81 protein-coding genes, 5 riboswitches and 1 other annotated feature are annotated in these 83,121 nt (G+C 42.0%); of the genes, 21 read left to right on the top strand and 60 right to left on the bottom strand.

Going from position 1 to position 83,121, the window contains the following annotated elements; all coding sequences use genetic code 11:
- Positions 1-364: 364 nt before the first annotated feature.
- The 4 genes from motS to AC6CIB_RS21150 all read right to left on the bottom strand — a co-directional run bounded on the left by motS (position 365) and on the right by AC6CIB_RS21150 (position 4,582).
- Complete coding sequence (motS, locus tag AC6CIB_RS21165; protein WP_498284074.1) at positions 365-1,102, bottom strand: flagellar motor protein MotS; 738 nt, start codon at positions 1,100-1,102, stop codon at positions 365-367.
- Positions 1,092-1,907 carry a flagellar motor protein MotP gene (gene motP / locus AC6CIB_RS21160; RefSeq protein WP_498284072.1) on the bottom strand — a complete coding sequence of 272 codons (816 nt, stop codon included), beginning with the start codon at positions 1,905-1,907 and terminating at the stop codon, positions 1,092-1,094. The genes motS and motP overlap by 11 nt, the downstream gene beginning before the upstream one ends.
- A 60-nt stretch (positions 1,908-1,967) precedes the next feature.
- Entirely contained in the window at positions 1,968-2,966 is a 999-nt protein-coding gene (ccpA, locus tag AC6CIB_RS21155; protein ID WP_498284070.1) for a catabolite control protein A, read from the bottom strand.
- 539 nt (positions 2,967-3,505) lie between these two features.
- Entirely contained in the window at positions 3,506-4,582 is a 1,077-nt protein-coding gene (locus tag AC6CIB_RS21150; protein ID WP_498284068.1) for a bifunctional 3-deoxy-7-phosphoheptulonate synthase/chorismate mutase, read from the bottom strand.
- A gap of 205 nt (positions 4,583-4,787) precedes the next feature.
- On the opposite strand from AC6CIB_RS21150, the gene AC6CIB_RS21145 reads away from it, so the two are divergent.
- Positions 4,788-6,944 (top strand): cell division protein FtsA, encoded by a 2,157-nt coding sequence (locus AC6CIB_RS21145; protein WP_498284066.1) that lies wholly within the window; start codon positions 4,788-4,790, stop codon positions 6,942-6,944.
- Between the two features lie 52 nt (positions 6,945-6,996).
- On the opposite strand, the gene AC6CIB_RS21140 is transcribed toward AC6CIB_RS21145, so the two are convergent.
- From AC6CIB_RS21140 to AC6CIB_RS21125, 4 genes are all read right to left on the bottom strand, one after another.
- A complete protein-coding gene (locus AC6CIB_RS21140; RefSeq protein ID WP_498284064.1) occupies positions 6,997-7,584 on the bottom strand; it encodes a YtxH domain-containing protein in 588 nt (195 codons plus the stop codon).
- Positions 7,585-7,764: 180 nt separating this feature from the next.
- Entirely contained in the window at positions 7,765-8,079 is a 315-nt protein-coding gene (gene ytxJ, locus AC6CIB_RS21135; protein WP_498284062.1) for a bacillithiol system redox-active protein YtxJ, read from the bottom strand.
- Between the two features lie 128 nt (positions 8,080-8,207).
- Positions 8,208-8,690, bottom strand: a complete 483-nt coding sequence (locus tag AC6CIB_RS21130; RefSeq protein WP_498284060.1) for a YtxH domain-containing protein — start codon at positions 8,688-8,690, stop codon at positions 8,208-8,210.
- A 17-nt stretch (positions 8,691-8,707) separates the two neighbouring features.
- The gene (locus tag AC6CIB_RS21125; protein ID WP_498284058.1) at positions 8,708-9,220 is read right to left on the bottom strand and encodes a DUF948 domain-containing protein; all 513 of its coding nucleotides are present in this window, start codon (positions 9,218-9,220) and stop codon (positions 8,708-8,710) included.
- 206 nt (positions 9,221-9,426) lie between these two features.
- On the opposite strand from AC6CIB_RS21125, the gene AC6CIB_RS21120 reads away from it, so the two are divergent.
- A complete protein-coding gene (locus AC6CIB_RS21120) occupies positions 9,427-10,542 on the top strand; it encodes an aminopeptidase (RefSeq protein WP_498284056.1) in 1,116 nt (371 codons plus the stop codon).
- A gap of 297 nt (positions 10,543-10,839) precedes the next feature.
- Here the strand turns inward: AC6CIB_RS21120 and murC are convergent, their stop codons facing one another.
- The 9 genes from murC to AC6CIB_RS21075 form a co-directional block, all read right to left on the bottom strand.
- Positions 10,840-12,156, bottom strand: a complete 1,317-nt coding sequence (murC, locus tag AC6CIB_RS21115; protein ID WP_498284054.1) for a UDP-N-acetylmuramate--L-alanine ligase — start codon at positions 12,154-12,156, stop codon at positions 10,840-10,842.
- A gap of 157 nt (positions 12,157-12,313) precedes the next feature.
- Entirely contained in the window at positions 12,314-12,982 is a 669-nt protein-coding gene (locus tag AC6CIB_RS21110) for a hypothetical protein (RefSeq protein ID WP_498284052.1), read from the bottom strand.
- Positions 12,983-12,990: 8 nt separating this feature from the next.
- Positions 12,991-14,094 (bottom strand): nicotinate phosphoribosyltransferase, encoded by a 1,104-nt coding sequence (locus tag AC6CIB_RS21105; RefSeq protein ID WP_498284050.1) that lies wholly within the window; start codon positions 14,092-14,094, stop codon positions 12,991-12,993.
- Positions 14,095-14,202: 108 nt separating this feature from the next.
- Complete coding sequence (locus AC6CIB_RS21100) at positions 14,203-17,019, bottom strand: DNA translocase FtsK (protein ID WP_498284048.1); 2,817 nt, start codon at positions 17,017-17,019, stop codon at positions 14,203-14,205.
- A gap of 197 nt (positions 17,020-17,216) precedes the next feature.
- The gene (gene ytpR, locus AC6CIB_RS21095; protein ID WP_498284046.1) at positions 17,217-17,822 is read right to left on the bottom strand and encodes a YtpR family tRNA-binding protein; all 606 of its coding nucleotides are present in this window, start codon (positions 17,820-17,822) and stop codon (positions 17,217-17,219) included.
- The gene (locus AC6CIB_RS21090; RefSeq protein WP_498284044.1) at positions 17,822-18,631 is read right to left on the bottom strand and encodes a DUF1444 domain-containing protein; all 810 of its coding nucleotides are present in this window, start codon (positions 18,629-18,631) and stop codon (positions 17,822-17,824) included. Before AC6CIB_RS21090 ends, ytpR begins: the two co-directional genes overlap by 1 nt.
- 175 nt (positions 18,632-18,806) lie before the next feature.
- Entirely contained in the window at positions 18,807-19,124 is a 318-nt protein-coding gene (locus AC6CIB_RS21085; protein ID WP_498284042.1) for a thioredoxin family protein, read from the bottom strand.
- A gap of 1 nt (position 19,125) precedes the next feature.
- Positions 19,126-20,157, bottom strand: coding sequence for a PTS sugar transporter subunit IIC (locus AC6CIB_RS21080; protein WP_498284040.1), 1,032 nt, complete (start codon positions 20,155-20,157; stop codon positions 19,126-19,128).
- 187 nt (positions 20,158-20,344) lie between these two features.
- Positions 20,345-20,851, bottom strand: a complete 507-nt coding sequence (locus AC6CIB_RS21075) for a hypothetical protein (RefSeq protein WP_498284037.1) — start codon at positions 20,849-20,851, stop codon at positions 20,345-20,347.
- 172 nt (positions 20,852-21,023) lie between these two features.
- Here AC6CIB_RS21075 and AC6CIB_RS21070 point away from each other — a divergent pair, with 172 nt between their 5' ends.
- On the top strand, positions 21,024-21,470 hold the full coding sequence (locus AC6CIB_RS21070; protein WP_498284035.1) for a YtoQ family protein: 447 nt from the start codon (positions 21,024-21,026) through the stop codon (positions 21,468-21,470).
- A 199-nt stretch (positions 21,471-21,669) separates the two neighbouring features.
- Positions 21,670-23,163: a peptide MFS transporter gene (locus AC6CIB_RS21065; protein WP_498284033.1), complete on the top strand. Its 1,494-nt coding sequence runs from the start codon at positions 21,670-21,672 to the stop codon at positions 23,161-23,163.
- A gap of 213 nt (positions 23,164-23,376) precedes the next feature.
- Here the strand turns inward: AC6CIB_RS21065 and AC6CIB_RS21060 are convergent, their stop codons facing one another.
- The 3 genes from AC6CIB_RS21060 to AC6CIB_RS21050 form a co-directional block, all read right to left on the bottom strand.
- A complete protein-coding gene (locus tag AC6CIB_RS21060) occupies positions 23,377-23,508 on the bottom strand; it encodes a hypothetical protein (protein WP_498284031.1) in 132 nt (43 codons plus the stop codon).
- Positions 23,509-23,647: 139 nt separating this feature from the next.
- On the bottom strand, positions 23,648-24,178 hold the full coding sequence (locus tag AC6CIB_RS21055; RefSeq protein ID WP_498284029.1) for a DUF84 family protein: 531 nt from the start codon (positions 24,176-24,178) through the stop codon (positions 23,648-23,650).
- A gap of 114 nt (positions 24,179-24,292) precedes the next feature.
- Complete coding sequence (locus AC6CIB_RS21050) at positions 24,293-25,366, bottom strand: M42 family metallopeptidase (protein WP_498284027.1); 1,074 nt, start codon at positions 25,364-25,366, stop codon at positions 24,293-24,295.
- Between the two features lie 224 nt (positions 25,367-25,590).
- On the opposite strand from AC6CIB_RS21050, the gene AC6CIB_RS21045 reads away from it, so the two are divergent.
- Complete coding sequence (locus tag AC6CIB_RS21045) at positions 25,591-25,905, top strand: hypothetical protein (RefSeq protein WP_498284025.1); 315 nt, start codon at positions 25,591-25,593, stop codon at positions 25,903-25,905.
- A gap of 70 nt (positions 25,906-25,975) precedes the next feature.
- Here the strand turns inward: AC6CIB_RS21045 and AC6CIB_RS21040 are convergent, their stop codons facing one another.
- Together AC6CIB_RS21040 and trmB are read right to left on the bottom strand one after the other, a co-directional pair.
- Complete coding sequence (locus tag AC6CIB_RS21040) at positions 25,976-26,818, bottom strand: YtnP family quorum-quenching lactonase (protein WP_498284023.1); 843 nt, start codon at positions 26,816-26,818, stop codon at positions 25,976-25,978.
- A gap of 135 nt (positions 26,819-26,953) precedes the next feature.
- The gene (gene trmB / locus AC6CIB_RS21035) at positions 26,954-27,598 is read right to left on the bottom strand and encodes a tRNA (guanosine(46)-N7)-methyltransferase TrmB (RefSeq protein ID WP_498284021.1); all 645 of its coding nucleotides are present in this window, start codon (positions 27,596-27,598) and stop codon (positions 26,954-26,956) included.
- 260 nt (positions 27,599-27,858) lie between these two features.
- Here trmB and AC6CIB_RS21030 point away from each other — a divergent pair, with 260 nt between their 5' ends.
- The gene (locus tag AC6CIB_RS21030; protein WP_148970985.1) at positions 27,859-28,137 is read left to right on the top strand and encodes a YtzH-like family protein; all 279 of its coding nucleotides are present in this window, start codon (positions 27,859-27,861) and stop codon (positions 28,135-28,137) included.
- 4 nt (positions 28,138-28,141) lie between these two features.
- On the opposite strand, the gene AC6CIB_RS21025 is transcribed toward AC6CIB_RS21030, so the two are convergent.
- The 5 genes from AC6CIB_RS21025 to thpR all read right to left on the bottom strand — a co-directional run bounded on the left by AC6CIB_RS21025 (position 28,142) and on the right by thpR (position 33,733).
- The gene (locus AC6CIB_RS21025; protein ID WP_498284019.1) at positions 28,142-28,915 is read right to left on the bottom strand and encodes a phosphotransferase; all 774 of its coding nucleotides are present in this window, start codon (positions 28,913-28,915) and stop codon (positions 28,142-28,144) included.
- A 186-nt stretch (positions 28,916-29,101) separates the two neighbouring features.
- Positions 29,102-31,246 (bottom strand): type I pullulanase, encoded by a 2,145-nt coding sequence (pulA, locus tag AC6CIB_RS21020; RefSeq protein ID WP_498284017.1) that lies wholly within the window; start codon positions 31,244-31,246, stop codon positions 29,102-29,104.
- Complete coding sequence (locus AC6CIB_RS21015) at positions 31,240-32,193, bottom strand: diacylglycerol/lipid kinase family protein (protein ID WP_498284015.1); 954 nt, start codon at positions 32,191-32,193, stop codon at positions 31,240-31,242. Before AC6CIB_RS21015 ends, pulA begins: the two co-directional genes overlap by 7 nt.
- Positions 32,190-33,158, bottom strand: coding sequence for a nuclease-related domain-containing protein (locus AC6CIB_RS21010; protein WP_498284013.1), 969 nt, complete (start codon positions 33,156-33,158; stop codon positions 32,190-32,192). Before AC6CIB_RS21010 ends, AC6CIB_RS21015 begins: the two co-directional genes overlap by 4 nt.
- 23 nt (positions 33,159-33,181) lie before the next feature.
- A complete protein-coding gene (gene thpR, locus AC6CIB_RS21005; RefSeq protein ID WP_498284011.1) occupies positions 33,182-33,733 on the bottom strand; it encodes an RNA 2',3'-cyclic phosphodiesterase in 552 nt (183 codons plus the stop codon).
- Positions 33,734-33,898: 165 nt separating this feature from the next.
- Here thpR and cysK point away from each other — a divergent pair, with 165 nt between their 5' ends.
- Complete coding sequence (gene cysK, locus AC6CIB_RS21000) at positions 33,899-34,828, top strand: cysteine synthase A (protein ID WP_498284009.1); 930 nt, start codon at positions 33,899-33,901, stop codon at positions 34,826-34,828.
- A gap of 551 nt (positions 34,829-35,379) precedes the next feature.
- Here cysK and AC6CIB_RS20995 read toward each other — a convergent pair.
- The 3 genes from AC6CIB_RS20995 to pepV are packed head-to-tail and all read right to left on the bottom strand — an operon-like array spanning position 35,380 to position 37,954.
- Positions 35,380-35,658, bottom strand: coding sequence for a hypothetical protein (locus AC6CIB_RS20995; protein ID WP_498284007.1), 279 nt, complete (start codon positions 35,656-35,658; stop codon positions 35,380-35,382).
- 13 nt (positions 35,659-35,671) lie between these two features.
- A complete protein-coding gene (dat, locus tag AC6CIB_RS20990; RefSeq protein WP_498284005.1) occupies positions 35,672-36,526 on the bottom strand; it encodes a D-amino-acid transaminase in 855 nt (284 codons plus the stop codon).
- Positions 36,527-36,547: 21 nt separating this feature from the next.
- Entirely contained in the window at positions 36,548-37,954 is a 1,407-nt protein-coding gene (gene pepV, locus AC6CIB_RS20985) for a dipeptidase PepV (RefSeq protein WP_498284003.1), read from the bottom strand.
- A 463-nt stretch (positions 37,955-38,417) separates the two neighbouring features.
- Here pepV and AC6CIB_RS20980 point away from each other — a divergent pair, with 463 nt between their 5' ends.
- Positions 38,418-38,639, top strand: a complete 222-nt coding sequence (locus AC6CIB_RS20980) for a DeoR family transcriptional regulator (protein WP_044340309.1) — start codon at positions 38,418-38,420, stop codon at positions 38,637-38,639.
- Positions 38,640-38,958: 319 nt separating this feature from the next.
- On the opposite strand, the gene AC6CIB_RS20975 is transcribed toward AC6CIB_RS20980, so the two are convergent.
- Complete coding sequence (locus AC6CIB_RS20975) at positions 38,959-39,684, bottom strand: pseudouridine synthase (RefSeq protein ID WP_498284080.1); 726 nt, start codon at positions 39,682-39,684, stop codon at positions 38,959-38,961.
- A gap of 150 nt (positions 39,685-39,834) precedes the next feature.
- On the opposite strand from AC6CIB_RS20975, the gene AC6CIB_RS20970 reads away from it, so the two are divergent.
- The gene (locus AC6CIB_RS20970) at positions 39,835-40,062 is read left to right on the top strand and encodes a hypothetical protein (RefSeq protein ID WP_498284001.1); all 228 of its coding nucleotides are present in this window, start codon (positions 39,835-39,837) and stop codon (positions 40,060-40,062) included.
- Between the two features lie 128 nt (positions 40,063-40,190).
- Here the strand turns inward: AC6CIB_RS20970 and AC6CIB_RS20965 are convergent, their stop codons facing one another.
- Positions 40,191-41,810, bottom strand: coding sequence for a putative polysaccharide biosynthesis protein (locus tag AC6CIB_RS20965; protein WP_498283999.1), 1,620 nt, complete (start codon positions 41,808-41,810; stop codon positions 40,191-40,193).
- A gap of 202 nt (positions 41,811-42,012) precedes the next feature.
- Between AC6CIB_RS20965 and AC6CIB_RS20960 the strand changes: the two genes are divergently transcribed.
- Positions 42,013-43,275 carry a BaiN/RdsA family NAD(P)/FAD-dependent oxidoreductase gene (locus tag AC6CIB_RS20960; protein WP_498284078.1) on the top strand — a complete coding sequence of 421 codons (1,263 nt, stop codon included), beginning with the start codon at positions 42,013-42,015 and terminating at the stop codon, positions 43,273-43,275.
- A gap of 50 nt (positions 43,276-43,325) precedes the next feature.
- Here AC6CIB_RS20960 and AC6CIB_RS20955 read toward each other — a convergent pair whose 3' ends face one another.
- The 6 genes from AC6CIB_RS20955 to AC6CIB_RS20930 all read right to left on the bottom strand — a co-directional run bounded on the left by AC6CIB_RS20955 (position 43,326) and on the right by AC6CIB_RS20930 (position 50,826).
- Positions 43,326-43,508, bottom strand: a complete 183-nt coding sequence (locus AC6CIB_RS20955) for a sporulation protein Cse60 (RefSeq protein ID WP_498283997.1) — start codon at positions 43,506-43,508, stop codon at positions 43,326-43,328.
- A gap of 220 nt (positions 43,509-43,728) precedes the next feature.
- On the bottom strand, positions 43,729-44,043 hold the full coding sequence (locus tag AC6CIB_RS20950; protein WP_498283995.1) for a rhodanese-like domain-containing protein: 315 nt from the start codon (positions 44,041-44,043) through the stop codon (positions 43,729-43,731).
- Between the two features lie 166 nt (positions 44,044-44,209).
- On the bottom strand, positions 44,210-46,624 hold the full coding sequence (gene leuS / locus AC6CIB_RS20945) for a leucine--tRNA ligase (protein WP_498283993.1): 2,415 nt from the start codon (positions 46,622-46,624) through the stop codon (positions 44,210-44,212).
- Between the two features lie 89 nt (positions 46,625-46,713).
- Positions 46,714-46,935, bottom strand: a binding site (T-box leader).
- 134 nt (positions 46,936-47,069) lie between these two features.
- Positions 47,070-47,846: a 3-hydroxybutyrate dehydrogenase gene (locus AC6CIB_RS20940; RefSeq protein WP_498283991.1), complete on the bottom strand. Its 777-nt coding sequence runs from the start codon at positions 47,844-47,846 to the stop codon at positions 47,070-47,072.
- A gap of 15 nt (positions 47,847-47,861) precedes the next feature.
- On the bottom strand, positions 47,862-49,184 hold the full coding sequence (locus AC6CIB_RS20935; RefSeq protein ID WP_498283989.1) for a GntP family permease: 1,323 nt from the start codon (positions 49,182-49,184) through the stop codon (positions 47,862-47,864).
- Between the two features lie 280 nt (positions 49,185-49,464).
- On the bottom strand, positions 49,465-50,826 hold the full coding sequence (locus AC6CIB_RS20930; protein WP_498283987.1) for a sigma-54 interaction domain-containing protein: 1,362 nt from the start codon (positions 50,824-50,826) through the stop codon (positions 49,465-49,467).
- Positions 50,827-51,001: 175 nt separating this feature from the next.
- Here AC6CIB_RS20930 and AC6CIB_RS20925 point away from each other — a divergent pair, with 175 nt between their 5' ends.
- Positions 51,002-51,517 (top strand): cupin domain-containing protein, encoded by a 516-nt coding sequence (locus AC6CIB_RS20925; protein ID WP_498283985.1) that lies wholly within the window; start codon positions 51,002-51,004, stop codon positions 51,515-51,517.
- 339 nt (positions 51,518-51,856) lie between these two features.
- On the opposite strand, the gene AC6CIB_RS20920 is transcribed toward AC6CIB_RS20925, so the two are convergent.
- The 3 genes from AC6CIB_RS20920 to AC6CIB_RS20910 all read right to left on the bottom strand — a co-directional run bounded on the left by AC6CIB_RS20920 (position 51,857) and on the right by AC6CIB_RS20910 (position 53,654).
- Positions 51,857-53,044 carry an MDR family MFS transporter gene (locus AC6CIB_RS20920; RefSeq protein ID WP_498283983.1) on the bottom strand — a complete coding sequence of 396 codons (1,188 nt, stop codon included), beginning with the start codon at positions 53,042-53,044 and terminating at the stop codon, positions 51,857-51,859.
- 155 nt (positions 53,045-53,199) lie between these two features.
- Positions 53,200-53,364 (bottom strand): glycogen biosynthesis protein GlgD, encoded by a 165-nt coding sequence (locus AC6CIB_RS20915; RefSeq protein WP_498283981.1) that lies wholly within the window; start codon positions 53,362-53,364, stop codon positions 53,200-53,202.
- A complete protein-coding gene (locus AC6CIB_RS20910; RefSeq protein WP_498283979.1) occupies positions 53,361-53,654 on the bottom strand; it encodes a YtzC family protein in 294 nt (97 codons plus the stop codon). Before AC6CIB_RS20910 ends, AC6CIB_RS20915 begins: the two co-directional genes overlap by 4 nt.
- 201 nt (positions 53,655-53,855) lie before the next feature.
- Here AC6CIB_RS20910 and mnmL point away from each other — a divergent pair, with 201 nt between their 5' ends.
- Together mnmL and mnmM are read left to right on the top strand one after the other, a co-directional pair.
- Positions 53,856-54,821: a tRNA modification radical SAM protein MnmL/YtqA gene (gene mnmL, locus AC6CIB_RS20905; protein ID WP_498283977.1), complete on the top strand. Its 966-nt coding sequence runs from the start codon at positions 53,856-53,858 to the stop codon at positions 54,819-54,821.
- The gene (mnmM, locus tag AC6CIB_RS20900; RefSeq protein WP_498283975.1) at positions 54,818-55,390 is read left to right on the top strand and encodes a tRNA 5-(aminomethyl)-2-thiouridylate-methyltransferase MnmM; all 573 of its coding nucleotides are present in this window, start codon (positions 54,818-54,820) and stop codon (positions 55,388-55,390) included. The genes mnmL and mnmM overlap by 4 nt, the downstream gene beginning before the upstream one ends.
- Before the next feature lie 168 nt (positions 55,391-55,558).
- Here the strand turns inward: mnmM and AC6CIB_RS20895 are convergent, their stop codons facing one another.
- The 4 genes from AC6CIB_RS20895 to AC6CIB_RS20880 form a co-directional block, all read right to left on the bottom strand.
- The gene (locus AC6CIB_RS20895) at positions 55,559-56,560 is read right to left on the bottom strand and encodes an LLM class flavin-dependent oxidoreductase (protein ID WP_498283973.1); all 1,002 of its coding nucleotides are present in this window, start codon (positions 56,558-56,560) and stop codon (positions 55,559-55,561) included.
- 116 nt (positions 56,561-56,676) lie between these two features.
- Complete coding sequence (locus AC6CIB_RS20890) at positions 56,677-59,055, bottom strand: immune inhibitor A domain-containing protein (RefSeq protein ID WP_498284076.1); 2,379 nt, start codon at positions 59,053-59,055, stop codon at positions 56,677-56,679.
- 343 nt (positions 59,056-59,398) lie between these two features.
- Entirely contained in the window at positions 59,399-60,472 is a 1,074-nt protein-coding gene (gene tbcS / locus AC6CIB_RS20885) for a tetraprenyl-beta-curcumene synthase (RefSeq protein ID WP_498283971.1), read from the bottom strand.
- 14 nt (positions 60,473-60,486) lie between these two features.
- Positions 60,487-61,290, bottom strand: coding sequence for an alpha/beta hydrolase (locus AC6CIB_RS20880; RefSeq protein WP_498283969.1), 804 nt, complete (start codon positions 61,288-61,290; stop codon positions 60,487-60,489).
- 84 nt (positions 61,291-61,374) lie between these two features.
- Here AC6CIB_RS20880 and AC6CIB_RS20875 point away from each other — a divergent pair, with 84 nt between their 5' ends.
- The gene (locus AC6CIB_RS20875; RefSeq protein WP_498283967.1) at positions 61,375-61,890 is read left to right on the top strand and encodes a gamma carbonic anhydrase; all 516 of its coding nucleotides are present in this window, start codon (positions 61,375-61,377) and stop codon (positions 61,888-61,890) included.
- Between the two features lie 200 nt (positions 61,891-62,090).
- Here AC6CIB_RS20875 and metK read toward each other — a convergent pair whose 3' ends face one another.
- On the bottom strand, positions 62,091-63,293 hold the full coding sequence (gene metK / locus AC6CIB_RS20870) for a methionine adenosyltransferase (RefSeq protein ID WP_475137985.1): 1,203 nt from the start codon (positions 63,291-63,293) through the stop codon (positions 62,091-62,093).
- 211 nt (positions 63,294-63,504) lie between these two features.
- Positions 63,505-63,649, bottom strand: a riboswitch (SAM riboswitch).
- Positions 63,650-63,974: 325 nt separating this feature from the next.
- On the opposite strand from metK, the gene pckA reads away from it, so the two are divergent.
- Positions 63,975-65,564 (top strand): phosphoenolpyruvate carboxykinase (ATP), encoded by a 1,590-nt coding sequence (gene pckA, locus AC6CIB_RS20865; protein WP_498283964.1) that lies wholly within the window; start codon positions 63,975-63,977, stop codon positions 65,562-65,564.
- Between the two features lie 61 nt (positions 65,565-65,625).
- Here the strand turns inward: pckA and AC6CIB_RS20860 are convergent, their stop codons facing one another.
- The gene (locus tag AC6CIB_RS20860; protein ID WP_113969836.1) at positions 65,626-65,775 is read right to left on the bottom strand and encodes a lmo0937 family membrane protein; all 150 of its coding nucleotides are present in this window, start codon (positions 65,773-65,775) and stop codon (positions 65,626-65,628) included.
- 242 nt (positions 65,776-66,017) lie between these two features.
- Between AC6CIB_RS20860 and AC6CIB_RS20855 the strand changes: the two genes are divergently transcribed.
- On the top strand, positions 66,018-66,806 hold the full coding sequence (locus tag AC6CIB_RS20855; protein WP_498283962.1) for a GNAT family N-acetyltransferase: 789 nt from the start codon (positions 66,018-66,020) through the stop codon (positions 66,804-66,806).
- A 441-nt stretch (positions 66,807-67,247) separates the two neighbouring features.
- Here AC6CIB_RS20855 and AC6CIB_RS20850 read toward each other — a convergent pair whose 3' ends face one another.
- The 8 genes from AC6CIB_RS20850 to AC6CIB_RS20815 form a co-directional block, all read right to left on the bottom strand.
- The gene (locus AC6CIB_RS20850; RefSeq protein ID WP_498283960.1) at positions 67,248-67,814 is read right to left on the bottom strand and encodes a biotin transporter BioY; all 567 of its coding nucleotides are present in this window, start codon (positions 67,812-67,814) and stop codon (positions 67,248-67,250) included.
- A 98-nt stretch (positions 67,815-67,912) separates the two neighbouring features.
- Positions 67,913-68,095 (bottom strand): hypothetical protein, encoded by a 183-nt coding sequence (locus tag AC6CIB_RS20845; protein ID WP_498283958.1) that lies wholly within the window; start codon positions 68,093-68,095, stop codon positions 67,913-67,915.
- 105 nt (positions 68,096-68,200) lie between these two features.
- Positions 68,201-70,501 (bottom strand): 5-methyltetrahydropteroyltriglutamate--homocysteine S-methyltransferase, encoded by a 2,301-nt coding sequence (gene metE / locus AC6CIB_RS20840; RefSeq protein WP_498283956.1) that lies wholly within the window; start codon positions 70,499-70,501, stop codon positions 68,201-68,203.
- A gap of 153 nt (positions 70,502-70,654) precedes the next feature.
- Positions 70,655-70,839, bottom strand: a riboswitch (cobalamin riboswitch).
- 75 nt (positions 70,840-70,914) lie between these two features.
- Positions 70,915-71,025, bottom strand: a riboswitch (SAM riboswitch).
- A 96-nt stretch (positions 71,026-71,121) separates the two neighbouring features.
- On the bottom strand, positions 71,122-71,319 hold the full coding sequence (locus AC6CIB_RS20835; RefSeq protein WP_498283954.1) for a hypothetical protein: 198 nt from the start codon (positions 71,317-71,319) through the stop codon (positions 71,122-71,124).
- A complete protein-coding gene (gene thiC, locus AC6CIB_RS20830; RefSeq protein ID WP_498283952.1) occupies positions 71,297-73,054 on the bottom strand; it encodes a phosphomethylpyrimidine synthase ThiC in 1,758 nt (585 codons plus the stop codon). The genes AC6CIB_RS20835 and thiC overlap by 23 nt, the downstream gene beginning before the upstream one ends.
- Positions 73,055-73,203: 149 nt before the next feature.
- A riboswitch (TPP riboswitch) is annotated at positions 73,204-73,320 on the bottom strand.
- Between the two features lie 76 nt (positions 73,321-73,396).
- A complete protein-coding gene (locus AC6CIB_RS20825; protein ID WP_498283950.1) occupies positions 73,397-74,089 on the bottom strand; it encodes a copper homeostasis protein CutC in 693 nt (230 codons plus the stop codon).
- A gap of 129 nt (positions 74,090-74,218) precedes the next feature.
- Complete coding sequence (locus AC6CIB_RS20820; RefSeq protein ID WP_498283948.1) at positions 74,219-75,157, bottom strand: ABC transporter substrate-binding protein; 939 nt, start codon at positions 75,155-75,157, stop codon at positions 74,219-74,221.
- Between the two features lie 20 nt (positions 75,158-75,177).
- Entirely contained in the window at positions 75,178-75,699 is a 522-nt protein-coding gene (locus AC6CIB_RS20815; protein ID WP_498283946.1) for a cobalamin adenosyltransferase family protein, read from the bottom strand.
- Positions 75,700-75,865: 166 nt separating this feature from the next.
- Positions 75,866-76,052: riboswitch (cobalamin riboswitch) on the bottom strand.
- A gap of 775 nt (positions 76,053-76,827) precedes the next feature.
- Here AC6CIB_RS20815 and AC6CIB_RS20810 point away from each other — a divergent pair.
- Positions 76,828-77,160, top strand: a complete 333-nt coding sequence (locus AC6CIB_RS20810) for a hypothetical protein (RefSeq protein ID WP_498283944.1) — start codon at positions 76,828-76,830, stop codon at positions 77,158-77,160.
- A gap of 39 nt (positions 77,161-77,199) precedes the next feature.
- On the opposite strand, the gene AC6CIB_RS20805 is transcribed toward AC6CIB_RS20810, so the two are convergent.
- The gene (locus tag AC6CIB_RS20805; RefSeq protein WP_498283942.1) at positions 77,200-77,442 is read right to left on the bottom strand and encodes a DUF2584 domain-containing protein; all 243 of its coding nucleotides are present in this window, start codon (positions 77,440-77,442) and stop codon (positions 77,200-77,202) included.
- Between the two features lie 45 nt (positions 77,443-77,487).
- Positions 77,488-78,270, bottom strand: coding sequence for an alpha/beta hydrolase family protein (locus AC6CIB_RS20800; protein WP_498283940.1), 783 nt, complete (start codon positions 78,268-78,270; stop codon positions 77,488-77,490).
- Between the two features lie 218 nt (positions 78,271-78,488).
- Between AC6CIB_RS20800 and AC6CIB_RS20795 the strand changes: the two genes are divergently transcribed.
- The 3 genes from AC6CIB_RS20795 (at position 78,489) to AC6CIB_RS20785 (ending at position 81,120) form a co-directional block, all read left to right on the top strand.
- Positions 78,489-79,490: an ABC transporter substrate-binding protein gene (locus AC6CIB_RS20795; RefSeq protein ID WP_498283938.1), complete on the top strand. Its 1,002-nt coding sequence runs from the start codon at positions 78,489-78,491 to the stop codon at positions 79,488-79,490.
- A 72-nt stretch (positions 79,491-79,562) separates the two neighbouring features.
- Positions 79,563-80,339: an ABC transporter ATP-binding protein gene (locus AC6CIB_RS20790; RefSeq protein ID WP_498283936.1), complete on the top strand. Its 777-nt coding sequence runs from the start codon at positions 79,563-79,565 to the stop codon at positions 80,337-80,339.
- Positions 80,320-81,120 carry an ABC transporter permease gene (locus tag AC6CIB_RS20785; protein WP_498283934.1) on the top strand — a complete coding sequence of 267 codons (801 nt, stop codon included), beginning with the start codon at positions 80,320-80,322 and terminating at the stop codon, positions 81,118-81,120. Before AC6CIB_RS20790 ends, AC6CIB_RS20785 begins: the two co-directional genes overlap by 20 nt.
- Here the strand turns inward: AC6CIB_RS20785 and ytkD are convergent.
- From ytkD to AC6CIB_RS20770, 3 genes are all read right to left on the bottom strand, one after another.
- The gene (gene ytkD, locus AC6CIB_RS20780) at positions 81,110-81,583 is read right to left on the bottom strand and encodes an RNA deprotection pyrophosphohydrolase (protein WP_498283932.1); all 474 of its coding nucleotides are present in this window, start codon (positions 81,581-81,583) and stop codon (positions 81,110-81,112) included. The two genes, AC6CIB_RS20785 and ytkD, sit on opposite strands and share 11 nt — an antisense overlap.
- Before the next feature lie 96 nt (positions 81,584-81,679).
- Positions 81,680-82,018, bottom strand: coding sequence for a hydrolase (locus tag AC6CIB_RS20775; RefSeq protein ID WP_498283930.1), 339 nt, complete (start codon positions 82,016-82,018; stop codon positions 81,680-81,682).
- 56 nt (positions 82,019-82,074) lie between these two features.
- Positions 82,075-82,464, bottom strand: a complete 390-nt coding sequence (locus tag AC6CIB_RS20770; protein WP_498283928.1) for a phage holin family protein — start codon at positions 82,462-82,464, stop codon at positions 82,075-82,077.
- Positions 82,465-82,693: 229 nt separating this feature from the next.
- Between AC6CIB_RS20770 and AC6CIB_RS20765 the strand changes: the two genes are divergently transcribed.
- Positions 82,694-82,939: a DUF6154 family protein gene (locus AC6CIB_RS20765; protein WP_044340349.1), complete on the top strand. Its 246-nt coding sequence runs from the start codon at positions 82,694-82,696 to the stop codon at positions 82,937-82,939.
- Positions 82,940-83,121 lie beyond the last annotated feature (182 nt).

Below are 83,121 nucleotides of genomic sequence, written 5' to 3'. Positions count from 1 at the left end.
GGAGCTGGACAATCGAAAAGCGCAGGCGGCTTGCTCAGAGGCGACAAGCATAAGACGAACCAGACGGAAAGGCGGTCTTCGCCTTTTTGGCTGGTTTGACTTATGACCTCGAGCCTCTAGCCGCCGGAGCTGGACAATCGAAAAGCGCAGGCGGCTCGCCCAGAGGCGACAAACATAAGACGAACCAGACGGAAAGGCGGTCTTCGCCTTTTTGGCTGGTTTGACTTATGACCTCGAGCCTCTAGCCGCCAGAGCTAGACAATCGATGAGCGCAGGCGGCTCTCTCAGAGGCGACAGGCATAAGGCGAGAACACCGGTCAAAAAAAACCAAGGTACTCTCATCACATTGAGAAGTCCTTGGTTTTTATTGTTCCTCATATGCAGGATCAGTTATAATCACTTCCACACGCCTGTTTTTTTGAAGATTTCCCCTTGTGTCATTGGGGGCAATTGGTCGTGTGTCCCCATATCCAACGGCAATGAAGCGCTTCGGATCTAAGTTCTCCGTTTGAACCAGGTACCGGATCACACTGCTTGCCCTTGCAGCGGAGAGCTCCCAGTTTGATGGAAACCGATATGTACCGATTGGACGATTATCTGTATGTCCCTCCACTTTCACGAAGTTTGGAATTCTCGATAAAAGATCGCCCACTTTATTTAAGAACGGATAAGCGTCCTCAAGGACCGTTGCTTCACCTGAAGCAAACAAGGCTTGCTCCTGAAGAACCAGCACGACTCCACGCTCGGTTCTTGTGGCCACTACAACATCACTTAGTTTGTTTTCATTTAAGTAGCTTTGTATATCGGCTAAAAGTTGATTCAACTCTTTATCAGTTTCCTCACTGCTCTGAGGCTGAGTTTTCTCCATCTCCATTTCAGGTTCAGAAGAAGGATTCTCGAATGGAATGACAGAAGGGTAAAACTCGAGTATTTGACGCTGCTGAAAGGAATCAGCGATGGTCCTGAATTTCACGATATCGATTTGAGACATGGAAAATAGTAAAATAAAGAATACGAGAATAAGAGTAATGAGATCAGAAAAGGTTACCATCCATTTTGGTGCACCCGTGGGCTGAGACGCTTGTCGTCGTCTACGCTTCATCGAGTGATGCCTCCTCTTGTTTTCTGCTTGAGTACATCTCCAGTTCCTCATTGGATAAGAACACTCTTAATTTCTCTTCCAATATTTTCGGATTTTGACCGGATTGTATCCCAACGACACCTTCGATCACGATTTGTTTCATAAACACTTCTTTTTCTGTTTTCATCGCTAATTTGGATGCCATAGGTAAGAAGACAAGATTTGCTAGGATCGATCCATATAGAGTCGTTAATAAGGCGATGGCCATATTAGGTCCTAATGACGCTGGGTCATTTAAATTCTTTAGCATCAGTACGAGACCAATCAAGGTCCCGATCATCCCCCAGGCAGGCGCATACTCCCCAGCCTTATCCAGTAAACTTTTATTTTTACGATGCCGCTCTTCTAAAGCGATGATCTCGGCATTCATAATATCCACAATCACGTCCTGCTCAATTCCATCCACGGCTAACAGGACTCCTTTTCGGATGAAAGGATCCTCAACCTCTTCTACTTCCGCCTCTAATGCGAGAAGGCCTTCACGTCTGGCTTTTTCTGAAAGTGTCACAAACGTGCGAATGAGGACTTGAAGATCGTATTCCTCGTCACGAAAGGATTCTCTCATCACTTTCCCCAATTGCTTCAATTCCTTAATAGAGAAGCTGACCAGCATGGCCGCGATCAACCCGCCTATCACAACAAACATGGACGGCAGATCTACGAAGGAACTGAAGCCTGTAACACCAGCGTTTGTAATTATGGCGAAAGCGACGAATAGAAACCCAACTACAACCCCGATTGGTGTAAGAACATCAAGCTTTTTCATTTTGACTCTCCCTACAAAAATAAGTTCTGTTTGTCTTTATCTTTTATATCGACAAACTTCTTATTTTGTTGAGCTCCGATGTTCAAGTCGATGAGGAAGAACAACTGTGGATTCATCAACCGTTTCTTTGTTCATATACTTCGTTAATAATCTCATCGCCACAGCCCCGATATCATATAAAGGCTGAACTACGGATGTTAACTGTGGTCTAACCATAAGCGCCAGTCTTGTGTTATCAAAGCTGATTACTTCAACTTCATCAGGAATGGACACGTTTTGATCCTGAGCACCGTGAACGACTCCAAGTGCCGTCTCATCATTTCCGACGAATACAGCGGTCGGCTTGTCCTCAAGCTCAGAAAACTTCTGCCAGGCTTCAAGTCCAGAATCATATGTGTACTCACCTTCAACAACCAGGTCGTCACTATATTCAACTCCGGCTTTAGCGAGGGCCTCACGATACCCTTCTAATTTAAACTTCATGTTGATTGTATCGTGGAAAGGACCGCTTACAAATCCGATGCGCTTATGTCCTTTTTCCAACAATTCCGCAACAGCATCGTAGGAAGCCGCTTTGTAGTCGATATTAACTGAAGGAACCTTGTTTGTTTCTTCCACTGCTCCAGCTAAAACGATTGGAACCGGGGAACGTTCGAATTCTTGAACATGTTCCTCGGAAATGTGCCCGCCAAGGAACAGAATTCCGTCCACCTGTTTACCAAGCATCGTGTTGAGAAGATGAAGTTCCTTCTCCGCATTTTGATCCGAGTTACTTAAGATAATATTGTATTTGTACATAGTTGCGATATCTTCAATTCCACGTGCCAATTCAGCGTAGAAGATATTAGAGATATCCGGAATGATGACTCCGACCGTTGTTGTTTTCTTACTTGCAAGTCCCCTTGCTACAGCATTCGGACGGTATCCAAGGCGGTCAATGACCTCCAGTACTTTCTTTCTTGTTGCCGGTTTTACATTGGGATTTCCATTGACTACACGTGAAACGGTTGCCATGGAAACATTGGCTTCTCTTGCTACATCATATATTGTAACGTTCATAGCTAACTCTCCTTTACTCTTCTACTCATTTATCTTATTTTACACTAAATAAACCTAAAGAAAAAAGCGATTACAATAGTTTGTTAAAAAATGCACATATTTATATTCACGTTAGTGTTTTTTCAATGTATATAGGTTATTTATCTGCAATTACCATGATAATCATACGATAGACTCTATATTCGTGCAACGACTCAGCCTTATCTTAATAAAAAGTTTATTATAGCATGCAGAAATATCGACGACCAGAATATAGGCTTACTGGGAGGAGAGATGCCTTTCGCCGATATATTTGGAATTTCGCCGTTAAATGTGAGATTTCGCCGATAAAATGAAATTTTCGCCGATATCCTCAATGAAGTTCAGATGGTTCAACTGAAATTTACTAATTATTTGGTCCGTATGCTGTTCATAAGTAATCAAAAAGGCTTTTCTTAAAAAAATAACCAAATGACAGCAGAAAATCGTTTTTTTCATTCTAAAATCAAAAACAAAGGGTTGGATCCCATAAATAGGATCCAACCCTTCTCTTATATATATTATACTTCGATCGTTCTTCCTTTTAACAGCTCCTGATAGAAATGATCAAATTGATCTATATCCATTTGTTGGGCAGAATCGGATAAGGCAACGGCAGGATCAGGATGAACCTCAGCCATTACACCATCTGCACCGATGGCAAGTGCTGCTTTAGCCGTTGGAAGCAACAGATCTCTGCGTCCGGTTGAGTGCGTTACATCCACGAATACTGGCAGATGCGTCTCTTGCTTAAGAATTGGGACAGCTGAAATGTCCAATGTGTTTCTTGTCGCTTTTTCGTACGTACGAATTCCACGCTCACAAAGGATGATGTCTCCATTTCCTTGTGAAATGATATATTCAGCAGCGTTGATGAACTCATCGATTGTTGCAGCTAAACCGCGTTTAAGTAATACGGGCTTCTTCACTGCTCCTGCTGCTTTTAACAGCTCGAAGTTTTGCATATTTCTCGCACCGATTTGAATCACATCAATGTATTCTAATGCGGGTTCAATATCAGCGGGATTTACGATTTCACTGACGACTGCCAGATCATATTCATCCGCCACTTTTTTAAGAATTTTTAATCCTTCGATCCCGAGACCCTGGAAGTCATAAGGTGACGTTCTCGGTTTGAACGCTCCGCCTCGAAGCAATTTAAGTCCTTTTGCTTTGACGGCTTTTGCCACTTCTGCTACTTGCTCGTAAGATTCAACCGCACATGGACCAAAAATGAAGTGAGGCTTTCCGTCTCCAATTGAATCTCCGTTGATCGTTACAATCGTATCATCCGGTTTCTTTTTACGGGAAACAAGCAGTGCTTTACGGTGATCGTCTTTTTGAAGCTCCAAACCGGCTTTAAAGATTTCTTTAAAAATATGTTCAATGGTCGAATGTTCAAATGGACCATTATTATTTTCTTTGATCAGATCCAGCATGCCTCTTTCTCGAACAGGATCATAGCGGTATACTCCTTGAGTTTCCTTGACACGCCCGATTTCCTGAACTAGTTTAGCACGTTCATTAATGGTGTCTAATAGTTTTAAGTTCATCTCGTCTACTTGTTTTCGTAATTGATCGAGCTCTTGATTACTCACAATACAGCACCCTTTCTTTTTTTATCCTGTTCATACGTAAAAACTGTTATAGTTTTAAGAAAGTATGATACATTTTTGATATTGAAACTTATTATAATAGAACATATCTAAAATGTCACGATAAAATTCTTTATTAATTAGACGCTTTTAAGTACTAAAGTATTTTAGTATTGTATGAGAATAGGCTAAAGTGGGTGAACACTAATTGAAAAATACACAAAAAATATTTGCATTGGACATCGGAACCCGATCGATCGTCGGGATTATTTTAGAAGAAATAAACGGAATATTTCAAGTTTCAGATATTTTAGTAGAAGAGCATAAAAAGAGAGCCATGCTGGATGGTCAGATTCATGACGTTCCAGCAGTTGCCGAGGTCATTTGCACCATTAAAGCACAATTGGAGAAGAAACATGGCCCCCTTCATAAAGTGTGTGTCGCGGCTGCAGGAAGAGCTCTAAAAACGGAAACCGCATCTTCCACATCAAATATAAAAGGGAAACCCCTTCTTCAAAAAAACGATATTCTTCATCTCGAGTTAAGTGCTGTTCAGCAGGCTCAAGCATTGGCTGCAGAAAACGAAAATGATACGAAGGGCTATCACTATTACTGTGTTGGTTATTCTGTTCTTTTTTACCGTTTGGATGGTGAGGAAATCGGAAGTCTCATTGATCAGCAGGGGGAGGAGGCCACCGTCGAGATTATTGCCACCTTCCTTCCACGTGTCGTGGTTGAATCCTTAATTGCTGCACTGAATCGCGCAGGACTCGAAATGGATGCCTTAACCTTGGAACCTATCGCTGCCATTAATGTGCTGATTCCAGAATCCATGAGACGACTCAATGTAGCACTCGTTGATATCGGGGCAGGAACATCCGATATTGCGATTACCAATCTAGGCACTGTCATTGCCTATGGAATGGTTCCGACAGCCGGCGATGAAATAACAGAAGCCATCAGCAATGAACTATTGCTGGATTTTCCTTTAGCCGAGCAAGCAAAGAGGGAGCTTCAGTCCTCAGAGGAAATTACTGTTACCGATATTCTTGGTTTTGAAACGAGTTTCCCTGCACTGGAGGTTGTGGAGATAATGGGACCAGCTGTAGATCGTTTAGCCGGGGAGATTTCTAAGGAGATTCTCCGTTTGAACAATGGGAAGCCTCCACAAGCTGTCATGCTTGTAGGAGGAGGCAGTTTAACACCTGAGCTTCCGGGCAAGTTAGCCTCATCCCTGCAACTTCCACACAAACGGGTCGCTGTAAGAGGCGTGGAGGCGATTCAGAATATAACCATATTGGATGAAATAACGAAAGGACCAGAACTCGTTACACCTATAGGAATCGCCATTGCAGCTAAACAGACACCTGTACAATACGTCACAGCCAACGTGAACAATCAACCGGTTCGATTATTTGAAGTAAAGGACTTAACGGTTGGGGACTGTATTTTGGCTGCGGGCTTAAAACTAAGTAAATGGCACGGGGTTCCAGGGAATGGTTTTTTTGTAACAGTCAATGGTCAAGAAATATCCTTACCAGGAGGTCACGGTCTGGCACCTCTTATTGAAAAGAATGGTCAGCCTAGTGCACTGGACGAAAAAATGAACCATAACGATAATATCACTGTTCACAAAGGAGAAAACGGGACTTCACCAAGTGTAACGATTGGAGATCTATTAGACACCTCTACTTCTAAACAGATTGTGATAGATGGGAACCCTTTTTTACTAGCTCCACTCGTCTACAGAAACAATCAACCTGCATCCCTTGATGAAACCATTCAGGACCGTGATTGTATCCGGATCGAATTAATAGAATCACTCTTCGACGTGTTAAAGCATTCAGGGTATGAGGAGTGGTTAGAAAGCACTAAGCCCTATCGAATTTCCATCAATGGAAAAGACACCTTCTTCCCTGTTTATAGTGGAAAGCTATTCATCAACGGTTTTGAGGCGAAGCTTTCATCAAAGATTCAACAGGGCGATATCATTTCATATAAACCAGGTTTTACTCCAACGGTAAAGGAGCTTCTCGTTAAAAAACAGCTCACTACAGGGGCTACCATCCTCATTACTTTTAACGGAAAGAGAGTAGAGCTTATGAAAGAGAGCAGCCGTGTTTATCGCAATGGCATTAGACTTGAAATGGATGATCATTTATTCGCGGGGGATACAATTGAAATAGAAGAACAACAAATTAGCTCATTTATTTTCCAGGACTTATTTAATACTGTCGAGATCAACATGCCTTCTCATGCGAACGGGAGCTTCATACTCTTGAAAAACGGAGAGGAAACCACCTTTTATGAAGAAGTTCAACAGGGGGATGAACTCGAAATCGTCTGGCCTCAGTCCACACGCTGAATGAAAGAATAGCAGACAGCAAAAAAACTGGCATTTACGCCAGTTTTTTTGTTTATGATCCAACTTGTCCAGGTACGCTGCTCGTACGATCAGTTGGATGGATATTGTTGTTGTTATCGTGCGTAGTTGTTGAACTCGTTGAAGTCTGTGAGCTGTTTACTGAAGAGGTCGTGTCGCCTGTCACTTCTTCACCTGCTTCTTTCACTTTATCTCCTATATCCTTTAATTCCCCTGCCGCTTCCTTCGTTGTGGCGATAATTTCTGAAGAATCTTCCTTTACTTGATTCACTTGATCGATCACATCATCATTCACCTTTTCATAAAGGCTCTGTGCGTCGGTGATTGCATCCTTTAATACAGTAGAAGCCGTTTTAAGGCGATCCTGCCAGTCGTTCATAACCCCTGATGGATTCTCCCTTACCTTTGCTACCATTCCCATTGTGGAGTCCTTCACATTGGATGTGCTGGATGAAACTCTTTTTCTCGTTGTTTTATCAAGCATAGCCAGTGCGCCACCTACTACAGCTCCCACTACCATGCTTTTTAATAACTTACCATTCTTCTCACCGGAAGTGCCATTCATCGCAGTCGTATTAGTCGTATTGCTCGTTTGAGTTTTATAAGGTACAGTCTGTGTCATGAATCGTTCCTCCTAGTTTACTTTAAATAAATTTTATTCTTATAGAGTAAATTCCCTGTATTACAGAAAATAAACACATGGGTGGGAATTACCAAAAATTATTAGAAATCCCCTACGAAATCATCAATCATCGCCAATAAAATAAAAAAGAACCCTGTAAAACAGAGTCCCTTTTAACTTCTACAACTTATTCAATTCATTCTCAGTAATATTCCAATGTGAAGCCTTCCAGCCCGGTTTTCCTTCAATAAACAAGAAAGCTTGGGGTGATTCATGCTTGATTCCGTATTTTTCGGCAATATGATTGGATAACTCCCTTGACTCTTGAACAGCTAAATAGTAGCCGTCTTCCTCCTCATGCTTTTTCAAGAAGGCTTGGTATTCGTTGAAAGCATTTGAACTCACCGGGCAGGTTAAGCTGTGCTTCATAAAAAAGAAGCGGGAATTCGTTTCAGATAGCTGTTCAAACTCTTGAACGGTTTCAATCTTTTGCATATCATTCATACTCCCTTACATAAAAATGTGCATTATTAGATAGCCAGAGACAGACTTGCCCTATAGCATTTTTATTCCAACAAAAAAACGGTGAAGTAATCATATCACTTCACCGCCCTTAGAATCAATTATTGATTGTATGTTTTTTCAGTTTCATCAAATGCCTTTTTTGTTTCTTCGAGCTTTTGATTCACATCTTCTGTTTCTTCAACAGGTGTTGTTTCTCCAACTGAAACAGCTTGCAGTTCATCGTTTGTTTCTTGAAGCTCGTTATTATTAGAGCGGTATGTTTTCAGCTTACCAACGACATTGTTGGATTGCTCCTGTACTGATTTTGAAAGTGCAGATGATTTTTCTTTGGCTACTGCAGCAAACTCATTGCTCTTTTCTACAGCCGTGTCTTTCCACTGACCTGTCTTTTCTTTCAGCACGCCAGCCTGCTCATTGATATCATGACGAAGGTCTTTACCGGATTTAGGAGCCAGAAGAAGAGCTGTTGCAGCCCCAACGATTCCTCCGATCAGTGTTCCGATCATGAAGTCCTTTGAATTAATGTTGTTGCTGTCGTTTGATTGGTTCTGGTTCTGATTTTGATTGTACTGTTGTGTCATGTTTAAAATTCCCCTCTCTAATTGTTATAAGATCTTGCTCTTTTAATCAATTTTTCTCGAGATCGAACTTCTTTGGGTGCTTGGTTTTGAACAGCTGCATCAGGTTGACTTGGCTGTTTTTCCTGTTTTTGTTTCCATTTGTCCTTTAACTCGATAAAGGCATTTCCCCACTGGACCACCTGTGAAATCTTCCCTTGATTGCGTTCAAGTTCAGTTGAAATGGAAGTACTTACTTTCTTAACCGAGTTATTAAGATTCTGGATGGAATGCCCTACATCTCTTACTGCATAAACAACAGTGTTCAGATCCTCAGATTTCTTCTGGATATCCTCAGCTAATAAATTTGTTTTATGTAGTAATTCAGTAGACTCTTTGGTTACTCCCTGAAGCTGACTCTCAAGACCGGTCAACGTAGTTGAAACACTGTCCAGAGTTGAGCCTAGAGACTTCAAGGTCTTCATGACACTCATAACTAAAATAAAAAATGCAACTGCTATTACAGCAACGCTTAGATAAAGAATTATTTCCATATGCCACACCTCCATGTATAGAGATTCTTTACCCTTATCATAAACAAATAAACATTATACTAGTATTTCTTCCTTTCTCATGAATTCTCCTGCATGAAAAAATAAAAAATATTTCTTGTATTAGCTTTTCACATTTAGTTTCTCCCATCCATTAAATCATGTTTTAGGGTACAATAAAATGGACCATATACAAGGGGGAAGATAACATGAAAGATCCACGGATTGAAAAGTTGGCAAAAAATTTAATTCAGTACTCTGTGCAATTACAACCTGGTGAGAAAGTATTGATCGAAAACTTCGGTTTGCAGCGTGAACTGGTGACAGCACTCGTTAAGGAAGCATATGCAGCCGGGGGATATCCTTTTGTTTCCCTGAAAGATCACGCAGTCGACCGCGCACTATTGATGGGTGCGCAAGAAGAACAATACAACATGATTGCAAGCTTCGAGGCGAATGTCATGGAGCAGGTGGATGCGTATATCGGTTTGCGCTCAGGTGATAATATCAGTGAACAATCGGATGTACCTGACGAAAAGATGAAGATCCATGGAAATACAATTGGTAAAAAAGTACATAGAGAAATTCGTGTCCCTAAGAAAAAGTGGGTCGTGCTCCGCTATCCGACTGCTTCGATGGCACAGCTCGCCAATATGAGTACAGAAGGCTTCGAAGACTTCTACTTCGATGTCTGCAACCTGGACTACAGCAAAATGGACAAAGCCATGGATAACCTGGTTGAGCTCATGAACAATACGGATAAAGTCCGCCTTGTCGGAGAAGGGACGGACCTTACATTCTCAATCAAGGACATCCCTGCAGTGAAATGTGCGGGACGCCTGAACATTCCCGATGGAGAAGTATACAGTGCACCTGTAAAGAATTCAGTAAATGGAATCATTTCCTACAATACACCGTCACCTTATAATGGATTTACCTTTGAAAACGTAAAATTGACATTCAAAGAAGGTAAAATTGTAGAAGCTACTGCAAACGATACAGACCGAATCAACAAAATCTTTGATACGGATGAAGGGGCCAGATATGTAGGTGAATTCGCTATTGGAGTGAACCCATACATCCAGCATCCGATGCAGGATATCCTCTTTGACGAAAAGATTGATGGCAGCTTCCACTTTACACCGGGCGAATGCTACGAAGAAGCGTACAATGGAAACCACTCAAACATTCACTGGGATATGGTGATGATTCAGCGTCCTGAATATGGCGGCGGAGAAATCTATTTCGATGATGTATTGATTCGAAAAGACGGTCGATTTGTCATTGAAGAACTTGAAGTGCTGAATCCTGAGAATTTGAAGTAAAGCTGAAGAGTCACTGTTATGAATCATGACGGTGACTTTTTTTGTCTGAGGGTGAAAGAAAGGTAATGGGGTTACCTGTTGAATTATCTCCTGAATTTGGCCACGTATTCTCCTGCTGAATGATCCCCTAATTTCAACTGCTGATTTTTGCCTCATATTCTCCTGCTGAATTTTCCTCTATTTTTGACAGGTGAATTTCTACAAATATTCTCCTGTCAAATACTCATCAAAATTCTCCTGTCAAACCTACCTCAAAACATAAAAAAACCGGCTCCCATAAGAACCGGTATTTCCACATTAATTTTCTGCTACCTGTTCCTCCAGCGTTTTTTCATACGCTTGTTGGAACTTTTGTACATCTCCTGCTCCCATGAAAATAAGCACGCTATTGTCGTGTTTTAATAGGGCAGTTGTATCTTGTTCGTCAATAATGTCGCAACCTTCGATCTTACTTTCAAGATCGTGGATCGAAAGTTTCCCATGATTTTCCCGTGCAGATCCGAAGATTTCACATAAATACACTTTGTCAGCAAGGCTCAAGCTTTCGGCAAACTCAGAAAGGAAGGTTTGCGTACGGGTGAATGTATGAGGCTGGAAGACAGCGATTATTTCTTTTTCAGGATATTTTTGTCTTGCAGAATCTACAGTTGCTTTAATTTCAGTCGGATGATGAGCGTAATCATCGATCAGGATTTGATTGCCCACTTCTTTTTCAGAGAAACGGCGTTTAACCCCTTTGAATGAGCTTAATCTTTCCTGGACGGTTGCTGTGTCCAGCTCTTCGTAATGACAGATGGCAATGACGGATAAAGCATTCATGATGTTATGGTCACCAAATGTCGGGATTTTGAATGCCGCATAAAATTCATTACGTACAAACACATCGAATGAAGTGCCGGTTCTGTCCCTTGATACGTTTCTCGCCTGGAAGTCATTCTCCTCAGCGAAACCATAAAACACGACTGGTACTTGAGCCTGGATTTTCTGTAACTGTTCGTCATCTCCACACGCGATGATTCCCTTTTTCACTTGCATCGCCATCTCCTGGAAGGCAGAGAAAACGTCATCCACATTGGCAAAATAATCGGGATGATCGAAGTCAATATTCGTCATGATGGCATAGTCAGGAAAATAAGACAGGAAGTGACGGCGATATTCGCACGCTTCAAAGACAAAGTATTGAGCATCCACTTCCCCTTTCCCTGTTCCATCCCCGATAAGGAAGGATGTGGGCTTTGCGCCACTGATGACATGTGCTAACAATCCGGTTGTAGACGTTTTTCCGTGTGCACCGGTTACCGCTACACTTGTAAATTTCTGCATGAAGTCTCCAAGAAATTTATGATATCTAGTGAGGGGTAGACCTTGCTCTACAGCTGCCTGAATTTCTTCATGTGTATCAGGAAATGCATTTCCTGCGATCACATGCATATCCCCTCCAATGTTTTCTTTTTGGAAAGGAAGAATTTTTATATTTGATTCATCCAGAGCCTTCTGAGTAAAGAAATATTTATCTACATCAGATCCTTGGACCTCGTAGCCCTTATCGTGGAGTATTTGGGCTAATGCACTCATGCCCGACCCCTTAATTCCTACGAAATGATATATAGTCATAATAGAACCTCCAACAATCGTCTATCTAAAAGCATTATATGAAATGAATATTATTTTGCTATCTGTCTTAAGCTTTTGATATTGAGTATATAAAAAAGCGAACTTTCTTCAACTTGAAACATTATATCATTTTTTAAAATCCCTGACCATGCACAAGCTACGAAAGACTGCGGATAATGAAGTTTGATGCTTCTTCTTTTAAATATGTTCTCCATAATACCCCAGTTTTTTGATTCATTTGACCATAATGATTTTTCATATCTATTAAAATCCCCTTTGATTTAACGAAAAAAACAGGACCTAAGATCCACTGATGAGTTACTAACGGGACTTTCCTCATGAAATAGATCCCACCCTCAACAATTCCCTTTTCTTTACAACGAAGGTTTGTTTTAACAGAAACTTCATCATCCTGAATGACATTTTGACAGGTCAAGATCATTTGTTCATCCTGTGTATCGATTTTTCTAATGATGGTGGGCTCCCAAGCTGCAGTCAGCACGATAGCACCAAGTAATTTGACTGATTCAGGCAGGGAATGGGACCTAAGAAATTGAAAGAACAGAGTTTGGCCCTTAATGGTCTTATAATCAAACAAAAACCATTCCTGAAACAGCTTATCGACTTTCTCATCCATATGGTGCTCATCATGTAAAAGGAAACGTTTAGAGAAAATCATCTTGGCGCGTACCTTTTCTCTAATATTCGTTTCCTTCAAAGCATACTCAGATGCATTTCTATAGAGTTCTTTTATATGTTCTTCGGCCATTCGCTGCTTTTTTTGTCTATATTGCTCTAAATTTAAAAGGCTTTCTGGTTCTTGCATCCTCTCACCTATTCGAATTCTACTTTTTCCAGTCGGGGGTTGGGACGGAGTTTTCTTCCCGCCTTGGCTTCAGGGGAACCGTCAATTACGACATTATCTCCTGTAAACCCGACATGGATTTTCAGAAGACTGCTTCCTACTCCATACATATCGACTGGAACTTGATTTTCCTCAAACTGGCGAATACGATCTTCGTTAAATCCACCTGACACCACGATCTTGACATGGCGGAACCCTTCTTCATCCAAGGCATGTCTTAATGCATTAATCAGTTGCATGTTTACTCCCCGTGGATCAAATGTTCCAAGCACATGTTGATTACGGAGGAAGTATTTATCGATCATCATTCGTGATGTATCTACCCTTACCCCTTTTAATTCAGGGCCAAACTCCCGTGCTACCTTTAATGAGTCTGTAATGGCATCATTATTGTAGTCTACCAGGGCAATGAGCTCGTCTTCAGGAAATGTTTCCTGATAAGCTTTAGTGGCTTCTACGATATCCCCATTGAATAATTGGATCAGGGCGTGGGGCATGGTTCCCATCCCTTTCTTTCCCCACCATTCGTTCATGGCATGGGTAGCCTGAGCGGTGGATCCCCCGATAAAGGCTGCATATCCATCACCAGCCTGCTGAGTAAAGTGATCATCCCGATCACCCATGAAGATGACAGGTTTTTGTTTGCCTGAAATAGAGGCAGCTTTCATTACATTATAGACACTCGTCGCCACTGATGTTCTTCTTGCCAGGATGCCATCTATGATTCCTTCTAAATAGCCAAAATCCTGGTAACGGCCTTTGATGGTCAGAACGGTTTCAAATGGCGAGATTTGATCTCCATCTTTTAAGGAATGGATTTCAAGATTTTGCGGGTTATCAGCGAAACTATGCAGAAGTGCAATCACTTCATCCGTTCCACAAATAACGGCATGATTCTTTTGGAAGAATTGCATGGTGACAACGGCATCCGGTTTATACTTTTTGGCAATTTCCTTCGTTTTCAAAAAATAAACCGCTGAAAACCATCCATCCTTGATTCTTTCGTCAAACTTAAATGTATGATTGGTCAATCTGTTGAGTTTTCCTTGAAGTTTCAATTCTATTTCTTTCATCACTAAAGCTCCTTATGGCTTTTCCTACACAAAAATAGGTATTCTGTTTACTGAATCCTAAAAGGACACATACAAACAGAATACCATGTATTAAATGATTCTACTAGTCTATGCCAGAGTCTCCAATTCACTTTCTGAAATCAGGACATCCCTTGGTTTACTGCCTCTGGACTCTGAAATAATTCCATTACTCTCCATCATTTCCATCAATCTTGCCGCACGGTTATAACCGATTCTGAATCTTCGCTGCAATCCCGATGCAGAGGCCCCTCCCTGATCGACGACAAACTCACAGGCTTCTAAAAATAATTCATCTTCTTCCTCGGTAACCTGTGCTTTCTTGATCAATTCATCCTGTTGGAAGAGATAATCCGGTTCTCTTTGCTCTCTTACATGGTTGATGATGCCATCGATTTCGTCATCTGACACGAAGGTTCCCTGTAAGCGGACTGGTTTTGATGATCCATTTTCCAGGAAGAGCATATCTCCCTTACCAAGAAGCCTTTCAGCACCGCTTCCATCAATGATCGTTCTTGAATCGACGCTTGATGATACGGAAAACGCCACTCGTGTCGGTACATTGGCTTTTATCAAGCCTGTAATGACATCGACTGAAGGCCGTTGAGTCGCAATGATTAAATGAATCCCACACGCACGGGCCTTCTGTGCAATTCGGCATATCGCTTCTTCAACATCTGCAGGCGACATCATCATCAAGTCAGCTAACTCATCAATGACTATGACTAAATACGGCAGCATATCGCTGTATTGTTTATTCCGTTTAGCCAGTTCATTGAAGCGTTTAATATCCCTTACACCTGTATGAGCGAATAATTCGTATCTTCTTTCCATTTCCTCAACAGCCCATTTAAGAGCTGCAGTAGCGGCCTTCACATCTGTTATGACCGGACTGACGAGATGTGGAATACGGTTATAGGGAGCAAGCTCTACCATCTTCGGATCGATGAGAAGCATCTTCAATTCATCCGGTGATGCTTTGTACAAAAGACTCACGAGTATCGAGTTGATACATACACTTTTACCCGACCCGGTAGCACCTGCGATGAGTCCATGTGGCATTTTGCTTAAATCAGTCACGATCGGCTGTCCGGAAATATCGAGACCAAGAGCGGCGGTTAAAGGGGAAGATGGCTCTTGAAACTCAGGACTTGCGATCACTTCACTAATGCAGACAGGACGGCTCTCCCGGTTAGGCACTTCAATACCAATCGTATGCTTACCGGGAATAGGGGCTTCCATTCGAATATCCCTTGCAGCCAGGCTCAGTTTAATATCATCTGATAGATTGGTAATTTTATTCACCTTCACTCCAGGTTCCGGCTGAACCTCGAACCTCGTGACTGATGGACCTTGTGTAACATTCACTACTTTGGCCCTCACGTTAAAGTTATGAAGGGTTTCGTCCAGTAATATTCTTTGTGAATCGAGCCACTCTTCGCTCATTTCCTTTGAGACAGGAGGCATTAGATAATCCATTTCAGGAAAGACATAGTCTCTTGTCCTTTTAGATGATGAGCTTAATTCGCTGTAACTCTTTACCGCCTCTTCTCCTTGAACAGGGCTTTGTTGAGATGTTTTCTGTTCAGGATGATGATTGGATGGTGTTTCTCCCACTTTTTCTTGCTTTACTTCCAGAACAGGTTGTTCCCTCTTCTCTGGTTCTGCTTCAGTCTGAGTTAATGTTTTGCCCTCACTTTCCTTGCGGATGGGAGTCGAATCATTAAGAGCTGATCGTTTTCGCGTATCTAACTGTCGCTTATCTTGTTTCAGCATTAATACGTTAAAAGGAAGGTGAGACCTCTTACGTCTCTGCGGTTCTTCCTCCCTCGGCGCTTGTTGGGGACGTGTAGGTTCTGACTCTTCCCCTACTCGTTTCTCCTCAATCGTGGACTCACTTTGTACAACAGGTTCTTGAACGGGTATCTCTTGAATAGGATGATCAAGTTCCTGAACTTGTTCTTCATTTTCTTCATCTTCCCGTGCAGAATGGACGGGTTGTTGTGGTGGCTCTTCTTCCACAGAATCATTAAGCTCTTTCTCTTTATGTGATGAATACTCTAGCTCTTGGGTTGGTTGCTCCATTTCAGATATAAGTGAAACACGTTCATTTGGTTTCTGGGAAACTTCTTCAGTGAGCTCCACTTTTTGATCTGGATTTTTAACTGGAGTTGTGTCATTGATATCTTCAGCCTCTACCATTACAGTATCTTCAATCTGCGATTCTTCTCGTTGTTCTTCCGGGAAGTTCATCATCATCTCAACAGGTTCATCGTTAATAGGTTTTTCGGATTCAGCTGTCTCCACTTCGACAATGGATGGTGATTCTTTTTCCACAGGAATTGAATTCTCTACTACAGATAGAGCCTCATGATCAATCACAGCTTCTTTGCTCTCTTCTTCATTATGTAAAAATTTCTTAAGCTCGAACTCTACCTGGTCGTCTTTTTTTACCGGTCGTCCCCTAAAACCATAAATTGGTGAAGGGATTTCCGTAGGGGTAAACGGCCTGCTGTTTTCCTTTTCCACTTTAGAAGTTTTCTTCGATTGGACAGCAGCCGATGGTTTTTCTTCTTTCCACTTTCTATTTTTAGAAGTGTGATCCTGACTCTTATCTTTTTGTTCCTTAGGGGGCTCTTCCTTCTCTTGACTTCTTCGATTTCTTTTCGCTCGTGGACGCTCTATATTTTCTCCATCCGATATGAGGGGAAAGCGAAAAGTCCCTTTAGGATATTGATACGTCATCCTTGCTTCTACATCACGTGAATGATTGGGCCCTACTATATTTTTACGTTCAGTCTTTTTACGTTCATCATGCTGAACTTCATCATTTTTTTCATCATAATACTCTTCAAATTGTTCATCATTATCTGATAATTTACCGAATATTTTTTTAATCCAGCTCACAAACATCACTCTTTCTTTCATACTTATTTATATTTTATCAGTTAAAGAGAAAAATTCGAGTCATTTCGATAGAATAAGAGAATTGTTAAAGAATTGTGTCGAAACAAACATAGGTGTAAAGAGATTGTAATACGTATGGTAAGAACCTCTAAAAACAAAAATACCTGAGCCCACACTCCGGACCCAGGTATACATTTTTAAGCTGTGAATGGTTGACCCACTTGGTAAGTATCTTCCAGAACCAGGATCCCTTTTTCTTGAGGAGCATCTGGAAGAGCCAGTTCCTTGGCTGAACAAATCATGCCTGATGATGCCACTCCGCGAAGCTCTGCATCCTTGATGACCATTCCGCTTGGCATGATAGCGCCGACTTTCGCCACAACGACTTTTTGTCCTTTGTCAACGTTAGGAGCACCGCACACGATTTGCAGGGTTGCATCCCCAACATCCACGGTACAAATGTTCAATTTATCTGCATTTGGATGCTTTTCTTTTTCAGACACATACCCTACCACGAATTTTGGTGAAAAGTCTGCTTCAAATACTTCACTGAAACCGTTCTTCTTGATGGCTTCATTGATCAATTGGAGCTTCTCTTCATTCATTTCGACAGGTCCCACTTCACTTAAATCCATATACTTTGATGCATGGAATAGGTTATACCCAAGTGTTTTCCCTGTTTTCTCATCAAACAAACGTACAGCATCTTCTTTTCTTTCATGTAGAACTTCTCCCTCAAACCCTGGATCCATTGTAACGATCAGGGTATCACCAATACCTTCTAAGTTATAAAATACGTTCATTATTTCTTCTCCCTTTCCTTTTTGCGATTTTTTGCCAGAATGAAGATCGGCTCCAGTTCTCCTTCTTCGTACACAAAGGATAGTGCCGTAATCGGAACATTTCCTGTCGTAAAGAAGCTCATCGTCAGTTGGGCAAGAACATCATAACCCGTTTCATTGCGAATATCCCCGATGACCAACACATCCTGATGAGGTACGGACACAGTCATTTCACCTTGAACATCCTTGCTTACCTGCTTTAAGAAAGCATCATTCAAAATACGACTTGCATCATATCCGTCATTATTATTTAGAAAATAGAAGATGTTTCCTGCTACTTCATCTTTCTTCATTTCAGTTGGTAAGCTTCTGACATTGAATAAGGCAGTCTCCTTCATTTGCTCGTGAGACCAGCCTTCAGCCTTTAGCATATTTTCATCTAAAAGGCGGTAGGTTTTCCCCAGGTCAATAGCATAATAGATACGTGTTTCAGCTGTATGATCATCTGTAACGAGGGCAACCCCTTCATTGGATTCGGTGGCAAAAGAAGTGGAACGGATCACTGGAAACACTTTTTTCTCTTTGTTCCCAAGGTCTGATTGAGTTCCCATTACGTTTAAAGCTTCTTCCACATAATAAACCACTTCATCAATAATGGATTTATTGTTTTCTTTCCACTTGGATACAATCGGTGGCAGGGCGACGTTAATACCTTTTTTCGTATCGGTGTTCTCAATTCTCAGTGAATCCTTATCTCGATCATATGTAAACGTACGATTTGGTTTCTCTAATCGTTCCTGGAGTATACCTTTTAGCTTTTTTATGTCCAAACCTGATCCTCCTTTGGTGGTACTTTTATAATAGAAAGTATCGATCCAAAACTTTCATCGTTGATTCATTCACTTATAACATTTTACATCAAAATGCTTAGAATACAAAAGGAACCTGTTAAAAAGTAGGCAAAAGAAAAGGGATCCCAAAATAAGGTGATCCCTTTTCAACCTATTATGAAGATAATGTGTTCATAAAGTTCTCGATTTGTTCTTTTGTTTTACGGTCCTTATTAACAAATCGTCCCAGTTCACGGCCATCTCCGTATGCCAGAAAGCTTGGAATTCCGAAGATATCCAACTCAATGCATAGATCAATGAATTGATCTCGATCTACGTATAGGAATGTGTACTCTGAGTATTGGCTCTCGATTTCCGGAAGGATCGGCTCGATGATTCTGCAATCCGGACACCAGTCAGCTGAAAACATAAATACATGCTTACCGCTTTCTTTCAACTGATGAAACTCTTCCACTGTTTCAAGTTTACGCATTTTATTTGCCCCCTGTTTCAATCGTCATTTGATTAGGTTTGATCCAATCTAGTTTACGCATATATTCAGATATTAACAGGCTTATGAATGCAGGTCCAACAAAATGCAACAGAAGGATTCTTAATGTTACATCCCAACTGAATCCCATCGTTTTAAAGGTCATGATTTGACCGACGAATCCACTAGTTCCCATTCCGGCCCCGGCAGCATTGTTTTCCATCAACCAAATCGTGGTTCCGATGGGTGCCAATATCATGCCTGCAACGGTGGGAGGAATGAGAATACGGGGATTTCGGACAATATTAGGTACTTGAAGCATGGAAGTACCTATTCCCTGAGCCAATAATCCACCTACTTTATTCTCCCTGTAACTGATGACAGCAAATCCGACCATTTGAGCAGCACATCCAATCGTTGCGGCTCCCGCAGCGACTCCATTCAATTCAAGCATAAGGGCAATGGCGGCGCTTGAGATCGGTGCGGTCAAAGCAAGACCCATGAGGGCAGCAACCAGAATCCCCATGATAATTGGGCGTTGCTCAGTCGCCCAGCTGATCCAGCTGCCAAACATGCTCATAAAGTCGGCAATTCCCGGCCCTATAAAGTAAGCTATAGTAAACCCTGAAAAGATGGTGACGAATGGAGTGACAATGATATCCACTTTCGTTGTTTTGCTGACAAGCTTACCGATTTCCGTGGATATGACAGCTGCTACATAAGCTCCCGCCGGTCCACCCAAGCTTGCGCCTGCTGCTCCCGTAACAACCGCAGCAAACAGGACAAGTGGAGGCGCCCCAAGACCAAAGGCAATGGCTACCCCGATCGCAGGACCCATCAAGCTAATCGCCAGACCGCCCATCTCAATGAAAAATTCACTTAACCCAGGGGAAATGGGAAGCTGTTCCCCTATCGTCTTAATGATTAATCCGATGATCAACGAACTGAACAATCCTAAGGCCATATAACTTAACGCATCTATGAAATAAACCTTTGCAGATAATGTAATGCCTTTACTCTTTAAGAATTCTCTCACTTGGTTTCTCTCCTCTGTGTTAACCTTCTTCCTTTTACTAGTGTAAAGACACTTGTTTATTTTGTCCATATATTTTACCTTTATCGAACAATGAATTTCCTTCTATTTTTCTTTTATTAAAGCGTACTTATTCACGTATAATAAAAAAAACCGATTTTCCACCTAGGCAGAAAATCGGTCTATATCGTTATGATTTATGTTTAACTGAAGCTGCTATTTTCATCATCATCTCTGCATGACCTGCTAAATCATCTAATTCCGCTTGTGTCGTTACCTTCGTTCCACCCACTCCAACAATAAGTTCGTATTCTTCTGTATCAGGCAGTTCCTTAATGACATAGTATCCTAAGCGATTGTCCTTTTTAAAAGTCCCATGTTTCAAGAGATTCTCATTGTCACTAACGGCCATTTTATATAGAAGTTCACTATCCTTATTTTCTTGAGGGTTTGTGAAAAGTATAAAAGTATCAGAGCTTTTTGAAATAATGATATTATTGGGCGATTCTTTTTCTATTTTGGCTCCAAATGGAAGATAAAAGTTAATGTTTCCAGCCTCTTCTTTAGCTGCCTCATTTGAGCTTAATGTGTTCTCCACCACTTTGGCTGTCTCTTCTTTTTCTTGATCGATTGTCGTGTTGCATCCGGCTAAAATAAGCACAAGAATAAAGAAAATGACTGTGTGTTTGATTTTCATCCTATACTTATCCTCCCTTTCATGCTTAGGACCTACGCTTATGATACCCTCACAAAGTCCCATTGACAACCCTTCCAAAAAGAAATCCTGCCTTTTTAATGGGAAAACAGGTTATTTTTAACTTACCTAGGGTATTTATGATAAAATGACTAAAAACAGGAGGGTGAAAATCATGGAATACACAGTGTATCTGGCAGGGGAAATACATAGTTCCTGGAGAAACGAGATGAAAGAGAAAGTAGAAGAGCTTCGTCTCCCTCTATCTTTCGTCGGTCCAATGGAAAATCACGAACGTTCCGATGCAATCGGGGAAGAAATTCTTGGTGAACAACCCAATAAAATACTCCGCGATGAAGCAGCTTCGAGTATTAACAATCTTCGAACAGAGTTACTAATGAAAAAGGCCGATGTGGTGATTGCCTTTTTTGGAGAAAAATACAAACAGTGGAATACTGCAATGGATGCGAGCACCGCCTACACACTTGGAAAGCCTCTTATTCTTATTCGTCCAGAAGAACTGCATCATCCGTTAAAAGAACTTTCAAACAAGTCAAATGTTACCGTGACGAACATAGATCAGGCGATTAAGACGTTATCATATGTTTTTGAAACAGAATAAATAAGCATGCCGTTCAAATTGAATGGCATGCTTATTTATTCTGTTCATTACCATACTCCTGGAACTTTTTCACTATTTTAAAATAACTTAATATTGGCAACATAAAGACGATTTATGTTATTATTAATAATTTATAAACTTTTTTTGACTTTATGAAAATATTAAAATATTATAGTAAAAGAATAAGGGAGGTAGTAACATGTCATCAATGAATAAACAGAAAATTGTGGATAGTGTCCCTCAAAAAGGTTTCTTTGGACATCCGAAGGGATTATTCACTTTATTCTTCACAGAATTTTGGGAGCGCTTTTCCTATTACGGAATGCGTGCCATCCTCGTATTCTACATGTACTATGAGGTTTCAAAAGGCGGACTGGGCCTTGAGCAAAACACAGCTTTAGCAATCATGTCGATTTATGGTTCACTTGTATATATGTCCGGAGTAATCGGAGGCTGGTTGGCAGATAGAATATTCGGAACTTCGAAAGCCGTCTTCTACGGTGGAATATTCATCATGTTTGGTCATATTGCTTTATCATTTCCAGGAAGTTTAGCCATGTTCTTTGTTTCGATGGTATTGATCGTTGTCGGAACAGGATTATTAAAACCGAATGTTTCAACTATTGTCGGTGAAATGTACAGCGAAAGTGATACTCGTCGCGATGCAGCCTTCAGTATTTTCTATATGGGTATCAACTTAGGTGCATTCATTGCTCCACTAATTGTCGGTAAGCTTATGGAAACAAAAGGATTCCATTGGGGTTTTGCGGTTGCAGCCATCGGAATGTTCATAGGTCTTGTTGTGTTCATGGCAACAAAGAAAAAGAATCTTGGTCTTGCTGGTACCTATGTTCCAAACCCGCTTGCACCAGCTGAAAAGAAAAAGTATGGATTAATCGCAGGATTAGTTGTTGTTGGTCTTGCCATCATTTTAGGTATTACAATTCCTGCAGGTTTATTTACATTAAACGTATTCATTAATTTAGTAGGTATCTTCGGTATCGTCGTTCCAACCATTTACTTTATCGTTATGTACTATAGTCCGAAAACTACGCAAACTGAACGTTCCAGAGTCATCGCTTATATTCCATTATTTATTGCAGCGGTTATGTTCTGGGCGATTCAAGAACAGGGTTCAACCATCCTTGCCGTTTACGCAGATAAGCGTACTGAACTAGAATTCATGGGAATCAGCATCTCACCAGCCTGGTTCCAATCGTTAAACCCGCTATTTATCATCCTATTAGCTCCAGTATTTGCTTGGATGTGGGTGAAACTTGGTGATCGTCAACCATCGATTCCGAAGAAGTTTTCATTTGGTCTATTGTTTGCCGGTTTATCATTTTTAGTGATTCTATTACCTGCATACTTCGGAGGAGAAGATTCACTGGTAAGTCCATTATGGCTTGTGCTTAGCTATTTGATCGTTGTACTTGGTGAGTTATGCTTATCACCGGTCGGTCTTTCAGCCACAACCAAATTAGCTCCGGAAGCATTCTCTGCTCAAACAATGAGTCTTTGGTTCTTAGCTTCTGCGGCTGCACAGGCGTTGAATGCACAACTTGTTCGTTTTTACACACCAGAAACAGAAACGCTGTACTTCGGGGCCATCGGAGGTATGGCAATCGTATTGAGTATTGCTCTATTCCTGCTTTCCCCTAAGATTCAGGAATTTATGAAAGGTGTAAAATAATGGACTTAACCCTCTGAAAAAATTTCAGAGGGTTTTTATATACCTGAAGGGGTTACTTTCATCGATTCTGTAATGTATAAAAAGAACTCCGCTTCAAAACGGAGTTCCATTCTAACTATTAGAAAAAGTCACAGCCACATTTTCTTTTACGTCTTCTTCTACGGTTATCTTCATCGTCATCTCTTCTTCTGCGACATCTTCTACGATTATCATCTAATCCAAATAAATCGTCTCTGCGGTCACATCTTCTTCTGTCACCAAAAAGAAACTTATCCCAGTCGCAGCATTTTCTGTCGTCACGATGGTCATCACAACGGTCATGACGACGACCCCCAACTCGGTCATTACAAAAATGGCATCCCATAAATTCTTACCTCCTTAGAAAGAATTTATCAGATAAAATAAAGTCTGATATACTCCATCTTATGAATATCAGGTAGAATTGGTATGGGCCAAGTACCCTCTAAAGACAAAAGTCTATCGATTATTTGTCCTGCTCTTTGTTTCTGAACTGCCACTGGCCAATTAATAGCTGAACAACGTGCAAAAACATAGCCTCTCTCGTAATGAGTCCATTCGTAAACACACCCATTGCTCCTTCTTTTTTTCTAATCCCGGATGTTTGAGTATACTCATCCATCAAGGGTCCCAGCTCTTTCCCAGCCTTTAACTGACTGCTGATTTCTTTAGGCAGGGGGATTCTGGCACCTCCACCAATGATTTCGTTGCCGCTCCGATCCACGAGTGCCCCCCAGTTACAGACAAACATTCCGTAAAGTGATTCCGTCACTCCTCCTTCAAGACCGATCCCAATATCGCTATCTGTTGCCCGCAGTATGTTCTTGGCCCGGTTTAACGCACCTTCGATGGTCTCTTGATCAGAGATTGGCTGCTCACCTACATTTGAATCTGTTTTGAAACACTCGAACTCAACGTCCTCATAACATTCCAGAAAAGCCTCTTGAATGGCTTGTACCTTTACGGGATTTGTTGTTCCAATTGCTATTTTCAACAAATTAATACCTCATTTCTAAGAGAGAGTCACTCCCTTTTTGTCTCTATAAAAAGACTGTCTCAAGAAGTACATAAATGAGACAGCCTTTTTGCTATATTTTTTTAGAAAGGTGAATTATCCATTTGATTTAATGGTTTCAATTGTGGAACGATCACATTGCTTCACTAATTTGACAATCAGTTCTTTCGCAGCCGCATAATCATCTACATGGATCATGGATGCATGTGTGTGAATATATCTTGAACAGATACCAACAACGGCACTCGGAACCCCTTCATTTGACATATGTACTCTTCCGGCATCCGTTCCGCCTTGAGAAACAAAATATTGATATGGAATGTCATTTGATTCAGCTGTATCAAGAACGAATTCCCTGATGCCTCTGTGGGTAACCATTGAACGATCAAGAATGCGAAGGAGAGCACCTTTCCCTAATTGACCAAATTCATTTTTGTCCCCTGACATATCATTTGCCGGACTCGCATCGAGAGCAAAGAAGATATCCGGATTAATCATATTGGCTGCTGTCTGGGCACCGCGTAATCCTACTTCCTCCTGAACCGTAGCTCCGGAATATAGAGTGTTGGGAAGTGTCACCCCTTGCAGCTCTTTTAACAGTTCAATGGACAATCCGCATCCATAACGGTTATCCCAAGCCTTCGCAAGTATTTTTTTCTCATTTGCCATAGGTGTAAACGGACAAATCGGTACGATCTGCTGTCCTGGTTTAATCCCTATTTCTAGTGCATTTCCCCGATCATCAGCACCGATATCAATGAGCATGTTCTTAATATCCATCGGCTTTCTACGCTGTTCTTCTCCGAGCAGGTGAGGAGGGATGCTTCCAATCACACCCGTAATCGGGCCGTTATCCGTTATGATTTGAACACGCTGAGCCAGCAGGACCTGACTCCACCAGCCTCCAAGGGTTTGAAAGCGAATCATTCCATTATCCGTAACAGACGTGACCATAAACCCTACTTCATCCATGTGACCTGCAACCATCACAACAGGATCCTGATCATTGCCTTTTTTCACTCCAAACACCCCGCCCAGGCGATCCTGCACAATGTCATCTGAGTATTGAGACAATTGTTCTTTCATAAATTTACGAACCGCATGCTCATTACCGGGTGCTCCCGGCAATTCAGTCAATGTTTTAAAAAGTTCCAACGTATCTTGTTTCATGTCATATGCCCCTTTTTTATAAAATCTGCTTTATGTATAATCTTATTTTACAGAACTTTCGAACGTCTTACCACCAATTGAGAAGAAAAGGAGTTCTCTTTTTTATTATTTGTTTGATAGAATGTACCTATAGATGGTAAATAATCGAGAATCACTGGGGAGATAGCGGGTAGAGTATGCTATCCCTAAACATCAAATACTCATTGCCTGTGGAGGGAATAAAAATGAATTGGAAATCTTTCATGATCGGAATTGGAATCGGAGCAGTAGGCGGATATTTTCTTAAAGAAAAACTGGATGATTCCAGCATGGTTTCTGCAGAAAAAGTGTTAAATGACGTGAAACTTTCATTCAAAAAAGAGGGGAACATCGATGGCTCCTGGATCGGAATGAAGCCCGAAGACTATCAGAAGCACTCGGTCACAACGAAAGTCTATAAAGGTGGGGTGTCCAGAAGAAAAGACGGGGAACTGGAGCAATATGAGTTTTTAGCAGATGCATATACAGGCACGGTTGTGGATGTGTATCCTTTAACTTAAAATGACATCACTGCATCATAACAAAGGATGATCCCAAAAGTCTCGGGACCATCCTTTGTTTAGTCATTTTTTATTTTTCCCTCAGTACATGATCAACGATTTCTCCATCTCTATTCCACTTGACCCCTCTATAAACCGCATCATGGTAGAAAAGAAACCAGTACTCTCCTTCAATCGCTTGACTGATCCACTTGTCTTTGGCATCAATGGACGTCATCGGATAGTCGTCGTAAGCCAGTACCCATAGCGGATTTTTGTGCGCGTGAGTAGGCATGATATCTGCCATATGAATGAACTTCTCCCCGTTATGCTCTAAAAGGATAATCGAATGCCCGTCACTGTGACCTCCCGTATGCACCATTGTGATTCCAGGAAGTACTTCCTTTTCTCCTTCGAACGTTTCCACTTGAGATTGAATGCTCTCCCAATTTTCTTTCCAGTATGTATTACGGGAGCGCACATTCGGATTTCTCATTTCATCCCATTCCACTTGGGATGTGTAAATGGTTGCATTCGGGAATACAGAAACAAGCTTATCGCCCTCATATTTTGTTAAACCGCAAGCGTGATCGAAATGCATGTGAGTCATTAACACCACATCAATATCATTTGGCTTCAAGCCCAGTGCTTCCAGGGATGCCTCAAGATCCGACTCTTCATGCACGCCGTAGTTACGCTTTTGTTTATCATTCAGCTTCCCTTTACCAATTCCTGATTCAATTAACACATTCTTTCCTTCCCATTCGAAAAAGAGCGGATCTGTTCGTAATTCGATTTGATTCAAGTCATTCACGGCATATTTTTTTGACCAAAGAGGCTTTGGGACCACTCCGAACATAGCTCCCCCATCCATGTGAGTGACGCCGCCATTCAGCCAATAGATCGATCTATCTCCAACCTTCAACGTTTCCATTTTGACTCCTCCTTTGTTCATTCCCTTTTATTTTATCAGAATTTATGGACAACTTATAGGTGGATGCTCGGGTCGCCCTGCATTCTAGTCTTATGAAAAAAAGCCCTGCAAATTAGCAGGGCAATCAAATAATACTTATTGATTTTGATATTGAGCTTCAACCCGGTAAATTCTTTGCCCTTTGGCTGAAAACTTCTCTTCATATTCAGTCATGATATTTCCTTCAAAATCGCTCTTATGAAGATCAAGACTCAAGAAATTCAGATGCAGACCATACCATGAAAAGCTTTTTAATGAGTACTCAAATAAACCTTGATTATCTGTTTTAAAGTGGATTTCTCCGCCTTTGATCAGCACATCTTCATATAGCTTCAGAAAATCTTTATAAGTCAATCGACGTTTTTCATGTCGGTTTTTCGGCCATGGATCAGAGAAGTTCAAGTACACTCTGCTTACTTCTTCTGATGCGAAGTATTCAGTCAGGTTCTTTGCATCGACATTTAATAGCTTGACGTTAGGAAGCTCAGCTTCAATCAAACGATCAAGAGCTGTTACAATGACGCTTTCATATAACTCGATTCCAATATAATTAACGTCCGGATTGGCTCTGGCCATTTCCGTGACGAATTGACCTTTTCCAGTTCCTACCTCGATGTGGATAGGATTGTCATTACCAAATTCTTTATTCCATTGACCTTTTATCTCCTGGGGTTCTGCCACAACATACTGTGGATGGTCACTGATTTTCTCAGAAGCCCACGGTTTATTACGTAAACGCATGTAGACACCTCTTTTTTTATTATCGAAAAAAACATACCACGACTATCTGTCCTGTGCAAGAGCCAAAATAGAGCCAATCTCGCTTCAGATCTTCTGGCTGATGCGCTCGCTTCAGGTCCGTCCCTCAAAAAGCGCGCATAATTGAAAAAGGAATTCACACACTATTAGTGAATTCCTTTTTCGGGTCTGGTCATTTTGATGGGCTGAAAAAGTACATGTTTCTTTAAATCTTTGCAGACGAAAATGAAAGGGTGTACTCTATGCCTTTAAATTCACAGAATCAAATGCAGTTACTATCAGATATTTTAAGCAATCACAGTGCGGATTGCTGCGGTTCGGTTTCTGAATGTGAGCAAGTTGAACGATTGGTGAAGTCATTAATGGTTAATGCCGATATTCACGAAAACGTAAAGCCTGTCCTGCAGGAAATTTATCAGTATAGTCAAAGCGGGATATCCTCAGCTGACTTATCGAACCATATTACGTCCAATCAAGAAAACTTGTCCCAATGGGTTACGGATATGAACAACTACTCTTAATAGATCAGATCACTTTGTGCAGATATTCAATCCAGTGATTCATTTCGTGAAATCGGGCTTTTCCTTTATGCCACTGAATGGATAATATCGTTTGTGCAACCACATACCATTTCATTCTCAGCTTTAAGTTATCGGTTAACTTAACACCATATTGAGTTAACCAGCCTTCCCATTGGTCTTCAGGGATATACCAGTATAATAATAGCCCTACGTCAAAGGCCGGGTCCGCAATCATGGCCCCGTCCCAATCGATTAAATACAACTGGTTGTAATCAGACAGCAGCCAGTTGTTATGATTGACATCACCGTGACAGACTACATATTCTTCCTGTTGCACTTCCAAGAGCTCTTTTTGAAGAAATAAAAGCGCCTCTCTAATAACAGGCAATGAAAGAAGATCGAATTCTAAGCCTGTCTCTACTTCCGTGAGCATATGCTCCGGCTGAAACGGCTCTTTTCCCAACCGCTCAAGCATGGTTGAAAGCGGCTTGGAGGAATGAATCTTGTTAAGTAGCCTTGCCACCCGTTCATCCTTCATTTCTTCCGGCTTTAATTCTCTCCCATTTAACCAGTGTTGTGCCGTTATGACATCCCCGTTTTCTAGTCTTTTTGTCCAAACTAGCTTGGGTACGATTCCTTCTGCAGACAATACAGCCACAAAAGGAGAGGAATTGCGTTTCAGAAATAACCTTTGCTCTTGGTACTGAGCAAAGAAGGCTTCTCCAGTAGCACCGCCTGCGGGGACTATTTCCCAATCTTGGTCAAATAAGTGTTCCAATATATTCACCTTCTATTGGTCCTTTGTCATGTTTATATGTTCAATTACGTTAATATTTTAATTCATTCACTACATCAAAAAAGTCTTATAAAATAAAAAAGACAGCTATTGGGCAATACAATCAATAGCCATCTGTTTAAGATTTTATCGTCATCTTACGTTTTCGTCAAGCACTGGAATGAACTGTTACCTTACAAATACATAGGAAGAGACAGGTTCAAGGGTTATGGTTGGCTCTTCTACCCCATAAAGACCGTTTACATTTGCCCGATTTCCGTCTGACAAACAAATCCAATCTTTTCCTTCAGGGAGAGAATACTGACACTTTTTCGAATCTGAATGGAAGACCATGAAGATATCGTTCCACGGACCATACGGGTGGACATTCTGATATCGGACCACAACAAGATTTTCAATGCTATGTGAGACTTTTACATGTTTCCGGATCAGGCCGGTCTTTTGAAATCGGAAGGCACCGTGACTTTTACGGATTTGAATCAGTGCTTTCACGTATTGAACCACATCATCGAATTCTTCTCTTCTTACCCAGTCTAATTGATTAATTTCCACAGGAGAATTGTAGCTGTTTTCAGTCCCCTTTTTCGTCCTGTAAAATTCCTGTCCTGCATGAATAAAAGGGATCCCTTGAGATAACAGCACCATCGTTGTTGCTAATTTATGGCGATTCATAAGGGTTCCTTCATCTTCATTTAAACAAGCTTTCATTTTATCCCAAAGGGTGTGATTATCATGGGACTCCACATAGTTGACAGATTGAGTCGGCTCTTTAAAGAGTCCTCTTTCCCCATTTTTCATCCCGACACTTCCTGTCAGGACGATTTCCACCTTTTGTTCCAAGTGACCGTGACCGAGGGCAAACCCTTTGTCATATAAGTTAAAAGTACTTCCTTTAATGGTGTCCCTGAACCAGTCATTGAATTGACCGATCCCTGGAAGCTGATGGGCGTTACGCAGGTTGGCTTTTTGATGGGGGGGCAGGGGGGTATTCAGGTCCCAGCCTTCTCCTATGATGATCGCTCCTGGCAAAACTTTATCCACTTCTTCACGGATTGTCGTCATAGTCTTAATATCAAGAATTCCCATTAGGTCAAAACGGAAGCCGTCGACACCGTACTCTTTTATCCAATAAAGAATCGAATCAACGATAAATTTTCTAGCCATCAAGCGTTCGGAAGCAAAATCATTTCCCACTCCCGTCCCATTTGATGGTAAGCCATTTTCATCGTGACGGAAGAAATACCCGGGCACAAGCTTTTCAAAAGATGAGTCCTCCCGAATGAACACGTGGTTGTACACCACATCCAGTATGACCCTGATATTTTCTTCATGAAGGCTATGAATCACGCTTTTCAGTTCATTGATTCGTTCATAGGGATCTTCAGGCTTTAAGCTGTAGCTCCCTTCAGGAGCGTTAAAAAACAAAGGATTATATCCCCAATTGTAATTTTTATCGGAAGGGTGATCCGTCACCCCACCGAAATCATTGACAGGAAGCAGTTCAACATGGGTGATGCCCAGCTCCTTTAAGTACTGAATTCCACTACTGAATCCTTTCGGTGTAGAAGTCCCTTTTTCTCTAAAGGCACGATATTTCCCTGCGAATTTCATGCCGCTTTCTATTTGGGCTGAGAAATCCCGGACATTCAATTCATAAATTATAGCATCTGTAGGTGAAGCTAATGGTGCCAACGAAGAAGGACCCTCCCCGCGTCCAAGGTTCACAACACTTCCCCACTCACTGTCGAAGGAAACCGATTTAGCATAGGGATCGATCAGTTCATCCCAAACAAGGTTGATACAAGTTAGAATTGTATAATAATAACGATCTACATCGGTATTCACCTTACATTCCCATACGCCTTTTTGGGTTCTCGAAAATGGGTATTGTATCTCTTCATCATCAGGGGACCTGAGCTTTAATCTTACCTCTGTAGACGTCGGAGACCATACTTTAAACACGGTGCACCCCTTTTGGTATGTAACACCAAGGTCATCCCCGTCATAATAATAGCGTTGATCAAACTCTTCGGTCCTTATGACCGCTCCGATTTGCAGGTCTGTTTTTGTGTTATGCTCATCGACAACTTCATAGGTTTCACCTAGGACAACCTTCTCGCTCTGGATCGTCGTGACATATTTCATGGCATCATTGAGGGGAATCTTTTCTTCAATGTGAAGAGCTATTTTTTCACTACCTTTTATGAGAGTGAAGTGACTGGAATTCCCATCATGATAATCGTATGGAAGAATCAATGTAACCGTATTAAACGTATCTAAAAACGCATCGTAATGCCTACTAATGACTAACACTTCTGCCACCCACTTCTGTTTAACATTTTCCAACTTAATGGAAGAACATGCACCTTCAATTCATTCCCCTTCTTCAGTTCTTCAATTGTGTCTCCGTCTGCGTGCACTGGTACATCCTGACTCGATCGGATGGTCATCGTTGTTCCCGTACACGTGCTGACTTCATTGAAAGCCGTATGTTTTCCGAAGAAGACAGATAGAAAGACCAGGAGTAATTTCCATCTTGATAACCCATGGACGAGGGTCATATCGATAGATCCATCATGAGGACAAGCCTGTGGGGCGATCTTCATTCCTCCACCAAAAAAAGGCTGATTCGAAATTGTCACAAACCATACCTTGTGAAACACCTGCTCTTTTCCATCAACATCTATCGAAAGAGAAAAGGGTTTATACGTAAACGCTTCCTTACAAAGGAGGATAGGATAGATCAATTGTCCAAGGGACCATTTGTTCAACCACTTTTTAAAGGATGAACGATTGGCCTTACGGGCAATTTCCGCATCAAATCCTATCCCTATATTATTCACGAAATGCCCATTTGGTCCGCTACTCATGGTAAATTGACCTGAATCCAAGGTCACGATGTCCTCTTTCTTTAAACCTTCTTTTATTAAGGTATATGCCTGTTTTTTATTGTTAGGCCAATTATAGCCCCTTGCAAAATCATTACCACTTCCTGATGGAATATACCCTATAACGACTTTGTCGAAACCGATTGTTCCACTCACCACAGAGTTCATGGTCCCATCACCTCCTACTCCCACTACCAGGAGCCAGTCGTCTGGAGATTGGTTGACAACACTTGAAACAACCTTCTTCACGTCTCCGGGGTGACCTGTCAAAAAAATCTCATGTGGAATATCGATGGTTTGACTAAAATGATTCCACGAAGATAAGGAGTGATGATTCTTTGCTGAAGGATTCACGATGAAAATCGTCTTCATTGTTGGTTCTCATCTGATCCTACAGCATGTTCTCCCCACTGAAGCCTCTTGAATGAAGTGGTCTGGCAATACTCCAAGATGGCTTGTGCCGCTTTCAGCTGGACACTCTTGATCGGAGAAGAGCTTGAGCGCTGCTGCTGGAACCATTCATTGTGGAGCCGCTTGTCAAGAAACTGAATGCCCACCGGAGCCTGTGGGTAATCTATGTATCCATTTCTGCTTATCACGCCTTTATGAATAGGAAGGTCCAAACCTGCATATTGAATGATTTGATAGAGTATTCCCTCCATCCTTCTTAATCCGATTAGAGGGTTTAATACCTTCGTCTCTATATCTCCCCATTTTTTCAACCAGAATCGCTCTCCTGAACCGATGTAAGCAGTTCCCTCTTCAAATTCGAGAAAGGTTAAGCACCAGATCCCTGTAGGGGTGATAAGAATGGTTTCGAGTTCTACAGGTGCATGTTTAATTTTTAGGACCGGGTTGTACATCACCAATATGTTATCTGGAAAACGCTGAAGGAGGTAGTGTAATCGTTCGTCATAATGATAGCTGTTGTCTACATAGGATTTCTCCATGATCGTGGAGCTTGCCCATCTCAACTGAAAATCAAATACAAGGTCCAGGAAGGAAACCTTCAATTCTTCCTCCGTAGAGATATCCTGGTGTGAATCCATTTCAAATGCAATTTCTTCATCATTTGCCTGAATGGAGCTTGAGAACTCCTCTTCTTCGGCTTCTTTCTTTTTAAACAGTGAAAAGAGCTTCTCTTTCATGGAGTTCCTTTCCTCTTCTTGTGCTTCCTCCTTAATGATCGTGGAAGCGGGAGGAAGATCACCGTTCTCCCAATGTTGTTTCATTTTTTCCCATTGCTGCTTTTTTAAACGAACAAATTGGGAAGGATATCTATATAAATCCGTTTCGTACCTGGAAACGTAATCTTGAAGTTTAATCAGCTGTGCCATATGGATCGATCCTTTCATGACGGTCAATTTGCATTTAACGGTTTGGTGTAAATGGCTTCATATTTCGGCAGACGATCTATGTGTGTTCGATATAGCACGATTTCTCCTGCTATAAAGGAATGGGTGTCCGTTGGCTGAAACGAATTCAACCATTCGGAAGTAAAAGAGAAATCTCTATTCCACTTTCGCCCTACGGTGATATGTGGAGAAAAGGGTCTCTTATCTAATTGAAAGCCCGCTTCTTCACACGCACCATACACACTGTCCCGAACCCGTTGTAATGATTCTGAAGGCTGAGCGCCCATCCAAAGAATTCTGGGTGAATCACTTTTTCCAAAGGTACCGTAGTGATCAAGGGTTAATGAAATAGAAGGACAATCCAGCTCCTCTACTTTATGAATCACGGGTTGAAGTTCATCCGCACTTCCTAAAAAGGCCAATGTGATGTGATAGTCCTGCGGGTGCACCCAGCTCTGAAAAGAACCCTCATCCTTCATTGGCTGAGTCCACTTATGTATCCGGTGTTTCGTTTCTTGAGATAAAGAGAGTGCAAAGAAATAGTGAGATTTCAACATATCACTCGTCCTTTCATTTGTTACTACCATTTTAGCAAAATGTGTCATGAGAGAGAATGACTAGAAGGAAATGCAATAAAAATGAAATACAAAGCTCATTTATTTGATAAGATTTATCTGAATTAGTACGATAGAAGAAGAACGTTTTCTGAAAGGAAGTTGACTATGAAAGTTGTACAAAATATAGCTGAACTGATCGGGGACACCCCCCTTGTCAAATTGAATCGACTCAATCCTGCTGACGGAGCGGATGTATATGTTAAATTGGAGTTCTATAACCCGAGTAAAAGTGTGAAGGACCGTGCAGCCTTTCAAATGATCGTTGAAGCAGAAAAGGAAGGCTTATTAAAAGAAGGCTCAACCATCATAGAGCCAACAAGCGGAAACACGGGTATCGGACTTGCCATGAATGCAGCAGCAAGAGGATATCGCGCAATCCTGGTCATGCCCGATACGATGACCCAAGAGCGTATTAATCTATTAAAAGCATACGGAGCTGAAGTAGTCTTAACACCTGGAGATGACAAAATGCCAGGCGCTATCGAAAAAGCGAAAGAGTTAACAGAGAAGATTCCTAATAGTTTTATGCCGATGCAGTTTGAAAATGATGCGAACCCGGATGCCCACCGAAAGACGACGGCCCTCGAGATTGTGGAAGCCATGCAAGAAATCGGTAAACCCTTATCTGCATTTGTTGCGACTGCCGGAACGGGCGGCACGATTACAGGAACAGGTGAAGTGTTAAAAGAGCATTACACGGATCTCGCCGTTCATGTGGTGGAACCGGCTGGATCCCCGGTTCTTTCAGGAGGTAAGCCAGGGAAGCATAAATTAGTAGGAACAAGCCCAGGGTTTGTTCCGGATATCCTGAATACTAGTGTCTACGATGAAATCCACAAAATCGAAGACGAGCATGCCTACGATATTACCCGCAGAATGGCAAGTGAAGAAGGTATCCTGGTTGGGCCTTCATCAGGGGCAGCTTGCTATGCAGCCATTGAAGTGGCGAAGAAATTATCGCCGGAAGATGTTGTGGTGTGCATTGCCTGCGATACAGGAGAAAGATATCTATCAAGTGACCTGTTTAGGTTTTAATTTTAAGAAAAGGCTTGGTTAACTTCCGCTTCTGGATGCTCACTTGCCGCAGGGCGGGCGGTTAGCATACTCAGGCTATTTGCGAAACCGTACTCCCCAGAGAATTTTCGACAAAAGGATTATAAAATCAGAAAAGTGGATCATAAATCAGAATTCCGGATCATAAAGTGCTGAAACCGGTTCATAACTTAAAAATCCGGATCATAAGTAACGAAAACCGGATCATAAAGTTAGAAATAGCAGTTTTTTTAACCAGTGGACTTTTACATCAGCACACTTATCCTGTCAAACGCACTGAAAATCAAGCAAACAGACGCCATTTCAGGGCAAAAACACGAAAATCTTCAACATTTGATCAAAAAACGTCATCACTCACACCATCAAACGAAAAAAGCTCTTTACGGGGTGCGTAAAAAAAGGTCCGCAAGTCGTGAAATACCCTGGGAAAGGGAAGAGGCTAACAACCTTTAAATCGCTACAATCTTCTACATTAGAGATTCGGACGAACCAAAAGAGGCTGCGCCCATGACCGCGCAGCCTCTTTCTTATGTTTATTTAACCTTATGATACTGCGTAATGAAATGCTCAGGAGAAGACTTAACAACAAACGTCCACACTCCTTCAACTGTGTGAAGATACAAAAAAGTATAGTAAGCTGACAACGACTTGCTTGTCACATCCATCACGTCCTTGATGGTGAAGCTTTTCGTAGGAGTCTCGATTCGATCCATGTATAAATAAAGATGCTCCTCTGTCTCTACCGTGAATTGCTGGTTGTCTTCTATTCTTCGTTCTGTCTTCATAAATGGTTGTGAACAAATCAATCTCATTTAAAGCCTCCAACTATTTGACCGGGCTTTGTTCCCTTTTTCTTTCACTAAAGAGTGCCTGCAGCCTTTTCGTTACAGAACCGGGTTTCCCATTCCCTATCATCTGTTGATCGATCTTAATGACGGGCATTACTTCTGAAGTCGTACTTGCGATGAATACTTCATCCGCTTCGAGAAGATTATGGACAAGAAACGTCTCTTCTTGAAAAGAGATATTATTTTCTCTACATAAATCTTCAATGACTCTTCTCGTAATACCATTGAGTATCAAGTTTGTTACGGGATGCGTGTAGATGACTCCATCTTTCACCATGAATGCATTAGAAGAGGAACCTTCCGTCACAGTATCACCTCGATGCAAAATGGCTTCGAAATGACCTTCAGAAGCTGCTTCTTCTTTTGCCAACAGGTTTCCGAGAAGATTCAAGCTCTTTATATCACATCTCAGCCACCTGATATCTTCGACCAGTTTAGCTGTTACACCTTGCTCCATCTGGTGTAGAGGAACAGGGAAGTCTTTCGTATAGGCAACAACACTTCCCCTTACATCTTTCGAAGGAAAATGGTGCTGACGGGAAGACACACCGCGTGTCACTTGTATATAAACAATCCCGTCTTTCACTTGATTGGAATCGATAAGCTCCAGAAGGTGCGCAGTCAGATTTTCTTCTGAATACGGAATGGACAGCTTCATCTTTTCCGCACTTTGATAAAGTCGCTCCATATGCTCCTTCATCGTGAACGTGTTTCCGCCGTATACGCGAATCACTTCATAGATTCCATCCCCGAATTGATAACCGCGATCTTCAATATCAATCTTCGCATTGGCACGATCGATAACTTCCCCATTTACAAATACTGTGTTCATTCTGCTCTCCCCTTGTCTCTCTTAAGATTCACATGCTAATTCATAGATAGCCTGGGCATATATAGCCGTTGCTTTTACGAGGTCCTCTATATACATATATTCATCCTTCTGATGAGCAATATCTTCACGGCCTGGGAATAAGGCCCCAAAGGCTACGCCTGCCTCTAAGCTTCTGGCATAAGTCCCTCCACCGATGCTTAATAATTCTCCTCTTTCCCCGGTTTGATCTTCATAGACTTTTTTCAGCGTTTGAACGAGTTCATCATCCTTGGAAACGTGATGAGGTTTACTATCTGTGAAATTTTCAACCGAATAGCCTTCGATGTTTTCAATGATGGCTTTCCCTTTTTCCATTTCAAATGTGACTGGATAACGCATGTTCAGACCTAATCGTCCGCCTTCAGTATCTGAATATCGAAGCTTCCCTACGTTGATGGTTAAATCTCCCGTAATATCGTCACGGTAACTTACACCGAGTTGGATCCCTCTTGAATCTTTAAAGAAATGCTTGGTCGTGAACTCAAAGAATTCTTTTCCGTGAGTAGAAAGGGGCAGCTGTGATAAGAATGAGGCTAAGTAGAGACCTGCATTCTTCCCATTGTCTGGCTCCATTCCATGCGAAGAAACTCCTTCGACTTCCAAAACAAGCTCTCCGTTTTCAATGTAATAATTGCCTTTGATGTCTTCTTCCTTTGTGAAAATTTCAAAGTTTTGAACCCATTTTGTGTGGTCCTCTTCAACCAGCAGGACCGCCTTGGCATAGTCAGGAACCATGTTGTAGCGGCGTCCAGACTCAAAAGACAGGACTTTGATGCCCGATTGAGACGCATCTGCCGGTTTTGTTTGGACTAAGTCATAGTCGGCAATCCCTTTTTCTGCATGGATGATCGGGAAGTCGGCATCAGGGGCAAATCCCATTGAAGGCATTTCTTCTTTTTTAAAATAGTGCTCTACACATCTCCAGTCGCTTTCTTCATCTGTTCCAATAATCATCCGAACCCGCTTATTGAAAGTTGGATCAAGATCCTTTACGATTTTCATGGCATAATAGGCAGCCATTGTAGGACCCTTGTCATCGATCGCTCCACGGGCATAAATCTTATCGTCTTTTATCTCACCTCCATAAGGATCGACACTCCATCCATCCCCTTCTGGCACCACATCCACATGACAAAGGATACCGAGAAGATCACTTCCATTCCCAAACTCTAAATGACCGGCAAGGTGATCCACATTCTTAGGCGTGAAACCGTCTTTCTCCCCCAGCATCAATAAGTAGTCCAGCGCTTCTTTCACGCCTTTCCCCAGTGGTGCTTCCTCCGTCGCATTCTCTTCATCCAACACACTTTTAATTTGCAGGAATTGCTGCAGATCCTTAAGCAAATCGTCTTTCCGCTTCTCCACTTCATTCGTCCAATTAATACTCATTCGTATCCACCTGCTCTATATGTATTTACTTCTACTTTCATTTTATACTGTTTCATGGGGAAATCCAAACAGAGAGAATCCTGCTGAATCACCCCCGTAAGTGCTCTTGCTCTGTTCAATGAGCAAACTGCTTGATTAGAAGGGAATTTGCTTCAATTCGGCTACTCTCTCATTCTTAACAACATCAAAATTTATAAAAAGATAAAAAATACATATATTTAGCATTTTCTTCATATTCTAGGAATACAACCATGAGTTACTAGGTAAATTGTTTGTAAATTTGGGCAATATTCTAGAAATTTTGTCGGATTAGGAGTACAATGTAATTGTCTGACATCTTATGAGTAAACTTTATATGTAGAAAAGGGGTTGTCTAAAGCGCATAGTACATACGGTAGCACGTGAGGTGCACAAACGACACATGTAGTCTTTGCCTTTGGAAAAATGATGAGGGAGTGGTTCTTTGAAACCTTCAACCAATCGTATGCTAACTAGAATCAAAGCTGTATACATGTACATTAAACAGAAAGGTACTGTAACAACTCAAGATCTTGTAGACGAATTTGGCATTACTCCTCGGACCATACAAAGAGATCTCAACGTGTTAGCGTATAATGACTTGGTGCAAAGCCCAAGTCGGGGTCAATGGACAACTACAGAGAAGAAAGTAAAGATGACATCTTAATAGAAAAGCGGAGGCGGCTCGTTCAGAGGCGACAAGCATAAGATGAACCTACCAGAAAGGCGTTTTTTGCCTTTTTGGTAGGTTTAGCTTATGACCTCGAGCCTCTAGCCGCCGGAGCTGGACAATTCGAAATGCGGAAGGGCTTTGCCCTGAGGCGACAAGCATAAGACGAACCTGCCGGAAAGGCGGGTTTTTGCCTTTTTGGCGGGTTTGGCTTATGACCTCGAGCCTCTAAGCCCTGTAGCTGGACACATAGAAAAGCTGACTTAAAATTTCTAAAGAGACCCAGCCCCTTAGCAAAGGGGCTGGGTCTCTTTAGTTACTCAGGTTTATATTCTTTCAACAGTGTGACTTCCTCATCCGTCAGCTCACGATACTCTCCAAGCTCCAGGTCTTTATCCAGTTCAAGCGGGCCCATCGTTAAACGCTTCAGATACATGACGCGCTTCCCTACGCTTTCAAACATTCTTTTCACCTGATGAAATTTACCTTCTGTAATCGTCAATTCAATATCAGAGGTCAATCCTGATTTTAGAATCGTCAATTCCCCCGGTTTTGTTTCGTAGCCATCATCCAACGTTACCCCTTTTTTGAAAGCTTCCACGTCCCCTTCTGTCACTTCCCCGTCAATCACAGCAAAATAGGTTTTCGGAACATGGCGCTTCGGAGAAAGGAGCTGGTGGGATAATTGACCGTCATTCGTAATGAGAAGGAATCCCTCTGTATCCTTATCAAGCCTTCCAACCGGAAATGGATTGAATATTTGATCTTCCAGCTGAAGTAAATCAATCACGGTTTCATCCTGTCCATCTTCAGTGGCGGAGATGACTCCAGGCGGCTTATTCATGAGAAGGTAGATGAATTCACGATACTCGACCTGCTCTCCGTACAACATCACTGTATCCTTTTCCGTATTGATATGTACTTTCCCATCCTTAATGACCTCTCCATTGACTTGAAGACCGCCATCCTTTAATAGCTTCTTTACTTCTTTCCGGCTGCCGTAACCCATATTGGCAAGCATTTTATCTATTCTCAAATTAATCACGCTCCGTTTATGTTGAGTTCTTTTTCTTTTATGTTGAATTTATTCGTGATTTGACCAGTCCATAGGCACATACCCATTCATGTTTCTATTCTTAACATAGGCTACTAAAGGTAAGCAACTTTGATAAAAATAAATGAGGTGAAGCGTATGTATCCATATCGACAACAAGGTTCAGGTGGATTATTAATCCCTATTCCATTCCCTGGAGGCGGCGGACAGGGATATCCAGGTTTCCCTGGTCAAGGGTATGGCGGCGGCATCAATGACCGATTAGACCGACTCGAGAGACAATATGAGCGACTAGACCGTAAGGTCGACCGTTTGGAACGAAAAGTAGAGCGACTTGAAAGACAGCTTGGGTATTATAATAATTAGCGTTTCCAATTCAAATTTATTGGTGAACGGTGAATACACCCATTAAATAAGAACGGGGCTCAGTTTCCATACGGACTGCGCCATTCAATAAAAAAAGGGATGATCGGCATGTATCATCCCTTTTTCTTTTACCCTATGCGAAGTTTACTGCGAATTCTCGTGATTTTATCCCCGAATAATCGATCTGCCAATTTACTTCTTAAGCTTAAGTAGAAGTAAACGAGTGCTCCCACCCCACCACAGATCGTAACGAGAAGAATCGATTGGAACCCGGACTCAGGATTGAGGAATTGAACCAGTATACCATATAACACCAATACCACTACTGCCATGATGGCATTCAGTGCTCCAATGAACATGGTTCTTCTCATAATCAGTCTGAATTGATATCTCGCGTATTTCTTGATGATATATAAATTGATTAGAATCGCTACTGCATACCCAATTACAGTGGCGATGACTGCACCTTGAGTTTCAAACAAGCGAATCAATGGTATGTTCAGGACAAGCTTGAGAAGCAGACCGACTAGCAAGCTGAAGATGGTAAATTTCTGCTCGTCAATCCCTTGAAGAATCGCTGCCGTAACAGCAAATAATGCAAAGAGAATCGCAACAGGTGCATATGATCTTAAAATAGACGTTCCTAATTCATCGCTGTGATAGAACATTGTATACGTTGGCTCAGCTAAAAGCGCAATTCCTAAAGCTGCCGGTACTGTTAAAAACAATAGAATTTGAAACGTTTGGTCGATGTTTCTACGCATTGTTTTCCGGTCGCCGCTTGTATAAGAAGTCGTAATCAACGGAATCAGCGTCATAGAAAAGGCGGTTGCCAATGACACTGGAATAATCACAAGCTTATGAGTATAGAAGTTCAATACGGCAAAGGCATGGTCGGAAACTTTCGCATTTCCAATTGCAGACATCGCAGTGTTAAAGGTAATCTGATCAACCAGTTGAAATAATGGATTGGCGAGCCCAACAAAAATAAACGGAATCGAATAGGCGATGATCTCTTTATACATTGATCGTAATGAAACCTCTTCCTGACCGCGATCTTCCTCTAATAGCTCATCTAAATGAGGCTTTCGTTTAAACCAATACCAAATCAATGCCCCGAGACTTGCCAGCCCCCCGACAAATGCAGCAAATGTAGCTACAGAAATGGCGGTTGTCACAGATCCATCTAAGATGTTCAATACAACATAAATCCCGCCCAGTAAGAAAACAATCCGGACAATTTGTTCAATCACCTGGGAAACCGCAGTCGGCCCCATGGATTGATGGCCCTGGAAAAATCCCCTGATCAAGCTCATAAACGGTATGATGATCAGTGCAAAACTTACTGCTCGAATGACGGTTGTCACCTGTGCAACCGAAATGACCTGTTCATCACTTTTGATCGTCATTTCAGCAAAAATTGGTGCAAATGCATACATAATGAGGAAAGAAACAATCCCCGTCAACGTCATCAACACTAAGCCTGACTTAAATAGCCTTCGTCCTACAGCATATTCTCCTATGGCATTATATTTTGAAACGAATTTCGAAACGGCCAGCGGCACACCTGCAGTCGCTACAGTCAGAAAGATTGTATATGGTACATACCCATATTGATAAAGGGAAGCCCCCTCTTCATGACCTTTTAACAAATCATCAAACGGTATAACATAAAAAAGACCTAAAAACTTCGAAATAAAGGTCCCTAACGTTAAAATAAACGTCCCTCTTATTAATTTAGATGACATAGTATCCCTCTCTATATATCTTGTTGCTCATTAAACAAACAAAATAAAATCCAACTTGAAAATAACACACTATCAGTAGTTTACTACTGTACGAATCGAATGACAATTTTTTTCGAATGTTGTATTTAAAACCCATCCCATTTAAAATAAGGAGAAACTTCTTTTGAGAAACGAAAGAGCAAAACTAAAAGTTGGTGGAAAAATGGTAAAGAAATACGATGTGATTGTCATAGGTGGAGGACCATCTGGATTGATGGCCAGTATCGCAGCCGGTGAAAACGGTGCGAACGTCCTTCTTGTGGATAAAGGAACGAAGCTTGGAAGAAAGCTTGCGATTTCCGGAGGCGGTCGCTGCAACGTGACCAATCGACTTCCCATAGAAGAAATCATTAAGCATATTCCAGGAAATGGACGTTTTTTATATAGTGCCTTTTCCGAGTTCAATAATGAAGATATCATCGCTTTTTTTGAGAAGCTGGGAATTAAATTAAAAGAGGAAGATCACGGCAGAATGTTCCCCGTATCGAACCGGGCGATGGACGTTGTGGAAGCTTTATTGAAGCGCATGAAGGAATTAAAGGTGGATACCCGAACGAGCACAAGCGTGGAGGAAGTTCTGTACGAAAATGGCAAGACGGTCGGTATCCTCTTGAAAGACGGGGATACGATTGCCGCAAATGCTGTCGTCATAGCGGTTGGAGGCAAGTCCGTCCCTCATACCGGTTCAACTGGGGATGGATATCCATGGGCACGAAAAGCCGGGCATACGATTACCGACTTGTTCCCGACCGAGGTTCCCCTTACATCGGACGAGCCTTTTGTTAAAAAGAAAGAGCTTCAAGGACTTTCATTGCGCAGCGTTGATTTGAGCGTATTAAATCCTAAGGGAAAGAAAATCATCACGCATAAAATGGATATGATTTTTACTCATTTAGGAATTTCCGGACCGGCTGTTCTTCGATGCAGTCAATATGTGGTAAAGGCCATGAAGAAATGGAACCTGACCCATGTTGCCATGCAGATCGACTCCATGCCTGATCAAAAGGAAGAACAGCTTTTCCAGACTCTTCATAAGCAAGTGAAGGAAGATGGAAAGAAAGCCGCGAAAAATATATTCAAAGGATTGGTCCCAGAGAGGTACCTGTTATTTTTGCTCGACCGTGCAGAAATTGATCACGATGAAAAAGGAGACCATATCTCCTCAGAGAAGATCCGACAGTTTACCAAGTTGTTAAAACAATTCACCTTCAATGTAAACGGAACATTATCCATTGATAAGGCGTTTGTAACGGGCGGCGGAGTCTCCATTAAAGAAATCGAACCGAAAACGATGGCTTCAAAGAAGATGGACGGCCTCTTCTTCTGCGGGGAAGTTCTTGACATCCACGGATATACAGGTGGGTACAATATTACTTCTGCCCTTGTTACTGGAAGACTGGCAGGATTAAATGCGGCAAAGGTATAATTCAAAAAGAAAGGTTGATCCCATCTGCATCTGCAGTACGATCAACCTTTTTATTTTCTGTAAACAACCATGGCCGAGAAACAATAAATTTGATCTTCTACTTCCTCCGACATTGCTGCTACATGATATTTAATATCCACGATTTTTTTATCATCCAGTTTACTGAGAAAATGATTCATATCCTTCTCTAAATCTTTCTCATGTTCATAATCGAAGACTTTCACTTGAATCATAGAGCTCCCTCCCCATTTTTGATTGATATTAGTATCGTCAGAATATTTAGTTTTCAAACAATTGATTTGGAGTTTTTATTTAGGATGGAGTTTGTGATTGGAGGGGGATAATATTGCAGTAAGACATCTTCACCCTGCCAGTTACACTCAAATACTTCAAAAAAGGAAAAAAGCACACCCTATTTTAAAAAAGGATGTGCTTCTTCCCCCCAAAAAAACATTATTTCTTCTCTGCTGTCTCCCCAGCCCAGTTCATCATGCCGCCTTCCATGTTCACCACTTTATAGCCTTGTTCCTGCAGGTAGTGAGCGACATTTCCGCTGCGGTTTCCTGAACGGCAGATAAAGATGTACTCTTTGTCTTTATCCAATTGATCCAGTGACTCAGGAATCTCACCCATTTTGATATGCTTCGCTCCAGGAATCATACCCTCTGCCACTTCTTCATCTTCACGAACATCCACCAAAAGCAGATCTTCACCGTTTTTCAACTTTTGCTCCAACTCATCGGTTGTAATCGTTTTAATTGTTTCCATAGTCAACTTCCTTTCAACATTCATTCACCACAATTATACCAAAGCCCGTCTCCCAAACAAAAATATCAGATCGAAAAAGAGGGACGGACCTTGGTGAAATACAGAATCCCCAATTGATAGCATTTCCTAACAATCAGATTCAGTTCAAGGTCCGTCCCTCACAATATTAGTTGGCTACGATGTTCACTAGTTTGCCAGGTACGGCAATGACTTTGCGAATGGTTTTGCCTTCGATTTGGCTTTTGATTTCATCGTTTTCCATGGCGGTTTTTTCTAGGTCCCCTTTGTTCATGTCGCGAGGAATCATGATCTTCGCTTTCACTTTTCCGTTTACTTGAAGAACGATTTCCACTTCGTTGTCGACAAGCTTCGATTCATCGAATGTCGGCCATGCTTCGTAGGAAAGCGTTCCTTCATGACCCAGTTTGCTCCAAAGCTCTTCTGTCATATGCGGAGCGATCGGTGCCAACATCTTAATGAAACCTTCCACATAATTCTTAGGAAGTGTGTCAGCTTTATATGCTTCATTGATGAATACCATCAGCTGAGAAATTCCTGTGTTAAAACGAAGCCCCTCGTAGTCTTCTGTCACTTTCTTAACGGTCTGGTTATATATTTTGTCCAGGTCACTGTTCGGTGCACCTGTCACCTTCGAGGAAAGTGTACCATCCTCCTCGACAAGCAGACGCCATACACGGTCAAGGAAGCGGCGGGCTCCATCTAAGCCGTTTGTGCTCCAGGCAATGGAAGCTTCCAGTGGACCCATGAACATTTCATATAAACGAAGGGTATCTGCTCCGTGAGATTCTACCACCTCATCCGGATTGACAACATTCCCTTTTGATTTACTCATTTTTTCATTGTTTTCCCCAAGAATCATTCCTTGGTTGAATAGTTTTTGGAACGGCTCTTTCGTTGGAACTACGCCGATATCATAAAGGAACTTATGCCAGAAACGGGCATACAGCAAATGAAGGACCGCATGCTCGGCTCCTCCGATATACGTATCAACCGGTAGCCAATTATCCATTTTCTTCGCATCAGCAAGGGCTTCTTCGTTATGCGGATCGATATAACGAAGGTAGTACCAGCAGCTGCCTGCCCATTGCGGCATTGTGTTTGTTTCACGGCGGCCTTTTTTACCTGTTTCAGGGTCTTCAACGGTCACCCAGTCACTGATATTCGCAAGCGGGGATTCACCTGTACCAGACGGTTTGATCTCAGTCGTCTTCGGAAGTACAAGAGGAAGCTCACTTTCAGGAACTGCAGATGTTGTCCCATCCTCCCAGTGGATGACTGGAATCGGTTCACCCCAATAACGCTGACGGCTGAATAACCAGTCACGCAGACGATACGTTACTTTCTTCGTTCCGATATTCTTCTCTTCTAACCAGGAAATGGCTTTTGTGATTGCCTCTTCCTTACCCATTCCATCAAGGAAACCAGAGTTCACATGATCACCGTCACCTGTATAGGCTTCTTTCTCAACGTTGCCTCCAGCGACGACTTCCACGATTGGAAGATCGAATTCTTTGGCAAACTCATAATCTCTTTCGTCATGAGCCGGAACCGCCATGATTGCACCAGATCCGTAGCTCATTAGAACGTAATCGGCAATCCAGATCGGCATTTTGCTTCCGTTAGCCGGATTGATGGCATAGGCTCCTGTGAATACACCCGTTTTTTCTTTTGCCAGATCTGTCCGTTCTAGATCACTTTTCGACTTGATCTTGTCGATATATTCATTCACTTTCTCATGTTGTTCTTCAGTGGTGATTTTCTCGACGAACGGATGCTCAGGAGCAAGAACCGCGTACGTTGCACCAAAGATTGTATCCGGACGTGTTGTGAAAACATCGAAAGATTCGTCATGACCATCAATAGTAAAATTGATTTCTGCTCCTTCAGAGCGTCCGATCCAGTTACGCTGCATATCTTTAATGCTTTCCGGCCAGTCAACGTCTTCTAAGTCTTCAAGCAGGCGATCGGCATAAGCCGTAATTTTCAGCATCCATTGCTTCATCGGACGACGCTCCACTGGATGCCCTCCGCGTTCGCTTTTCCCATCGATGACTTCTTCATTTGCAAGGACTGTCCCCAGTGCCGGGCACCAATTCACGGCAACCTCATCCACATAAGCCAATCCTTTTTTATAAAGCTGGATGAAGATCCATTGTGTCCATTTGTAGTAGCCTGGATCTGTTGTATTGACTTCGCGGTCCCAATCATAAGAAAACCCCAAAGATTTAATTTGACGGCGGAAGGTATTAATATTCTTCTCTGTGAATTCTGCCGGGTCATTTCCTGTATCCAGGGCATATTGCTCAGCCGGTAAACCGAATGCATCCCATCCCATCGGATGAAGGACATTGTACCCTTGCATACGCTTCATGCGGGAAAGGATGTCCGTTGCTGTAAACCCTTCCGGATGTCCTACGTGAAGGCCTGCGCCTGATGGATACGGGAACATATCCAGTGCGTAGAAATTGGATTTCCCTTCGTCTTCCGTCGCCTTGAACGTTTTGTTTTCTTCCCAATACTGCTGCCATTTTGTCTCAACACTTTTATGATCAAAACTCATATTGAGATCCTCCTTTAATTGTCATTCGAAAGGCAGGTGCCTTTCTTCTTTTCAAAAAAAAAATAAAAAAACTCTCATCCCAAATAAATATTTGGGACGAGAGTTTGTAATAACATTCTCCCGCGGTACCACCCACATTAGTGTACGCGCACTCAGCTTCATTCATCCTTAACGCGGAAAACGGCAAGTCTTACTGATGTTCACACTTGCAACTCAGCAGGCGAGTTCATGATGCTTCTGGTTGACTTTCACCACCCGTCAACTCTCTACGACAGAAAACCGTCATTACTACTCCTGATCAACGTTTCGATATAGTAAAACATTATATGTATTCACTATTCTAGTGAAAAATATACAGAAGCGCAAGCCTATTGTTGGTTTGCGGGGGAGTTTTTTGTGAATTGAAAGAAACAGCCTACTTAAAGGCCGTTTCTTCTCCTTCTTGTTATTGAACCGTATACCCGCCATCCAATACGACAGCCTGCCCCGTAATCCCTTTCGCTGCGTCGCTGCATAGGAACATGGTATAGTCTGCAATTTCTTTTACATCCAGTAATCTTCTCTGCGGCACGAGAGGATAAATGACTTCTTCTATCACTCTTTCAAACGGTATATTGCGTGTTTTGGCAAGGTCCCCTAGCTGATTGCGAACCAGCGGAGTGTCCACGTACCCCGGACAAACCGCATTCACGGTAATTCCATGCTGTGCCGCTTCCAATGCCGCTACCTTCGTGAGGCCGATGACTCCGTGTTTGGCAGAATTATAGGCTGCTTTGCCAGAAAAACCGACTAATCCATTAATGGACGCCATGTTGATGATCCGTCCCGATCCCTGCTCCTTCATGTGAGGCAGGGCATGCTTGATCGCGACAAATGGAGCGGTCAACATGACTTTTATGAGAAGTTCAAATTTCTCAGTTGGAAACTCTTCAATATGAGATACATGTTGAAGTCCTGCATTATTGATTAATACATCTAGCTTCCCGTAGTGATCCACCGTTTTAGCGATTGCCTCTTTTAATTCGGATTCCGATGTCACGTCACAGCGCAATCCAAGAACTTCATATCCTTCTGCCTTAAGGGCCTTTGATGCTTTTTGAACGACATCTTCCTGTAAATCTGTCAGGACGACTTTTGCTCCGCTTGCTGCGAATTCTCTTCCGATTTCATACCCGATCCCTTGCGCTGCCCCTGTTATGAATACAACTTTGTTTTCAACCATGATGATACTCCTTTCTTAGATCCCTACGCCAAATGAGAATAAAAGAATCGCTAAAGCTAAACCGATAAGTGGGACAATGACGGTTACTGCACCTACCGCGCCATAAGCTTCTCCATGTGATTCATTACAGATCGAGCGAATTGTCGTAACCACATATCCATTGTGCGGCAATGAATCCAATGCACCTGAAGAAATCGCCACTACCCGGTGAAGGGCTTCAGGATTCACACCCATATCAACATAGTGAGGAGCGAGGATCGGCAATGCGATCGCTTGACCACCGGAAGCTGAACCGGTCATCCCTGCTATCACACTGACAGCGATGGCCCCACCGATCAATGGAGATCCAGGAATATTCGTCATGACATCAACGGCTGTACTGAAGGCTGGAACGGATTTGGCTACTCCTCCGAATCCAACAACAGCCGCTGTGTTACCGATGGCGATCAATGCTCCAACCGTACCCTCGGAAACAGCACCCCAGAAGCCTTTGAAATATTTGCGATTTAACACATAAGCCGAAATCACACCACCTAATAAGGCAATGATAAGAGCTGATTGTTTTAAAGAATCATGGAAAGAGAATGCCAGAATAAGGACGACTAATAATGGAACCAATCCCATGAACGGGTTAGGTAAAGGTCTTCCTTCATCAATGACCGGATCTTCTTCACGTGAATGGAACTTCTCTCCTTTATTGACTGCTTTGGTAATCATACGTTTTAACCACCAGTAGCCAAACACCGCCATAAACACGGCAACGATCAAGCTGACTTCCCAGCCTGCATAAGGTGTCGTACCCAGATATTCAATCGGAATCCAGTTTTGGATTTCTGGTGAACCTGCCGATGTCATCGTGAACGTGACCGACCCGAATGCTAATGCCGCAGGAATGAAACGGCGTGGCAGATCCGCTTGTTTAAATAAACTAACAGCCATAGGATAAACAGAAAATGCGACAACGAAGAGACTGACTCCGCCATATGTTAAAACGGCACAGGCCGCTACAATGGCGAGTACTGCGTATTTCATTCCCATTTTCTCTACTACAAAACGGGAGACACTATCCGCTGCACCGCTATCTTCCATCACTTTTCCGAAAACGGCCCCCAATAAGAACATTAAATACCAGGCAGCGATGAAGCTTGTAAAACCTGACATATAGTTTGAAACGAGATTCGCTTCCCCTTCACCCGCTAACTGCGGAAAGAGCGGCATCCCACTCAACACTGCGACGAATAAAGCCGAAATGGGACCAACAATTAATATGTTCATGCCCCTCATCGTTAAAAAGATTAATAAAATGAGTCCTCCAATAAGACCGATCATGCTTAACATGATATTTCCCCCTTTGTTCTCTAAAGATGATCAAGCGAAATGAAATCGTTTACATTTTTATCTAATCTTCTTCTCTCCTTTCCATAAAATACATTCAAACATAATACATGCAATAATTGTGCCAACTTTCAGAATACTAATCATTCACTCATTTCCTTATAAGAATTCCAGGATTCTGGACAAATTCAACATTTTGGTCACGAAATGTACATATTTACAATAAAAATAAAACAGTCCGGAAATATGGAATGTTTTCCATATTTCCGGACTGTCAATCTAATCATAGAAGCTGATATTTATTTAACTTCTCATACATGCTTGATTTACTTATCCCCAGTGTCTCTGCGACCTTTCGTTTATCTTGCTGATGAGTTTGCAGGCTTTGTATCAACACGGATTTCTCCGTTTCTTCGAGTATTTCTTTTAATGTTTTAGAGCCGACATCATATAAGTTTCCAACCTTCATATAAGAAGGCAGTGATTGAAGAGAGATCCAGCTTTCATTAGACAAATAGGTGGAAGCGTTAATGACATTTTCTAATTCACGCAGATTCCCGGGCCAGCTATAGGAACGAAAAATCTGCATCACTTCGTTTTCAAACCCTTGGATCCTTTTCCCCGATGATTTTGTGGATTTTTCTAAGAAAAAGGCAGCCAAATTCTCGATATCTTCCTTCCGCTCACGGAGAGGGGGAATTTGAAAGGGGACTACATTAATACGATAGTACAGATCGCTTCGAAATCGCTTTTCTTCCATCATTTTTTCAAGGGGGCGGTTCGTGGCGGCGATGATACGGACATCCACATGTTGAATCCTTGTTGAACCGACTGCCTCGACCTCCCCTTCCTGTAAAGCCCTTAGAAGCTTCACCTGCATGTTGAGAGGCATGTCCCCAATTTCATCAAGGAAAAGTGTTCCTTTATGAGCCAGCTGAAACTTCCCTTTTTTACCACCCTTTTTTGCTCCTGTAAAAGCACCTTCTTCGTAACCGAATAGTTCTGATTCCAGAAGCTGTTCTGGAATCGCCGCGCAGTTCACTTTAATGAAAGGTTGTCCGCTTCTTTCGCTCAACTGGTGAATACTATGGGCGAACAGCTCTTTCCCCGTGCCACTCTCACCTCTGATCAGAATCGAAATATCACTGGGGGCAATCATTTGAACTTTATCCTTCAATTCATTCATTCCGGGTGATTCACCGATAATATCATTTAACGTGTATTTCACGCCTGTATTGATATCTTGAATGTAACTTTGAATTTTAGACATCATATTCTTTACGTGAGAACTCATTTGCATCCATTCACTCGTGTCCCGGAAGATCACCGATCCAAATGCTCCAATCACCTTACCATCAACCCAAATCGGAATTCGATTAGCGATCATATAGTTTCCTTTTATGTATTGAAGGTCTGCCACTTCCTCTTTGCCACTGCCCGCAACAATATGCATACGTGTGTTTTCGATGACGTTTGTCACATGTGAACCAATCGCTTTATCACGTTCAACCTCAAGAAAGCGACAGTAATTGTCATTTATATAAATAATCGTGCCTTCGTTATCAACGACGACCAACCATTCAAAAGCGTTTTCAAGAATGATTTCAATCATTTCGACGGATACCTTTTTTAATAAGCTGCTCATTTCCGTTGCCTCCTCTGTTTTTGAAAGAGAACATATACATTTATAGTAGCACATACATTCACCGACGTTGCGAAAATGAAAGCAGCTTGCCAATCATTTCACTTACCAGTAGCCATCCGGTTTACTGTATACGGTATTAGGGAAACTTCTTAACAATGAATGGAGGAATGAAAGGATGAAAATAGAAGAACTGAAAATATTTTATTTCGAAGACGATGGATTCATCCCGAACAACCCGGACCTGCCTGTACTCATTTACCGGAATGCACTAGAGCATCCTCATGACGCCGAAGAGCTCTTTAACAGAAATCAATGGCTCAATAGTTGGACAAATGGAATATATGATTACCACCATTACCATAGTAATGCACATGAAGTATTAGGGGTTATGGAAGGTGAGGCAACGGTTCAGTTAGGCGGTGAAATGGGCGAAGAAGTGACGGTCCATAAAGGTGATGTGATCATCCTTCCAGCTGGGACCGGACATAAGAAATTATCCGCAAGTCCCGACTTTAAAGTCTCAGGTGCCTATCCGAACGGTGATGATTATAATGTGAAAAAAGGTTCATTACGAGAACGGCCGAGTGTATTGATTGAAATTAAGAACGTTCCGCGTCCATCATCGGACCCTGTGTTTGGAGAAACGGGTCCACTCTTAAAATATTGGCTCAAGAAAAAAGGATTAAACTAACGTTAGCATCCAATCGATTACGTTTTTTATTCGATTTTCCCATTCCTATTTCTCTATAGTAACGCTTCTTTGAAACGACTATAAATATTTCTTGAAATTCCTATAATCTAAGTGGTTAGATTATTTTTTTGTAAAATAGTCTTGTTTTCTTTTAAGTCCTATGCTATTCTATTATAGCGATGAGCTGAATTGTGTAAGTCGGGGATCACGTCCTTGTGACAACAAACGATGTGGCGTTTGCTGATCTCTCGCCTCAATTTTTTGCAAGTGGGCTTCCGTAGGAAACGGGAGCCCTTTTTATATGGAGAAACCCCCAATGAATCCTCATTGGGGGTTTCTTTATTGTTGAACCGATACGGAGACTGCGCTTTTCTTTTTCAACGGTCGGTCATATTGACTCGTAATGACTAATGAGACCAAGAAGAAAGCGATCAACGTCATAAACAGCACCTGCATGCTGAATACGTCCACTAATACTCCTCCGATAAACGGTCCGATCATTCTTCCTCCTGTTGCTGTACTATTCACGATTCCCTGATAGAACCCTTCTCTACCTTTTGGAGCAAGTGAGTTAGCTATCGTAGGAACAGCCGGCCATATGAGCATTTCACCGATCGTCAGAATGATCATCGCAATGGCAAACCATTGAAATTGATCGGCAATCGAAGCCACTGCGAACGAAACCATGAAAATAATCGTCCCAATCATAATTTGAAGCTTTAAATTATGTTCAAAACGTTTGATGGCTTTTGATAAAAGCGGCTGTGCAAGCACGATCAATGCTCCATTGATCGTCCACAATAAGCTGTATTGTTTCAGGCTGATATTGATTTCCTGCGTATATGTCGCAATGGTGGACTGCCATTGAACATAGCCCATCCAGCATAATAAATAGGCAATACAAATGAAGAGCAAAGCCTTCAGTTTCGATTTATCCCTTATCACCTTAGACTCATTCAAAACGGATGTTTGATGAGCATTAACAGAAATGTTTCGATAACCCAATAAGGCAATGAAGAAAAATACGATATACATACTAAGATTCGCTAAGAATATATAGTTAAAGGAAAATGAGGCGACGAACCCACCTAATGCAGCGCCAACAGCAACTCCAATATTTTGCGCCACATAGACGGAATTGAATGCTTTCCGGCCACCTTCAGGCCATACGGAACCTGCCATGGCATACATGGAAGGAAAGACGATTCCCGAGCCAAATCCAACAATGGTCAAGAAGACCACATAGTGAGGCCAGCCATGCCAAATATTCATCCCGACCAGAGCAGTCAAGGTAATGGAAATTCCTACTAATATCGAGCGGTATCCACCAAACTTATCAAAAAGTGTTCCCCCGATCAGATTTCCGATTACACTCGCTCCAGCGTTCATCATCAGCACAATTCCCGCTACAGACAGTGACTTCCCTAAATTCTCATGTAGATAAATGGTATTAAGAGGCCATAAAAAAGAGGCACCTGTCACATTCACCATCATTCCAATGACAAGCAACCATAATGATTTGGGCATCATTCTGCCCCCTTTCATCAATTTATTTCGAGTCCCAAAAGGATTTTACTCTTTTTTGTGAAAGGGGGCAAGAATTATTTCTCAAAATAGATGTTCTTTTTCATAACTTAAAAAAACTAGGTGCCCCATTAGTAAGAGCACCTAATTTCAGTCCGTTATTTTCCATTATGATGATTAGATTTAACAGGCTGTCCCTGTTTTTCGTAGCGCTTTTTTGCAGCTTTGACAGGATTGTTTTCAGCCCCGAATTCTGTATCTAATTTACGGAAATCACTGCGTGTCTTTTGTTCAGGGTTTTTTTTGTCAGAACGTGTAGTCAATGTAATTTACCTCCTACTACATTTGGATCGTGATCCAACAAAATCATCTCATTTTGTAAGGTCTGAAGCTGAAGTCTCATGCGATGCAATTGTTCACGTTGTTGAGAGTTGGCGCTATTGGCTAAATGAGCCACATCATTTACCGCTTCTTCAAGCTGCTGCATGGCTTGAGTGTACTCCACATCATGGTAATGCTCTTGCTGTGTCCCTGATTTATATTGTTCTTGAGCGTAACGAATGGCATCTTCACACTTTTGAATGCATTCATCAACCGAATTTCTTGTTGCCATTTCGACTACCTCCTTGACGTATAGAATAAAGAAGAGGAAGGTCCTATCCTTACTCTCCTCCACCTTAGTTTGAACCTGATTGCCCGTTTCAGAAGTGGTAATCTTCGCCTATTTATCTATGCAGGATACATTTGACCCCGTGTTCATGTTAAAATCTTTTTGAGCGTCATACATACTGTTTTACACATTGAAACGTAGGAGGTGTTTGTCATCGAGACAAACCCATTTCCATATGCCACAGATTTAAAACGATATCATACGTGGAACTACCATTTACGAAATCACTTTGGACATAAAGTCTTTAAGGTTGCTTTGGATGGCGGCTTCGATTGCCCGAATCGGGATGGAACGGTTGCCCATGGCGGTTGTACCTTTTGCAGTGCTGCCGGCTCAGGGGACTTTGCCGGCAGCAGGGTCGACTCTTTAGAAAAGCAATTCAATGACATTAAACAAAGAATGCATAAGAAGTGGAAAGACGGTAAGTATATGGCGTATTTCCAAGCATTCACAAACACTCACGCACCTGTGGATGTGCTAAGAGAGAAATATGAATCAGTTCTCGAGCAAGATGGTGTTGTAGGTATTTCCATCGCTACCCGTCCGGATTGTCTTCCTGACGATGTGGTCGAATACTTAGCTGAATTGAACGAAAGAACCTATTTATGGGTAGAACTGGGCCTGCAAACCGTTCATGAAAAAACTGCCGGCTTGATCAATCGTGCCCACGATTATCAGTGCTATGTCGAAGGTGTCAATAAATTAAGAAAACACGGTATACGGGTCTGTTCTCATATTATTAACGGACTTCCTCAAGAAAATGAAGAAATGATGATGGAAACAACACGTGAAGTGGCCAAACTTGACGTCCAGGGAATTAAAATTCACCTCTTGCATTTGCTGAAAGGAACTCCCATGGTCAAGCAATATGAAAAAGGACTGCTCGACTTCATGGATTTCGATCATTACGTGAAATTGGTTTGCAATCAGCTGGAAATCATTCCACCTGAGATGATCGTTCACCGCATTACGGGGGACGGACCTATAGACTTGATGATCGGACCGATGTGGAGCGTGAATAAATGGAGTGTATTGAACGCGATTGATGATGAACTAAAACGCCGGGACAGCTGGCAGGGAAAATTTTATAAAGTGGATGTGAAAGCATGAAATTAGATCGAATCTTACCTTTTGCAAGGGAGCTTCTGGAACGCTCTGTCAAACCCGGAGATATTACAATAGACGCAACACTCGGGAATGGACATGACACTTTATTCCTGGCTCGGTTAGTGGGAGAAAATGGCCGTGTATACGGTTTTGATATCCAAGAGGACGCAATAGAAAGCACCAAAGAACAGCTCATCACCCATGAGCTTGCTCACCGGGTTACACTCTTTCACCAAGGGCATGAGACAGTGATGAACGTCATTCCTCCCGTCCATCACGGGAAAGTGACAGGCGCAATTTTTAACCTTGGGTACTTACCCGGCGGCGACAAGGAAATTGTCACCCGTCCGAAAACAACGATACTCGCCTTGAATCAAATCCTGGAAATGATGGCACCTGAAGGGATCCTCGTCCTTGTCATTTATCACGGGCACCCGGAAGGAGCGGTAGAACGGGATTATATCCTTCGCTACGTGGAAAAACTGGACCAAAACTACGTCCACGTCCTTCGCTATCAATTCATGAACCAACTAAACAATCCTCCATTTATTGTGGCATTGGAGAAAAGATAAATAGAAAAGCGGAAGAGCTTTGCCTAGAGGCGACAAGCGTAAGCTGAACTTGCCGAAAAGGCTGGTTTTTACCTTTTTGGTGAGTTTGGCTTATGACCTCGAACCTCTAAGCCCTGAAGCTGGCCAATAAAAAATAGGGACGGACCTTTTCGAGGTCCGTCCCTATTTTTATAACAGTTCGTTTGCGATTAATTCGAATGATTTGAGCTTGTCCTGGAAGTCGTATGTGATGCTGACGAGCATGATTTCATCTGTTTGGTACTGTTCACTTAGTGAAAGTAGTTGTTCTTTCACTTTTTTAGGATTTCCCACGACCATGCGTTTGCGATTTTCACGAACTCTCATTTCTTCAAATGGCGTGTACTGATAAGCTGCCGCTTTTTCAGGACTTGGTGTCCCGTTTGAACGCATGCCTTGTTCAATCATTAAGATCGCTAAGTCTATGCTGGATGCGACTCTTTCTGCTTCTTCATCCGTTTCAGCACAGATGGCAAACACGGCTACGATGTTTTTGGGCTCCTTCAAATACTCGGAAGGAACAAAGTTATTTCTGTAAGCCTGTGTATATTGAGCGCCGCCCTCCCCGTTAATAAACTGGGCAAAGGTATAAGGTAATCCTTTTTGTGCTGCCAGCATCGCACTGGACGGACTTGAGCCGAGCATCCAAACTTCCGGCATCGTTTCGATCATCGGGGCTGCCGTTAATCCTTGATAAGGATGAGTATCCGGTATTGAATCGGTTAAATACCCCAGCAGATCATCGATTTGTTCAGGATATCGATTGACGTCCCTCGGCTTCCCGTCGTGCAGGGCCATCGTTGCCATCGGCATTCCGCCAGGTGCCCTACCCAAACCTAGGTCAATCCGATTCGGATTCAGCGCTTCAAGCAATCGGAAGTTCTCCGCTACTTTATATGAAGAGTAATGAGGAAGCATGACCCCTCCCGAACCGACACGGATTCTTGACGTATTCTGTACCAGGTGAGCGATCAATACCTCCGGTGAGGAACCCGCAAGACCCGTTGAATCATGATGTTCTGATACCCAGAAACGTTCAAACCCTAATTTCTCGGTATGTTGTGCTAATTTTACTGTATGATTTAAAGCCTCTTGTGGGCTCATTCCTTCTGAAATGGGTGACTGATCTAATACGCTTAACTTGATAGTCAAAATGGACATCTCCTTTAATTGATGTGAGTATTATTATCAATTCAGTAGTAAAAAATGTCCACTAACATGCTTAAAGGGTGACGGCCGAGATGGCAGTCACCCTTTAATGGTTTGAATTATTTGTACAGTAATACCTTACCTACAGTACCGTCAGCACTTTGGCCTACCACACGGAATTTTAATCCGTAATTCGGTACGTTACGTCCAGCGTCTACCATACCTTTGTTGCTGTAATCCGCACTGTCGTCAAATAATGGGTTACGTGCAGTGTGGTTGTCTTTCATTGTGATACCAGTAATATCAGAATAATCTAAGAACATTTTCTCGGACTTATTCAGGCTGAATGCAGCATCGTGAACCTGGTAACGGGTCGATCCAGCTGTACCGTCGCTCCAATAGTTTGTCTTTTGGTCTGCGTCGACAACTCCAACGAATCCATCTCCAGGATGAGCTCCTGTCCAGTTTTCGCTGAATTGTTTGTCAACGTACCATACTACTAGACCACCATCATATTTCATTAAGCTTGCACCACGGCGGATGTTGGCCAGACCTTCATCTACACCATTGTGGCTGCGCCATTCCAGTAGGTAGTAATGGTCGGAGCGTTTGATACCGTCGTCCTCAGTGAATCCGTCTAGACTAAATTTAGCATCGCCTTCAGCGTCATCAAACAATACTTCTTCTCCATCCACCACTACAGAAAGATCGTCTGCATAAAGGCCAGGATTTGAAACGGCAGCATCTGTTACATACTCAATGGCAACTTCAACTTCCTGACCAGCATAAGCTGAAAGGTCGAAAGAAGCGTCAATCCATCCGTTAGAAGAACCCGTGATTCCATTTCCAAGATTAGAGTCGTTAGGATTTGTATTAGTAGTAATGCCACTCGCAACAGGCTCACCGTTAACCGTTACATATGCATAATCCCAGTCCGTTTCAATGTCATACCAAGCTTTGAAATTGAACGCTGCAGATGTTGCATTCGTTAAATCCACAGTAGTAGTTAAATAATTGTGTAAGTCATCTGCACTTCCTGAGAAGTACTCTTTTTCACCACTTGCAGGCTCATTGATGACTGTTTCTTTTTGAGGAAGATTTACTTTCACTACGTCGTTGTTTGTTCCTTTTGTGTTTGCTTCGTCAAGAAGAACTTCGAACCCTTTTCCATCAACATCATCAACGTTCACTTCAGTACCCGTTAACCAATTACCTTTTGTCCCGGTAATATCAACAACCGCTGATTCTTGAAGCATTTCCTTCATATAAGGACTGAACCCTGTAGGCTGAGTACCAGGAATATCCCCGGCCCAGCTGCCGCTTGCCATGATGGACCAGTAGCTTACCGGTTCACCTGTACCAGTGTACTGAGTATCGTATTCATCAGGAAGACCCAGGTCATGCCCGAATTCGTGGGCCATGACTCCAACTGCACCGTCCTCAGGTTCGATGGTGTAATCATAAGCAGCCATCGCTCCACCCCAATATGGAACTGTTGCTTCAGTTCCTGGAAGAGCATGAACCCCACCAAGATTCCAGCGATGAGACCAGATTGCATCAGATCCTAATTCTCCTCCACCAGCTTCTTCACCCACACCTGAGTGAATAACCATTAAGTGGTCAACCAGACCGTCTGCCTCAAGATAGTTACCATCTCCATCAAGGTCATAACGATCCCATTGGTCATAGTCGGAAATGTTTACGTTTGGATCTGCCGCTGCTGCTGCTAAAGCTTCTTTTACAAGACCTCGTGCATTTACATCACTTCCGTCAGGCTGTGGATCATTTCCACCATATGCTGCTGCAGGCTTACTTGCTGTATACCACCCGGCAACTTCACCTTCAACAGAATAGCTTCCACCTGACTGCTGTTCATAATATTGCTTCATCGATACATATGTTTTACCGTCTGGACCTGTCCAACCACCTGTACCAAACAACATATCTTGATAATGCTCACGGGAATAAGCATCTTCACCTTCATAATACATGTCCGTTTCCTCAGGTTTCATGTTATTATGCTCTCTGTCAGGATAATCAACTAAAAGAACCAATACCTTATCCGTACGCATTTCACCGTCATACGCTTCTTCTTCTACAGAAGCTGGTGCATTCTTCTTAGCTTGTCCAAGCTTATTTCCCTTACCTGAAGTCAAGCTGTTATTCTTCATTTCTTTTTGAAGCTTAACCTTCGCTTCTGATTCTTCACCTTCTAGTTCTCCTTCTCCTGCTTCTTTTTCAGCAGAATCCGCTTTCGCTTTCAGGAACTTTTGCAATGCTTTCTCCGCTTCAGCAGGTGTCGCATTTTGCTTAATCTTGCCTTCATCTTTCAGCATTTCAATCAGGCGTTCGTCATTCGCAATGCCTAAATCAAAAGGCCCTCCATGTATATGATCATGTTTCACCGTTGGCTTCGCTAACACATTCTCAGGCACTGTGGTTGCAGCTGATGCAGGTACAGCAAATGCCCCTACACTTAATGCCGCAACCATGGCCATCGATAATACTTTACGAGATTTCAAAAACGTTTCCCCCTCTTTTTATGTACTAAATTTTTACACTAATTAAAATATACTCCATTATTCTGAAAAGTAAATATTTTCAGAATATATTAGTTATTTAGTATGACGAAATAATATATTTTTAGGTAAATAGTATGATATTCTACTGATTGTAAAATGGGTAAATTATCATAAATCGAAAGATGTAAGCGGTTAATATTTGTATAATTATGGTATTTAAGGTCGAATTTAGTATTCCTTCACCCGACTATAGTTTGATAAAACAGACAAAAAGAGGGACGGACCTTCGAAACTAGTTTCGAAGGTCCGTCCCTCTTTTTCAGGATGTTTTTTTGCGATTTCTCCATTTACGGTAGATTTTTCCGTTGATGTAGAAGAATCTGGTGATCCAGCCGGCTTGTGCGATGAATTGTTTGGAGAAGGATTGTACTTTTTCTTGTTTGTTTGCCTTGTCGTCTGACAGGTAGACGCCGATGAGTCCTTTGTTGATCAGGCGGTGAAAATGGGCATGGGGCAGTTCATGGGTGTGTTCGTCGGCTTTCTGAAGGAAATGAAGCAGACGCTCTTTTAAATGCTCATCATCCTCGTAATAGAAGCAGAAGTTCAGGTCTCCCCCCTCATGGTCCTCATCCTGATCGATGAAATAATCAAGAAGAATGTGTAAACCTTGAATGTATGGAAAATATCCATGTTTGATTTTTTCTGTATAAGATGGCTGAAAATCGCTTCGGCACGCGTATGACACTAAACAGAAAATGCCAAGTGTCGATCCGGAGCAGGCGGAAAACTCGTACCAGTTCATTTCGGGAAGGTTCGAACGGTGAGTTTCAAACCAATTCTGCAGCCTTCCTACTCTTTCTTCTTTTTTTACATGTTTATGTATCTGCAAGTCGCAGTAGTATTCACAAAGCAGGATAAGATCCTTTTTGATGCTGTCATAGTGATGTAATGCTTCAAGAACGGACTGACAGGTAAGCACTAAATCACTCAGATACCCCCCATCATCCTGATCGGTCCTTAAAGCATAGTAATTGACAGGCACTGCACCCACCGTTAGGGCGTCTTTCATGGATTGATGAAGAAGGGCAAAATCATCTGGATCCAGGGAAACGCTTCGATCACACAGATTATCCAAATAATCGCTTATCGTTTGATAGGCGACGATAAATCGAATCGTGTCTTCTTTTTGGTCCAGTGCCAGCAGGGAAAGGATTGATCCACCTTCACAGTGAAACGTTTTATGCTCGATACTGGCAAGGGCCTGACTTCTTAATTCCTGATTGGGGATCGCTTCTGCCCGCCTCTTCCACTCATCTAATTCTTTATGAACAATCGGAAAAACATTTCGGTATACTCTTGTCATTAACGAAAAGGGATCACTTGGGATCGACACCTATACCACCTCTTTTACAAAATGTATCCTAGCGCTTTCAAACGACTTTCAATGAAGATCTTGGAGTATTCAAAGATATCTTCTCTTTCTGGTTCATTATAGATTTCATGATAGCATTTCGGCCACTCTTTGTAATGCATTTCAGATAAAGACAGTTCGTTGAACCATTTTTTCACTGCTTTTTTATCGACGATTTTGTCGTCACCAGCCTGCAACACCAACAGAGGGACGTCTGGCATTTTTTCCAGGTTTACAAAAGCCAGTTTTATCGCTTGGGAGAGTTCCCTGTACCAACGGACAGACACCTTGGTGATATAGAGTGAATCGTTGCTGTCAATTTCACGTACATCTGCATTTCTCGTTGCCATATCGATCGTTAATCCTGATGGAAACTTCACCATGGGAGCGATCTTATTCAAACCGTAAGACAAGAGCTCGATCGGTCTTGACGGGGTCGTAACCAAGCCTAAACAAGGCGAGGACAATATCACACCTGCCAGGTTTACATGGGTTTCCTGAAGCATACGAACCGCAACAAGCCCACCCATACTATGTCCAATCACAAATACAGGCAATTCAAATTGATAAGCTGCCTGTACCCAATCTTTCACTTCCACTATATATTCATCAAACGCATCAATATGTCCTCTTTTACTTCTCGATGTCATACCCTGACCCGGTAAATCCCCCATGATGACATGATAGCCTGCTGCACGCCACATTTCAATGAGCCAACCGTACCGACCATGATGCTCCATTGCTCCATGAATGATAACGATGACTGCCTTTGCTTCTTGATCTGTTTCCCATTTCCACATGGCAATTCCTCCTTAATAGTTCTCTATGTGAATGAATTCTGCTACCATTATTATAGTAAATATTATTGAAAGGGGTAGTAAAAAATGCTCTATCCATATTATGATAAAAAACCAATCATCGCTCACTCGGCATACATTGCCGATTATGTGACCATCTCCGGGGATGTGGAGATCGGTGAAGAGTCCAGCATCTGGTTTAACACCGTCATCAGAGGGGATGTGGCTCCAACAAAAATCGGTAATAAAGTAAATATACAGGATAATTCCATGCTTCATCAGAGTCCAAATAACCCTCTTATTCTTGAAGATGAAGTAACCATAGGTCATGGAGTGATTCTACATAGCTGCAAAATCCGAAAAAAAGCTCTAATCGGAATGGGGTCGATCATTCTCGATAATGCTGAAATTGGTGAAGGAGCATTTATTGGGGCGGGAAGCCTTGTTCCACAAGGGAAAGTCATTCCTCCCAACACGCTGGCATTCGGTCGTCCAGCAAAAGTAGTGAGAGAGTTAAATGAACATGATATTAGCGAAATGAAGCGAATTTCGAAAGAATACGCAGAAAAAGGACAATATTATAAAAGCATCAAACCATTTTAATATCCTATACTTGGGATACCCCAACCTTCATTAGATTACTCATGGAATTTTTTCATGTGTGACTGGGGAAAAAAGGGGTGGATCTTCTACTTAGGGTTCATCTGACATTCGACACGAACCAACAAGCTTCGCCAAATCCGAAATTGCCAAAAAGACCAACACCCTAAAAAAGTGTTGGTCCCTTCTATCTCTATCTTTCCTTATTCGCTTAACGCTTCCGCTTTTAATGCTTCTGCTTTGTTTGTACGCTCCCAAGGAAGATCAATATCGTTACGGCCAAAGTGTCCGTAAGCAGCTGTCTGCTTGTAGATCGGACGACGAAGGTCCAGCATTTTGATGATTCCTGCAGGACGCAGGTCAAAATTATTGCGAACAACATCAATTAGTACGTCTTCTGATACTTTTCCTGTTCCAAATGTATCAACGGAGATGGATACCGGTTGAGCAACCCCAATCGCATACGCTAATTGAACTTCACATTTTTCAGCTAAACCAGCTGCCACAATGTTCTTCGCTACATAACGTGCTGCATAAGCCGCTGAACGGTCCACTTTCGTTGCATCCTTACCAGAGAATGCACCGCCACCGTGACGAGCGTATCCGCCGTATGTGTCAACGATGATTTTACGGCCTGTTAACCCTGCATCACCTTGTGGACCGCCGATAACGAAACGACCAGTTGGGTTGATGAAGTATTTTGTTTGCTCATCGATCAGTTCTTTCGGTACAACAGGGTCGATGACATATTCTTTTAAGTTACGTTGGATTTGCTCAAGCGTCACTTCAGGGTGATGCTGAGTTGAGATAACGATCGTGTCAATACGAACCGGCTTATCGTTTTCATCATATTCAACCGTTACTTGAGTTTTTCCATCGGGACGCAGGTAAGGAAGGATCTCTTCTTTACGAACTTCTGTTAAACGACGGGAGATTTTGTGTGCAAGGGAAATCGGAAGAGGCATAAGCTCTTTCGTTTCATTACAAGCGAACCCAAACATTAACCCCTGGTCACCTGCACCGATTGCATCGATTTCTTCATCTGTCATTTGACCTTCACGGGCTTCAAGTGCCTGATCTACACCTTGAGCGATATCAGCAGATTGCTCATCGATGGATGTTAATACGGCACATGTTTCAGCATCAAAGCCATATTTTGCACGAGTGTAGCCAATTTCACGGATCGTTTCACGAACGATTTTTGGAATATCGACATATGTACTCGTTGTAATTTCACCTGCAACAAGAACAAGACCCGTCGTAACAGAGGTTTCACATGCTACACGAGCATTCGGATCATTTGTAAGAATTGCATCAAGAATTGAATCAGAGATTTGGTCACAAATTTTATCTGGATGTCCTTCGGTTACGGACTCAGATGTAAACAGACGACGTTTAGTTGACATCAAGGTTCCTCCTTAAGCGTAATTGCTAGACTTTGGTCTAACAAAACATTAAACAGATACGGTACTCATTTCCCTAAGTAGTATGAAGTAAACATGAATTTTTTATAAGAAAATCATGAATTATGTGCATTTGATCCACTATAAACAGAAAAAACCCTTCCCCGAAAAAAGCATTAGAGGAAAGGTTTCAGATCATAGCCGCGCCTTTTCTCTCTTATCGTTCAAGGTTCATAGACCTTGCCTCAGTTTAGCACCTTCGCTTAATCGGATCGTTTCAGACAGAAAGGATCCATTCACTATTTAGCAGGTTGCTGGGTTTCATAGGGTCTGCTCCCTCCACCAGCTCAGGATAAGAGTATCCGTTCAAGGAACAATGATAACGTTTAGGACAAAGGGTGTCAACTTTTTTTCGAGTGACATGTTTAACCATTCAAGCTTACTCCTTTCATGATTCCAACCTAACTTGTCCTCATAAAATAACCTAATTAGGTAATGAGGCTAAACATTATGATATTTTTTACATATATATAAGAAGATACAAGCTATATTTGGACGAAAAATGTGACAATATGAAGACACATTATAAAATTGAATAAATAGTATAGACTAATGGTTCAATTGTGTTATACTATTTTTGTGAAGCAAACGAGATCATTAAATTTATATAAAGGAAGGGTTCTAATGAATTCAGTGAGCATGTCTAATGAATTAACAGAATTACTTAACGGTCAAAACATTCAGGAACAATTATCTGTTTCCCAACTAGTTGAAAAAGTCCTTCAACGAAATGAAGGCGTTTTAACATCATCAGGTGCAGTCAGAGCAGAAACTGGTAAATACACAGGACGCTCTCCTAAGGATAAATTCATTGTAGAAGAACCATCCACGAAGGATAAGATTGAGTGGGGTTCTGTCAATCAACCAATCTCTTCAGAATCATTCGATAAACTATATACAAAAGTATTAGATTACTTAAAAGAAAAAGAAGAAGTATTTTCATTTAAAGGGTTCGCAGGTGCTGACCCAAAACATAGACTACCGATTCAAGTGATCAACGAATTCGCTTGGCATAATCTTTTCGCTCACCAATTATTCATTCGCCCTACACAAGAAGAGCTAAAGGGTCATCAATCAGAATTCACCGTCGTTTCTGCCCCGAACTTCAAGGCAGATCCAGCAGTAGACGGAACTCACTCTGAAACATTTATCATTGTATCATTTGAAAGAAGAATTGTCTTAATTGGCGGAACTGAGTATGCAGGTGAAATGAAGAAATCGATCTTCTCTGTCATGAACTACGTGCTTCCCGAATCCGATATCCTTTCCATGCACTGTTCTTCAAATGTCGGACGTGAAGGAGATGTGGCATTGTTCTTCGGTTTATCCGGCACAGGAAAAACAACATTGTCCGCAGATCCAAACCGTCGTTTAATCGGCGATGATGAGCACGGATGGTCTCCGAACGGTGTATTCAATATCGAAGGCGGCTGCTACGCTAAGTGTATTGGTCTGACACGTGAAAAGGAGCCACAAATCTTTGATGCGATCCGTTTTGGTTCTGTCCTTGAAAATGTGGTTCTCGATGACAATTCCCGCATCCCTGATTATGAGGACAACACTTTAACAGAAAATACCCGTGCTGCGTACTCTCTTCAAGCGATGGAAAACATCATTGAACCAAGTGTTGCAGGACATCCAAATACCATTGTATTCTTAACCGCAGATGCATTCGGGGTATTACCTCCAATCAGCAAACTGACGAAAGAACAGGCAATGTACCACTTCTTGAGCGGATACACATCGAAGCTTGCAGGTACTGAGCGCGGAATCACTTCACCACAGGCCACATTCTCAACATGCTTTGGCTCACCTTTCCTGCCACTCCCTGCAACTCGTTATGCTGAGATGCTTGGGAAGAAAATCGATGAGCACAACGCACAAGTATTCTTAGTGAACACTGGTTGGACCGGTGGAGAATACGGTGTTGGTAACCGCATGAAGTTATCTTACACTCGTGCTATGGTTCAAGCAGCTCTTGAAGGGGAACTGACTCACGTAGAAACAGAAACGGACGACATCTTTGGTCTGAACATCCCTGTTCACGTCCCTGGTGTTCCAGACGAAGTGCTTCAACCAAAGAGAACCTGGTCCAATGTAGCAGCCTATGAAGTGAAGGCAAAAGAACTTGCCCACAAATTCAACGAAAACTTCAAAAAATTCTCAAACGTACCATCTGAAATCGAACTTAAAGGCGGCCCAGCCGTTAAATAGTCTATATAACAAAGGTCCGTCCCTCGAATTCGAGGGACGGACCTTTGACATTATAAAGGGGTTATAGCCCTTTCTTTCGCCCGGTTATTCTGTTAAATAAAAAGACAACAATGGCAATAACGAGTAAAACATGGATGATTGCCCCTCCGATTTTAAAAATCAATCCAAGTAACCAAAGGACTAAAAGAATTCCAATAATGGTCCAAAGCATAGTTTCCCTCCTCATAACGTTGTTTGATGCTAAGATTCCCTAATTCGATGACTTTAAAACTACACATGGTATTTCAACTGAAAATTTTTCACCTATTTTTAACTTCTGTTAGTCCATCTGAATTTATACAAATGGCATTTTCACTTGTATATCTATTATTGAAATTCCCCTAAAAATAATACTTTACTAAATATTTCTAATTTTGGTATGATAATGATTATTTACAGGGGGGGGGAAACGAGATGATCAGACAGCTTACAGAACAAGATCATGATATTTGCCAGCAACTCATTCATCAGCAGCCTGCTGAGAATTTGTTTATTATCGGGGATATTGAAGCCTTTGGGTATGAACAGGAATTCCAGAAAATCTGGGGCGACTTTGATACGGAAGGGAATCTTAGGGGAATTCTCCTTAAATACAGAGAAAACTTCATCCCTTTTTCCATGGGTGAATTTGATGTGGAAGGGTTTGCCGGAATCATTAATGAGACTGAAGACTACAGCATCGTTTCCGGATTAAAAAGGATCGTGACGCAGGTTGAACCCTTTTTATCCAGAGAAATTAAATCCAAAAGACATATGTACTATGCGAAATGTGACAACCATTCCTCAATGAAAGATGATGATCTGCCACATGTGAAAGAGGCTACCCTCACTGATATACCTAAAATAGTGGACCTGTTAATCAGTATTCCTGAGTTCAGTGGCGGCGATTTTAGTGTAGAAAAAAGAAAACATAGCATGGAAGTCGGAGTTTCGAGAAGTTATTACGTAGAAAAAGATGGAAAATTTGTTTCTTCTTCTTCCACAACCGCTGAAAACAGTATGTCTGCGATGATTGTCGCTGTATGCACACATCCTGAGTATAAGAAAAAAGGATATGCGACCGAGTGCATGACGAAGCTTTGTCGTGATGTATTAGAAGAAGGAAAAGAACTGTGCTTATTCTATGATAATCCAGAAGCAGGAAAAATTTATAAGCGAATCGGATTCAAGGACATAGGGTATTGGTCTATGTATAAATTTTAAAAAGGTGACTCCAAAAAAAGACTATCACTGAAAAAAAGATGCCTTTGATTCATTTTTTGAATCTAAGGCATCTTTTTGAATGTTGTAGCTTTTCAACAAAAGGATTATAAAATGTTGAATCCGGGTCATAAAGTGGGAGAGAGCATGATTTTTCTAAAGGATGGACCTTCAAATCACCCCACTTAGCCCGTCAATCGCACTTCCTCTAACCTGAATTCGAATAAATGGAGCCTATTTTGATTAAAAAGGCTTCAAATATACTAAATCAAACGAATGAATCTCCGACCTAGGGATTCTGCGGGACACCAGAACGATCCAAAAGTGGTGAGATTCATATAACTTACATGAAAAGAAGCTCACAACCTATCATAAAGGGTCGTGAGCTTCTTTTTTCTTCAAATCGACTATTCAGTTGACTCTAAATGAAAAGTCAACTTTTCATTATGCTGCTACTTTCCGATTCCCGATTAACCTGGCCTGAACCAGACGTTGTCTTACAGTGATTCCAATCCAGCTGGCCAGGAATGCTTTGATAAGTCCAACTACAATAAATGGATAAACGCCTGCTGCCATTGCCTGATTCCAGCTAAGATCGGCTACAAATTTCAGTTGAATGGTACCCAGGATCAACGTAATGATCATTCCAACTGTATTGGCAATCATGGCCATCGTAATGGTAAATTTGGTTTTCTCAAGAATGAAGCCTGTAAAGAAAGCCGCTACGATAAAGCCGAAAATGTAGCCTCCCGTAGGCCCAACCAGTACCTGTGCACCTCCACTGAAGCCTGCAAACACAGGAACACCGACTGCTCCCAGGGCTGCATAGCATACCATGGCGAACGCTCCATACCTGCTTCCAAGAATCGTCGCTGTAATTCCTACTGCTAATGTTTGCCCACTGATTGGAACGAGTGGAAGTGGAATCTCGATTTGAGCGAAAATCCCCGTAATCGCAGCAAAGATGGCACAGTGAATGATCACTCTTAGTTTTTCTCCGTTCACTTTCAAATCCCCCTTGTGTATGTAAACTATGTATAACATTAAGTTAACACAATTAAAAGGATTTTGGGAAGCTTATTTTTTCTCCCTTTGGTTAAATAAACCTTTTAACTGGGAGCATAGACATTACATATCTTTTCTTTTGCCTGCAATTCTAAAGCGGTTTTTAATGAGACCCTGCCTTGGGAGAATTCATCAATTCCTTTATCCCTCACCAAATACAACTTGGTGTGATTTGGATAACGTTCATTAAAAACCTGAATGATTCTTCCAATGGCTATGTATGGCATTTTCATTTCTCTCCTTATGAGCAGGACGCAATTCTTTTCAACTGCGTCCTGCGTTTTGAAATCGGGGGATCTAATGGATCAAGGGAATGAAATGTTCCCTGTCTACTATCTTTCCTTTTTAAGCAGCATCTCTTCACGCACTTGTTCCGCTGCTTCCACCATGGTTTTAAGCGCTAGGACCGTTTCATCGATCCCACGCGTTTTCAATCCACAATCCGGGTTGACCCAGAATAAATGGGGATCCAGCACTTCGAGAGCCCGATGTATATTACGGATTAATTCTTCACGCTTCGGCACCCGGGGACTGTGAATGTCATATACCCCCAGACCAATCCCTTTGTCATACGTATTGTCTTCAAAAACATGTATTAATTCCCCATGACTTCTTGATGTTTCAATTGAGATGACATCAGCATCCAGATCACTGATGGCATCTATAATATCTTCAAAATCCGAATAGCACATATGTGTATGGACCTGGGTTTCGTTCTGTACAGAAGAAGTGGCCAATTTGAAAGCATAAACGGCAGCCCTAAGATATTCCTCCCAATGTTCACTCTTTAAAGGCAGTCCTTCCCTAAGTGCCGGCTCATCGACTTGTATCATACGAATCCCATTGGCTTCTAATTCCTCTATCTCCTTTTGAAGAGACAGTGCGATTTGATTAGCAACTTCATATCGTGATACATCATTCCGAACAAATGACCAGTTTAGAATCGTGATAGGACCAGTTAGCATCCCTTTAACCGGTTTATCGGTTAATGATTGAGCATATACCGTTTCTTTAACGGTCATGGGTTCTTTATAATTCACATCTCCGTATATGAGTGGTGGCTTCACACATCTGGAACCGTAGGATTGTACCCATCCAAACTTCGTAAATTGAAAACCTTCTAATTTTTCACCAAAAAATTCAACCATATCCGTCCGTTCGAATTCACCATGTACAAACACATCAAGGCCTATTTGTTCCTGAATTTCAATCCAACGATTTATTTCTGCATGAATAAATTGCTGATACTCCCCATCAGAAAGTTCTCCCTTTCTCCATTTCAACCTCTCTCTTCTTACTTCCTGGGTTTGAGGAAAACTGCCGATTGTAGTAGTAGGTAGAAAAGGTAAAGAAAAGTACTTGGCTTGTTCCAGTTTACGAACATGGTAAGAATCCTTTCTCCCCACATTATTGGGATGCAATTTTTCAACCTCTTCCCGCACCTTACTATTATTGCGCAGTGGTGATTCGTTTAAATTCTTAATGCCTGTTACACTTTGTGCGATTTCTTCTTCAATGGTTTCAGATCCGTCACGAACCCCCTTTGTTAAAATAGTGATTTCATGTATTTTCTCATCAGCAAATGATAGAGCGTCAATGAGGGGTGTACCAAGTGTTTCTTCATTCTGCAAGGTTACTGGTACATGTAATAAACTGCATGATGGTTGTATGATCAAGCGATCGCTTGGAACATACCCTGCAATGAACGATAGAAGGGAATGGGTATCAGCAAGGTTACTCCTCCAAATATTTCTCCCATCAAGAATGCCGGCAGCCAAAATTTTATCCTTAGGAAAACCAAATTTCTTCAGCGCAGCCAAATTTTCTCCACGATCATGCACAAAATCTATCCCTATGCCATCTACCGGGAGGGTTAACACCCGTTGATACCTTTCCAAACTATCATAATAGGTTTGAAGGATGATTTTTAACCCGGGGCAGGACTCTTTAAGTGTTTGATAGACTTCTTTGAATTGCTCCATCTCTTCATCCCCGCTAGAGGTGCACAATATCGGTTCATCCATTTGTACCCACTCCACACCCTCTTCCTGTAATTCACGCAGTACTTCGGCATAAAGAGGGACAAATCGATCAACAAGGGTTTTATAATCCCCGGTTTCATACCCTTTAGACAACTTCACAAAAGTGAAAGGACCTAAGATAACCGGTTTACCTTCTATACCTAGTTTTTCTTTTGCCTCTCTAAAAAAAAGCAGGGGACGGTTTTCCACCAACTCAGGTACGATCCCATCAAGTTCAGGCACGAGATAGTGATAGTTGGTGTTAAACCATTTTGTCATTTCTAATGCCACCGTGTCCTTCGCGCCTCTAGCCATTTCAAAATACGTTTCAAGAGAGACCTTCCCCCCACTATAATGAAACCTCTTGGGAACCAAACCGAACATGACGGCTGTATCAAGCACATGATCATATAAGCTGAAATCTCCAACCGGAATCAAATCAATTCCCTGATCCCTCTGTTTCTTTACATGATTGATGCGAATTTCTTCCATTTGTTTCAAAAAGGTATCTTTTTCAATTTTCCCTCCCCAATACTGCTCTAGCGTCTTTTTCCATTCACGCTTCTCACCGATCCTTGGATATCCTAAATTTGAACTGATCACCTTACTCATTCATTCCTCACTCCTTATTTTGATATGATTGTCATCAACAAAAAAATCTCCCTTTCAAAATGAAAGAGAGATTCATACGCATCACTAACTGGAGTTGAGACAAGCTTTTTTTCTCAACACGTATTCCTCACCCCTCTCTATATCCACGTAGAGCATAAGCGCATACAACAGGCAGGTCTCCTGACTTAGGTTCATCGCTTCTTATCCCTTCCCATTTCAACAGAAATAGTGGTTGAATGATAAGTCGCTCCCCATCACAGTGGCGGGACCGTGCCGGATTTTCACCGGTCTTCCCTTTTAGCTGAGCATGACTCAGCACCTATTGCATTGGTCTATTTAATTTTCCTTCTTTCTTAAAAACGAAAAACCCTCTCTAACTACTATAGAGAGGGTTTCATGTTAATTAGAATCCTCTCTTATTTTCCAAAGCAATCTGCTTTGCAGGAATTAGCACCTTTTCAACACATCGGTTGAATGGTTGCCGGGTTTCACAGGGCCAGTCCCTCCACCACTCTCAATAAGAGTTAATATATATTCATTTACTATTCCGAAATTTGTAATAATCGTAGCACGGTAAATATAAGCTGTCAAAAGAAATTTAATCTCAAGATTGTATTTTCCTAATAATAGGTACTTTCTACATAATGACATTTGATGCATGACCTTGTTACTTCAGTCTCATAGAAGACATGCCTGCAATTGTCCTGAATGCTCTTCACTTCTTTTTCAAGTTGATTGATTCTCTGATTTAGTATGGATATTTCTTTCTTTAATTTGAGAACATGACAGACAGGTTTATCGATAGATGTTTGATCCATTTTCGACAAACTCCTTCGATTTTTCTATCAGTCCTCTTTCTATATCTTTTTGGGCATCATCAAGATTGGTTGCCTTCATTCCCCTGATATCATGTGAAATTCTCATTGAACAAAACTTCGGTCCACACATTGAACAAAAATGGGCCGTTTTTGCCCCCTCAGCAGGAAGAGTTTCATCATGATACTCTCTTGCACGCTCCGGATCCAGGGATAAATTAAATTGATCATTCCATCTAAATTCAAATCGAGCCTTAGAAACAGCATTATCTCTAACTTGTGCCCCTGGATGCCCTTTCGCTAAATCCGCTGCATGTGCTGCTATTTTATAAGCAATGACACCCTCTCTCACATCATCTTTATTCGGTAATCCCAGATGCTCTTTAGGTGTTACATAGCACAGCATAGCTGTTCCAAACCAGCCGATCATGGCCGCCCCTATGGCAGAAGTGATGTGATCATACCCCGGTGCTATATCGGTCGTTAATGGCCCCAATGTATAAAAAGGGGCTTCATGACAGATTTCCATTTGCTTATCCACATTCTCTTTAATCATATGCATCGGTACATGTCCAGGGCCTTCAATCATCACCTGTACATCATGCTTCCAAGCAATTTTGGTTAGCTCGCCTAATGTTTCAAGCTCTGCAAACTGCGCTTCATCATTCGCATCAGCTATTGACCCGGGCCTTAGACCATCACCTAAGGAAACGGAGATATCATAGGCTTTTAAAATCTTACAAATATCTTCAAAGTGTGAGTAAAGGAAGTTCTCCTTATGATGGGCAAGACACCATTGTGCCATGATTGAACCTCCACGGGATACGATGCCTGTTGTACGAGTAGCTGTTAGATGAATATAACGCAATAATACACCTGCATGAATGGTGAAGTAATCAACCCCCTGCTCCGCCTGTTCGATCAATGTATCCCTGTACACATCCCATGTAAGATTCTCGGCAATCCCGTTTACCTTTTCAAGCGCTTGATAGATCGGTACCGTACCAACAGGGACAGGCGAATTTCGAATCACCCACTCTCTTGTAGTATGAATGTTTTTTCCTGTTGATAAGTCCATTATTGTATCGGCACCCCAACGAGTTGCCCACGTCATTTTCTCCACTTCTTCTTCAACAGAAGATGATACGGCCGAGTTCCCGATATTCGCGTTTATTTTCACATGAAAGTGACGACCGATGATCATCGGTTCACATTCAGGATGATTAATATTAGCCGGAATGATGGCCCTGCCATTTGCTACTTCTTCTCTTACAAATGAAGAATCAACATTTTCCCGGATAGCGATGAATTCCATTTCCGGTGTAATGATTCCTTTTTTTGCATAATGCATTTGAGTCACATTACGACCCGTTTTTGCACGCATTGGGGTACGTCTGATTGTAGGGAACGACTCTACGTTTGCATGAGGATCTTTTCCTTTATAGCCGTTATCTTCCGGTTCGATTTCACGTCCCGGGTAAGCCTCGACATCCTGACGTTCCAGGATCCACTCTGTGCGAACGGAAGGTAACCCTTTATTAATATCGACTTGGTAATGCTCATCTGTATAAGGTCCGCTTGTATCGTATACACGAACCGGTTCATTCTCTTCATCGACCAAGGAAGCATTCGTTCTGCTAAGTTCAATTTCTCTCATCGGAACGTTTATGTCAGGCCTGGACCCTCCTACATACACTTTTTTACTGTTTGTAAATTGCGATTTTAACTCGATTGCCACTTAACTTCTCCTCCTTATGATAGGACCAGGAAGTTACTGCATCGGGCATTCCTCTTTCTCAAAAAAAGGACATGAAGACACAAAAAAGGGTCCTGAATAATCAGAACCCGAAATGTCAAAAAGTAGTAAGCGTCACAAAACACAAAAAAAAACGCTTCGTACTACTTCCCTACGCTGGTATCATCCAGATCAGGTTCAAAGGGTCAAAGAACTTATGCGTTCTCCTCTCAGTCCAAGCAATATATCGGACTCCCCCAGTAGAAATATTGATAGTATGTTGTTACATACTATTTTTACCACAATCCATTCTTTTTTCAAATAGTAGTATAGTAACAAATCAAATTATGATGTGATCACCCGTTTGATTTTCATTACCTTTTCAGGGTCTATTCCTAAGTCATAGCTCCCGTCTTTACGAACACCTGATCCAACATGATATTCCCGTGCATTTAGCTTATTGTGTATTTCTCCTATATTCTCCACGGTTAACCCTGATCCAGGCATGATAATTGGGCCGCCGATCTTTTCTATTTCCCTCATTGTACTAATCACGTCCAATCCCTCGCTCACTTCAGGTTTTCCTCCAGATGTGAGAATTCGATCAACGTTCAATCCTGAATGGAATAATTCTTTGCATAAGTCTAATGGACCGCAAGACACATCGATAGCCCGGTGATAAGTAATTGACTGACCCTTCGCAGTTTGTACGATTTCCTTTAAAGCATGGGAATCAAGTTTCCCTTCCTTGGATAAAGCACCAAAAACGATGCCCGGGGCCCCCATTTCATTTATGGTCCTTACTTGGTCCATCATGACGCGCAATTCTTCGGCATCATACGAGAAAGATTTACTATGTAAACGAATCATAACCTGAACAGGAATCGAAACAGCCTTCAATACATTTTCTATCATACGATATTCAGGAGTTAATCCTCCCTCGTGTATGTCAGATACCAATTCAAGTCGATCTGCTCCGGATGTTTCTGCCACTTTTGCATCTTCCTCATTCAAAACAATGACTTCCAGTTTGCTCATGTTGATTTCTCCTATCGTGATGTTGTTACGTTTACTTTATCATAATGGTCCGAAAATTGTAGAACTTGAGATGAAAAAGACAATGATTCCACATACAAATCACTGTCTTCTCCAATCTAACATCCTACTTTATTCAGAAAACAAGTCCGGATACACCGTTTCAGCCGTTAGCTCAACCGCTTCACCGATACGTGGTCCCGGTCTTGACATAATATCTGAATCCAGGAAATGGACTTGATCATTTTTCACTGCCTTTACATCTTTCCAGCTTTCCCGGGACTTGATTTCAGCTGTCGGCTCGTCGACGTACCCCACTGTAGTTAAAATCATATTAGGATTACGTTTAATGATTTCTTCTTCTCCTACCTTCACCCAGCCTTTTTGGTCTCCAAAGATATTCTCGACCCCGGCCGTTTCCAGTATTTCTTGCTGAAACGTTTCTGCTCCTGCTGTATAGATATCAGGGGAGGGACTGATTTCAAAATATACTTGTTCTTTTTCCTTTAGTGTACTTACTTTTTCTTTCACATCTGAAATCTCTTCCTTGATGCCATCTACCAATTCGTTCCCCTTCTTCTCTACTCCCATTACGGTTGCAATTTGTTTAATATCCCCATAAACATCTTCAAAGGTTTGGGCAGATTGAATAACGAATACCTTTAATCCCGCCTCTTCAAGCTGCTTCACCCCGGCATCATCTCCAGTGGTATATGCAATGACAGCATCTGGCTTTAGTGCAATGACTTCTTCCGCATTGACCGTCATGGAATCCGATACTCTTTTAATCTCTTTCGCTTCTTCAGGATAGTTGTCGAATTCAGTTGCCCCGACTACCTTATCTCCAGCTCCTATTGCAAAAAGAATCTCTGTGTTACTCGGCTGTAAGGAAATAACGGTTTCTGGCACTTTCTCAAAGCTAATCTCTTCTCCCCTGTCATCGGTCACAGAATAAGACTCATTTTTAGACTTGACTTCCTTTGTGGATGTTACTTCTTCCCCATTGCTGCACCCTGCGAAAACAACCAGGATGATTGATAGCAGTAGACTATTTAACCATGATTTTTTCATATTTCATCTTCCCCGCTTCTCTAAATTTTATCTATATACGATTTACTTACAAAAGGAATTTCTTCAATCCCTTCACATTTATTCACATACACGGCCATCACAAACAGGACATTTGCCAGTAAATGAGCGTATTTAAATAAAATGTTCTCCACTTTCATCTCAGTACTGACTTTATGTAAGGCACGGACGGACTTTTTGGCTTCACTGCGGCAAGTATGAAGCGTACATGCCGCTGTACAGCCCTGTGGAAGGACAAAGGTTTGGATGCGTTCCTCGACTTCCAACCTATAACGATCGTACATTTGGCTCAATTTATTCAAGTCCTCTTCCTTGATGGCTGTCATTCCCCGCACCGAGCCATTGAGATGGTACACCATCTCAGCCAAATATAGTAAATCGTCGTGCACTTTCGGTAAGTGCTCCGTCAATGATGACGCGAGTCCGATTTTAGTCGACAGTGAATCGGTCCGAATCTCGAAATCTACGGTTGAAACTGATTCACGCATATAGGGATAACATAAGTAGCGGAAATCCTTTGCCATATGTAAGTTCCTCCTTTCTGAATGATGTTCGTGAAGCACCTATCGTATTTCCCGGGAGGTTAATTAAACACAAAAAAACCACCCAAGAATATTGGCCGGCAGTTGTCATCCATATGAAATAAGAGATGCTAAAAAGCCGCACCATACCCCTAACTTCCGAAGAGCATAATACGATGGAAAATAGGCAGGTATCCTGGCTCGTGCGTCAGCCTACTCTAAGAACCTTCCCATCTGAATGATCAAATAGTGGTTTTCTTCTTATTTCGTCAGCACTTACAGTTGCGGAAACAGCTTCGGACTCACACCGATTTCCCTTTATGCTAAAGATCAGCACCTAATTTCTGAGTGGGTTTATTCACTTAAGGAACATTATACCACTTTATTTAAATTAAATATGATTTAGTTTCTCATAAAAAGTTTTTTTAAAATGGCTCTTATCGTAAAGTTTGTTGCTATTTTAAAGAAGATAGTAGTAGTTGATTTCCGCTACAGGATGCTCGCTTTCCGAGGGGCGGGCGGTGAGCCTCCTCGGCTTCGCCTGTGGGGTCTCACCTGTCTAGCTCCGGTGCTTAGGGGCTCGAGGTCATAAGCCAACTCTGCCAAAAGGCAAAGAGCGCCTTTCCGACAGACTCGTCTTATGCTTGTCGCCCCTTGGCAAAGCCCCTCCGCTTTTAGTACTGTCCCGCCGCTTCTCCCGCAGGAGTCGAGCACCTGCAGCGAGAATCAACTTTCTCAGCAGGGATTTTTTTATAAAATCTAAATAAAACCAACAAACTTTTTGAAAACATTCTCTTCTAAAGAGAGCATTAGACTATTTCCTCCCGTGTACTAGAAATTCTGTTTTCTTTAGATTGTTTTTTGTCACCTTTAAGCTTTGTCACAAATTTTTTTATAGATGGTAAGGGGAACTGCGTAGACTCCGGCGGATTTCGGGCGTGCCGAGACCCGTTCGGCTAAGCGAGGAGGCTCGGCCGTACTCTAGCTGCAAGCGGAGCAGTTCCCCTCACCATCTAGCACACACTGGTTGACTGAGCCCCTGGCAGATTTCATATTATAAAAAAACAAACATGTTGACGTACAAGCTTGAATATCTTTTGAGTATGTGAAGAAATGATAAGGAGGGAAACCATGAAGCGAATGATTGTTTTGCTATTATGCGTATTCTTGTTAAGTGCATGCGGAGACAAAGAACCTGCATCCTATGAATTATGTGGATACGGGGATATGATGGTGGTGAACAAGAAGGAATATGTGAAGGTCTCTGTAGAGAAGAAGCTGGTCCTGAATGAAAAGCTTGGGGCTATTAAAGAAAAGATCGATAGTGAATATCACCCCGTGGATGATTTTACGGCCAATACACTGAAAAAAGGGACACCCATTTATAGCGTGAAAGATCACAGCAACTATCTAATCGCCCAGACTGAGGATAATCGCTATATTTTATATGAGGAAATCGAATAAAAGGAGGGCTGTAAGCGGATGTTTACAGCCCTCCTTTATTTAGTTCGTGGAATTCAAGGAAATCAATCGATATAGAATCGTCGTTTTCTCATCCGTCCACTCCATCTTTTCGATCCTGCAGTAACCACTGGGATCACTGTATTTCGTTTTTCTTACATCTATCGGAATATGCATAGGATAAAGGCGATATCCATCCTTTTGGAGTTCGAACAGATTCTCTTCTTTCCTCACTTCTTTTCCTTTTGTCACGATCATCGTATTTAATTCTAAGCCCATGCCCATTTCGCTTGACCTCAATCCTTTTTTTATTTAATCATACACCACGGTCTATTGATTTTTCATCCATGTACATAGCATGGAGACAATTTGTTGATTCTTTCGTGGTGGAAAGTAATGCGTAAACTCTTGAAAGTATCGGGACGACACAGATTTCTCCAACTCTTTCAGTCTTTTTTCTAATCTATATGCATGCTCCACAGAAACGTTCTGATCCTTTTCACCGTGAATGATCAATACGGGAGCTTCAAGGTTGTCTAATCCGTATAGTGGGGTACGCCATTCGTATCGTTCCGGAACTTTATTGGGACTTCCCCCTATGACTCGTTTCATCATTCTCCTGAGATCCTTCCGTTCGTCATATGTTAAAAACATATCCGAAACGCCTCCCCATGTAACAACGGAGGTGACGTCCCTGCGCTCGATGCCTGTCAGAAGTGCCATGACCCCGCCACGGGAAAAGCCAAACACATGGATCCGGTTATGGACCACTCTGTGATAGTGTTTAAGTAATTCCACACCCGAAATGGCGTCTTCACGATCATCTCCCGCAAAATCTTCGTTTCCCTCTCCTCCAAGATTACCTCGGTAATAAGGAGCAAATACAATGAATCCGTGAGAAGCAAATTGAGCGATTCTCGCCGGGCGGACCATGCCGACGCCCTTGATCCCACCTCTTAAATAGAGGAACCCATCATACTTCCCAACTCCTGCAGGTTCAGCCAATAAGCCTTTTACCCGTAGACCAGAGGATAGATAGGTAATTTCATATAGTTCCACATGAGGATTAGGTGAAGGAAACAAGGTCTTCTTCACAATCGTTCCGTTTTTCATATTCTCTTCCTTTCATAACGTGCCGTGGGTATTCACACATTTTTTATACTTTACATAGGATATTTTAGCAAATCTCATCATCAGCAGACGATTCAAGACGCTGCCTTTATGACCATCCTGCCCTTTTAATAAGGAAAGATAAACAAGGCAAAGAGAAATGCACTCATCCCCATTCTATCGTCAAACCAGTTTCACAAAGCTTAAAGGAGGAATATTGAATGAAAAAATGGCTTCGTAGTGGCTTTGCCGTGTTGCTCATAGGCATGTTGGCAATCGGCTTAACAGCATGTGGAGAAAAAGAAGAAGTCTTACAGAAAGTTCGTGTAGCAGAAGTAACCCGATCGATTTTCTATGCTCCTGAATATGTCGCAATCGAAAAAGGATTCTTCAAAGAGGAAGGACTAGACATTGAACTGACCACTACCTGGGGTGGAGATAAAACGATGACAACCTTGCTATCGGGCGGTGCCGAAATCGCCCTGGTCGGTTCAGAAACCTCCATCTACGTCCATGCACAAGGTTCGGATGATCCGGTCATTAATTTTGCTCAATTAACCCAAACTGATGGAACATTTCTCGTCTCCCGTGAAAAAGTGGAAAACTTTGAATGGGATCAATTAAAAGGTTCCACCTTTCTTGGTCAGCGTAAAGGCGGAATGCCGCAAATGGTGGGGGAATTTGTGCTAAAGCAGAACGGCATTGATCCAGAGAACGATTTAAACCTGATCCAAAACATTGATTTCGCGAATATTGCCAGTGCCTTTGCTTCCGGTACAGGGGACTACGTTCAGCTATTCGAACCAACGGCATCCATTTTTGAACAAGAAGGAAAAGGGCATATCGTGGCTTCCTTTGGAATGGAATCAGGTCACGTTCCCTATACAACGTTCATGGCCAAAGACAGCTACATGGAAGAAAACAAAGAAACCGTAGAGAAATTCACGAAAGCTTTGTACAAAGCTCAGCAATGGGTGGAGGAAAACAGTGCTGCAGACATCGCCAAAGTGATTGAACCCTATTTCGAAGATACAGAGCTTTCATTGATTGAAACGGTTGTTGATCGTTACAAATCACAAGGATCCTTTGCGACAGATCCAATCCTTGACGAAGAAGAGTGGAACAATCTCCAAAACATCATGGACGAAGCAGGAGAGCTTCCGCAGTCCGTTGATCATGAAACGTTAGTGAACACGTCGATCGCTGAAAAAGCAGCAAAGTAGAACGATCCGGGGCTGACTTCACCTGTCAGCCCTTCACTTATAGAAAAAAATGAAAATGGAGGCTTAAATACAGTGAACTTTCTATCTTTAGATTCGATCCATCACACTTACTTTTCTCCCAAAACGGCCACCCATGCCCTCTCAGACATTTCGCTGGATGTAAAAGAAGGTGAGTTTGTCTCGTTTATCGGTCCAAGTGGATGCGGGAAAACCACGTTACTCTCCATTATTGCAGGACTTATACGGCCGACAGAAGGAACGATTCTTTTAAACCAACAACCTATTCGAAAAATGAAAGAGAAACTGGGATACATGCTGCAGCAGGACTATCTGTTTCCGTGGAAGACCATTGAAGAAAATATTTTTCTAGGTTTGACCATTATGGGGACACTGACAGAAGAAAAGAGGAAAGAAGCACGTGCTTTATTGATTGAGATGGGGTTAGAAGGTGTAGAAACATCTTATCCAAGGGAACTATCGGGGGGAATGCGTCAAAGGGTGGCCCTGATTCGAACCCTTATCACAGAACCTCAATTACTTCTCCTGGATGAACCTTTCTCAGCACTCGATTATCAAACCAAATTGAAGTTAGAGGATTTGGTGTATTCCACCTTAAAGTCTTTTGGCAAAACCGCTATTCTTGTGACTCATGATATAGGCGAAGCCATCTCCATGAGTGACCGTATCATTCTATTTGGGTCGAAACCTGGTCATATCCACACGATATTCGAGGTCCCGCTCCCCTTAAAAGAATTAATGCCCTTTGAAGTGAGGAATCACCAGGGCTACCCGGAATTTTTCCAAACCATATGGAAGGAGCTTGAAAAACTTGAATCACGAATCAATTAAACTAAAACACCAGGAATACATTCAATCAATTAAGAAAGAACAGCGATGGGTTTGGTTTTATCAAGCTCTTATTTTCTTTGTGTTCTTCTCTCTTTGGGAAATCGGGAGTCGAAATAGCTGGGTAGATCCCCTCATTTTCAGCTCACCCTCAAAAATATGGAAGCTGTTTCTCGTAAAACTTGGAGACGGAAGCCTTCTAGCCAACCTTTCCGTCACACTCGGTGAAACCATCATCGGATTCATTCTCGGCACCTTACTTGGAACCCTTTTAGCCGCTTTATTATGGTGGTCACCATTTCTTTCTAAAGTATTGGACCCTTATCTTGTGATCCTGAATGCCATGCCAAAAGTAGCCCTCGGTCCGATTTTAATTGTGGGGTTGGGACCCGGCTTCACATCAATCATCGCCATGGGTACAGTCATTTCCGTCATCATTACCACGATTGTTGTGTATACTTCCTTCAGGGAAGTAGACCCGAATTATTTGAAGGTAATGCAGACCTTCGGAGCAAGAAGGGCTCAAATGTTCAAAGAAGTCATTCTCCCTGCCTCTTTCCCGACCATCATCTCGACACTGAAAGTCAACGTGGGCTTATCATGGGTCGGGGTCATCGTAGGAGAATTCCTTGTTTCCGCCAAGGGGCTTGGGTATATGATCATTTATGGTTTCCAAGTCTTTAACTTTACCCTTGTCCTGCTATCCCTGCTTGTCATTGCCGTATTCGCTACCATTATGTATAAACTGGTTGAACAGCTCGAAAAGAAGTTGATCAAATCATAAGATTGAGATCCCTTATTCTTTTGAGAGCCAAGTCCACCACTTGATCTTTCATGATAAAACTAAAGGAAGGATCGTCATGAATGTTGGAGAAATCACCATTCCAGAGGACGGCTCCTTCCGTTTCCAGATAGTCTTCCTTGCTTATGATTTCTTCAACTTTAGCAAAGAAGATGGTTTTGATAAATGGTGAGTGATCATATACCTTATATTCTCCTATGCATAATGGCTCCTTGATCACTCCCCCTGTCTCTTCATACGCTTCACGTACCGCAGCTTCCTCAAGGGTTTCTCCTTTTTCCCTCTTCCCCCCAGGAAACTCCAAACCTCTTTTTTTATGCCGTGTTAACAACCATTTTTCTTTGTAGCGGCATAGAACTAACACATGGTATGATTCTTGTTGAAACCTTCCCTTTTCAAAGGATATTTCTACTTGCTTCCCATTTTCGTCGATAAACTGTTCCATCTGACTTCACCTCATCCGTACACACTTTCTTTCATCTAACCATAAATAAAAAGCATTGGTCCACAGATATCTCTTCTGAACCAACACTTTTCTTCATTATTGAGGATCCTCATGAGGTTGAGAATTCAAGATGCCTATACTCTCAATGAATTTCTTCGCTTCATCATCTCCCAGACGATGAATCATTTCATACACTTGATGCAGGTTTTCATCATATGCATCATTTTCCCGGTCATAATGATATTGAATATAAGGGACATGCGCACGATAGAAGTTCTGCCAATCGACTGAGTGATTGGAATCGAACACTTCTCGCAGCTGGGTGATTTCTTCATCTGTTGCAGATATCTTAAAGTTCCAAGGTGAATCTGTCGAGCTTCTTGAAATCTCACCCGTGGCTACTTCAATATAATAATCGTAACGTTCTTCGTTCATCTTCCCACTCCTTCACTGTGCTTACCCTTCATTTTCCTCAATTGACGAAATTCTATTCACTTCGATTTTTTCTTAAGAACTTCTACCGCTTTCCTGAGAAACTCCGGTACAGGTACTCCTGCACGCCCTACATTTTCTATGATCGATATCATTTCATTACATAAGTAAAAAATAATCGTGGCATTACGAATAAAGTGCTGATTTGTTAGTATAGTATCAATAAGATGGGCAACCGTGACAAGGGAGAAAATCAGCACTTTCCGGCCAATCCCTCTCAAACCGAATTTGCTGGATAACTTTCCTTCAATCCCACCTGCAATCATCCCTGTAAAATAATCCAAAGTCACGGCAATTAACAAAATGGTCAATAGCGAATTCCATTCTCCAAATAAATTTATAATCATTGCACCCAGGCCCGATCCAACGAACAGCATACTTTTTTCCAAATAAAGCATCTCCTTCTTCTAATGGTTGGCTTGTAACAAGTGAGTGAGAAACCAGGACTTCACCGGCTTTAATAGCAGCTTCTCTTCTAAAAGTGAGCAAAGACCGTTTTATAGCCCATGGTTAATAAGTCTTATAAGGGGTAAAGACAAATAAGAGTTGTCCTAGCATAATATGTAGAGTAATTCATAAACGTTCATGGTAAAATGAAACGAAAGGGAGGTGAAGCGCATGAAGTTAATCGAAGAAATTTATGAAATGTACCGTGGAAGGATCAAAGGTACCGACGAAGACTTAGACCTCATTGCCCTTACAATCTTAGAAGATACCTCCAGGAACGAGCTCCTGGAACTTATTCAAGAAATGGAAACAGAAGAATTACAATACTTCTTCCGCTTATACATATTCGAAACACTTAAAGAAAAATGGTCCAACAGCGAAGAACGAGTGAGACTCGAGAAAAAGAGCTTGCACTAATCGAAAAGCGGAGGCGGCTTGGGTAGAGGCGACAAGCATATGGCGAGTACACCAGAAAGGCGTCCTTTGCCTTTTTGGTGTACTTGACTTATGACCTCGAGCCTCTAGCCGCCGGAGCTGGACAATCGAAAAGCGGAGGCGGCTTGGGTAGAGGCGACAAGCATAAGGCGAGTACACCGGAA

The sequence above is a fragment of the Rossellomorea sp. GQ25 genome, from assembly GCF_059758515.1.
Note: the sequence above shows the minus strand (reverse complement) of the source record. Positions and strands in the feature narration are given on the sequence as shown.

What these genes read in the sequence shown, in the direction of transcription:
- AC6CIB_RS21015 (WP_498284015.1), bottom strand. Translation starts at nt 32,193, where the DNA reads ATGAAGACGATTTTCATCGTGAATCCTTCAGCAAAGAATCATCACTCC.
- AC6CIB_RS20960 (WP_498284078.1), top strand. Translation starts at nt 42,013, where the DNA reads ATGGTAAAGAAATACGATGTGATTGTCATAGGTGGAGGACCATCTGGA.
- ytkD (WP_498283932.1), bottom strand. Translation starts at nt 81,583, where the DNA reads ATGGAACAGTTTATCGACGAAAATGGGAAGCAAGTAGAAATATCCTTT.
- AC6CIB_RS21075 (WP_498284037.1), bottom strand. Translation starts at nt 20,851, where the DNA reads ATGAAAATCAAACACACAGTCATTTTCTTTATTCTTGTGCTTATTTTA.
- trmB (WP_498284021.1), bottom strand. Translation starts at nt 27,598, where the DNA reads ATGCGTTTACGTAATAAACCGTGGGCTTCTGAGAAAATCAGTGACCAT.
- AC6CIB_RS20815 (WP_498283946.1), bottom strand. Translation starts at nt 75,699, where the DNA reads ATGGCAAAGGATTTCCGCTACTTATGTTATCCCTATATGCGTGAATCA.
- AC6CIB_RS20940 (WP_498283991.1), bottom strand. Translation starts at nt 47,846, where the DNA reads ATGGTTGAAAACAAAGTTGTATTCATAACAGGGGCAGCGCAAGGGATC.
- AC6CIB_RS20855 (WP_498283962.1), top strand. Translation starts at nt 66,018, where the DNA reads ATGATCAGACAGCTTACAGAACAAGATCATGATATTTGCCAGCAACTC.
- AC6CIB_RS20860 (WP_113969836.1), bottom strand. Translation starts at nt 65,775, where the DNA reads ATGCTTTGGACCATTATTGGAATTCTTTTAGTCCTTTGGTTACTTGGA.
- AC6CIB_RS20970 (WP_498284001.1), top strand. Translation starts at nt 39,835, where the DNA reads ATGTATCCATATCGACAACAAGGTTCAGGTGGATTATTAATCCCTATT.
- murC (WP_498284054.1), bottom strand. Translation starts at nt 12,156, where the DNA reads ATGACTATATATCATTTCGTAGGAATTAAGGGGTCGGGCATGAGTGCA.
- AC6CIB_RS20965 (WP_498283999.1), bottom strand. Translation starts at nt 41,810, where the DNA reads ATGTCATCTAAATTAATAAGAGGGACGTTTATTTTAACGTTAGGGACC.
- AC6CIB_RS21085 (WP_498284042.1), bottom strand. Translation starts at nt 19,124, where the DNA reads ATGCGTAAACTTGAAACAGTGGAAGAGTTTCATCAGTTGAAAGAAAGC.
- leuS (WP_498283993.1), bottom strand. Translation starts at nt 46,624, where the DNA reads ATGAGTTTTGATCATAAAAGTGTTGAGACAAAATGGCAGCAGTATTGG.
- AC6CIB_RS20910 (WP_498283979.1), bottom strand. Translation starts at nt 53,654, where the DNA reads ATGGCAACAAGAAATTCGGTTGATGAATGCATTCAAAAGTGTGAAGAT.
- AC6CIB_RS20955 (WP_498283997.1), bottom strand. Translation starts at nt 43,508, where the DNA reads ATGATTCAAGTGAAAGTCTTCGATTATGAACATGAGAAAGATTTAGAG.
- AC6CIB_RS20765 (WP_044340349.1), top strand. Translation starts at nt 82,694, where the DNA reads ATGAAGTTAATCGAAGAAATTTATGAAATGTACCGTGGAAGGATCAAA.
- mnmM (WP_498283975.1), top strand. Translation starts at nt 54,818, where the DNA reads ATGAAATTAGATCGAATCTTACCTTTTGCAAGGGAGCTTCTGGAACGC.
- thpR (WP_498284011.1), bottom strand. Translation starts at nt 33,733, where the DNA reads ATGTTGAAATCTCACTATTTCTTTGCACTCTCTTTATCTCAAGAAACG.
- AC6CIB_RS20775 (WP_498283930.1), bottom strand. Translation starts at nt 82,018, where the DNA reads ATGAACGAAGAACGTTACGATTATTATATTGAAGTAGCCACGGGTGAG.
- dat (WP_498284005.1), bottom strand. Translation starts at nt 36,526, where the DNA reads ATGAACACAGTATTTGTAAATGGGGAAGTTATCGATCGTGCCAATGCG.
- AC6CIB_RS20995 (WP_498284007.1), bottom strand. Translation starts at nt 35,658, where the DNA reads ATGAGATTGATTTGTTCACAACCATTTATGAAGACAGAACGAAGAATA.
- AC6CIB_RS21040 (WP_498284023.1), bottom strand. Translation starts at nt 26,818, where the DNA reads ATGGAAACGTTGAAGGTTGGAGATAGATCGATCTATTGGCTGAATGGC.
- AC6CIB_RS20950 (WP_498283995.1), bottom strand. Translation starts at nt 44,043, where the DNA reads ATGGAAACAATTAAAACGATTACAACCGATGAGTTGGAGCAAAAGTTG.
- AC6CIB_RS20845 (WP_498283958.1), bottom strand. Translation starts at nt 68,095, where the DNA reads ATGCCATACATAGCCATTGGAAGAATCATTCAGGTTTTTAATGAACGT.
- AC6CIB_RS21070 (WP_498284035.1), top strand. Translation starts at nt 21,024, where the DNA reads ATGGAATACACAGTGTATCTGGCAGGGGAAATACATAGTTCCTGGAGA.
- AC6CIB_RS21030 (WP_148970985.1), top strand. Translation starts at nt 27,859, where the DNA reads ATGCCTTTAAATTCACAGAATCAAATGCAGTTACTATCAGATATTTTA.
- AC6CIB_RS21060 (WP_498284031.1), bottom strand. Translation starts at nt 23,508, where the DNA reads ATGACCGAGTTGGGGGTCGTCGTCATGACCGTTGTGATGACCATCGTG.
- AC6CIB_RS21105 (WP_498284050.1), bottom strand. Translation starts at nt 14,094, where the DNA reads ATGAAAGAAATAGAATTGAAACTTCAAGGAAAACTCAACAGATTGACC.
- AC6CIB_RS20935 (WP_498283989.1), bottom strand. Translation starts at nt 49,184, where the DNA reads ATGTTAAGCATGATCGGTCTTATTGGAGGACTCATTTTATTAATCTTT.
- AC6CIB_RS20825 (WP_498283950.1), bottom strand. Translation starts at nt 74,089, where the DNA reads ATGAGCAAACTGGAAGTCATTGTTTTGAATGAGGAAGATGCAAAAGTG.
- AC6CIB_RS21130 (WP_498284060.1), bottom strand. Translation starts at nt 8,690, where the DNA reads ATGACACAACAGTACAATCAAAATCAGAACCAGAACCAATCAAACGAC.
- metK (WP_475137985.1), bottom strand. Translation starts at nt 63,293, where the DNA reads ATGTCAACTAAACGTCGTCTGTTTACATCTGAGTCCGTAACCGAAGGA.
- ytxJ (WP_498284062.1), bottom strand. Translation starts at nt 8,079, where the DNA reads ATGCAAAAGATTGAAACCGTTCAAGAGTTTGAACAGCTATCTGAAACG.
- AC6CIB_RS21125 (WP_498284058.1), bottom strand. Translation starts at nt 9,220, where the DNA reads ATGGAAATAATTCTTTATCTAAGCGTTGCTGTAATAGCAGTTGCATTT.
- AC6CIB_RS20835 (WP_498283954.1), bottom strand. Translation starts at nt 71,319, where the DNA reads ATGGATCAAACATCTATCGATAAACCTGTCTGTCATGTTCTCAAATTA.
- AC6CIB_RS20800 (WP_498283940.1), bottom strand. Translation starts at nt 78,270, where the DNA reads ATGAAAAACGGAACGATTGTGAAGAAGACCTTGTTTCCTTCACCTAAT.
- AC6CIB_RS20880 (WP_498283969.1), bottom strand. Translation starts at nt 61,290, where the DNA reads ATGTGGAAATGGGAAACAGATCAAGAAGCAAAGGCAGTCATCGTTATC.
- motP (WP_498284072.1), bottom strand. Translation starts at nt 1,907, where the DNA reads ATGAAAAAGCTTGATGTTCTTACACCAATCGGGGTTGTAGTTGGGTTT.
- AC6CIB_RS21045 (WP_498284025.1), top strand. Translation starts at nt 25,591, where the DNA reads ATGAATTGGAAATCTTTCATGATCGGAATTGGAATCGGAGCAGTAGGC.
- AC6CIB_RS20810 (WP_498283944.1), top strand. Translation starts at nt 76,828, where the DNA reads ATGAAGCGAATGATTGTTTTGCTATTATGCGTATTCTTGTTAAGTGCA.
- AC6CIB_RS21010 (WP_498284013.1), bottom strand. Translation starts at nt 33,158, where the DNA reads ATGGCACAGCTGATTAAACTTCAAGATTACGTTTCCAGGTACGAAACG.
- motS (WP_498284074.1), bottom strand. Translation starts at nt 1,102, where the DNA reads ATGAAGCGTAGACGACGACAAGCGTCTCAGCCCACGGGTGCACCAAAA.
- AC6CIB_RS20890 (WP_498284076.1), bottom strand. Translation starts at nt 59,055, where the DNA reads ATGGCCATGGTTGCGGCATTAAGTGTAGGGGCATTTGCTGTACCTGCA.
- AC6CIB_RS21120 (WP_498284056.1), top strand. Translation starts at nt 9,427, where the DNA reads ATGAAAGATCCACGGATTGAAAAGTTGGCAAAAAATTTAATTCAGTAC.
- AC6CIB_RS20920 (WP_498283983.1), bottom strand. Translation starts at nt 53,044, where the DNA reads ATGCCCAAATCATTATGGTTGCTTGTCATTGGAATGATGGTGAATGTG.
- pepV (WP_498284003.1), bottom strand. Translation starts at nt 37,954, where the DNA reads ATGAGTATTAATTGGACGAATGAAGTGGAGAAGCGGAAAGACGATTTG.
- AC6CIB_RS21110 (WP_498284052.1), bottom strand. Translation starts at nt 12,982, where the DNA reads ATGCAAGAACCAGAAAGCCTTTTAAATTTAGAGCAATATAGACAAAAA.
- ccpA (WP_498284070.1), bottom strand. Translation starts at nt 2,966, where the DNA reads ATGAACGTTACAATATATGATGTAGCAAGAGAAGCCAATGTTTCCATG.
- AC6CIB_RS20925 (WP_498283985.1), top strand. Translation starts at nt 51,002, where the DNA reads ATGAAAATAGAAGAACTGAAAATATTTTATTTCGAAGACGATGGATTC.
- AC6CIB_RS20795 (WP_498283938.1), top strand. Translation starts at nt 78,489, where the DNA reads ATGAAAAAATGGCTTCGTAGTGGCTTTGCCGTGTTGCTCATAGGCATG.
- pckA (WP_498283964.1), top strand. Translation starts at nt 63,975, where the DNA reads ATGAATTCAGTGAGCATGTCTAATGAATTAACAGAATTACTTAACGGT.
- AC6CIB_RS20805 (WP_498283942.1), bottom strand. Translation starts at nt 77,442, where the DNA reads ATGGGCATGGGCTTAGAATTAAATACGATGATCGTGACAAAAGGAAAA.
- AC6CIB_RS20820 (WP_498283948.1), bottom strand. Translation starts at nt 75,157, where the DNA reads ATGAAAAAATCATGGTTAAATAGTCTACTGCTATCAATCATCCTGGTT.
- cysK (WP_498284009.1), top strand. Translation starts at nt 33,899, where the DNA reads ATGAAAGTTGTACAAAATATAGCTGAACTGATCGGGGACACCCCCCTT.
- ytpR (WP_498284046.1), bottom strand. Translation starts at nt 17,822, where the DNA reads ATGAACGTATTTTATAACTTAGAAGGTATTGGTGATACCCTGATCGTT.
- AC6CIB_RS21065 (WP_498284033.1), top strand. Translation starts at nt 21,670, where the DNA reads ATGTCATCAATGAATAAACAGAAAATTGTGGATAGTGTCCCTCAAAAA.
- metE (WP_498283956.1), bottom strand. Translation starts at nt 70,501, where the DNA reads ATGAGTAAGGTGATCAGTTCAAATTTAGGATATCCAAGGATCGGTGAG.
- AC6CIB_RS20930 (WP_498283987.1), bottom strand. Translation starts at nt 50,826, where the DNA reads ATGAGCAGCTTATTAAAAAAGGTATCCGTCGAAATGATTGAAATCATT.
- AC6CIB_RS20875 (WP_498283967.1), top strand. Translation starts at nt 61,375, where the DNA reads ATGCTCTATCCATATTATGATAAAAAACCAATCATCGCTCACTCGGCA.
- AC6CIB_RS21140 (WP_498284064.1), bottom strand. Translation starts at nt 7,584, where the DNA reads ATGACACAGACTGTACCTTATAAAACTCAAACGAGCAATACGACTAAT.
- AC6CIB_RS21050 (WP_498284027.1), bottom strand. Translation starts at nt 25,366, where the DNA reads ATGAAACAAGATACGTTGGAACTTTTTAAAACATTGACTGAATTGCCG.